At 38.5% G+C, this 115,343-nt stretch carries 112 protein-coding genes and 3 pseudogenes (1 of these 115 running past the window's edge); 51 read left to right on the top strand and 64 right to left on the bottom strand.

The genetic code is table 11. The features are described from left to right. From FTU62_RS07100 to FTU62_RS07065, 8 genes are all read right to left on the bottom strand, one after another. Nucleotides 1–824: the 5' portion of a hypothetical protein gene (locus FTU62_RS07100; RefSeq protein ID WP_180102274.1), read on the bottom strand. 622 nt of this gene lie to the left of the window's left edge; the window shows 824 of its 1,446 coding nt (coding positions 1–824); its start codon is at nucleotides 822–824; the stop codon falls past the left edge of the window. Further along, entirely contained in the window at nucleotides 824–1,819 is a 996-nt protein-coding gene (gene tssG, locus FTU62_RS07095; protein WP_111885473.1) for a type VI secretion system baseplate subunit TssG, read from the bottom strand. The genes FTU62_RS07100 and tssG overlap by 1 nt, the downstream gene beginning before the upstream one ends. Then, nucleotides 1,783–3,591, bottom strand: a complete 1,809-nt coding sequence (gene tssF, locus FTU62_RS07090) for a type VI secretion system baseplate subunit TssF (RefSeq protein ID WP_180102273.1) — start codon at nucleotides 3,589–3,591, stop codon at nucleotides 1,783–1,785. The genes tssG and tssF overlap by 37 nt, the downstream gene beginning before the upstream one ends. Before the next feature lie 15 nt (nucleotides 3,592–3,606). Next, on the bottom strand, nucleotides 3,607–4,083 hold the full coding sequence (tssE, locus tag FTU62_RS07085) for a type VI secretion system baseplate subunit TssE (RefSeq protein ID WP_078190770.1): 477 nt from the start codon (nucleotides 4,081–4,083) through the stop codon (nucleotides 3,607–3,609). A gap of 70 nt (nucleotides 4,084–4,153) precedes the next feature. Next, nucleotides 4,154–4,657 (bottom strand): type VI secretion system tube protein Hcp, encoded by a 504-nt coding sequence (locus FTU62_RS07080; protein ID WP_078190771.1) that lies wholly within the window; start codon nucleotides 4,655–4,657, stop codon nucleotides 4,154–4,156. Nucleotides 4,658–4,705: 48 nt separating this feature from the next. Further along, on the bottom strand, nucleotides 4,706–6,190 hold the full coding sequence (gene tssC / locus FTU62_RS07075) for a type VI secretion system contractile sheath large subunit (protein ID WP_180050798.1): 1,485 nt from the start codon (nucleotides 6,188–6,190) through the stop codon (nucleotides 4,706–4,708). Then, a complete protein-coding gene (gene tssB, locus FTU62_RS07070) occupies nucleotides 6,183–6,686 on the bottom strand; it encodes a type VI secretion system contractile sheath small subunit (RefSeq protein ID WP_078193364.1) in 504 nt (167 codons plus the stop codon). The genes tssC and tssB overlap by 8 nt, the downstream gene beginning before the upstream one ends. 15 nt (nucleotides 6,687–6,701) lie before the next feature. Then, on the bottom strand, nucleotides 6,702–7,397 hold the full coding sequence (locus FTU62_RS07065; protein ID WP_111885475.1) for a hypothetical protein: 696 nt from the start codon (nucleotides 7,395–7,397) through the stop codon (nucleotides 6,702–6,704). A gap of 373 nt (nucleotides 7,398–7,770) precedes the next feature. On the opposite strand from FTU62_RS07065, the gene tssH reads away from it, so the two are divergent. The 6 genes from tssH to FTU62_RS07035 are packed head-to-tail and all read left to right on the top strand — an operon-like array spanning nucleotide 7,771 to nucleotide 15,413. Beyond that, complete coding sequence (tssH, locus tag FTU62_RS07060) at nucleotides 7,771–10,443, top strand: type VI secretion system ATPase TssH (protein ID WP_180102272.1); 2,673 nt, start codon at nucleotides 7,771–7,773, stop codon at nucleotides 10,441–10,443. Nucleotides 10,444–10,462: 19 nt separating this feature from the next. Next, entirely contained in the window at nucleotides 10,463–11,593 is a 1,131-nt protein-coding gene (gene tssA / locus FTU62_RS07055) for a type VI secretion system protein TssA (protein WP_111885477.1), read from the top strand. Between the two features lie 5 nt (nucleotides 11,594–11,598). Continuing rightward, nucleotides 11,599–12,963, top strand: a complete 1,365-nt coding sequence (tssK, locus tag FTU62_RS07050; protein ID WP_111885478.1) for a type VI secretion system baseplate subunit TssK — start codon at nucleotides 11,599–11,601, stop codon at nucleotides 12,961–12,963. A gap of 9 nt (nucleotides 12,964–12,972) precedes the next feature. Continuing rightward, nucleotides 12,973–13,776: a type IVB secretion system protein IcmH/DotU gene (gene icmH, locus FTU62_RS07045; RefSeq protein WP_078190778.1), complete on the top strand. Its 804-nt coding sequence runs from the start codon at nucleotides 12,973–12,975 to the stop codon at nucleotides 13,774–13,776. 12 nt (nucleotides 13,777–13,788) lie between these two features. Continuing rightward, complete coding sequence (locus FTU62_RS07040; protein WP_180102271.1) at nucleotides 13,789–14,460, top strand: hypothetical protein; 672 nt, start codon at nucleotides 13,789–13,791, stop codon at nucleotides 14,458–14,460. Beyond that, entirely contained in the window at nucleotides 14,457–15,413 is a 957-nt protein-coding gene (locus FTU62_RS07035; RefSeq protein WP_180102270.1) for a M15 family metallopeptidase, read from the top strand. The genes FTU62_RS07040 and FTU62_RS07035 overlap by 4 nt, the downstream gene beginning before the upstream one ends. Nucleotides 15,414–15,458: 45 nt before the next feature. Here the strand turns inward: FTU62_RS07035 and FTU62_RS07030 are convergent, their stop codons facing one another. The 5 genes and pseudogenes from FTU62_RS07030 to FTU62_RS07010 form a co-directional block, all read right to left on the bottom strand. After that, a complete protein-coding gene (locus tag FTU62_RS07030; RefSeq protein WP_180102269.1) occupies nucleotides 15,459–16,220 on the bottom strand; it encodes an alpha/beta fold hydrolase in 762 nt (253 codons plus the stop codon). A 177-nt stretch (nucleotides 16,221–16,397) separates the two neighbouring features. After that, a pseudogene (locus tag FTU62_RS07025) lies at nucleotides 16,398–17,081 on the bottom strand (MBL fold metallo-hydrolase); the annotation flags it as partial. A 326-nt stretch (nucleotides 17,082–17,407) separates the two neighbouring features. Beyond that, on the bottom strand, nucleotides 17,408–17,653 hold the full coding sequence (locus tag FTU62_RS07020; protein WP_180102268.1) for a hypothetical protein: 246 nt from the start codon (nucleotides 17,651–17,653) through the stop codon (nucleotides 17,408–17,410). Nucleotides 17,654–17,696: 43 nt separating this feature from the next. Next, nucleotides 17,697–18,428: a zeta toxin family protein gene (locus tag FTU62_RS07015; protein ID WP_180102286.1), complete on the bottom strand. Its 732-nt coding sequence runs from the start codon at nucleotides 18,426–18,428 to the stop codon at nucleotides 17,697–17,699. A 27-nt stretch (nucleotides 18,429–18,455) separates the two neighbouring features. Then, complete coding sequence (locus tag FTU62_RS07010) at nucleotides 18,456–18,716, bottom strand: hypothetical protein (protein ID WP_078193376.1); 261 nt, start codon at nucleotides 18,714–18,716, stop codon at nucleotides 18,456–18,458. A 167-nt stretch (nucleotides 18,717–18,883) separates the two neighbouring features. Between FTU62_RS07010 and FTU62_RS07005 the strand changes: the two genes are divergently transcribed. Further along, complete coding sequence (locus FTU62_RS07005; RefSeq protein WP_180102267.1) at nucleotides 18,884–19,075, top strand: hypothetical protein; 192 nt, start codon at nucleotides 18,884–18,886, stop codon at nucleotides 19,073–19,075. A gap of 224 nt (nucleotides 19,076–19,299) precedes the next feature. Here the strand turns inward: FTU62_RS07005 and FTU62_RS07000 are convergent, their stop codons facing one another. Beyond that, on the bottom strand, nucleotides 19,300–19,692 hold the full coding sequence (locus tag FTU62_RS07000) for a hypothetical protein (protein WP_180102266.1): 393 nt from the start codon (nucleotides 19,690–19,692) through the stop codon (nucleotides 19,300–19,302). Nucleotides 19,693–19,695: 3 nt separating this feature from the next. Continuing rightward, nucleotides 19,696–20,064 (bottom strand): hypothetical protein, encoded by a 369-nt coding sequence (locus FTU62_RS06995; RefSeq protein WP_078190788.1) that lies wholly within the window; start codon nucleotides 20,062–20,064, stop codon nucleotides 19,696–19,698. A gap of 1,119 nt (nucleotides 20,065–21,183) precedes the next feature. Between FTU62_RS06995 and aroQ the strand changes: the two genes are divergently transcribed. From aroQ to accC, 3 genes are read left to right on the top strand one after another with little or no spacing between them, the layout of a single operon-like run. Further along, nucleotides 21,184–21,639: a type II 3-dehydroquinate dehydratase gene (gene aroQ, locus FTU62_RS06990; protein ID WP_078190789.1), complete on the top strand. Its 456-nt coding sequence runs from the start codon at nucleotides 21,184–21,186 to the stop codon at nucleotides 21,637–21,639. Nucleotides 21,640–21,654: 15 nt separating this feature from the next. Then, complete coding sequence (accB, locus tag FTU62_RS06985; protein WP_078190790.1) at nucleotides 21,655–22,071, top strand: acetyl-CoA carboxylase biotin carboxyl carrier protein; 417 nt, start codon at nucleotides 21,655–21,657, stop codon at nucleotides 22,069–22,071. 17 nt (nucleotides 22,072–22,088) lie between these two features. Continuing rightward, a complete protein-coding gene (gene accC / locus FTU62_RS06980; RefSeq protein WP_111885487.1) occupies nucleotides 22,089–23,450 on the top strand; it encodes an acetyl-CoA carboxylase biotin carboxylase subunit in 1,362 nt (453 codons plus the stop codon). Nucleotides 23,451–23,520: 70 nt separating this feature from the next. On the opposite strand, the gene FTU62_RS06975 is transcribed toward accC, so the two are convergent. Continuing rightward, nucleotides 23,521–24,003, bottom strand: a complete 483-nt coding sequence (locus tag FTU62_RS06975; protein WP_078190792.1) for a hypothetical protein — start codon at nucleotides 24,001–24,003, stop codon at nucleotides 23,521–23,523. Between the two features lie 302 nt (nucleotides 24,004–24,305). On the opposite strand from FTU62_RS06975, the gene FTU62_RS06970 reads away from it, so the two are divergent. Beyond that, nucleotides 24,306–25,688: a sensor domain-containing diguanylate cyclase gene (locus FTU62_RS06970; RefSeq protein WP_257223094.1), complete on the top strand. Its 1,383-nt coding sequence runs from the start codon at nucleotides 24,306–24,308 to the stop codon at nucleotides 25,686–25,688. Nucleotides 25,689–25,712: 24 nt separating this feature from the next. On the opposite strand, the gene FTU62_RS06965 is transcribed toward FTU62_RS06970, so the two are convergent. Both FTU62_RS06965 and FTU62_RS06960 read right to left on the bottom strand, forming a co-directional pair. Beyond that, nucleotides 25,713–26,873, bottom strand: a complete 1,161-nt coding sequence (locus FTU62_RS06965; protein WP_180102264.1) for an MFS transporter — start codon at nucleotides 26,871–26,873, stop codon at nucleotides 25,713–25,715. A 262-nt stretch (nucleotides 26,874–27,135) separates the two neighbouring features. Then, the gene (locus tag FTU62_RS06960) at nucleotides 27,136–28,533 is read right to left on the bottom strand and encodes an iron-containing redox enzyme family protein (RefSeq protein ID WP_180102263.1); all 1,398 of its coding nucleotides are present in this window, start codon (nucleotides 28,531–28,533) and stop codon (nucleotides 27,136–27,138) included. A 247-nt stretch (nucleotides 28,534–28,780) separates the two neighbouring features. Between FTU62_RS06960 and FTU62_RS06955 the strand changes: the two genes are divergently transcribed. The 5 genes from FTU62_RS06955 to FTU62_RS06935 all read left to right on the top strand — a co-directional run bounded on the left by FTU62_RS06955 (nucleotide 28,781) and on the right by FTU62_RS06935 (nucleotide 33,041). Beyond that, complete coding sequence (locus FTU62_RS06955; RefSeq protein WP_180102262.1) at nucleotides 28,781–29,254, top strand: CinA family protein; 474 nt, start codon at nucleotides 28,781–28,783, stop codon at nucleotides 29,252–29,254. A 189-nt stretch (nucleotides 29,255–29,443) separates the two neighbouring features. Next, nucleotides 29,444–29,716, top strand: a complete 273-nt coding sequence (locus FTU62_RS06950; RefSeq protein ID WP_180102261.1) for a hypothetical protein — start codon at nucleotides 29,444–29,446, stop codon at nucleotides 29,714–29,716. 84 nt (nucleotides 29,717–29,800) lie between these two features. Continuing rightward, complete coding sequence (locus FTU62_RS06945; protein WP_078193446.1) at nucleotides 29,801–30,097, top strand: hypothetical protein; 297 nt, start codon at nucleotides 29,801–29,803, stop codon at nucleotides 30,095–30,097. Between the two features lie 43 nt (nucleotides 30,098–30,140). Further along, the gene (locus FTU62_RS06940) at nucleotides 30,141–30,836 is read left to right on the top strand and encodes a DUF421 domain-containing protein (RefSeq protein WP_078193447.1); all 696 of its coding nucleotides are present in this window, start codon (nucleotides 30,141–30,143) and stop codon (nucleotides 30,834–30,836) included. 126 nt (nucleotides 30,837–30,962) lie between these two features. Further along, nucleotides 30,963–33,041, top strand: coding sequence for a catalase (locus FTU62_RS06935; protein WP_180102260.1), 2,079 nt, complete (start codon nucleotides 30,963–30,965; stop codon nucleotides 33,039–33,041). Between the two features lie 44 nt (nucleotides 33,042–33,085). Here FTU62_RS06935 and FTU62_RS06930 read toward each other — a convergent pair whose 3' ends face one another. Next, entirely contained in the window at nucleotides 33,086–35,056 is a 1,971-nt protein-coding gene (locus FTU62_RS06930) for a choline BCCT transporter BetT (protein ID WP_180102259.1), read from the bottom strand. 524 nt (nucleotides 35,057–35,580) lie between these two features. Between FTU62_RS06930 and FTU62_RS06925 the strand changes: the two genes are divergently transcribed. Further along, entirely contained in the window at nucleotides 35,581–36,141 is a 561-nt protein-coding gene (locus FTU62_RS06925; RefSeq protein WP_180102258.1) for a lipocalin family protein, read from the top strand. Between the two features lie 176 nt (nucleotides 36,142–36,317). After that, nucleotides 36,318–36,551, top strand: a complete 234-nt coding sequence (locus FTU62_RS06920; protein WP_078193451.1) for a DUF2171 domain-containing protein — start codon at nucleotides 36,318–36,320, stop codon at nucleotides 36,549–36,551. Between the two features lie 325 nt (nucleotides 36,552–36,876). On the opposite strand, the gene FTU62_RS06915 is transcribed toward FTU62_RS06920, so the two are convergent. From FTU62_RS06915 to FTU62_RS06870, 10 genes and pseudogenes are all read right to left on the bottom strand, one after another. After that, nucleotides 36,877–37,014, bottom strand: a complete 138-nt coding sequence (locus FTU62_RS06915; RefSeq protein WP_180102257.1) for a hypothetical protein — start codon at nucleotides 37,012–37,014, stop codon at nucleotides 36,877–36,879. Nucleotides 37,015–37,326: 312 nt separating this feature from the next. After that, nucleotides 37,327–37,536, bottom strand: coding sequence for a cold-shock protein (locus tag FTU62_RS06910; RefSeq protein WP_111883687.1), 210 nt, complete (start codon nucleotides 37,534–37,536; stop codon nucleotides 37,327–37,329). A gap of 367 nt (nucleotides 37,537–37,903) precedes the next feature. Next, nucleotides 37,904–38,173: a hypothetical protein gene (locus FTU62_RS06905; protein ID WP_078193453.1), complete on the bottom strand. Its 270-nt coding sequence runs from the start codon at nucleotides 38,171–38,173 to the stop codon at nucleotides 37,904–37,906. Nucleotides 38,174–38,435: 262 nt separating this feature from the next. Further along, the gene (ltrA, locus tag FTU62_RS06900; protein ID WP_004826931.1) at nucleotides 38,436–39,677 is read right to left on the bottom strand and encodes a group II intron reverse transcriptase/maturase; all 1,242 of its coding nucleotides are present in this window, start codon (nucleotides 39,675–39,677) and stop codon (nucleotides 38,436–38,438) included. 433 nt (nucleotides 39,678–40,110) lie between these two features. Further along, a pseudogene (locus FTU62_RS06895) lies at nucleotides 40,111–40,521 on the bottom strand (hypothetical protein). A gap of 54 nt (nucleotides 40,522–40,575) precedes the next feature. Then, on the bottom strand, nucleotides 40,576–40,788 hold the full coding sequence (locus FTU62_RS06890; RefSeq protein ID WP_180102256.1) for a hypothetical protein: 213 nt from the start codon (nucleotides 40,786–40,788) through the stop codon (nucleotides 40,576–40,578). Between the two features lie 3 nt (nucleotides 40,789–40,791). Beyond that, nucleotides 40,792–41,007 (bottom strand): cold-shock protein, encoded by a 216-nt coding sequence (locus tag FTU62_RS06885; protein WP_180023751.1) that lies wholly within the window; start codon nucleotides 41,005–41,007, stop codon nucleotides 40,792–40,794. A 123-nt stretch (nucleotides 41,008–41,130) separates the two neighbouring features. Continuing rightward, nucleotides 41,131–41,352: a transposase gene (locus tag FTU62_RS06880; protein ID WP_067766975.1), complete on the bottom strand. Its 222-nt coding sequence runs from the start codon at nucleotides 41,350–41,352 to the stop codon at nucleotides 41,131–41,133. A gap of 930 nt (nucleotides 41,353–42,282) precedes the next feature. After that, complete coding sequence (locus tag FTU62_RS06875; RefSeq protein WP_180102255.1) at nucleotides 42,283–42,492, bottom strand: cold-shock protein; 210 nt, start codon at nucleotides 42,490–42,492, stop codon at nucleotides 42,283–42,285. Between the two features lie 1,181 nt (nucleotides 42,493–43,673). Next, entirely contained in the window at nucleotides 43,674–43,904 is a 231-nt protein-coding gene (locus FTU62_RS06870) for a hypothetical protein (protein WP_180102254.1), read from the bottom strand. 236 nt (nucleotides 43,905–44,140) lie between these two features. Here FTU62_RS06870 and FTU62_RS06865 point away from each other — a divergent pair, with 236 nt between their 5' ends. Both FTU62_RS06865 and FTU62_RS06860 read left to right on the top strand, forming a co-directional pair. Further along, nucleotides 44,141–44,617, top strand: coding sequence for a CinA family protein (locus FTU62_RS06865; RefSeq protein WP_180102253.1), 477 nt, complete (start codon nucleotides 44,141–44,143; stop codon nucleotides 44,615–44,617). Nucleotides 44,618–44,695: 78 nt separating this feature from the next. Continuing rightward, nucleotides 44,696–45,313 (top strand): aminotransferase, encoded by a 618-nt coding sequence (locus FTU62_RS06860; protein WP_078193461.1) that lies wholly within the window; start codon nucleotides 44,696–44,698, stop codon nucleotides 45,311–45,313. Nucleotides 45,314–45,377: 64 nt separating this feature from the next. Here the strand turns inward: FTU62_RS06860 and prpC are convergent, their stop codons facing one another. Together prpC and prpB are read right to left on the bottom strand one after the other, a co-directional pair. Further along, a complete protein-coding gene (gene prpC, locus FTU62_RS06855) occupies nucleotides 45,378–46,514 on the bottom strand; it encodes a 2-methylcitrate synthase (RefSeq protein WP_078193462.1) in 1,137 nt (378 codons plus the stop codon). A gap of 3 nt (nucleotides 46,515–46,517) precedes the next feature. Continuing rightward, nucleotides 46,518–47,402, bottom strand: coding sequence for a methylisocitrate lyase (gene prpB / locus FTU62_RS06850; RefSeq protein ID WP_180094557.1), 885 nt, complete (start codon nucleotides 47,400–47,402; stop codon nucleotides 46,518–46,520). Between the two features lie 239 nt (nucleotides 47,403–47,641). Here prpB and FTU62_RS06845 point away from each other — a divergent pair, with 239 nt between their 5' ends. From FTU62_RS06845 to FTU62_RS06835, 3 genes are all read left to right on the top strand, one after another. Beyond that, nucleotides 47,642–48,295, top strand: a complete 654-nt coding sequence (locus tag FTU62_RS06845; protein WP_078188637.1) for a TetR/AcrR family transcriptional regulator — start codon at nucleotides 47,642–47,644, stop codon at nucleotides 48,293–48,295. 112 nt (nucleotides 48,296–48,407) lie between these two features. Beyond that, on the top strand, nucleotides 48,408–49,328 hold the full coding sequence (argF, locus tag FTU62_RS06840; protein ID WP_078193464.1) for an ornithine carbamoyltransferase: 921 nt from the start codon (nucleotides 48,408–48,410) through the stop codon (nucleotides 49,326–49,328). Between the two features lie 91 nt (nucleotides 49,329–49,419). Continuing rightward, complete coding sequence (locus tag FTU62_RS06835) at nucleotides 49,420–49,896, top strand: hypothetical protein (RefSeq protein WP_180005563.1); 477 nt, start codon at nucleotides 49,420–49,422, stop codon at nucleotides 49,894–49,896. 47 nt (nucleotides 49,897–49,943) lie between these two features. On the opposite strand, the gene FTU62_RS06830 is transcribed toward FTU62_RS06835, so the two are convergent. The 8 genes from FTU62_RS06830 to rpiA all read right to left on the bottom strand — a co-directional run bounded on the left by FTU62_RS06830 (nucleotide 49,944) and on the right by rpiA (nucleotide 57,413). Beyond that, nucleotides 49,944–50,297 (bottom strand): YnfA family protein, encoded by a 354-nt coding sequence (locus FTU62_RS06830; RefSeq protein WP_111883867.1) that lies wholly within the window; start codon nucleotides 50,295–50,297, stop codon nucleotides 49,944–49,946. Nucleotides 50,298–50,374: 77 nt separating this feature from the next. Next, nucleotides 50,375–52,651, bottom strand: coding sequence for an ATP-dependent Clp protease ATP-binding subunit ClpA (gene clpA / locus FTU62_RS06825; protein ID WP_180023758.1), 2,277 nt, complete (start codon nucleotides 52,649–52,651; stop codon nucleotides 50,375–50,377). 12 nt (nucleotides 52,652–52,663) lie between these two features. Beyond that, nucleotides 52,664–53,077, bottom strand: coding sequence for an ATP-dependent Clp protease adapter ClpS (gene clpS / locus FTU62_RS06820; RefSeq protein ID WP_078188641.1), 414 nt, complete (start codon nucleotides 53,075–53,077; stop codon nucleotides 52,664–52,666). 18 nt (nucleotides 53,078–53,095) lie between these two features. Further along, nucleotides 53,096–53,845, bottom strand: coding sequence for a hypothetical protein (locus FTU62_RS06815; protein ID WP_180102252.1), 750 nt, complete (start codon nucleotides 53,843–53,845; stop codon nucleotides 53,096–53,098). Between the two features lie 79 nt (nucleotides 53,846–53,924). After that, nucleotides 53,925–54,971, bottom strand: a complete 1,047-nt coding sequence (gene argC, locus FTU62_RS06810; RefSeq protein WP_180102251.1) for an N-acetyl-gamma-glutamyl-phosphate reductase — start codon at nucleotides 54,969–54,971, stop codon at nucleotides 53,925–53,927. Nucleotides 54,972–55,164: 193 nt separating this feature from the next. Beyond that, a complete protein-coding gene (locus FTU62_RS06805; protein ID WP_180102250.1) occupies nucleotides 55,165–55,794 on the bottom strand; it encodes a PDZ domain-containing protein in 630 nt (209 codons plus the stop codon). A gap of 144 nt (nucleotides 55,795–55,938) precedes the next feature. After that, nucleotides 55,939–56,613 carry a SprT family zinc-dependent metalloprotease gene (locus tag FTU62_RS06800; protein WP_180102249.1) on the bottom strand — a complete coding sequence of 225 codons (675 nt, stop codon included), beginning with the start codon at nucleotides 56,611–56,613 and terminating at the stop codon, nucleotides 55,939–55,941. 128 nt (nucleotides 56,614–56,741) lie between these two features. Beyond that, nucleotides 56,742–57,413, bottom strand: coding sequence for a ribose-5-phosphate isomerase RpiA (rpiA, locus tag FTU62_RS06795; RefSeq protein WP_078188646.1), 672 nt, complete (start codon nucleotides 57,411–57,413; stop codon nucleotides 56,742–56,744). Between the two features lie 107 nt (nucleotides 57,414–57,520). Here rpiA and ilvA point away from each other — a divergent pair, with 107 nt between their 5' ends. The 4 genes from ilvA (at nucleotide 57,521) to FTU62_RS06775 (ending at nucleotide 61,875) form a co-directional block, all read left to right on the top strand. After that, entirely contained in the window at nucleotides 57,521–59,059 is a 1,539-nt protein-coding gene (gene ilvA, locus FTU62_RS06790) for a threonine ammonia-lyase, biosynthetic (RefSeq protein WP_180102248.1), read from the top strand. Between the two features lie 173 nt (nucleotides 59,060–59,232). Beyond that, nucleotides 59,233–59,634 (top strand): hypothetical protein, encoded by a 402-nt coding sequence (locus tag FTU62_RS06785; protein ID WP_180102247.1) that lies wholly within the window; start codon nucleotides 59,233–59,235, stop codon nucleotides 59,632–59,634. A gap of 191 nt (nucleotides 59,635–59,825) precedes the next feature. Next, nucleotides 59,826–60,485: a TrkA family potassium uptake protein gene (locus tag FTU62_RS06780; protein WP_078188649.1), complete on the top strand. Its 660-nt coding sequence runs from the start codon at nucleotides 59,826–59,828 to the stop codon at nucleotides 60,483–60,485. Between the two features lie 52 nt (nucleotides 60,486–60,537). After that, the gene (locus FTU62_RS06775) at nucleotides 60,538–61,875 is read left to right on the top strand and encodes a TrkH family potassium uptake protein (RefSeq protein ID WP_168378596.1); all 1,338 of its coding nucleotides are present in this window, start codon (nucleotides 60,538–60,540) and stop codon (nucleotides 61,873–61,875) included. A gap of 64 nt (nucleotides 61,876–61,939) precedes the next feature. On the opposite strand, the gene FTU62_RS06770 is transcribed toward FTU62_RS06775, so the two are convergent. The 4 genes and pseudogenes from FTU62_RS06770 to FTU62_RS06755 form a co-directional block, all read right to left on the bottom strand. Next, entirely contained in the window at nucleotides 61,940–63,097 is a 1,158-nt protein-coding gene (locus tag FTU62_RS06770) for a phospholipase A (RefSeq protein ID WP_180102246.1), read from the bottom strand. Nucleotides 63,098–63,115: 18 nt separating this feature from the next. Beyond that, on the bottom strand, nucleotides 63,116–66,055 hold the full coding sequence (locus FTU62_RS06765) for an insulinase family protein (protein WP_180102245.1): 2,940 nt from the start codon (nucleotides 66,053–66,055) through the stop codon (nucleotides 63,116–63,118). A 141-nt stretch (nucleotides 66,056–66,196) separates the two neighbouring features. After that, nucleotides 66,197–66,964: pseudogene (locus FTU62_RS06760) on the bottom strand (hypothetical protein). A 173-nt stretch (nucleotides 66,965–67,137) separates the two neighbouring features. Next, nucleotides 67,138–67,587: a GNAT family N-acetyltransferase gene (locus FTU62_RS06755; RefSeq protein WP_078188654.1), complete on the bottom strand. Its 450-nt coding sequence runs from the start codon at nucleotides 67,585–67,587 to the stop codon at nucleotides 67,138–67,140. Between the two features lie 277 nt (nucleotides 67,588–67,864). On the opposite strand from FTU62_RS06755, the gene FTU62_RS06750 reads away from it, so the two are divergent. The 3 genes from FTU62_RS06750 to FTU62_RS06740 are packed head-to-tail and all read left to right on the top strand — an operon-like array spanning nucleotide 67,865 to nucleotide 69,820. Continuing rightward, complete coding sequence (locus tag FTU62_RS06750; RefSeq protein ID WP_180102244.1) at nucleotides 67,865–68,869, top strand: adenosine kinase; 1,005 nt, start codon at nucleotides 67,865–67,867, stop codon at nucleotides 68,867–68,869. Next, on the top strand, nucleotides 68,869–69,195 hold the full coding sequence (locus FTU62_RS06745; protein WP_078188656.1) for a Rieske (2Fe-2S) protein: 327 nt from the start codon (nucleotides 68,869–68,871) through the stop codon (nucleotides 69,193–69,195). The genes FTU62_RS06750 and FTU62_RS06745 overlap by 1 nt, the downstream gene beginning before the upstream one ends. Before the next feature lie 16 nt (nucleotides 69,196–69,211). Then, nucleotides 69,212–69,820, top strand: a complete 609-nt coding sequence (locus tag FTU62_RS06740) for an OB-fold-containig protein (RefSeq protein ID WP_168378601.1) — start codon at nucleotides 69,212–69,214, stop codon at nucleotides 69,818–69,820. A gap of 97 nt (nucleotides 69,821–69,917) precedes the next feature. Here the strand turns inward: FTU62_RS06740 and FTU62_RS06735 are convergent, their stop codons facing one another. Further along, nucleotides 69,918–70,544, bottom strand: a complete 627-nt coding sequence (locus FTU62_RS06735) for a YidB family protein (RefSeq protein ID WP_180102243.1) — start codon at nucleotides 70,542–70,544, stop codon at nucleotides 69,918–69,920. A 113-nt stretch (nucleotides 70,545–70,657) separates the two neighbouring features. Then, nucleotides 70,658–71,128 carry a DUF6231 family protein gene (locus FTU62_RS06730; RefSeq protein WP_078188659.1) on the bottom strand — a complete coding sequence of 157 codons (471 nt, stop codon included), beginning with the start codon at nucleotides 71,126–71,128 and terminating at the stop codon, nucleotides 70,658–70,660. A gap of 34 nt (nucleotides 71,129–71,162) precedes the next feature. Here FTU62_RS06730 and FTU62_RS06725 point away from each other — a divergent pair, with 34 nt between their 5' ends. Then, nucleotides 71,163–72,032 carry a DUF2797 domain-containing protein gene (locus tag FTU62_RS06725; protein ID WP_078189198.1) on the top strand — a complete coding sequence of 290 codons (870 nt, stop codon included), beginning with the start codon at nucleotides 71,163–71,165 and terminating at the stop codon, nucleotides 72,030–72,032. A 76-nt stretch (nucleotides 72,033–72,108) separates the two neighbouring features. Here FTU62_RS06725 and FTU62_RS06720 read toward each other — a convergent pair whose 3' ends face one another. The 4 genes from FTU62_RS06720 to FTU62_RS06705 form a co-directional block, all read right to left on the bottom strand. Further along, nucleotides 72,109–73,026, bottom strand: a complete 918-nt coding sequence (locus FTU62_RS06720) for an alpha/beta fold hydrolase (protein ID WP_373886330.1) — start codon at nucleotides 73,024–73,026, stop codon at nucleotides 72,109–72,111. 263 nt (nucleotides 73,027–73,289) lie between these two features. Beyond that, entirely contained in the window at nucleotides 73,290–75,155 is a 1,866-nt protein-coding gene (locus FTU62_RS06715; RefSeq protein WP_180102242.1) for a SurA N-terminal domain-containing protein, read from the bottom strand. Nucleotides 75,156–75,287: 132 nt separating this feature from the next. Further along, nucleotides 75,288–75,560, bottom strand: coding sequence for an HU family DNA-binding protein (locus tag FTU62_RS06710; RefSeq protein ID WP_078188662.1), 273 nt, complete (start codon nucleotides 75,558–75,560; stop codon nucleotides 75,288–75,290). A 165-nt stretch (nucleotides 75,561–75,725) separates the two neighbouring features. After that, nucleotides 75,726–76,196 carry a phasin family protein gene (locus FTU62_RS06705; RefSeq protein WP_180102241.1) on the bottom strand — a complete coding sequence of 157 codons (471 nt, stop codon included), beginning with the start codon at nucleotides 76,194–76,196 and terminating at the stop codon, nucleotides 75,726–75,728. 205 nt (nucleotides 76,197–76,401) lie between these two features. Here FTU62_RS06705 and FTU62_RS06700 point away from each other — a divergent pair, with 205 nt between their 5' ends. From FTU62_RS06700 to fdx, 8 genes are all read left to right on the top strand, one after another. Continuing rightward, nucleotides 76,402–77,049: a hypothetical protein gene (locus tag FTU62_RS06700; protein ID WP_078188664.1), complete on the top strand. Its 648-nt coding sequence runs from the start codon at nucleotides 76,402–76,404 to the stop codon at nucleotides 77,047–77,049. A gap of 112 nt (nucleotides 77,050–77,161) precedes the next feature. Continuing rightward, on the top strand, nucleotides 77,162–77,635 hold the full coding sequence (locus tag FTU62_RS06695; RefSeq protein WP_078188665.1) for an Rrf2 family transcriptional regulator: 474 nt from the start codon (nucleotides 77,162–77,164) through the stop codon (nucleotides 77,633–77,635). A gap of 1 nt (nucleotide 77,636) precedes the next feature. Further along, on the top strand, nucleotides 77,637–78,854 hold the full coding sequence (locus FTU62_RS06690; protein ID WP_078193480.1) for an IscS subfamily cysteine desulfurase: 1,218 nt from the start codon (nucleotides 77,637–77,639) through the stop codon (nucleotides 78,852–78,854). Between the two features lie 104 nt (nucleotides 78,855–78,958). Further along, complete coding sequence (iscU, locus tag FTU62_RS06685; RefSeq protein WP_078188667.1) at nucleotides 78,959–79,345, top strand: Fe-S cluster assembly scaffold IscU; 387 nt, start codon at nucleotides 78,959–78,961, stop codon at nucleotides 79,343–79,345. Between the two features lie 37 nt (nucleotides 79,346–79,382). Then, nucleotides 79,383–79,703, top strand: coding sequence for an iron-sulfur cluster assembly protein IscA (gene iscA / locus FTU62_RS06680; RefSeq protein WP_078188668.1), 321 nt, complete (start codon nucleotides 79,383–79,385; stop codon nucleotides 79,701–79,703). A gap of 104 nt (nucleotides 79,704–79,807) precedes the next feature. Continuing rightward, nucleotides 79,808–80,323, top strand: coding sequence for a Fe-S protein assembly co-chaperone HscB (hscB, locus tag FTU62_RS06675; protein WP_180102240.1), 516 nt, complete (start codon nucleotides 79,808–79,810; stop codon nucleotides 80,321–80,323). Between the two features lie 39 nt (nucleotides 80,324–80,362). Next, complete coding sequence (gene hscA / locus FTU62_RS06670; RefSeq protein ID WP_180102239.1) at nucleotides 80,363–82,222, top strand: Fe-S protein assembly chaperone HscA; 1,860 nt, start codon at nucleotides 80,363–80,365, stop codon at nucleotides 82,220–82,222. 16 nt (nucleotides 82,223–82,238) lie between these two features. Then, nucleotides 82,239–82,577, top strand: coding sequence for an ISC system 2Fe-2S type ferredoxin (fdx, locus tag FTU62_RS06665; protein ID WP_078188671.1), 339 nt, complete (start codon nucleotides 82,239–82,241; stop codon nucleotides 82,575–82,577). A 173-nt stretch (nucleotides 82,578–82,750) separates the two neighbouring features. Here fdx and FTU62_RS06660 read toward each other — a convergent pair whose 3' ends face one another. From FTU62_RS06660 to aspA, 5 genes are all read right to left on the bottom strand, one after another. Beyond that, the gene (locus FTU62_RS06660; protein WP_180034814.1) at nucleotides 82,751–84,217 is read right to left on the bottom strand and encodes an adenylate/guanylate cyclase domain-containing protein; all 1,467 of its coding nucleotides are present in this window, start codon (nucleotides 84,215–84,217) and stop codon (nucleotides 82,751–82,753) included. 61 nt (nucleotides 84,218–84,278) lie between these two features. After that, nucleotides 84,279–84,713, bottom strand: coding sequence for an HIT domain-containing protein (locus FTU62_RS06655; RefSeq protein WP_067762788.1), 435 nt, complete (start codon nucleotides 84,711–84,713; stop codon nucleotides 84,279–84,281). Nucleotides 84,714–84,936: 223 nt separating this feature from the next. Beyond that, nucleotides 84,937–88,404 (bottom strand): transcription-repair coupling factor, encoded by a 3,468-nt coding sequence (mfd, locus tag FTU62_RS06650; RefSeq protein WP_180102284.1) that lies wholly within the window; start codon nucleotides 88,402–88,404, stop codon nucleotides 84,937–84,939. A 179-nt stretch (nucleotides 88,405–88,583) separates the two neighbouring features. Beyond that, a complete protein-coding gene (locus tag FTU62_RS06645; RefSeq protein ID WP_078193486.1) occupies nucleotides 88,584–88,940 on the bottom strand; it encodes a hypothetical protein in 357 nt (118 codons plus the stop codon). 335 nt (nucleotides 88,941–89,275) lie between these two features. Then, nucleotides 89,276–90,724 (bottom strand): aspartate ammonia-lyase, encoded by a 1,449-nt coding sequence (gene aspA, locus FTU62_RS06640; RefSeq protein ID WP_180102238.1) that lies wholly within the window; start codon nucleotides 90,722–90,724, stop codon nucleotides 89,276–89,278. Between the two features lie 423 nt (nucleotides 90,725–91,147). On the opposite strand from aspA, the gene putP reads away from it, so the two are divergent. After that, nucleotides 91,148–92,650, top strand: coding sequence for a sodium/proline symporter PutP (gene putP, locus FTU62_RS06635; RefSeq protein WP_078193488.1), 1,503 nt, complete (start codon nucleotides 91,148–91,150; stop codon nucleotides 92,648–92,650). Nucleotides 92,651–92,712: 62 nt separating this feature from the next. Here the strand turns inward: putP and FTU62_RS06630 are convergent, their stop codons facing one another. Next, the gene (locus tag FTU62_RS06630; protein WP_180007830.1) at nucleotides 92,713–93,207 is read right to left on the bottom strand and encodes an Lrp/AsnC ligand binding domain-containing protein; all 495 of its coding nucleotides are present in this window, start codon (nucleotides 93,205–93,207) and stop codon (nucleotides 92,713–92,715) included. Between the two features lie 133 nt (nucleotides 93,208–93,340). Here FTU62_RS06630 and putA point away from each other — a divergent pair, with 133 nt between their 5' ends. The 4 genes from putA to FTU62_RS06610 all read left to right on the top strand — a co-directional run bounded on the left by putA (nucleotide 93,341) and on the right by FTU62_RS06610 (nucleotide 99,372). After that, nucleotides 93,341–97,072, top strand: a complete 3,732-nt coding sequence (gene putA, locus FTU62_RS06625; RefSeq protein ID WP_180102237.1) for a trifunctional transcriptional regulator/proline dehydrogenase/L-glutamate gamma-semialdehyde dehydrogenase — start codon at nucleotides 93,341–93,343, stop codon at nucleotides 97,070–97,072. Between the two features lie 229 nt (nucleotides 97,073–97,301). After that, nucleotides 97,302–98,384: a tRNA (uridine(54)-C5)-methyltransferase TrmA gene (gene trmA, locus FTU62_RS06620; RefSeq protein WP_078193491.1), complete on the top strand. Its 1,083-nt coding sequence runs from the start codon at nucleotides 97,302–97,304 to the stop codon at nucleotides 98,382–98,384. Between the two features lie 252 nt (nucleotides 98,385–98,636). Next, on the top strand, nucleotides 98,637–98,861 hold the full coding sequence (locus FTU62_RS06615) for a hypothetical protein (protein WP_078188679.1): 225 nt from the start codon (nucleotides 98,637–98,639) through the stop codon (nucleotides 98,859–98,861). A 262-nt stretch (nucleotides 98,862–99,123) separates the two neighbouring features. Continuing rightward, on the top strand, nucleotides 99,124–99,372 hold the full coding sequence (locus FTU62_RS06610; RefSeq protein ID WP_180010125.1) for a hypothetical protein: 249 nt from the start codon (nucleotides 99,124–99,126) through the stop codon (nucleotides 99,370–99,372). A gap of 56 nt (nucleotides 99,373–99,428) precedes the next feature. On the opposite strand, the gene FTU62_RS06605 is transcribed toward FTU62_RS06610, so the two are convergent. Then, on the bottom strand, nucleotides 99,429–100,205 hold the full coding sequence (locus FTU62_RS06605; protein WP_257223090.1) for a phosphodiester glycosidase family protein: 777 nt from the start codon (nucleotides 100,203–100,205) through the stop codon (nucleotides 99,429–99,431). Nucleotides 100,206–100,340: 135 nt separating this feature from the next. Between FTU62_RS06605 and FTU62_RS06600 the strand changes: the two genes are divergently transcribed. After that, the gene (locus tag FTU62_RS06600) at nucleotides 100,341–100,877 is read left to right on the top strand and encodes a lecithin retinol acyltransferase family protein (RefSeq protein ID WP_180102236.1); all 537 of its coding nucleotides are present in this window, start codon (nucleotides 100,341–100,343) and stop codon (nucleotides 100,875–100,877) included. Between the two features lie 139 nt (nucleotides 100,878–101,016). On the opposite strand, the gene FTU62_RS06595 is transcribed toward FTU62_RS06600, so the two are convergent. Both FTU62_RS06595 and FTU62_RS06590 read right to left on the bottom strand, forming a co-directional pair. Next, nucleotides 101,017–101,475 carry an SRPBCC domain-containing protein gene (locus tag FTU62_RS06595; RefSeq protein WP_373886328.1) on the bottom strand — a complete coding sequence of 153 codons (459 nt, stop codon included), beginning with the start codon at nucleotides 101,473–101,475 and terminating at the stop codon, nucleotides 101,017–101,019. 80 nt (nucleotides 101,476–101,555) lie between these two features. Beyond that, entirely contained in the window at nucleotides 101,556–102,620 is a 1,065-nt protein-coding gene (locus FTU62_RS06590) for an aldo/keto reductase (protein WP_180102234.1), read from the bottom strand. A gap of 96 nt (nucleotides 102,621–102,716) precedes the next feature. Here FTU62_RS06590 and FTU62_RS06585 point away from each other — a divergent pair, with 96 nt between their 5' ends. Beyond that, nucleotides 102,717–103,640: a LysR family transcriptional regulator gene (locus FTU62_RS06585; protein ID WP_180102233.1), complete on the top strand. Its 924-nt coding sequence runs from the start codon at nucleotides 102,717–102,719 to the stop codon at nucleotides 103,638–103,640. Nucleotides 103,641–103,649: 9 nt separating this feature from the next. Here the strand turns inward: FTU62_RS06585 and FTU62_RS06580 are convergent, their stop codons facing one another. Next, a complete protein-coding gene (locus FTU62_RS06580; protein ID WP_180102232.1) occupies nucleotides 103,650–104,561 on the bottom strand; it encodes a bestrophin family protein in 912 nt (303 codons plus the stop codon). Nucleotides 104,562–104,696: 135 nt separating this feature from the next. Then, nucleotides 104,697–106,424 (bottom strand): glutamine--tRNA ligase/YqeY domain fusion protein, encoded by a 1,728-nt coding sequence (locus FTU62_RS06575; protein ID WP_078193499.1) that lies wholly within the window; start codon nucleotides 106,422–106,424, stop codon nucleotides 104,697–104,699. Between the two features lie 168 nt (nucleotides 106,425–106,592). Here FTU62_RS06575 and FTU62_RS06570 point away from each other — a divergent pair, with 168 nt between their 5' ends. Both FTU62_RS06570 and FTU62_RS06565 read left to right on the top strand, forming a co-directional pair. Then, nucleotides 106,593–107,102: a peptidylprolyl isomerase gene (locus FTU62_RS06570; protein WP_078193500.1), complete on the top strand. Its 510-nt coding sequence runs from the start codon at nucleotides 106,593–106,595 to the stop codon at nucleotides 107,100–107,102. Between the two features lie 122 nt (nucleotides 107,103–107,224). Continuing rightward, nucleotides 107,225–107,944 (top strand): UDP-2,3-diacylglucosamine diphosphatase, encoded by a 720-nt coding sequence (locus FTU62_RS06565; RefSeq protein ID WP_180102231.1) that lies wholly within the window; start codon nucleotides 107,225–107,227, stop codon nucleotides 107,942–107,944. Between the two features lie 235 nt (nucleotides 107,945–108,179). Here FTU62_RS06565 and FTU62_RS06560 read toward each other — a convergent pair whose 3' ends face one another. Both FTU62_RS06560 and FTU62_RS06555 read right to left on the bottom strand, forming a co-directional pair. Continuing rightward, a complete protein-coding gene (locus FTU62_RS06560; protein ID WP_180102230.1) occupies nucleotides 108,180–109,439 on the bottom strand; it encodes an acyl-CoA dehydrogenase family protein in 1,260 nt (419 codons plus the stop codon). A gap of 12 nt (nucleotides 109,440–109,451) precedes the next feature. Next, nucleotides 109,452–110,699 carry an SfnB family sulfur acquisition oxidoreductase gene (locus FTU62_RS06555; RefSeq protein WP_180094517.1) on the bottom strand — a complete coding sequence of 416 codons (1,248 nt, stop codon included), beginning with the start codon at nucleotides 110,697–110,699 and terminating at the stop codon, nucleotides 109,452–109,454. Between the two features lie 304 nt (nucleotides 110,700–111,003). Here FTU62_RS06555 and FTU62_RS06550 point away from each other — a divergent pair, with 304 nt between their 5' ends. Next, complete coding sequence (locus FTU62_RS06550) at nucleotides 111,004–112,416, top strand: LLM class flavin-dependent oxidoreductase (protein WP_180102229.1); 1,413 nt, start codon at nucleotides 111,004–111,006, stop codon at nucleotides 112,414–112,416. A 50-nt stretch (nucleotides 112,417–112,466) separates the two neighbouring features. Here FTU62_RS06550 and FTU62_RS06545 read toward each other — a convergent pair whose 3' ends face one another. Beyond that, nucleotides 112,467–112,685, bottom strand: a complete 219-nt coding sequence (locus tag FTU62_RS06545) for a transposase (RefSeq protein ID WP_111883736.1) — start codon at nucleotides 112,683–112,685, stop codon at nucleotides 112,467–112,469. A gap of 327 nt (nucleotides 112,686–113,012) precedes the next feature. Then, nucleotides 113,013–113,807, bottom strand: a complete 795-nt coding sequence (gene hpaI, locus FTU62_RS06540) for a 4-hydroxy-2-oxoheptanedioate aldolase (RefSeq protein WP_180094513.1) — start codon at nucleotides 113,805–113,807, stop codon at nucleotides 113,013–113,015. A gap of 252 nt (nucleotides 113,808–114,059) precedes the next feature. Here hpaI and nfsB point away from each other — a divergent pair, with 252 nt between their 5' ends. Beyond that, complete coding sequence (gene nfsB, locus FTU62_RS06535) at nucleotides 114,060–114,713, top strand: oxygen-insensitive NAD(P)H nitroreductase (RefSeq protein WP_180023792.1); 654 nt, start codon at nucleotides 114,060–114,062, stop codon at nucleotides 114,711–114,713. Between the two features lie 115 nt (nucleotides 114,714–114,828). Beyond that, nucleotides 114,829–115,062 (top strand): hypothetical protein, encoded by a 234-nt coding sequence (locus FTU62_RS06530; RefSeq protein WP_180102228.1) that lies wholly within the window; start codon nucleotides 114,829–114,831, stop codon nucleotides 115,060–115,062. Nucleotides 115,063–115,343: the final 281 nt, after the last annotated feature.

The raw sequence follows: 115,343 nt of genomic DNA, 5'->3' as shown, positions 1-115,343 counted from the left end.
ATCGAAAATCCGTCAGATAGATACTGCTGAATAATTTGAGCATAATCATCATTCCATTGATGAATCAAATTATCAGCAAGCAAAATATGGACATTTAAACGATTTAAACGTGAAACTTGCTGTGCATTGTTCGCCAAATGTTCTGGATGTTCATCTTGCGTATAATCTGGATCCACCCAACCCGGATGCATACGGTACTGATATGCCAATTCACTATCATAAAAGAGTGCTGATTGCTTCAGATGCTCAGCAATTAAAAATAGACTTTCAGCGTGTTGCTCTAGTTGTTGCTGAATAAGTGACTGGATTCGTTTTTCACGCATGGTGATAGCACTATATTCATCATCTGCTTCTTCATTAGTGAGTTCATCTAAATCTTTGATTCGAAATGAAAGAACAGGCAAACCGTATGCATTAAATAACTTATCATCGAGTTCAGGACTTTTGAATTGTTGAATATCTTGGATAATTTGTTCGTTTTCACCAAAACTATGCCAAGCCGCTGAAGAATAAACATTTAAACGAAATTGCTGTACATCAATAGGCTTCGGTTTTGCTTGTTCAATGGCCTCAAGTTGTTGTTGCTCAGCTTGTTCTTCTGCACGTTTTTCAGCTTCAAGTTTTTTTTCTTTTTGATGTTGAATGCCCTTGTAAAGCAAATAAGGCGACAAAATAATTGCACATAAAGCTAAAGGAAGAAGTAAAAAGTATGTGACTAAATCGAAAGCCGTCGGATCATAGCCTGTATCTCGCCAGTAAAAAATCACGAAAGCAGTACACAAAACAAAAAGCGTACTAAAGGTTCCAATTATTAATTTCAGCATTATTTTGCATTCCCCATTAAGGCATAACAGGTTTCTGTATTATCGACCTGTTTATTCGGCTGTAAAAATGCTCCCTGAGCTAAACCAATTCCGCTCAAAGAATTTAAACACACCGGTTTTATTTCTTCTTTTTGTAAAATTAAGCGCACATCCACCATTAATGTTGGACTACACCAAGTTTGAATCATTTGTTTTAATTTTAGGCTGCGTGCCTGATTCGGTAAAAATGTTAAATAATCTTCATGATTTAAAGGTCCAATCACGATTTCAATTTTTTCGTCAATCTGTTGAATCTTCTCACCACAAAAAGTATTCAGCCCCAATAAGCTCGGCTGAGATCCACCTAAACATGTTCTCTGATCTTCTTCAAATACAAAAGTTTCAGGGATAAATTCTCGAATATCAAATTTCTGCTTAAAGATACAATTCAGCATGGTTTTTAATGCATAAGCTGTATTGTTTTGCCCCTGCATTAAACCTGAGAATTCAGCAAAATAATCATCTAAATCTGGCTGATCATGCTGGCTACTGATATAACCATTTAATGCATGTAAAATATCAAGATAGTGATTATCCTGCTCGATTTCATAACGAATAGGTAAATGATAATTTAAACTGGCATCAACATAATGTGCTGTTAATTTATGATTAAACAGCCCTAAAAACTTTTGTGTTTCGTGTCGCTGATGTCGCCCGCTGAGCTTAATCTTATTGGTATAGCTATAAGGTAATGCACCTTGAATACCCGTTAAACCCACCATTAAATTTGTCAGTTCAACTTTCTCATCGTTGAACTCTAAACTTTCAATTTCAGTGTTCGGGAAGTTCAAATTAAGTGAACTATTAAACTCAAAGTCATTGGCCCAATGGACTTGAGCTGCTCCATAAGGTGCATGTCTTAACAAACGAGTAGCTTGAACAAACTCGTAGGCTTTCGGTTCTTGGAAAAGTCCGTCAATTACAGAGCTTTCTTGCCACCAACGTTCTGCACGCATTGGTATAACTCCTGTTGACTATTTGCATCAAAAACCGAGACATCGACAAAGCTGTTCATATTGACTTTTAAATTAAAGATATGGGCCAGCAATTGACTAAATATATACAGGCTATGCCCTCTAAATATATCCGCATCGATATCGAGCTGTACTTTTAAACCTCTGACAAATAATGGAAACGGTTTACTATCCACAAGTTTCTGCGTGGTAGAAAATTGAATATTTTTTATAGAGTCGATAATAATTTGGTTTTCTTTCGATTTAGGTAAATTATACAATTCCAAAAGTTCTTTAATATGAGAGACCGCGTCGCCTTTCATTAAAGACATATTATTCAAAGATAAATGTGAAATCACTCGCCACTGTTCTTGTTTATTTTGTTCAAAATAATACGGTAACGACGGTCTTTTAAGCATCAGGGCACGACGTGCCAAATTACTATCATTCAGTGTTAATGCATTCTGATCTTTATTATAACTTTCATATGGTAACTCGCGATTACTACATAGTAGTTCCGTACTAATAAAATCGGACTGAGTACTATGTGGGTCTAAAGCACGAGATATGATTGAATAGTTTAATTCCTGATGTTTATTCTTCATCTGCTGCGGATTTAAACTATAAAAAAACTGCACTTTATCCTGATGATAATGACTCATTGCAAAAAAAGGCAGTACCGGATAATACACTTCATCTTGGTTACTTTTTTCACGCACCATATTCATTTTTAAAATGCTATAGGCTTGAAAATATTCAGGATGGTGTGCATCTGTCACCAATGGATATTCCATTCGCTTATGATTAATCTTTTGCGGCTCTGCTTGTTTATTGAAAAGATTAACAATTGGTGTAGCAAACAATTTAAAATTTGCAGCATTTAATTCAGAATAATTTCGAATCGCTGCTTGATCATTTAAATTGAGTTTAAAGTGCATTTGAACATCAAATTCACTATGTTCTAAACTTAAAAACTTAATGAAATCTAGATTTAGATTTAAAAAATTGAATTTTTCAGGAACACAAAAATATTCCATCAGTAAACGATATGCATGATGTGTATGTTGATCGATAGGTAGAACACTTTGAACTTCATCAAAGCCCATAATTTCAAATGGATTGGCAATATCAAAAATGTGCTGCCCCACACGAATCGAAAAACTTGTAGTCGACTTAAAAATACTATCTAAAACCTGCAAAGGAAAATTAGAAATAGCGTCTAAAAATATCGGCAAAGTTTCATTTTTGAGTAAAGCGTGCTTATTCGAAAAAATTTCAAATCCTAAGCTCAATGTAGCATTTTGATTTAAATGCATATGTGCCGATGGATGAGTTTTGAAATTGAGCTGTTTTAATTGAATCGGTAATAATGTGACTTCTTGTACCGTCTGATATTCACATTGAACACCGCGCGTACTTTTGGCTTTTAGACTGGTCGCCTTTGGAATAACGTGTCGATCTGTTAATTGCTTAATTTTATTTATATCTTCGAAGCTCACCACAGAACATGCAGGAAATGGTTTTAAATATTGAGGAAACATCACCTCAAAAATTGATCGGGTAAAAACGTCATAACTATCTGCAAGTTTTTTATCAATCCGTGCAGAAATTAGAGAAAATGCTTGAATTAAACGCTCAATATGCGGGTCATCTATTTGTTCTTGGTTTAAAGACAAACGCTGGGCGATTTTGGGGTATTTACTGGCAAACTCACGGGACTGTTGTCCAAATTCCTGTAGTTGTTTTTCGTAATACGGTAACAGCTCTTCAATCACAGATAACCCACTTCATTAAGCTCTTGGAGAAATAACATATTGTTGTGTTGTTGGTTTTAATAAGGCATCAAAAATAACCGGTTCATATAAAGGATGAATATTTAAATATGCTTGAATACTTAAACATAGTGCCCCCATATTATGGCCATCCATGAGCATTTCGACTCGAATCTGCTTTAAACGCGGTTCATGTGCAGCAATCGATTGTTCAATTGACTGACAAATTTTGTCACGATCCGATGGATTTGCTGTCGATAAGCCCACAAAATCGATAATGCCAAACTGCAAAATAGACTTTTTTGCTAATGGAAAGTCATCAATCAGTTCATCTAACTTTGCCACCCGACTATTGAGGAGATCCTCTAAATCGGAAGCAACAGATTCACGAAGTTCTTGCAAAGACAGACCTTGAGTCTGCTGAGCATCTGCTGGTAATAAGCGGTCAAATAAAGTCGTTCTAAAACCATAAGGATAAAGCTGATCGAGATTCATATCTTCTTATTAATATTTAAAAAAATGAAAATAGAGGCTACCCAAGTTAGCCTCTATCTGAATCCATCTATTACGCTGCGTATGAAGCAGTGTTGTTAGATAATGACCACTTCTTAGTAACAGCACCTTTCGCAGTACCGTTAATATCTTGTTGGTTATATGTCCACTCTACTGCAGCATATTTCAAACCAAATGATTCGTGTGGAACACCTTCATCATTTACAGTTGGAGTCACGCTAGAAACCAACACATGTTTCAGTTTGATTTGAAGATATTTAATGCGTTTGTCGCCATTCGCACGGTAGAAATCAATTTGAACTTCATCAAATGTATAACCTGCTGAACATGCTTCCCAAAGTTTAGGGCTTGTCGCGTCTAAATCTTTAACAAAAACCATATCAGAATGTTCTACACGTTCTGCAGTGTGACCACCCACACTTGAAGAAGTCGCAGATTTAGGTTGACGGATGTTATGCGTCCAAGAGTTAACTTCTAACCAACTCTTGTGCTCTGCATCACGAGATTCGCCGTCTACTTTGTACTTACCACGAAATTGAATGTATATATCTTTCATTGTTCTGAATACCTATTTATTTAAAGTTATTATAGTGTTGACCCAAAATTAATTTGAGGACTGAGGTAACTCGGTCACAAGTCGTAATGAAACTGACAACTCATCCAACTGGAAATGTGGTCTTAAGAAAACCACAGATTTGTAGTGACCAGGCAAAGCTGGATTTTCTACAACTTTTACAGAAGCTTCACGCAATGGATACTGAGCTTTAGCTTCTTGAGATGCACCATCATCGAGTAATACATATTGCGATAACCATTCATTTAAGAAGGTCTCAACATTACCCGCTGATGCAAAACTACCCACTTTGTCACGCATCATTGCTTTTAAATAATGTGCAATACGTGAAACTGCCATGATGTATTGGATCTGGCTAGACAATGCAGAGTTGGCATTTGCTGTATCGCTATCATATTTTTTAGGTTTTTGCGTCGATTGCGCACCAAAAAATGCTGCATAATCCGTATTTTTGCAGTGTACCAACGGAATAAAACCAAGATCACTCAGTTCTTTTTCACGACGGTCAGTAATGGCAATTTCAGTTGGGCATTTAAAGACCACTTCGCCATCATTGGTTTTGAACGTATGGACAGGCAAGCCTTCAACTAAACCACCACCTTCTACACCACGAATCGCAGCACACCAACCATGCATATCAAAAGCATTGGTTAGACGTGTACCAAAGGCATAAGCCGCGTTCATCCATAAATATTCATTGTGGTTTTCGCCGGAAACTTCTTCAACGAAGTTAAAGCCTTCAGTGGCAATACCTTCTTTTGGATCATATGGCAAACGACCCAATACACGTGGCATTGTCAATGCAACATATCGTGCATCATCACTTTCACGGAATGAACGCCATTGTACATATTCAGCGGTTTCAAAGATTTTAGAAACATCGCGTGGACGATCAATATCAGTAAAAGATTCTAGACCCAACATATTTGGGCTTGCAGCCGAAATGAACGGTGCGTGTGCAGCCGCCGCGACATGTGAAATTTGCTCAAGCAAATACATATCAGATGGTGTACGGTCAAACTCAAAGTCACCAATCAATGTTGCATAAGGCGCACCACCGAATGATCCATATTCTTCTTCATAGATTTTTTTGAACAACGTGCTTTGGTCAAAATCGGTCGCACCTTGGAAATCTTTAATCAATTCTTTTTTCGTCGTATTTAACATACGAATTTTTGTTAAAGAATTTGAAGGTGTTTCTTGGCAGAAATAATACAAACCACGCCATGTCGATTCAATTTTTTGAAATTCAGCATGGTGCATGATTTTACTTAACTGAGATGAAATCAACGCATCAATTTCAGCAATACGCTTATCAATTGATAAAGTCATATTGTCTGAAACGGTGATGGTACCTGCCATCACTTCTTTAGCAAGTTCACCAATCAAACTTTTTGCACGATCATGTTCTTGATCTGTACGCGCGATACGACTTTGTTCGACAATTGAATCTAAAAGTGAATATTCTTCGGTTGCTTCAACGTTTGCAGCAGTAGCAGTATTATAATTACTCATTTTCTGCCTCCACGCTCAACTTACGAATTTGATCAGTGTTATGTAACACTTCATCCAATAAATCTTCTAAGCGTTCATTATTTGAAATTTTATTACGCAAGTCAGACAGACGCTCGCGCGCAGCAACTAACTTTTGTAGTGGATCAACCTGTTGTACAACTTGCTCAGGAGTAAAATCGGCCATGCTCTTAAATGTAAGATCTACCGACATTTTTCCACCATCTTCAGTCAAGGTATTTTCAACTTGAAAATTAGCACGTGGCGCTAAAGACTCCATGACTTCATCAATATTATCTAAATCAACATTAATGAATTTCTTGTCTTTTAATTTGGTTTTCTCTACTTCAGATGCCGCTGAGAAATCACCTAACACCCCTACAACGAATGGTAATTCTTTAATTTCTTTACCGTCGCCAACTTCAACATCGTAAGTCAATTGAACACGAGGAGGACGAATTCGTTGAAGTTTTTTCTGTACACTTTCACGTTTTGCCATGAGTGCTTTTCCTTGTTATTTATTTTTTAATGTATCGAAAGGTGAACCACTGGCAGCAGGTTTTTTCGCTGTAGTCTGCGTTTTTGCTGTCGTGGTAGTTTTCTTTTTGCTTGCTGCTGTAGTCGTTTGTTTAGACTTGGTAGACGCTGTATTGGTTCGTTTTTTAGCTGGTGTTGTCTGTTTAGATTTCACATTGCTCGAAGATTCTGTACTTTTTTCACGAACATCTGCTGCAGCAGACGTAGATTTATCAATCGTCGGCTGAATATAACGAATATTATCCGACAACACTTTGGCAGGAGAATAGGTCTGTTCATCTAGAGTACGATTTTCATTACTCCGCATATGATTCAGCGCATTATAAGAAATAGCGATACCTGCTAAAAAAGTAACATCAGTAAGTTCAGGCGACTGATAGTTCTTTTCTCGCAGCAGATTGACCGCTTGCAATGCTTTTAAATTGTAACCATTAGCTTGATATTTTTTGGCAATATCTACAAAAATTTCATTTTTTAAGTTCTCATTTTTCTTATTTTTTTTGTCACATAACTGATTATAAAAACCAATAATCTCTGGATCTGTATCACCTACTGCCAGTGGATAATCCTTTAAACAGGATTTTTTCACAGATGCCGCTTTATCTTTTGCAAAAACGGTTTGTGTTAAACTGGCTGCTAAAATTATAGGTAATAAAACACTAAATTTATTCAAAATTGCCTCTGTATTTCTACGTGCTAAAACTTAATTTATGTGGAGAAATCACCACTTATTTTCCCGCGGGTTTTCTCTTCATTTATCAAAATTAAAAATATGCTGCAGATTTAACAAAAAATAAGCACATAGAGTCAATACAAAAATGTGCCAAATACTCCAAAGTTTGTTGACTATTTGTTTTTTTTTGTTTCATTTTATAAAAAAATCTTTTTCCTTTTTTTATTTAGTCTGTATTATATCGCCTAAAGCAAGACACTAATAATATATAAGGTGTTGATTTTAAAGTTTTTATTTTTATAGCAAGAAAAAAGAGATCACAGTCAAACTTGTAAAATTTTGTACTGTGGATTCTAAATTTGATGAGTTATTTATGAATAATTTAAAAGTTTTAATTACTAAACTTTCACCTCACGCCCGCATTTCACTCGAAAAGTCAGCCAATACATGTATTTCACAGCAAAATTATGAAATCGAAATTGAACATTTTTTACTCGAATTATTAACCTATAACAATAAAAATGACCTTCAAATACTCTTAGAAAAATACAAAGTTTCTGCAGATGGTTTGGCAGATGACCTCAAAGAAAGTATTGCTCAACTTCCAAAAGGAAATACGCGCACTCCTATTTTTGCCCAATCCATTGTGCGCTTACTTGAACAAGCTTGGTTATTAGCATCTGCTGAACAAGATCCACAAATTCGTAGTGGTCATTTACTTGTTGCGCTCCTTACCGCGCCAGATTTATACCAAATTGCAGCAAGAGCTTCTTCTCTTTTCGATTTATTACCTATCGATACGATTAAACATAAATTTTTAGATCTTTGCCTAAAGAGCATTGAAAATGAAGATTTAGCAACTGCATCACCAGATGAAAAATCAGCAGCACAAACGAATGCAACTACGCCAGTTAAAACACCAGCTCTAGACCAATACACCATTAATCTTACTGAAAAAGCTAAAAATGGTGGCATTGACCCTGTGATTGGTCGTGAGTTTGAAATCCGCTTAATGCTCGATATTTTGATGCGTCGTCGTCAAAACAATCCGATTTTAACGGGTGAGCCTGGTGTTGGTAAAACGGCCGTTGTTGAAGGTCTTGCATTAAAAATTGCAACCAACCAAGTTCCAGATGCTTTAAAAAATGTCAGCATTCATACTTTAGATATGGGCTTACTACAAGCGGGTGCCAGTGTTAAAGGTGAATTCGAAAATCGCTTAAAACAAGTCATTCATGAAGTTCAAGCCTCTGCACATCCAATCATTTTATTTATTGATGAAGCACACACGTTGATTGGTGCGGGTGGTCAAGCAGGTCAAAATGATGCAGCAAACCTGTTAAAACCGGCGCTTGCACGTGGTGAGTTAAGAACCATTGCCGCAACTACATGGGCTGAATATAAGCAGTATTTTGAAAAAGATGCCGCATTAAGCCGACGCTTCCAAGTAATTCAGGTTGAAGAACCGACTGAAGAAGTCGCAATCGATATGCTGCGTGTCATGATTCCAGTGATGGCAAAACATTTCAATTTACAAATTGACGATGAAGCTATCGTTACTGCAGTCCATGCTTCGCACCGTTATATCACTGGCCGTCAATTACCTGATAAAGCGATTAGTGTCTTAGATACAGCTTCTGCGCGTGTTGCGTTAACGCAAAATGCACAACCTGTAAAATTGGATCAACTTCAAGCTCAATTACATAATTTGAAGCTTGAATTGGCGATTCTTGAAAATGAACATAAGAATATTCCGATTCACCACGAACGCATTGAAAGTGTAAAAACACAATTATCCGCGCTTGAACAAGAGATTCAGTCAACAGAAACGCAGTGGAAAAAAGAACTCGAAATCATTCAACAGATTAAAACGCTTGAACAAGAGTCCGAGCAAAAACCAGAAAATATTGAAACTTTAAGCAATATTCGTAACCAACTGGCAACTTTACAAGGTCAAACGCCGCTGGTTTTTGAACGTGTAAATGCTCAAATTATTAATGAAATCATTTCAGACTGGACCGGCATCCCTGTTGGTAAAATGGTGAATGATGAAATTCAGCAAATTTTGAAGCTTGAAGCACAGTTAGAACAACGTGTGATGGGGCAAGATTATGCACTGCATCAACTGGTACAAGGCATTAAAACCTCCAAGGCAAAATTGGAAGATCCAAATAAACCTCAAGGCGTTTTCATGCTGGTTGGCCCAAGTGGTGTGGGTAAAACCGAAACTGCACTTGCGTTAGCAAACGAGTTATATGGTGGTGAGTCTCATTTAATCACCATTAACATGTCTGAGTATCAAGAAGCACATACCGTCTCGTCTTTAAAAGGTGCTCCTCCAGGTTATGTCGGTTATGGCCAAGGTGGCGTACTGACAGAAGCAGTTCGCCGAAATCCATATAGTGTGGTTTTGCTCGATGAGATTGAAAAAGCACACAGCGATGTTCAAGAGCTATTCTACCAAGTATTCGATAAAGGTACTTTGGAAGATGGTGAAGGTCGTGTCATTGACTTTAAAAATACCACGATCTTATTGACTTCAAATGCAGGTTCAAGTGCCATTATGCAGGCTTGTTTAAATCAGCCAGTAGAAGAATGGCCGTCAGCAGAAGAACTTCTAGATGTATTAAAACCAGCTTTATATAAACAATTTAAGCCGGCATTTTTAGGTCGTATGCGTATCGTGCCGTATTTCCCATTGCACGATGATCTGCTCGTACGCATTATTCAGCATAAATTAGGCAAAATCACCGCGCGTATTGAAAAACAATATGGTACGCAAACACGCTATACCGATGATTTAGTCGAATTATTATTAAGTCGCTGTACTGAGGTCGATAGTGGTGCGCGTAATGTCGACAACATTTTAAATGCGACGGTCTTACCTGCTTTAGCCACTGAATTGTTGATGGCGATGAGTGAACAAAAGATTCCATCAGTCATTGAAATCGATGTCAAAGACGATGAAATTATTTATGTTTTAGATCCTAAAAGTAAACCTGCGAAAAAACGCAGCAGCAAAAAGACTAAAACCTTAGAAGCATAAGTTAGGAACGATGTAGAATATGAGTTTAGAGCTCGACGCTTTATTGCAACCGATTACGGATGATTTACCTTGCGGTAGTGATTTTTCATTTTCAAATGATTTTCATGCAATTAAAAAAGCTAAAACACAAGATGACCCGCTCTTGGATCAAGGCGACTGGATCGCAGAACCGAAACAGGCAGATTGGGGCTTTGTGCACCAAAAATCGTCAGATCTACTTCGCGAACATACAAAAGATATTCGCTTATATGGTTGGTTGCTTGAAGCGTGGACTCACATTCATGGTTTCGAAGGGATTGCCAAAGGGATTGAACTTACACAAAAAAGTTTGCAAGACTTTTGGCTACAACTTCATCCTGAAATTGAAGATGATGACCTTGATCAACGTCTAGGTTTATTACAAGGGATAATTAATCAAATCCCAACATTAATTAAATCAGTTTCAATCGTTCATGGCGCGGTAGCTTATTCCCTATCCGACTATGATCGACTACTTCATGTTCAAAACCAAAGACGTAAATCCAACCATGAAGATGATGATCAAGAAGAGTCTTTTAATGGTATGGAACAGTTTGAACATGCCTTGTTCAATACGTCAAAATCAATTCAATACCAGTATTACCAACAGTTTTTAGATATTTTAAACCATTGGGAAAACTTAAAAACGACTCTTGATGATTTGATGGGTTTAGATGCGCCAAGCTTTGCTGGCATTGACTCTCAAATCGAAATGATTCACTTGAGCTTAAAAAAAATCTATAAAGCAGATGCTTTTATCAATTCATCGAGCGCTGAACAGGTTCAATCAAATTCTCCAATTGAAAGCCAAACACTTTCCACTGTAACTTCCGTGCAGAATGATATGCAAATAATACAACAACAGCATACACAGCAATTTAAACCTCAAGTGCAAAATCATCTTGAAAACCGTGAACAAGCCATGAAAGTCTTGCAAGATATTGCGGACTATTTCCAAGTGAATGAGCCGCATAGCCCTGTCAGTTATATGCTGCAAAAAACCATTAAATGGTCACAAATGCCACTGCATGAATGGTTAACTCATGTGATTAAGGATGAAAACCCTCTTGAAGCTGTACAAGAAATGTTAGGTGTTCAGCAACAAAGTAATGAATCGAATAGCGACTGGTAAAAACAATGTTTAAAGCAGAAAAAATTTTATGGGGTGAAGGATTATTTTTACGCCCGCAACACTTTCAATTACAAGATGCTTATCATGAACAGCGTTTAAACCATACGGTTCGCGCAACAATACCGTTCGCTTATGGTATTCAAAGTTTAATTTTTGATGAATCGCAACTCAGTACCAACACATTAGCTTTGAATAAAGTCGAAATGATTTGGCAAGATGGTGAGATTTATCAAGCACCTGCACAAGACTTATTACCTGAGCCTGTACTACTTGATTCATTAAATTTACGCGGTGAAATGCAAATTTATTTAGCATTACCGATTGTTCAACCGAATAAACGAAACGTCAATTTTGAAGAAAATACCCAATCGAGTCGCTATCATTCACATTTGACTGAAACTCATGATTTGTTTACAGATGCGACGGCTGCTGAAATCACTTTATTACGCCGCCGTGCAGAGTTTAAAATCTTTGAATTAGGCCAAGAACCACAGCACAATCTTGATGGTTTTCTTTACATGCCTATAGGCCGAATTAAGCGCCAAAGTTCAGGTAATTTTGTTTTAGATTATCAATTTATCCCACCAATATTACATATTAGTTCGTGTGATTCACTGATTACTGGGCTTAAACGAACGCTCAATATTATCAAAGCTAAAATTAAAACTATTCAATCGAATAATCGTGAAAACGAACAAAAGTTAATTGAATTCCGTTCTGGTGATATCGTTTCATTTTGGTTGGTTAATGCGCTGAATACTGCACATGCGACCTTAAATCATTTATTGCAATATCCACTGATTCATCCTGAACGTTTGTATTTTGAATTATTGCGTCTGACAGGTTCTTTACTCACCTTCTCTACAGCTTATGAAGTAGATCAACTCCCACAGTATCAACATCATAATTTGCAAGAAAGTTTTGCTCAATTAGATGTGATTTTACGTGAGTTGCTCGATACGATTATTTCAAATCGATATATCAGTATTAACTTGAAAGAAACCCGTCAATCCTACTGGGTGGGCAGTCTTGAAAGTGACAAAATTACTCGCGATTCTCGCCTGTATTTAGCTGTTTCAAGTAGTGTGATGCCTACACATGACATTATTTCTTATGTACCACTGCGCTTTAAAGTCGGTAATACCGTTGATGTTGAACAGCGTGTCATGGCAGCATTACCTGCTGTTCCATTGCAACATATGATGCAAGTGCCAACAGCAATTCCAGTTCGTTCAGGTGTGAGTTATTTTGAAATTGAGCCAAATAATGATTTGTATCAGCGTATGCTTGATTCTGAATCGATCTGCGTTTACATACCAGCTGGCTTCCAAGATATCTCGATTGAACTTATTGCAGTGATGAATGGTTAAGGAGCAATCATGAATATTTCAAATAATGCCCCTTCACTTTTTGACGACGGTCAAATTGGATTAGGCTCTTCAAAACCAAGTGCTGAACCGAAAATCAACAGTTCAACCAATTTAGTTGATCTACTGCATGATGGTTTTTACATCGTATTCTTACTCAAAAATCAATATGTTCCATCCAGCCCTGAAAGTTTCAGGACAAAAATTATGGATCTATTAAACCGATTTGAAAGCCAAGCCCGTAAGCTTCAATTCAGCAATGAAGATATCACGGACGCAAAATATGCCTATTGCGCTTTATTAGATGAAACCATTGTCACCCAACAAGATGCACGTTTTTTTGATTTACAAAACAATTGGATGATGAATCCACTGCAATTAAGTCTTTTTGGTTCACAGCTAGCAGGTTATCGTTTTTTTGAAAATTTAGAGCAAATTCGTTCTAAGAATAAAGATCGCTTAGCAGCACTTGAAGTTTATCATTACTGCATGCTCCTTGGTTTTCATGGTAAATACCGACTTGAATCGATTGAAATGCTCAATTCACTCGTTGCACGTGTCGGTGATGAAATTGATTATATGAAAGGTAAAAAGGCGTTTTCGCCTTTCGCGGCACTGCCGGATCAAATTAAAAACATTATTCACCGTGAATTACCATTTTTTTGGATCATTATCTTTTGGGCATTGTTTGCTGTATTAGCATTTGGTGGACTGAAATATATGTTATCCAGTCAAAATAATCAGGCGTTATCACAATATCAAAATGTCATAACTGCACCATCGGAACAGGCTTATATCACCATTCATTTACCATAAGACTTAGACACCATGGCAAACGAAAAATCGAATAACGTTAGAATTTTACAGTCGACTCAAAAGAATAATTTACCGCCTTTAGCTCATGCTGCGATTGGCTTTCTTGTTGGTGCAGCGGTCATTATTGTTGCTGGCCTGGGATATTTTTATCTAAGTTCTGACGATCAGCCTGCAAATACAGAAATGACTACTTCTGCCCCAACTGAAGATAAAGCTGAAACTGAAGCAACCACTGCACCCCGTCAAAGTGAAAATGAGCAATCTTCAGCTGAAAAAGCACTGCAAAGCGTTCATGCTATGGACGAAAAAGATCAGGATAATGGTTTATATTCGAATGATTTAGCTACTGCTTTCAATCATGGCAATACGGCTAAAGTGACTCAGCCTGTTCAAGCTGTAGCGAATAACCGTTCGCCTTTTGAAATTACCCAACCGCAGCGCCCTGTTGTAGCTGCTACAACAACCGTTAAACAACATATTCCAACTACATTAGTAAAACCAAAAGCTGCGCCAACAACAGCTAAGGTGACCAAACCTACAGAGCCTTCTACGAAAGCAGCAAAAGAAGAAGAATACTTTGAAGAACCGATGGGTGGAACGCAAATTTCTGAAACCAAACGTCCGAAAGTGGTTGCTGCAACAAACACTGCTAATGCGACTGTGAGCGCTACAGTTTCCCCATGATCATCTTTTTGGTTAGTTGTTTCTTTGTCTTAGCACTGGTGACAGTGCTTTGTTTTTCTTATGAACTCAGAGTTAAAGTTCAGGATTTTTTCTTTCAAATCATTCCACAAAGTAAAAAAAGAATTCAGCACGCCAAAAATTTTGCTTATGAACTGAACTATGCAGCAGCACCACAACAAATTCAATCACACTGGCATTTACAACAATGGTGGATTTTATTTGCAGGCTTCTTACTGTTTGCCAGTATTTTATTATTTGCTTTTACTCGCCCGATTACTGCAAGTAAAGTGGAAGCTGATTATTTGCGTAAAGTCGACCCACAAATTTACGCTATGCTCGATGGACAGGTTTTAGATGCACCTCCTGAAGTTGAAGAATATCTTGTTCAAGAGGCAATCGCAGAAGAAGCAGCAATGATTGAGCAGCCATCTGTTATGGCCTCAAGTTTCAATCCAGAAGTTCAAGATATCCATACGCATTCATACTCTACGGATATACCTTCAGCAGATCGTAAATGGCATAAAATGAACCCACGTTATAAACAACGTTTATTGATGGTGTTTAAAATTATGCGTGAACAACATGGCTATGAAATGGTTTTACTCGAAGGTTATCGTAGTCCAGAACGTCAAAATAATTTAGCCACCAATAAAAATACCACTCGTGCCCGTGGCTTCCAAAGTTATCATCAGTTTGGTTTAGCAGCTGATGTTGCATTTAAACGCAATGGCAAAGTGGTCATTACTGAACGAGACCCTTGGGCTATGCGTGGTTATCAACTTTATGGTCAAGCTGCTGAGTCTGTTGGTTTAACATGGGGCGGACGCTGGAAATCTATTCAAGATTATGGTCATACAGAATATCGTATGCCAGGCCTGAAAAAAACTGCAGAGATGGCCGCACTACTGACCTCAGAAGGTCAGCTTCAAGCCAATAACATTTCGATTGAGTAATATTTCGATGTTTTGCCTTCAAAATATAATTGAAGGCACACCGTATTAATTTAAATAATTTTGTATTTGCTCTATAACTTCAGTTGTTTTTTCTGCATGTAACCAATGGCCTGCACCTTCTATTTCTACAATTTTCGCATGTAGAAATTGGTGTTCAATCGCATTGGTATGTTCCGCGTTTAAAATATAAGGTGACTCTCCACCTTTGATGAATAATACAGGCTGTTGCCAAGTATTTCCGATATTTTCCCAACCAATAATTTGGTCATACTGTTTATACAGCGCATCTACATTAAACAACCATTGTCCTTTGCTAAAAGACTTGAGTAGAAACTGTATCACCATTTCTGAATGAATATACTCACGCATAATTTCTACCGCTTGCTGTCTAGATTGAATTTGCGCATTTTGTACAGCAATCAAAGCTTTAAATATTTCATCATGATGACGTTCCTGATATGCAAAGGGCGCGATATCCAATACAACAAGTTGCTCTAGCCGCTTTGAGATTAAAGCCAATTGCATTGCGACCTTGCCTCCCATGGAATGGCCAATCGCTGAAAATTTATCGATGCCAATTACATCTAATGTCTCAAGTACATCGTTTGCCATCTCACGATAATTCATTTCTGTACTTTGAGGTGATTTACCATGGTTTCGTAAATCAAGCTGAATGACAGAATATGAATTTTGAAAAGCTCTGGCAAGCATCCCTAAGTTACTGAGGCTTCCAAATAAACCGTGAATAAAGACAAGTGGGTGTGTTTCGCCTTCTAATTTTTGATGATATTCGTAATTTAGGATCATTTTTGAATACTTTGCTATGTTTATATTATGATGCCTAGTTGAATGAATGAAATCAAATGATAGTTAAAAAATTATTAGTCTTACTTAGGCTATTTGTAGGTAGCAAATATTTAAATTGCTTAGGCTATTTTATAAAATGAAATAGCCAACCGCATTCGACCTAAAGGTTCTTTGTCTTTAATTTGCAGATTTAAAGTGATTAAAAGGAATTTTTAAATAGCGGATACCATTCCCTTCTGGTTTTGGAAATTTACCTGTATCCATATTAATTTGTATGGCAGGTAAAATCAGTTTGGGCATAGCCAAATTTGCGTCACGCTGAGTTCGCATTGTGACAAAATCTTCTTTTTTCGTACCAACGTGGATATGAATATTCTGCTGTTTTTGCGCATGCACACTGCTTTCGCAGCAGTATTTTGACCGGTTTTCTGGTAAATAGTCATGACATAAAAACACGCGCATTTCAGGTGCTAACTGATAAATCTTTTGTACAGAGTCGAATAATACTGCCGCACTGCCCTTGGGAAAATCACAGCGTGCTGTGCCATAATCAGGCATAAATAAGGTATCACCGACAAAAACAGCATCATCACCAACCACATAGCTCAGACAAGCAGGTGTATGTCCAGGCGTTGGAATGTTATACGCATTTAGCTCACCGATTTTAAATACCTCATGATCTGCAAACAAATAATCAAAAGACTGATGTGAATTAAAATATTTCACATCAAAATTATAAATGGCGCTAAATTTTTACTGCACAATCTTAATCTTATAGATCATTGTAATTTTGCCACCAAAAAACTGTTTTAAATATTGAGATGAGGTTAATTGATATGCGTGCACATGCATTTCTAAAACCTATTATATACTTAGGCTATTTTATTAAAGTAGCCAACTGCCGCCAGACCCATAAAGTTCTCGCCAATAAAAGCGGTTAGAAATGGATGCATATTTATCAGCCATAAAACAATATATGTTTTTATAACATATTATTAAAAAAAAGATGCAAGCTCGCCAGTCTAAATATTCATTCTGACATGCCTTTCCTGATTGAAAATTTTACGTTTCAAGAGTGTTTAATTTATTTAGAATTAATTAATAAACTTGAAAAATCACGAAATATATCCTCGGAGATTTTTCAATAAAGGCTGTTTATTATGAAGTTAATTGAAATAATAGATAATTTATAGATCAATACTGATATCGCTGAGTGCATCGCTCACCCACGTTAAAGCATCTGAACCCAATTCTATAATATTCGAACCAATTTCAGCTAAGTCAGTCAAATCTAGAGAAGATAAAGGATCAGATGATGTACTATTTTTTTGCTGTTCTTGTTCAGCTTGCTGCTCAATGACTTGATCAAGATGAGTTTGATCTAATGGAGATGAGTTTGAATGTTGTTGTAATTCATAGTCGTTATTTTGCATAGGTTCATCCTGTTATTTTGTTTTTTATTACGTTTAGTTGATATTAATTTGGCTCAAACTCTTTGAGCACCTTATCTACAAACCACCAAGGTAAACGCTGAATACCTGAATTCATCTTTAAAATTTCAGCTTGTTCAATTTCCGCAATGAAAGAAGCATGCTGTCCATCGGCAGAGTTATCAAATAAATAACTACGATCCGTTGCTTCTACCGCCTGCATTAACAGATCCATACTTCGATAATAACGTTCGCGAATTTTTTGTTCTGGCACACCATGTCCACCCTTTTTCACGCGGTACTGAACACGTGAAATATTGATAACAGGATCAATAGTGGAAACATAATATAGATAGGTTCGAAAGCCTTTTCTTTTTGCTTCGCGTAGAAACTCCACCTTTGAAATATGGGACATCACCGTTTCAAAGGTAAAACTAATTTTTAGTTCTAAAAACTGCAAACGGATGTAATCGATAATTCTTGCACAAAGATATGAATCAATCTGATCTGGATGAAATTCAATTTTCCACGGATCTAATATCTGAGGTTTTCGTGCTAATAGCGGAATAAATTCTCCATTCGCAGGACGTTTTTTCGTATCGAGAAAGTCAATTAATGCTTCTGATTTTAAAGCGGAATGGTAATCGAACAAATTGAGCCGGTGTGAATGTTTCAGTTGAGCTTCGAGTTCATCCGCATTTAAATATGCCCCAATATGATGGGGCAATAAATATTCTTTAACTGTGCTTTTACCTGAACCATTTGGACCCGCGAACATTCTAATGCGAGGTTGTGGAGGCATGTATTAAACAATTTCCTCTGTTTTCTTTTTACGTTTTAAAATTTTTGGTAGATCATCCACTTGTACGAAGTCGGCTGATACATCTTTTATTTGTACTTCTTGACCATTTTGCAGACGTTGAACCAGTTGTAGACCTTTTACATAAACCACAGTGGATGACGCACTTGCTTGTTCAAAAGCATGGCGAAATGCATGGATAGCAAGGCTCGGGATCATATCGTCCTCATATTGGCTTGCTTTCATTACTGAAGTATAAGCTGTCATGTAACAACTCCTCAAACATCAAAAATAATGTGTTCAATCATCTTATCATACTCGCAATATTTGTCTATTTATCCATCAGTCATCCTGAGAAGAAATTGATAAAAATTCAAAATGCTTAAATCATTTGATTGTATTCCTCGAACCAAACTGCACATATGAGTCAATGTATGGGGATGCCACATCATGAAAAATTTAAATTTTATCCAAATTCGATTTATAATCTGATTAAGCATTTAATTTTTCAAAAAAAAATAGCCACTTATTCAGTGGCTAAAAGAGAACGACATCAACAAGTTGATGTATTAGGACTGACCTATGCAACAGGACCAGGGATGTTTGTTGCAGATAAATCGTTCTAACTTGATCATAATAATGTGATGGACTTATCATTTTAAGCATATTTCATATCATTTCCTGACAATCTGCATTTTCAATTTCTAATATTATTAGAAACTGCACTTATAGTGAATAATGCTGTAATAATTTTGAAATATTAGATTATTTAGAATTTTGAAAAATAGAACAAAATGAAAGAAAGTGAGGCTAGAGTTTTAAAAATAGTAGAAAAAATTTACGTTTCAATTTATTTTGTAGGACTCGAACAAAATGCACTTTCGTTTAAGCCAGATGACTGCATACTCTGTTGCTGTTGTAGTAAATAATGTTGTGAAGCCACTCGCATTAGATTGGCCATTTCAAGAGCTGAGTTTTGCTGAGAAATTTCTAAAATCTGTCGATATGCATTCAATCTTAAACAAAAAGCTTGAGTTTGCTGCTGACCCGTTGCTGTAGATGCAGGATCATCCAAAATAGCTTTGGTTGAATTAATTTGCTCAGTATACGCTTTTATCTGAGCATTATATTCAGCTTGAGTCAGTTGTGGCGTAACCGTTTCATTCACATTTGCATGTATTACAGAAGCAGTAAACACAGAGAAAATAAAGACATAAAGTTTATACATCAATGGAGAATGCATAAATTAGGCCTCATCACCTTCTTTCCAGACATCTTCATAATCATCAGCATCGATCATAAAACGATAGCCTACATCCAAAGCTAAATACGGTAGCACTTCAGGCACGACATCTTGCAGTTTACGCACAGTCATTGTTTCAAAGTTATCTGCGCCTTCAAGCTCACCGCCATAAATATACCAACTGACATTTTCATCACCTTCTGCAGGCTTACGAATACCAACAATTGGATCTTTATTTAAGGTATGAACCGCCACCGCAATTACATCATCGCCCTGCACTTCTACATATGCAGAACCCACTTCTTCACATAAAAGCTTTTGTTCTGCAATCAATTCTGCCAAAGGTGATGAATTTTGCGTATGTTTTGCCATGTTTGTTCTCAGGCCATATAGGTTTCGGGCATTCTACCGTGAATTACACGTATATAGATAAATTTTTTCCGTGCGAAAGCATTCGTGCCTTGTTTTATTAATTCATTTATAGCAAAAGACTCAATGCAGTAGATTCCATGTAAAGATATAAACAGGAATAAAGGAAACTTAATTCAAGACATATACCGTTCAAACACAGAAATAGACGAATAAAAAATAGAATCAGTATGCAAACAGCAAGCTTCTTTACCACCACAGATTTAACTTTTGCCAATACCTGTACAAATTTGGACAAATACCCAATTTTCCAAACTTGCATGATTTATGAAAGAAATCGTCAATGCCTTGCACGCTTTATACATTCAAAACATTGACTAGAAAATACACAAGATGGTTAATACGCTTATATATAGGTCTATAAAGTATGACTTAGCTAGGCAATAAATGTTCATCATATCTAAAGCTGCCTACTTATAAGGAAATGCTCCCACAGAATATTTAATTCGCTAAGGCAAACAAAATATCTAGCTTGAGCCCTATCATCTATGAAAAACATTTCATTGGCCTAGAAATATGCTTTATAAACCATAAAAAAAGTAACTATCTTTTAATTTTTATATACTTAGCACACAAAGCTGCTTTATTCTTTCAAATAACTCGATTGAAAACTGAGAACAATTTAGATTCCTTTACGCGTGAAATAAATTAAACCTTAGAATTTTTAATGCGCTGAATAAATACTATCTTTACGACTATGCATGCGTAGGCAGTTCAACTGACGATCTATAAGACAAATATACAAGCCATCTCACCTTTCAAATCATTTGTACTGGTTATTGCTACACGAATGCACCACGATAAAGCAAGTTTACACAAAAGATATCAACAGTTTTAGCCAATTGGGTTTAAAATGATGTCCTACAATATAATGATAAAAATGTAATCTTTTAACATTGCCAATTCTCTGCAAAGTTCGCATTATATAGCACATTCTCGGCACATGCTTTTCACGTCAATTCAAAGAAATTATAAAAAAAATGTGGAATTTTATGCCATAATGAGCAAACTTTGCAGGTATCTTGCAAAGTAAATTTGCAACTTTTTATTGGAGCAGGCTGAATGAGCTCGACCATTTTGGTCATTCATGGACCGAATCTCAACTTACTGGGAAAACGTGAACCCGAAGTTTATGGCTATCTGACACTTGAAGATATCAACCAAAAACTGATTTCACAGGCTCAAAACGCTTCCATTTCTCTCGACACTTTCCAAAGTAATTGGGAAGGCGCTGTCGTCGACCGAATTCATCAAGCGCAACAAGAAGGCGTTCAATTTATCATTATTAACCCAGCAGCCCTAACACATACTTCGGTTGCTGTGCGTGATGCCCTTCTAGGTGTAGCCATTCCGTTTATCGAAGTACATCTATCAAATGTCCACGCTCGCGAAGCATTTAGACATCACTCCTATCTATCTGATAAAGCCGTTGGCGTTATTTGTGGTTTAGGTGCAAAAGGTTATGCCGCAGCACTAGACTTCGCCATCGAAAAAATTCAACCAACTTCTCAATCTTAATTAGGAATACTGTTCATGGATATCCGTAAAATCAAGAAACTCATCGATTTGATGATTGAATCTGACTTACAGGCGATTGAAGTTAAAGAAGGCGATCAATCGATTGCTCTAACTCGTCGCAATCCAGTAGTTGCTGCCGCTGCGCCTGCTATGGCTGCGCCTGCCGCTGCGCCTGCTGCACCTCGTTCACCACGTGGTGCTGTTGAGCCGTCTCCTATGGTTGGTGTGTTCTATGCTGCGCCAAATCCAGGTGAAGCACCATTTGTTAAAGTTGGTCAAACTGTATCTGCTGGTGAAACACTCGGTATCATCGAAGCAATGAAAATCATGAACCCAATTGAAGCAACTCAAAGCGGTGTGATTGAAGAAATTTTGGTTAAAAATGGCGAAGTGATCCAATTCGGTCAACCATTATTCCGCTATCGCGCTTAAGACCACGGGGAATCACAATGTTGCAAAAAGTTTTAATTGCAAACCGTGGTGAGATTGCGCTCCGCATCACACGCGCTTGCAAAACTTTAGGAATTAAAACCGTAGGGATTTATTCCGATGCCGACAAAGACCTAATGCACTTACGCTTCTGTGACGAAGCTGTGTGCATTGGACCAGGTGCCAGCAGCGAAAGTTATCTTAATATTCCTGCCATTATTACAGCGGCTGAAATCACCGGTGCAGATGCCATCCATCCAGGTTATGGTTTTTTATCTGAAAATGCTGAGTTTGCTGAAATTGTAGAAAACTCAGGTTTTATCTTTATCGGCCCGCGTCCTGAACACATTCGCTTAATGGGGAACAAAGTTTCTGCCATTATTGCCATGAAAAAAGCCGGCGTACCGACTGTTCCGGGTTGTGACCATGCTGTAACGATTCACAATGCATTGGCAGAAGCCAAAGAAATTGGCTTTCCATTGATTGTAAAAGCTGCCTCAGGTGGTGGTGGTCGTGGTATGCGTATCGTTGAACGTGTAGACACGCTACTCGAATCTGTACAAGCTGCTCAACGTGATGCGGAAATGTGGTTTGGTGACGACACCGTTTATATGGAACGTTTCCTTCAAAAGCCACGCCATGTCGAAGTGCAAGTTCTTGCAGATGGTAATGGCCATGCAATTCACCTTTATGATCGTGACTGTTCATTGCAACGTCGCCATCAAAAAGTGCTTGAAGAAGCGCCTGCACCGGGTTTACCTGAAGAAGCACGTGCGCATATTCTTGAAGCATGTGTAAATGCTTGTAAATTAATGCAATACCGTGGTGCTGGTACATTTGAGTTCTTATTTGAAGAAGGTGAATTCTTCTTTATTGAAATGAATACTCGTGTACAAGTAGAACATCCTGTTACTGAGCAAGTGACTGGCGTAGATATTATCGAGCAACAATTACGCATTGCTGCTGGCTTAGGTTTGGATCTTCAACAAGAAGATATTCAACTTAAAGGTCATGCGATTGAATGTCGTATTAATGCAGAAGATCCATCTACATTTATGCCTTCACCGGGCAAAATCGATCATTTCTATGCACCGGGCGGCGCAGGTATCCGACTAGATTCTCATATCTATCAAGGATATAGTATCCCGCCATACTATGATTCAATGATTGCAAAACTCATTGCGCATGGTAAAGATCGTGAAACCTCTATTGCGCGCATGAAACAAGCTCTAGAAGAGATTATCTTAACTGGCGTGAAAACCAATATTCCGCTACATAAAGATTTGATTCTTCAAGATAAAAATTTCTGCGAACAAGCTATGGATATTCACTATCTTGAAAAACATCTATTAAAGAAAGTCGAAGGACATGAAGATAAATAAATCTTCAGCGTCAAAAAAACCACTCAAATGAGTGGTTTTTTATTTTCATAAGAAAGATCTATAGTCATGCTTAAGGCAAAACTCGACGCAATGTCGCAAAACACTGCTGAGCCTGATCATTGGCACAGAAATTAATAACCGATGGACTTTTCCACTTTACAAAGTACTGTGAAATTTCGCCGGTTTGATCTTGAATATTGCCCGAACAATCCATCTGATTATTGTCATATTTCACTTGTAAAATCAGTGCTGGAATTTGCACATTCGGATCTTGCGCAGGTTGATAGTCATATACTCCAGATGACCACTCTTCACCGCTTTTGATCACAACATCATTATTGCTCTTAAAATTATAATATTCAACGCACTTTTTATTGGTCGGAATTTCCATACCCCATAAGCCGACCAATTCAGAACGTGTTGTCACCCTAAAGCTATTCACCGCTTCAACTTGATTTTTAGCCTCTGAATTTTGAGTTGTATTCTTATTATCTGCCGCCATCACCAACGATGAACTCAACATGAGTAAAACTGTAAGATATGCTATTTTCATACATTTAATCAGTCATATAAATCATGCTCTTAAAGTAACACATTTTTTTACAAATCCGCGGTTTATCACATTTTCATAACAATCATTTTTCCTATTTATCCAAAAAATCAATCTCGGTTAACGAAACTACAAATCAGCTAAATGCCAAACAAATCACACTATTTACAATAAAATAATATAAAATCTTTTTTATCGTTTAATATACGAAAAAAAAAACGAATTCTCCCATATTTAACCTAGGCTTACATAAGCTAATGAAACTGCATTCGAATAGTCTTGCTCCGCTTAATGCACGCCACAGCATGGCTTTTGTAATAGTCGCTGCAGTTATTCTTTGCTGCTGCTTAATCGGTATTTTCACCCGCCCATTAAGCTATTTAGCGATTTTTTGGCCTGCGAATGCAGTATTGTTAGCATTATTCTTAAGGTTCCCTAAACTGAGTAATCTGGGAGGATGGTTAGGTGCATTTACCGGTTATATGCTCGCAGATTTAGTGACGGGCAATTATTTCCAACTCACTTTATTTCTCACTTTTTCAAATTTAACCAACAGCATGGTATCGCTATTTTTTATGCGATATTTTCAGGTGAACTATCAAAACTATAATAAAGGTTTCACCTTTCTGACCATGATTGTCATCATCGCCTGCGGTGGATGCCTTGCGGGTGCTCTCTTTGCTATTTTCACCGTGCCTTATATTCCCAATACGTTTATGTCGACCGATCGATTGTCGATTGATTTTGGTATGTGGTGGATTACCGAAATATTGAATGCGCTGATTATATTACCGCTTATTCTGTCTTTTCCTAAACTGGCCGATCTTAAACTTTATTTCAAAGATCGACGTCATCAAAGCTTTCAGATCAATAAAATATTTCCGGCAATTGCAGTTGTCTTCTGTGTATTTTTAACAGCCGTTTCTGCAGGTCCAGGGGCAATTCTCTACCCTTTAGCGGCTCTAATTTGGGCAGCATTAACCTATCGATTATTTACCTTATCCCTAATTAATGCAGTGGTAATTTTAGCGACCTATTACAATTTAAATGCGTTCTATTTACACGATTCTTCGCTTGCCTATTTATCGACAGCAATTTCAGTTCGTATAGGCCTAGCCATGCTGATTCTCTCGCCGTTGATTCTTTGTATTATTAGCCGAAATCGACACGAACTTTATAAAGAGGTTTTATACCTTGCAAATCATGATAGTTTGACTCATGCGATGAATCGTCGATATTTTTTCGAGCAAGGTGAACTTTACCTACAAAACCAAATTCAGCTTAACTTTTCCATTATCATGATAGATATTGATCATTTTAAAAAATTAAATGATCAATATGGGCATTATGTCGGTGACCAAGTTTTACAAGAATTTTCGAGTATTGTGCGTAAGAATTTACGTGAAACTGATTTATTTGCACGAATTGGGGGAGAAGAGTTTAGTGTATTACTCACGAACATTGCTGCAACTGATGCTCAAGGTATTGCTGAACGCATCCGAAAAGTCGTTGAAACTACGCCTATCATCATTGATGAACAAAATACGATTTATATTACGGTGAGTATTGGTCTGATTCATCAGTCTTTGCCCAATGCTCCAAGTTTGCAAAGTATGATTAATCAAGCCGATCAGGCATTATATCAAGCTAAAGAACTCGGCCGTAATCAAGTGATTTTAGTCCATTGAGACTTTTCAATATACTGAATTGTTTCAAGCTGGCTTTTGGTTCGTTTTAGGCAAGCCCACGACCAAAAACATGGCAGGTATAACCGCGAGTCCTGCGATCATAAAAATAACGGGTCCCGAAAGCATGTCCCAATATCGACCTGCTAAAATACTGCCACTCGCAACACCTAAGCCCCACATGGTACTGTATAGCGCTTGACCACGCCCTTGTTGACTTGCGGTAAAATTTTGAAAAATGATTCGCATAGCGATTAAGTGGAATAATCCAAAACTAAAGGCATGAATCGTTTGCGCAGCAAATTGAGTGATAAACACCGTCGGATATAAGCCTACAATCAACCATCGCATCCCTGTTAGCCCCAAACAAATGAGCACTAAGTTACGCCAAGAATATCGATTAAAAAAGACATTGGCATAGGCAAACATAATGATTTCTGCAATGACTCCTACAGACCATAAAAAACCGATTTGGCTCGTCAAAAAATCAGCCTGCTTAAGGTAATTGCTATAAAAACTATAAAACGGTGCATGCGAAAAGAGCAGAAAAAATTCAATGATAAAAAAACTCGCTACAGCTGGTCGTTTTAAGATAGGCCAAAGTGGTTCAAGTTTTTTCTGTGAAGATGGTGCAGTAGCGGGCTCTTTAATCGTAAATGACCAAATAAATGCGAGAAATGCAATGCATAACAACATGATAGGTAGCATTGAAACAGGTATTATTTCTAGCAAAGCCCCTATTCCAAATACCCCAACAATGAAGCCAACTGATCCCCATTTTCTGACTTTTCCATAAAGTTCTGCACGCCGCTCAGCTAACCAAAATAAAGTTACTCCTTCAAACTGAGCCAATATAGCATTTTGAAAGAAACTAAAAACCAGCATGAGTAATGCAACAGACTGAAAACTGTTGGGAATTATAAAAATCAGAAACCAAATACAGGCTTCCATCCATGTTGCTATTCGGACTAAAAGCATGCGCTTGCCGGATTTATCTGCAATCCAACCCCAAATAAATGGGGCAAAAAAACGTGTCACAATTGCAATCGAAGATAAAACCCCTATTTCTTGATAATTAAACCCTTGATCCTCTAAATACAAACTCCAATACGGCATGAATGTACCCACTATTGAATAATAGAAAAAGTAGAATCCACCTAGTTTTGTTTGGATTGGAATTGATTGCATTTGGTTATATTCACTTGTATTTTCAAACACTTAAATAAGTTAATGGTTATATAAGATTGCACTCATTTGGCTGTATTTGTAGCTCAACAGTCTACAAATGAGTCTACAAATTGCAAAAAAATATTTTTTTTGATTTTTTGTAGACTGCTTTAAAAACTCATTAATTTTCACTATTTTATCACTGTTTTTCGCATAAAAGAAAAACCGCCCGAAGGCGGTTATTTTTGACGATGAAAGTTATAAATCTTTTGGAGTATTTATTTTATTGGCGGGCTAGAGATGGAAATAAACTCTCTACGTTACGCTGGGTACTCCATAAACCAATTTCTTGATGATGCATATGAGGTGCTAAATACTTTAGAAGTTTGTTGATCTTATATCCTGTATTCGTACTTCCATCAAATTGTTTCTTAAGCTCAGCTATTTCATGGTTGGCTAAATAATTAAATGAATTGGTCTCTAGGAAGTTTTTCACAAACTCATTATTCACTTGATTTTGTTTGGAATCTACTGATTTACCTGCAATCCAGTCATAAATAAAAGTTTTTTCAACAGCATTAAACACTCCAAACATTTTACCATCTTCGTCGTGAATCATCTGCCAAAATCTACTCTCTTCAGGTGGTCGATTCAATTTTATCCAGCCCATACGTACAAGCTCAAAAATAAACTCTTCAACACTATCATCTTCAGACAGCCATTCATTCGTTGTTTTATTATTAAACATGCACTTATTGCTATGCATGTGTTTACCAACGATCGCCTTTTTCTTAAATATTTCTAGCACCATCTTTTCAGTGCTTAAATTTTTAATTATCTGAACTGAACTCATTCCTTTGTTATTTAGGAGATAGCCGATTTTGAGTTTACGAATGAACTCTTCTTTAGATCTGTACCTTGTAGAAAGTTTTTTAATGGCATTGGTCGCAAGGTGCGCATGCCCATTATCAAAATTATCTATCGTGATATGAACATTAAAATAGTGTGCATCAATTCCAAGTTCTTTTAACTCGTAATTGCTAATTAGCAAATGTAAAGGAAGTTGTTCATAGCCTAAATTAAAACCTGCTATCTCTGGTATAAACTCTGAAGGTGCATATGCAAGCGCAAGCTGTATTGCTGCCTGATGGTAATAGGCATCAGATAAGTTTAAAGATAGTTGATTCAAACCATGTGCCAGTAGTAGGTTGTCGTACATTCTCACGTGATTGGCTTTTTCTGAACCGAGACCAAGTTCCTCTAAATATATCTGAATAAAATCTCTAAATACTGGATCATTCCAATACTGAGTAAAGCTATATAGCCATGAACCATCCACTTTTTTTGTGGGTGCAACCTTGTATAAAAACTCATAAGCTTTACTAACTGATGAAAAATACTCTCTTCCTCCACCTTGCTTTCTTCTATCTAGATATTCTTTATAATATTCACACTGTGTACGGTTATTATGATGAATCCAATCGACAAGATGGTCTATCTCATTTGGCATCTCATCAATGTGTTCGAGAGTTATAATTTCATTCTCTAAAACCTTAAATGCCTTTAATTCTTTGGCAGAATTAGGTATTGAAGCATCTAAGAAGAACTCAACAATTTCGAAATATTTCTGATGATCTTTGGTTATTAAATTTAAGATTCTTTCTTTTACTGCTGTAGGCATTATAATTCTCACGCGGTAAATGATTCTTCTTAACCATAGTTCAGAAAATAAGTAGTATTTGTTAATTTTTTTTAATAAAATTTAACGCAATGTAATATTTTAAAAATTTTAATATATAAAACACACCTTTAGCATAATTTTTAACAAGTTTTTAAAAAGTAACATTTTTTTGATGTGACTTAATTCACATATTCATATTTAAATATCAATTATGATTCTTTTATAAAATATTCATAGGATAATTTATATGAAATCAATTTTTGACTTTATTTCTAAAAAATCCCTATCGATAACGCTATTTGAAAGTGCGAGTGCAGGTTATTTAGCATATAGAATTTCACAAGATAAAAACTCTGGAATACTTCTGGATGGTTTTATTGTTAGTTATGACTTACTATTCAAGAAGCGTATTTTAAATATAAAACAATCACTTATAGATAAATATACTGCTGAATCCCCAGAAGTAACCACTCAAATGATTATAAATGGGAAAAAATTATTTAAATCAGATATTTATATATCTTGCACTGGACTTTTAAAGCGCGGAGGATCCGAAAACAAAAAGAAACCTGTAGGTACTTTTTTCTATTGCATTTACTTCAAGAAAAGATTTTATAATTTCAAAATTTTAACTAAAGGTAAGCCTATCAAAAAATTAAAAATACTATATAAAGCTCTATGTAAGTCACTCACTAAAATATTGAAAAATTATTATTGTTAGTTTCATGTAATTAAAAAATGACTATTTATGTATATAAAACAGTCCCCAAAGTTTTACTTTTAAAAAAATTGAAACTTAATAAAGATTATGTAACATCTTTAATAATCATATTAGCAATATTCATGTTAATAATAAATGATCTACTGTAATTGAGTAGATTATCTAATTAATCTTTAAAGGAACAGTATTATGTCTAATTATAACCAAGATCAAAATGATGATACTCGCTTACAGCACCAACGTGGCGATACTCAAAAACCTCAAAACCAACAAAATCAGCAGTCTGATCAACAACGTCAGCAGAATGATCAGCAACAACAGCAGCAACCCCAACATCAACAAAACCAACAATCTGATCAGCAGCGCCAGCAGAATGGTCAGCAACAGCAGCAGCAACCCCAACATCAACAAAACCAACAGTCTGATCAACAGCGTCAGCAGAATGATCTGCAAGACCAATAGTCAAAGTAACAACATTAATTTTTATTTGCAGAAGTAGCTCAGGGATCGCTACTTTTGCAATTTATTAAATAATTTATCGGAGTTATTACTATGAACGACCATCAAAATGAACATCCAATACATCATGACTGGCGCACGGATTACTCCAATAGACCGTACTATGGGGATCTGCAACGCGAAGTGCCAGATATAGATTATGACCGTGATCTAAGGTCAGCTTATGAGCTTGGTGAGCGCGAACGTCATTTGTACGGTGAAAATGCGCGTTTCGAAGATTCTGAGCCGGATTTACAAACCAAATGGGAAGAGTTTAAAGCAGATTCTCGCTTGAAATGGGAACATGCTAAGCATGCGATTAAGGATGCTTGGGATAAAATTTAACCCTGTATGTATGTAAAACTAGAATTAATAAATTGTATCAAATATGGACTTCATAAAAATAATTCTGCATGACACCTCTTTTAACTTTGCATTGGAAATTATTTTCCGATGCATCATTATGTTTATCTTAATTATTATTTTTTTAAGATTTTCAGGGAAAAGAGGTGTCAGGCAACTTTCAGTATTTGAGTTAGCTATTATTTTAAGTTTGGGATCTGCAGCAGGCGATCCCATGTTTAATGATGATATCCCCATCATTCAAGCACTCATAGTATTTGCAGTCATTATTCTTCTCTATAGATTAACTACATACCTCATCATGAAATCAGATTCATTTGAAACCATGTTAGAAGGTAGGCCAATGTATATCGTCAAAGATGGCTTATTGATTGTTGAAGATATCAAACAGGAAAAGTATTCATATGACGAATTTTTTGCTGAGTTAAGGCAAAACAAAATAGAACACTTAGGGCAAGTCAAATCAGCCTTACTTGAAACAGATGGGTGTCTAAGTGTAATCCCTTATGCCAAGGATAATATTAAATGGGGACTACCAATTTTTCCTGATCACTACCAAAAAGCACAGCGTTTTGATTCCAAAAAATACTATTCGTGCATGCTGTGTGGTCAAACACAATTTATTAGTTCTCTAAATGCTCAGTGCCCCCGCTGCAAATGTGACCGCTGGGCTGAATCTGCTTTTTATTGTGAAAGTAGCTCCAATCAACCATCAGATTGAACATAAAATAGACAATTTTTTACTCTAATTTTGCCAAGCATCTTTATTGTCTATATTAGCTTTATGCAATAGCAAAACCTTATCTAGCACATGTACTAAATAACATCAGACAAAGGGATGTAGCTCATGAAAAAATCAAATAATCCTAAAATTGATCAGTTTGAAAAAGAGGCATATGTAGACCCTAAAGGTAAAACACTGACCTCATCTTTGGGTGTACCTGTAGCTGACAATCAAAACAGTTTAAAAATAAATCAGACTGGTCCTACTCTGTTAGAAGATTTTCTCTTACGAGATAAGTTAATTCACTTTGACCGTGAACGTATCCCTGAGCGTGTTGTGCATGCTCGTGGTGTTGGAGCGCATGGTTATTTTGAAGCTTATGAAGGCAACGAAAAATGGACTAAGGCTAAATTTTTGACTAATACTCAAAATCCAACACCAATCTTTGTCAGAATTTCTACAGTACAAGGCGGGCGCGGCTCAGCTGATGTAGTCCGTGATGTACGCGGATTTTCCATCAAATTTTATACCGAAGATGGAAACTACGATTTAGTCGGTAATAACATTCCTGTATTTTTTATTCAGGACGCAATCAAGTTCCCTGACTTTGTCCACGCAGTGAAGCCTGAAGATCCGAACGAAGTTCCTACTGGTCAATCTGCGCATGATACCTTTTGGGATTTTATTTCTTTAAATACCGAAGCCTCTCATATGACAACCTGGGTGATGTCAGATCGTGCTATTCCTAGAAATTTACGATCGATTCAAGGTTTTGGTGTACATACCTTCAGATTAATTAACAAAGATAATCAGGCGCATTTGGTTAAATTCCACTGGACACCGAAACAAGGTGTTGCCCAAGTCGTTTGGGATGAGGCCTTAAAGCTTAATGGTAAAGATCCTGACTTCCATCGTCGCGATCTATGGGATGCCATTGAACGTGGCAATTATCCTGAGTGGGAATTAGGGGCACAGATCTTTACTGAAGAAGAAGCGGCTCAATGGGACTTTGATGTGTTGGATGCTACAAAATTGGTACCTGAAGAGCTCGTACCTATTACTCCACTAGGTAAATTTACTCTAAATCGAAATACAGATGATTTCTTTGCTGAAACAGAGCAAGTTGCTTTCAGTCCAGCCAATATTGTTTCAGGAATTGATTTTAGTAATGATCCTTTATTACAAGGTCGTTTGTTCAGCTATACAGATACGCATCTGCACCGCTTAGGAACAGCAAACTTTAATCAAATTCCAATTAATAAACCGGTCTGCCCTTTCCATACCAATCGACGTGGCGGCTATGCAAACCATGAAGTCTATAAAGGTAAAGCGAATTATGAGCCTAACTCTGTAGATGAAAATTGGCCTAGAGAATCTAATAATGATCCTCATGCATTTCGAACCCATCCTGAACAAATCCAAGGCAGCAAGTTAAGAATCAGACCAGAAAGCTTCGCAGATCATTTCTCGCAAGCGACCATGCATTACCAAAGTCTTGCTAAGCATGAACAACAGCATATAAAGGATGCCTATGCATTTGAACTCTCAAAAGTGAAAGCTGTTGAAATTAGGGAACGAGTTGTAAATGAGTTGCTTGCAAATATTGATTTGGATTTAGCGAAATTTGTTGCAAATGAATTAGGGTTAGCTGCTCCGACTAAGCAAAGTAAATCGGTTAAGAAAGCTGCCGTCGCTAAATCTGATCACTTAAGTACATTGGCATACCCTGCATCTGATATTAAGCAACGTAAAATTGCACTACTGGTACACAACGGTGCAAATGCTTCATCTATCGATGCAATCAAAACTTGGGGCGAATCAGAAAGCGCTGTAGTTGAAGTTTTAGCCCCTAATGCAGCGCCGGTGAAATCTAACGATGGTAAAGAAATTGCAGTTGATGGACGTCAGAATGGCGAACCTTCAGTCACCTACGATGCTGTCGTTGTTATTGATGGTAATAATTTAGATGAGTTCTTGAATGATGGTGTAGCTAAACACTATGTTTTAGAAACATTTAAGCATCTTAAACCTATAGTACTATTAGGTGATAAAGAGGCTTTAATTAAAGAGCTTAATCTGACTCAAGATGCTGCGCTTTTCACTTCACAAAGTTTCAAAGATGTCAGTGATCAATTTAAAACAGCGATACAGAATCACCGTTATTGGGACCGTGAAGATAAGGTTGCTTCTATACCGGCCTAATTTAACTATGAATAAAAAAACCGCCCTTTTGGGCGGTTTTTTATCTATTGGTTCTTGGTTCTAACTAGATTTAAAAAATGTAGATGACGTTCGTATTGATCAATAACATCTTGCAAAATATCTTCTTGCGTCCATTCGATGATGTCATAATTTTGACCACCTTCCCTCAAAAACACTTCAGCTTGGTAATCTTGTGTAATTTCATCTGAATCAGTCATAAAACTTGGTGTATTTTTTTCTTGAACAACCACTTGGTAGATAAAGTTAATCTCATCTTGATGGTTTACACGTAGCTGCAAGCCATCATCTACCGTGTTTACCGTCACATCTAAATGACGACGCTTAAACTCTTTTTGTAGATTTGAAAATGCCTGGCTTACCGTTGTATCAATATACTGTTCAACTTCTTCACGTGTATGCGGATAATGCATAATCAATCCTAAACGTTGCTGCCAACTTCTTGGATTATGAATTGCTCTAGGTGTAATACGTGCATCCTGTAATGCTTGCATCTTGGTTGCATCTAAATGTAGAGCCTTGACTAGCCCCCAGCAAATTAAAAGCATTACAAAAGTAAATGGTAATGCACTCAACATAGTCGCTGATTGCAAAGCACCTAAACCTCCAGCGAACAACAAAACAATCGCAAGCACTGCCATTAACGTTGTCCAAAACAATCGTTGCCAAGTTGGAGAGTTTTCCGATTTTGCTGTTAAATAGTCTGTAACTAAAGCCCCAGAGTCTGCCGATGTCACAAAAAACAACATGACCAGAATGGTCGCCACAAAACTCATCACACCTGAGAATGGCAAGGTCCCTAAATATTCAAATAATGCAACGGATGAATCTCGTTGCACTGCAGAAATCAGCGAGGTGTTCGCTTCGTTTAAAATACTATAGAGTGCAGCATTCCCCATGACTCCCATCCAGATCAGCGTAAAGCCTGTTGGAATAAGTAAAACACCTACAATAAACTCACGAATAGTACGTCCTTCAGACACACGCGCAATAAACATACCTACAAATGGTGACCATGAAATCCACCATGCCCAGTACATAATGGTCCAACCACCGATCCAACCATCAGACTGGTAGGCATATAAATTAAAGGTCATATTGAACAAATTTGAAATGTATTGCCCCGTGTTTTGGATAGTCGTTTGCAATATAAAAATGCTTGAACTAGCAAAAAATACAAATAGCAACAGCACTAAAGCTAAGCCCAGATTAATCTCTGATAATCGTTTAATACCCTTGTCTAAGCCTATAAATACAGATAAAGATGCCATAGCTGTAACAATGACAATTAAAATAAGCTGCGTCGTCGTTGAATATTCAATTCCGAATAAATAATTTAAGCCAGAGTTAATTTGGGTTACACCAAAACCTAAAGTCGTTGCGACACCAAATACTGTACCGATCGTTGCAAAGGTATCTACACCATCACCAATTGGACCATAAATTTTCTTTCCAATAAGAGGATATAAAGCAGAGCGAATTTTTAGTGGTAGATTATGTCTATATGCAAAGTAAGCTAAAGCTAAGCCCACAATTGTGTAAATTGCCCAAGCATGAAGTCCCCAATGAAAGAATGTTACACGCATGGCTTGCTGCGCTGATTGAATTGTTTCAGGCTCACCAGTTGGAGGTGAAACATAGTGCATCACTGGTTCCGCGACACCAAAGAACATTAAGCCAATGCCCATACCAGCTGTAAATAGCATAGCGAACCAAGAGCTATTACTAAACTTTGGCTGGCTATGGTCTAAACCAAGTTTAATTTTACCCATATTTGAACAGGCAATATAAATAAGCACTAAGAGAAAAATGGCTACAGATAGTACATAGAACCAACTGAATGAGTTTGTAACCCATTGATTCAGTTGTTTAGTTATTAAATCAAAAGCATTGGGAGCTAAAAATACAATGGCAATAAAAATGCCGATAATAACAACTGTGCTAATAAACACATTTGGATTCACATTGGAATACCATGACGGTTTCAATGAAGACATACCTTCCCTATTCCGTTTTATTTGTAAGACAGATCTAAATTGATCAAAGAGATATCCGCTACTTGCGAAAGAAACAGGCTTGTATTGAAAAGTGCTGGCATTTTCATTTTCGTTTGAAAATTTAAGGCTGACTCATTCAAAGCCATTGCTTAGAGTTTGATCATGTTATCATATTTTTAGATATATAATCCAATATTAAGTAGTAAAGCAAATTAAGACCATTACTAAACTATTTATTTCGTCAATTAATTTTCTTATTCAATACTCTCTTGAAGTGCTTTAGAAGTAAGTGAGTTCTTAGAAAGTAATTATAATTTTGCTTAATGTAAGCATTTTTTCACTTAGTTTTTGGGCTTATATAAATAATATTATTTATCTGTTAAAAATGGTAGTAAAAGGATTAATAAAACTTGAAAAGTTAAACAATGATTAAAGATCAAATACTTAATACATAAAAAAACAAAATGACCTTAAAAGCAATTTATAGTAATTAATTCACTTTCAAATTAAAGTAGGCTTATAACATGAATTCAAAAACCCGTAAGCTCCTTTTAGCTGGTGGTGCAGTACTTATAGCTGGTTCAATGCTCTCAACTGCAAATGCAAACACTACGGAAGTCCAAGCAGTATCAAAGGTAGATTTAAATAAATATCTTGGTACATGGCATGAAATTGCACGTAAGCCGCTATATTTCCAGAACAAATGTGATTACAACGTCACTGCTAAATATTCTTTAAATGAAAATGGTAACGTGAAAGTAGATAATAGTTGCTATAGTGCGGACGGCAAACTTAACCAATCAATAGGTGAAGCATATGTTCAGAACGCGCCAGCAAACTCGAAACTTAAAGTGAGCTTTTTACCAAAAGCAATTCGTTGGTTGCCAGTAGGCCGTGGTGATTATTGGGTTTTAAAAATTGATGATGACTATCAAACTGCATTAGTTGGGTCACCAAATAAAAAATATCTTTGGGTGCTCAGCAGAACTGCTAACCCCAACCAAGCCACAGTTGACGAATACCTAGATTATGCAAAATCTATCGGTTTTGATTTATCAGATCTCATTAAGACTCAGCATAAATAAGTTATTTAATAAGTCCCATTCTTGGGGACTTATTTCTAAATAATACAATGTAATTTATCTGGCCAAGAACGTAAGAATATAAGATCCTTTGTATCCCTTCTATTTCAATCCCTGATATCAGCGTCTATTTACGATAGGCTGAATGCTCACTCACATTGAAATAGGATAATATTCTAATGACTACTATTAATGTTGAAAATATTAAGAGCCATGCAGATGTAATTGCTTCATGTGGGACTAAAGTTGGTGAAGTAGACCACTTGCAAGGTTCGGATCAAATTAAACTGACTAAGCATGGTGATGGTCATCACCACTTAATTCCAGTTTCATGGGTTGGTGAAATTACAGACAATAAAATTGTACTGACTAAAGACTCTCAAGAAGTTAAAGATAATTGGATTGAAGCTTAAAACCCTAATCCAAAAAAACCCTCTTAATGAGGGTTTTTTCATATCTGCTGTAATAATCATTGGAGGAAGTTAGTCTTTATCTAATGTATGAGGTGTTGTCGTCTCTTCATTTTCATTGCTGTCTTTTTGCTGGCAACCTACCAGCCCCAATACGAGTACCACGCTTATAATGGCTAACGTTTTCATACTTTAGGCCTATATATTTGTTAAAACTCTACACTAACAAAGCATGACGATTACTGTGTAAATTTATGAAAATCATTGATGAGATAAATAATAAGAAATTCTTTAAATAAAGTTTTTCGTATATTAATGATTGTCTAGATTATGAAGTTATCCCTACATTTAAATAATTATCTTTCACCCAGGCCAATAATTCTTGTGCTGCTGCAAGACGTATGGCGTCTTCTTCCTCGGCCTGATCAATTAGATCTGAAGGAGGGAATGGTCTAAAGTATTCCAAGTTTAGCTCCTATTATTGAGCGTGACTTAATCCTGCTCTAGCTTCGATGATGATTTTTTGAATTTCTTCCCGTCGTTGTTTCTTCTTTTCATGGTAAATCCACACAGAAGAAATCAACACACTTATAATTAGTCCGCCAATCAGTACTTGTAGTCTTGTAAAGGCCATTTTTTATTGCTCTTATCATGTAGTTTTCATTTAATTAAATTAAGCATTTAAATATTAAAACTTAATGGCAATTAATGACAAAAACCCGTCAATTATTGACGGGTCAAGACATGACATGTCATTACATGTTTAGTAAATATTTTTTTAGAGAATTTGGATATTGCTGGCTTGCTTGCCTTTCTTGCCATTTGTAATTTCAAACATTACACGCTGACCTTCCTCTAGTACTTTATAGCCATCGATTCGTACTTCACTATAGTGTGCAAATAATTCTTCACCAGTATCGGAAGCAATAAATCCAAAACCTTTTGTACCGTTGAACCACTTCACTGTACCGTTTGTTAAATTAGACATTCATATTCCCTTTAAGTAATTATCAGTTTAGAAATTGCTGTAAATATTGATTAATTAACAAGCATATTCAATATAACCAATAATCCTTAAATATGAGGATACAACTGTTAGATCTATGTGAATCAAGTTCTTGTTTTATTTTGCAATTACACACAAAAGTGATAAATATCCCTCATATTAAGGTAATAATCAGATAAAGATTGTAATATTTGATCATTCACATTTTCCATAAATTGAATGAAAAAAGCCCCACATATACATGTGAGGCTTCACCCAATTCATTTGCGCTGATATGAGCCAGTAAATTATAAAGCACTTTAATCAAAATATGTATTCAAAATATACCTTTAAAGCATATTGATATGAACTATCGATTCAACTGCGTGTATGCCCATTTTAAAAATTTATCTTTATCATGAAAGTTTGGTACATTGATTAAGTGAATAAAACTCACTGCTCCAAATTTACCCGCAATCTTTTTAGGATCAACAATTTCAAAATCATTGTCATTACCTAAATTAAGTTCTTTGAAAAACTCCAGAACCTTGTTATGCAAACCTTGCTGTGAATGTTCAGTTCGCTCTATCAGAAAATCATAAATCTGGCTTAAAACATGTAATTCAAAATTTTTATTCATGACTTTCTTCTCATAATTGTTAAGGTTGAAATCCCAAACTAACGGTTATTATGAGAAAATTAAAGTAATCTAACATCCTGAAACAATATGCTTTGAAATATCTAATTTAAGATAACTCATGTTTTTTTTAAGCTTTTAGCCAGGCCTTTGCCCGCCCCATATTGATATCTGCAAATTCAAATCTGGGTGAGTAGACCAAGGGAATTTCACCCTTAGCCCCTCGCAGAACCGGACATGAACCTCTCAGCTCATCCGGCTCCCATTATCCAACCGATGGTAAACATCCCATTTTCCAGTGCACAAAGGCATTTGGAAAATCACGCGCAAGTCGCCCTAAGGCATATCTAGCCCGTCTTTTATGACGGGCCAAGTTTTTATACTTACGCCTCATCCAGCGTATAAGATAAGCATTCATGTGTTGCCAGATCGCTGACATTGCTGAACCATGGAATCGACCATAGTATTGCTGCCAACCTTGAAGAATTGGATTGAATATTGCAGATAAATCACTTAATTCGCGATTACACATCAGATGTAGATGCCATTTCCGAATAGTCTGTCGCATTGCTTTAAGTGCATCACGACTGACTGCAGGAGAGAAATTTACATAAACTCTTTTATACTTGTCCACAGCCTTACGGGGCCTAAACGTGTACCCGAGAAAAGTAAATTGAACATCGGGATATGCTTTACGACGATTAATATCTTGGCAATAAACAATCTTTGTCTTGTCTGGATGCAATTCGAGACCACATTCACGAAATCGTGCATCGATCTTTTGTAAAACAAGTTTGGCTTGAGATAAACTCCGACAATGAATTACGCCATCATCTGCATAACGGCAGAACCGTACACTTTGAAGATGTTTCGTAATCCACATATCAAAAGCATAATGCATAAATAAATTCGCCAATAAAGGACTCACAACACCACCTTGTGGTGTGCCGCGATTCCTTTCTAAAAGATGGCCATTTATGTGTTGCATTGGTGCTTTTAACCAACGTTGCACATATAAAAGAATCCATGGAATTTCACAGTGTTTCTTGAGTGCACGCATTAGTAAATCATGGTCGATGTTATCAAAGAGACCTTTGATATCAAATTCCACAACCCAGTCATAATCCCAACTTCGTCTCCTCACTATCGCAATTGCATCATGGGCAGAACGCCCCGGACGATATCCATATGAGTTTGGATGAAATAATGGATCAATTTTCGGCTCTAATAAGAGCTTAACTGCTGTTTGCGCGACTCGATCTGCAACTGTTGGAATACCTAGTATACGCACGCCACCTGACTTCTTTGGAATCGGAACAGCCTTAACTGGCGGTGGAAAATAACTGCCAGAACAAAGTCGATTCCATAGTTTGTATAGGTTGTTCTTTAAATGCTTTTCGAATTGCTCAATAGATTCATGATCAACGCCTGGAGCGCCACCATTCTCTTTGACTTTTTTAAATGCCTCCCAGATTAACGCTTTAGGAATGTTAAATGGTTTGGTCATAAAGTTTTGCTCCTCCTGCTTGCACAGTTGACAAATCCGTAGACCTGGATAATGCAACCCCTTCGCTCCATTACCATTACAGTAACTTCAACACTACTACGAGTTGCTCCGCCCCTTGGTGACGCATTGCTATTATCAGCCTTGCCTTTTGAGCTTGTGCCTTTCGCTTGACATCGCCACCGAAGGTTCCCGCAGTTCAACGTAAGAGCCTGAATTAGGATCGCGCTGCCTCTACGCCGGACACCGAATGGCCCGTAAGCAGGTAACGGCCAAACTAATCGCGGGGTAACTTCCATCCCCGGTTTTGATGTCATTTGAGTACTTTCGACACTTGAACGGCAGTTCACTGTTGTTCGCCTTCCTAATTCTTACCTGACATCTCTACGATGCCTTTTCCATAACGCTCACGACCGGGACTTTTGATCCAAGCCGCTTATGGTGGTTTGCTACCTGCTCCTGCAAGCCGATAGCGAGGGGCCATACCCTCATCTCTTACGCCGCTTGCTGCGGCACACTGAAATCGATACCCCAATTCTTCAGCATGATCGTAACGATCCATACTCCAAGCCTTTGTTGCTAGTTTACCCTTGCGACCACCCGACCACGGACCACCAGCAATTTCAATAAACACTCGGTATTCAATAAGGTGAAGATCAAAAAGCCAATGTTTCGTACTTTTGAAATGAAAGTATTCCTCAAATTTCATTTCCATTTGGTCTAATATTTCTTTTAGTCGCTCGTATGCTTCTCAGTATTTTTCACTGGCTTTAGGTAAAGGCCTGGTGCGTGGTTTCTTTTTGGGACGTATCTTTTTGGTTAGCGCTTTATATACATCAGGCTCCATATTTCACCCAATAAAAAACCTCCCGGAGGAGGTTAATTTAATTGCATGTAAAAATTAAAATAACTTAAATATTTTTCCAGTTTTATCACTGTAGAAATGCATATCAAAGCTAGGCTTAATTATTTCATCATCTATATTTAGATAACGGACGCAATCCCCAAAACTATTTGGCTCATCAGATGACTTTTCGCACATAGCTTCTAGTGTATAGACAGCGCCATGTTGATCAACCACATCTAACATTACTTTGTTTAGTAAAGTATCCATGTATTATCCATCAATCCCAATGATTTCACTCGCTTGGAAACCACGTTGACCTTTTGATACGCTAAACTGTACACGCTGACCTTCAGCAAGTGATTTAAAACCACCTGAAATGATTTGAGAAAAATGAGCAAAAACTTCTTCGCCATTATCAGCCGCGATGAAACCGAAGCCTTTAGTATCGTTAAACCACTTAACAGTACCTGTAGTTAAATTTGACATAATAATTTCCTTTAATAATATTTAATTTAGAGTTCTTCAAAAATGAAGAAAATAAATAGTTAATCTATAAATAATTTAATTAAAAAATTTAGCTCTAAACTGTTTAGGTTTGAGAGTGAATGTTTAAAAATACAATTTATATAGTTTATTTAGTTCAGTATAAAAAGATTTACCATCAATATTTAAAGTTAACTTTTGTCCTGACTCTAGGACAACTTGTTTAGCAACTTCAACTAAAGTTTTACCATTCAAATTGCTTTGAATTTTTTTTAACGGAATAATATTCACACGAATTTCATCGCCGTTAGTTGCTGAAGCAGTAGTCCAGCCGTTAGATATGTTCATTTATTGACTCATATAATGAGCTTTTGTAAACAGAATAGTATTAAAAATAAAACCAACTTTAATTTTGGAGATTGTTCACTTAAGAAAAATTTAAACTTATGATATTTACAGTAGCTATGAAATTTAAGAAAGATAAAAAATTAAATTAATATCTTAAAAATAGAATTTAAGGAAAACCCACGGATAGCTGCAGGCTTCCCTTGATCGGCATGATGCGAATTCATGCTATGCGTTAACTGTTTGAATTTGATGCTTGAACATCAGAATGGAGGGTATACGCAATTCCGTTAACAACTCAAACACTACCGTTCCGCTTACGGATTCGATCAAACACACTATATCAGATATATTAATATTCACCTAAAATTATTTCAATTTTATTTATATTTGTGATTTTTATATTCTCTTCCTGCTAGCTATCCAATATTTGTGTGATAATCATTGCAATACTTTATGTAAATTTCTAAGTCGTGTTTTGCCTGTACTTTGTCTATCATATAGTCACCAAAAGAATCCCGCTACTTCCTAGCGGAATTTTCTGAAACTTTAAATTATTTTGAGTCGTTATTTCTTTACTTTTAAACAACTCTGACAAAAAAATTAAATTTCCATCAAAGCACTTTCGTGTAACCATCTCACTATGTATACTAATCATACATTTTATAAGTTGTAACATTTTAATGGCCCTTGATATATTAAATTAATTATTTAAATTTAATAACATAAATATTATTTAACCAATCGTTTCATTTCACTTAACCTTATTTCCTTGTTTTCCGTATGAACTACAAAGCAAATAACGATTAAACTAAAGAAAAATATTGTAATAAGTATTTTGAATCTTGTACCCATGTGCACAAAGCTCAAAAAAATTTTTACGGCTAAATTTTTATGTTTATTAACTGCGGTTAGCAACCCAACACAGTTGCCTTACATAACTGTGATATTGCTAGCTTGTCGGCCTTTTTTTCCTTGAGTAATTTCAAATTGTACACGCTGGCCTTCTTTAAGTGCTTTATAGCCGCTCATGTTTATTTCACTGTAGTGTGCAAATAAATCTTCACCACTATCAGATTGTATAAATCCAAATCCCTTACCTTCATTGAACCATTTCACTATACCACTGGCATTGTTAGTCATTTTTTATTCCTAATGTTTGAGTTTGTTATTTCATACCTTTTAGTAATACTTAGTAAGTTATTTAGTTAGTTTAGTTGCTTATAAGCCCATTTTAAGAACTTATCCTTTTCTCGAAATAAGGGTACTAATCTAAGATTGATTTTAGATATGCTCCCAAATTTTCCATAAAGGATATTTGGCTCCGTTTGTATGACGTCCGATTGATCTCCTTGAGAAAGTTCTTTGAAAAACTCCATAGCTTGGTTATAGGGTGTTAATTTTTCGAATCCTTCCCGTTCGACTATAAAATCATAGATCTGCCTTAAAACATGATGATCATATAGATTGGGCATTTTTATTGCTCGATTAAGAATTGTTGTTCTATAAATCTAACTAAATTGTATAAATTTAAAAAGTGCGAAATAGTTCAAAAAATAAAAAGTTAATGTAAATTAAAGATATTAATTTTATCCATTTTAAATATCTAGCTAAACTATTGTTAAGTTTAATTAAAATACATAACCTGAAAGTCTTAAAAGTTATTTTTGTTACAATTTTAAAAAATTAAAGTTTTTATATCGTTAAAGGCTTTGTTGCACAAACCTACCGGTAAGGTCTTATTCCGCAATATAATTCGTAGATGAACAAACCTACGTCCAAAATTTTTCGTACGTTGCGCTTCTTCTTTCATAACATCTTGCATAGAAAAACTTTGCTATCGTTTTGGCTTTACCCATACACAAATGAATTAAAACCATTAGCTCTATTTTAAATTTATATTAATATTTTTGATAAAAAATTTAATTATGTAGTTTTATTTACTAATCATTTTATTTAAAGCCAAAGATGTTGGTAACCAATTTAGATCATTTTGGATTAATAAAATAGAAATACACAACTAAGCATACTAGCGAAATCGTTGAAATTAAAAGATAAGTACCCGTTGTATTGAAGCTTTTTAGAAATTTAAATAAGTCCATCATTTCTTCCCCCATGAAAAAACAGATAAATTATACTAAATAATATCTGGGGGATTAAATAGCTGTTAGTCGAATAGCGAAGACGACACGATCAAGTGGTCATTAAAAATACATATCTCATTTAAATCTAGATTTATATATAAATTTGAGTCTGTCAAATACAAAAAAAACAGCTCCCAACTCAATGAGAACTGTATTTTTAATACTACAAATTGATCGAAATTAAACGGCAAGTACTTTCACAATAATGGTTTGCATGTCTTCATTTTCTTCCACCAAATAAACACGCTTTAACTCTTTACTTTTCACTTTGAATTGATGATTTTGATACTGAATTACAGCCGGAATTTGATCAAAATACAGGCTATCTGCGTCTAATTCTTCTTGAAAAAGTGGCGTGCCCAATTGATAGTCTAGGCTTTTTAATACTACATATTTAACAGTCGTTTTCATTGAAATAAACCTACTTTTGTTACGCTCTTTATTTTAAGTTTTAACATCGTTTCCCTTCCGAAGAAACCTTTATTTCATATTTTCGTACAGCTTCTAAACAATCACGCTATTTTTGTGAATTCCTCAACGCCCACAGTGCCAACTTAGACTTTTAGTGAAATTACAGACGAGCGAAATCAATGCTAAAATTTTAAGAATACTAATGATCATTCACCATTCTACTTTGGGGTAAGCACGTGCTTAAACTGTGTTGCGATGCTTTAGAACAAAAATCCATGACTATCGCATTTATCGAGAGTGCGAGCTCTGGTTATTTATGTAGCCAATTTTCAATTTATAAGAATAGTGGTGCAGATATCTTGTTAGGTGGTCTTGTCAGCTATGATCCATCGATCAAGCGTGAAATTTTAAAAGTAGATCCTTTACTAATAGAAAAATTTACGGCCGAATCCGCAGAAGTGACTCAAGCGATGGCTGAGCAAGGACAACAACTATTTTTACATGCGGACTTCGTGGTGGCCTGCACTGGATTACTCAAACCCGGTGGCAGTGCAACCGTAGAAAAACCCGAAGGAACATTTTATATTTCAATTTTACATGATGGTCGTATCTATAATTATCATTATTTTATTTTGGGTACGGCTTTAGAACGCTTAGAGCAGTTAACTGAAAATGTTGCTCACAGTGTATTAGACATCTTAAATGCAGAATAAAACATACATAATCTTCATATTTAAATATCATTTTGCATCGCATACTGTATTGAGGAATTTACTTATCAGGACAAGAAAATGCAGCTACGTCATTTCAATGCATTCGCAATTAGCACCCTACTGTCCTGCTCTGCTTTCGCGACGGTAGGCGGCCCTCAAACCATTGAGGTTTTAGGTTTTGATAAAAAAGACCAAAAAATCTATTTAATGCGTCATTTTGAAGATGGTCGTGGTCGTTTACCACAATTATATTATTATCAATTAGATAGCAAAAAACCGACGCAATTAATTACAGTGAAGTCTTTGTATATTAATCCAAAGACAAAACGGATTGATTACGATCAAGACAGCACCCAGTTTAATAAAGAAATCGCGAAAATAAAAAAACGTTTAGTCAAATTAACACCAGTAAATAACAATAATGCTCGAATACAGGTATTAACAACCATGAATGGCACTGCAAAATCATGGTATGACCCCATTGAAACCATTGATAAATGGACCTATCAATATCGTGTTAAAAATTCGCAGTATAAAAGCGCTGTACAAAAGGCTGAGACCTATAAAGAAGGTTTAAAAATCTCTAAAACTTATCGTGTAGTGCAAAAGCCTTTTTATTTAGTAACTGTTAAATATCTAGGGATTCCATTTGAAACAGGATATAGCGTTGAAGATCCAGTTTTACTAACCAAATAGATTGTTAAATTAAATAACAAATAATAAAAAAGCCTCTTTTGAGGCTTTTTTATTACACTTAAAATTATGCTGCAGAACGCTCTGCAATTGGCACAACTTTACGTAATTCCGGACCTGTATAGTCCGCACTTGGGCGAATAATACGATTGTCCGCACGTTGTTCCATAACGTGTGCAGCCCAACCTGTTACACGTGACATTACAAAGATTGGCGTGAACAACTTGGTTGCAATATCCATGAAATGATATGCAGATGCATGGAAGAAATCAGCATTACAGAATAATTTCTTCTCACGCCACATCACTTCTTCACAGCGCACTGATACAGGATAAAGTACAGTATCACCGACATCTTTTGCTAGGCGTTCAGACCATTTCTTGATAATGCCATTACGTGGATCGTTATCTTTGTAAATCGCATGACCAAAGCCCATGATCTTTTCTTTACGCTCAAGTTTGCCTAGCATTTCTCGCTCAGCTTCTTCTGGAGACGTCCAGTTTTCAATCATTTCCATTGCTGCTTCATTTGCACCGCCATGTAATGGGCCACGAAGTGAACCAATTGCACCTGTGATACATGAATGCATATCTGACAATGTTGATGCACATACACGCGCTGTGAATGTTGAAGCGTTAAACTCATGCTCTGCATACAGAATCAGTGACACGTTCATCACTTGCTCATGCAATTCATTTGGTTTTTCGCCACGAAGTAAATGTAAGAATTGAGCGCCGATTGAATCATCATCGGTGTTTTCTTCTACACGTACGCCATCATGACTGAAGCGATACCAGTAGCAGATGATCGCAGGTAGCGTTGCCAAAATACGGTCTGCAACATCTTGTTGTTCATCGAATGATTTTTCAGTTTCAAGGTTACCGAGCATTGAAACGCCTGTACGCATCACGTCCATTGGGTGTGAGTCAGCAGGAATACGTTCTAATACTTCTTTCAATGCTTGCGGCAATTGACGCAATGATTTGAGTTTGGCTTTGTATGCTGCTAGTTGTTCTGTTGTTGGCAATTCACCAAAGAAAATGAGATACGCAACTTCTTCAAACTGACAGTTTTCTGCCAAATCTTGAACGTCATAACCACGATAGGTTAAGCCCGCACCACTTTTGCCTACAGTTGACAATGCAGTTTTACCAGCTACTTGTCCGCGCAGTCCTGCGCCCGTGAGTACTTTTCCTTCAGCCATTTTTTATTTTCCTTCAGTGAACAATTTATCTAAGGTGTTTTCAAAAGTGTGATAATCGAGGAATTGATAGAGTTCTTTTCGTTGCTGCATTTTATCCAGTACATTGACTTGTGTACCGTCATTGCGGATCGCATGCATTACTTCGAGTGCCGCTTTTTGCATTGCACGTGTTGGTGATAATGGGTAAAGCACCATTGAAATGCCTTGCTCGCCTAGTTCTTCTTTGGTGTAGTAAGGGGTATCACCAAACTCTGTAATGTTTGCCAGTACAGGGACACCAACAGCATCGCAGACAGTTTTGTACATGGTAATATCAGTCATTGCTTCAGCAAAGATCGCATCAGCACCGGCTTCTACACATGCACATGCACGGTCAATCACTGCTTGCAGACCTTCTTTCTGCAAAGCATCTGTACGTGCCATCACTACAAAGTTTGAATCAGTTTTTGCATCGACAGCCGCTTTAATACGGTCAACCATTTCCTGCTGCGTCACAATTTCTTTGTTCGGACGGTGTCCACAGCGTTTTTGCGCGACTTGGTCTTCGATATGAACCGCTGCTGCACCCGCAGCAATCATTTGCTTCACAGTGCGGGCAATATTAAATGCACCGCCCCAACCTGTATCGATATCGACGAGTAATGGCGTATCTACACGTTCAGTAATACGACGAACATCTTCCAAAACATTGTCTAAACTGGTCATGCCTAAGTCAGGTAAACCATATGAATAGTTCGCAACACCTGCACCAGATAAATATATGGCTTTATAGCCAACTTCTTTTGCCATCATTGCTGCATAGGCATTTACTGTGCCAATGATTTGTAATGGTTTTTCGATTTCCAATGCTTGTCTAAATCTTAAGCCTGCAGACGTTTGTTGTGTCATATTCCTTTCCACGGCATTTACTTTAATTTTCGAAGTTTGAGTATATCCATATTTTTTTCCAACTCTATGGCTTTGTAGAATATTAACTCTAAAACTTTAGTCAAATATTTCACTTGTCACCTATCTGTTGTTATTCTTTAGTCAAAGATCTCTTATTTATGAGCAAAGCAGAAAAGTACTGAATTTTTTGCTATAATTATCGTCAAATCAGCTCTTTTTTTGTTAAATATTATCATTTTATGCAAGATTTAATACACATCGAACCTTTAACGCATGACCAGCCACAAACGCGGCGCGGACATGAACGATGTGTTGCGCTTTTAGAAAGTGCTACGGAGCTTTTTTTAAAACGTGGTTTTGATGCAGTTTCACTAGATGACATCGTGAATCATGCAGGTGGTTCAAAAGCGTCAATCTATAAATATTTTGGTAATAAAGACGGATTATTTAAGGCTATTTGTGACTATCGTCGCTGCTTATTTTTCAAAGATATTTGCCTACCATTTACAGTCAGCCCTGACACCGATATTCGTGCTTATCTCATCAATACTTTAAGTGACTTTCATCAGCATATCGTGATGCCTGAAAATGCGGCATTTATGCGGTTAGTCTTAGAACAAACAGGACGTAATCCTGAAATAGCACGTTATATTCATGAGCAAGGCCCAAAACAAATTCAGAACACCGTTGCAGAAATTTTAAATCAAGCGCATCAACACGGTTTGCTGTATTGTGAAAACCCGTTGTTTTCGGCTCAATTTTATTTTGGAATTTTGCGTAATTTAGAATGGCGCGTTCTCATGGGCATCACCATTGATGAAAATGATCAAGAAACCATCAATTACATCAGTTATTGCGTCGATCGTTTCCTAGACGGTCACCAAAAGCGCTAGATTTTTTGCAATTTACCTCTCTTATAGTATATTAATCGATTCCTTTTTCTCTAACCAACCAACAACTAATTGTTGTTTTGTTTTTTGATTCAGCAATTATTGTGGAGTAACAATGGCTCTACGTCACTTTCTAACTTTACGCGATTTATCGACTTTAGAACTTAATCAAATTGTACAGCGCGGTATCGAACTCAAGCGCAAACAGCATAACAATGAAGTTTTCCAACCTTTCGTTGGTAAAGTCATGGGCATGATTTTTGAGAAATCGAGCACCCGTACACGTGTATCGTTTGAAGCAGGAATGAGCCAATTTGGTGGTAGTGCAATTTTCCTTTCATCTCGCGACTCTCAATTAGGGCGTGGCGAGCCAGTAGAAGATTCTGCACGCGTGATTTCAAGCATGCTTGATATTGTGATGATTCGTACTTTTGGTCATGACATTGTTGAACGTTTTGCTTCTTATTCAAAAGTTCCTGTCATCAATGCATTAACAGATGATCACCACCCTTGCCAATTACTTGCCGATGTTCAAACATTCGTTGAACACCGTGGTTCTATTGAAGGTAAAACTGTTGCTTGGATTGGTGATGGCAACAATATGTGTAACTCATATATTGAAGCTGCTCATATGTGGGGCTTTAAATTAAAAATCGCTGCACCTAAGGGCTATGAACCTAAAGCAGAATTTCTATCTGAATTTGCACACTGTGTGGAACTTGTTGATTCTGCCGAAGATGCTGCAGTTAATGCAGATTTAATCGTTACAGATGTTTGGGCAAGTATGGGCCAAGAAGAAGAGCAAAAAATTCGTGAAAAAGCGTTTGCTGATTATCAAGTGAATGAACGCCTGATGGATCTTGCTCACGCTGACTGCCTATTTATGCACTGCTTACCTGCGCATCGTGGCGAAGAAATTTCTGAAAATATGCTTGACCACAAAAATGCTGTGGTTTGGGATGAAGCTGAAAATCGCTTACATGCACAAAAAGCACTTGTTGAATTCTTAATTAACGAAAATCTTAAAAAAGACTAAGGTTTTACTTAGATAAATGAAGCACCTTCGGGTGCTTTTTTTGTTTTTGCATGCTTTAATAAAACCATAACTTTTATAAGTGATTAAGATTATGCGTTTAAGAAATATTTGCTTATTGGCTCTTGGATTGAGCTTATCTACTTTTAGCTTTGCTGGTGAACCAAGTGAATTAGATCAATACTTGGTGAAAAATCAGATTTTAGATAGCAATTTTAAAATTAAAAATAAAACAGGTTTAAACGAAATACTGGCTGCCATTAGTGATGAAGATTCACGCACTCTTCCCTATCAAGTTGATCAGAATATGTTGATGGAAAAAATGGAAATTGAAGCGGATAAGATTGAAATTGATGGTATTATCACTACCCCTGATTTTGCGCAATTTGAACAATCAGTCGGTGAACATAAGGTGAAGCAACTCATCAAGCATAATTCACTCCAAAACTGTGAATTACTATTCGAGCATCAATTTCAACGTGTTAATCCATATAAAATTGAAATGGATCTAAGCTCGGGTAGCAATCAATACGAAATTATCATTAAAAATACAGAGTGCAAATTTAAATAAATATCTAATTTCTTACAGCTCTTGGTTTAACTTTTGCATTGTTTAACTTAACGAATTAAACCTTGAGGCTGTAATACAATCACAGCTGCGCCCACCAACACAATGACGCCACCTAGCATATCCCAACGTGTTAGAACTACGTGATCGACAAAACGCAACCACAGCAATGCAGAGAAAATGTAGATTCCGCCATAGGCTGCATAGATACGACCCGAAGCTGCTGGATGCAACGTCAATAACCAAACAAATGCAGCCAATGCAAGCGCTGTTGGAATCCATAACCACTGCGATTTTTGCTGATTTAAAATCAAATATGGGAAGTAACAGCCTAAAATTTCCATCAGTGCTGTCAGTGCAAATAAACCAAATGTGGTCAGCACTTTTGTTAATGGTATGTCCATCATTGAGAAACCCAAATCTAGCGTCGAATAAATATAAAAAACCCGTGCAAGCACGGGTTTTTCGTTAATTAAATTACTTAAGCAGGTTCAGCGGTTTGGTCTTCAAACACTTCGAGTTTTAAGCCCACAGCTTTGCCATTTTCTTTCTTCACTGAAACAGCAACATTGCCGCCATGTTCCGCAAGTTCACCAAACAAAATCATTTCAGCAAGCGGTTTTTTCAAATGCTCTTGGATTAAACGCTGCATTGGACGCGCGCCCATCAAGCGATCATATCCTTGCTCGGCCATCCATTCGCGTGCATCTTGATCAACTTCAAGAACCACTTTCTTATCATCTAACTGTGCCTGAAGCTCTGTTAAGAACTTATCAACCACACTTTCAATAACGGTTGTTGGCAATGCTTTAAATTGAATGACACCATCTAAACGGTTACGGAACTCTGGAGAGAAGGCTTTTTTCATCGCGTCTTGGTTGTCATTACTGTTATCTTGATCCATGAAACCAATGCTCACACGTGAAATTGATTCCGCACCAATATTTGTAGTCAGCACTAACACGACGTTACGGAAGTCAGACTTACGACCATTGTTATCCGTTAATGAACCATGATCCATAATTTGTAATAACAAATTAAAGACATCTGGATGTGCTTTCTCAATTTCGTCTAGTAAAAGTACGCAATGCGGATTCTTATGAATCGCGTCGGTCAACAAACCACCTTGATCAAAACCTACATAACCCGGAGGCGCACCAATTAAACGAGATACGGCATGACGTTCCATGTATTCCGACATATCGAAACGTACAAGTTCAACGCCTAATAATTTTGCCAATTGCTTAGTGACTTCAGTTTTACCCACACCTGTAGGACCAGCAAAGACAAAATTACCCACTGGCTTATCTGGTGCTTTAAGACCTGCACGAGATAATTTAATCGCAGATGCAAGCGCTTCAATCGCTTCATCTTGACCAAACACCACACGTTTCAGATCACGCTCTAGATTTTCAAGAACGCTCTTGTCATCTTTAGAGACAGTTTTTGGTGGAATACGCGCAATTTTCGAAACGATATCTTCAATGTTTTCAACTGAAATGACTGTATCATCTTGCTCAGCTTTTAAACGACGCTGTGCACCCGCCTCATCAATCACATCAATGGCTTTATCAGGCAAGAAACGATCATTGATAAATTTCGCAGATAGTTCTACCGCAGAAACCAACGCTTGATCTTCGTATTTCACATGATGGAATTCTTCAAATTTGCCTTTTAAGCCACGCAGAATATCAATCGTTTCTGAAATAGATGGTTCATTGACATCAATTTTTTGGAAACGACGAGATAATGCATGATCTTTTTCAAAAACTTGACGGTATTCTTGGAAAGTCGTTGAACCGATACAACGTAAAGTACCATTCGCCAAAGCTGGTTTGATGAGGTTCGATGCATCCATCGTGCTGCCCATACTTGAGCCTGCACCGATGATCATATGAATTTCATCAATAAATAAAATAGCTTCGGGCTTTTTCTTCAATGCATTTAACAGTTGTTTTAAACGCTTTTCAAAATCACCACGGTATTTAGTTCCTGCAACTAAAGCACCAATGTCTAAACTAAATACTTCTGCATTTTCAAGCGGTTTAGGAGCTTTGCCATTTACAATGAGCCAAGCCAAACCTTCAGCAATCGAAGTTTTACCTACACCCGGATCACCCACCAAAAGTGGGTTATTTTTACGGCGACGGCATAGAATTTGAGCTGTACGTTCAATCTCTTTTTCACGACCAATCAGTGGATCTGTTTTGCCTTTTTGAGCTTCAACATTCAGATTGGTCGTATATAGCTCTAATGGGCCAGAATTTGAAGACGTGGTGTTTTCACCATCGAGCTCTTCAATTTCCTCTTCAGCTTGAACTTCATCTTTACGTGTGCCATGAGACAAGTACTGCGTTAATGTCAAACGGTTGATTTGATGGCGTTTAAGTAAATACACCGCAAATGAATCACGCTCTGAATACATCGCAACTAAAATGTCTGCACCTTCTACAGTGCGGTCATTACCACTCGATTGCACATGGAAAATTGCACGCTGCAAAATACGATCAAAACTTTCTGTAGGATGTGGCGCTTGATCGCTTTTTTCGCCAAGCTTAGGGGTATGTTGTTCTACGTATTCTTCAAGTTCTTTGCGAAGTACAATAATGTCTGCGCCACATGCTTTCAATGCATTAACAGCGGAATCATTATCCAGTAAAGCCAATAATAAATGTTCTACCGTCAAAAATTCATGTCTCTTTTGACGAGCCATGCTGACAGCCAAACGTAGTGATACTTCTAATTGACGACTGAGCATGTAATCCCCTTATTAATCTTTTGGCTCAATCTGACAAAGTAATGGATGACTTTGCGACCGAGCGTAATTATTGACCTGATTTGCTTTAGTCTCTGCGATGTCTCGCGGATAAACCCCTGCAACACCCTTTCCTTCATAATGTACAGTTAGCATTACTTGAGTGGCTTGGTCAAGATTCAAAGCAAAGTATTGTTGTAAAATTTCAATTACAAAGTCCATTGGGGTGTAATCATCGTTCATTAAAACGACAGCATACATAGGAGGACGCTTTAACTCAGGTGGCGCAGTCAATACTTGAATGTCTGAATCACCATCATCCTGCGTACCTTGGCTGAGAGTCGGGTTTAGATGCCAGTCCACTAAACCAGATTGGTAAAATGAATTTTTAATGTCAGATAAACACGTTTGACGCTTATTGGTTCGCATAGGATTTAGGTTTCACACTTAGTTTGCACTTGCTTCAGTTTGAGGAATTTCTGAAAGGAAGGCAGATTGATTTTCAACAGGCTGACCTTTCGACCAGCTAAAACGGCGAATAACGGGTTTAGAACCGGTTAAACGCACTTCAATAAAGTCTGGACTGAAGCCTTTTGGCATGGTCCAACGTCCAGTGAGTCGTTCACTTTCACTAAAGTTAAAGTTTTTGTCTTCTAAAGGCACTACAAGTACTTCTGTACCCTTAATTAGACGCAGCTCAACACTTCCAGATACATTACTTTTTGACGGACTTACTTGAACGAGATCAAGTTGGTATTCATACGCATTTTCAGGTAATGGTTTAATCGCTAAATGTTGTACTGCAAGCGGCATACCACCACGTTGGCGCAATACTTCACGATACAAAACACCCAAATTACCTGTTAACTCTTGATCATCACGTGCTTTTTTAACAGCCAAATATAAATCATTTGAATTACTTACAGCGACATCACGCTCTTGGATTGCCGCATTCAAACTTTTATTCAGGCCTGCTAATTCAGTTTTTTGCTTTTGCACTACATCAACAAGTTGCTCTGCATCTGCATCATATCCGACCACAGTTAAGCCCTGACGATGACCGATACTATATCCGAGAAAACCGCTGCTCAATGCAAGTACAACTGCACCAATCGCCAGTGGCATATTCGTCTTCATAAAAGGCGTTTTTTCACTGTTTTCAGGTTCTGACTTGAAATTAGATTCTGTATTCGACATCGTCATCTCTTATTTTTAGTTCACTCAAGGCACACATTTAAATCCAGTTTTAAATGTGTGTGAAGTTTTAAATCGTTTCTTATGGTAATAAACCAATGCCTTGAAGTCCTGCATTTTCAGCAAAACTAAACATCAAGTTCATATTTTGTACGGCTTGACCTGCTGCACCTTTCACCAAGTTGTCTTGAGCCACCAAAATCACTAATTTTTTCGGCTGAGGTTTGCAAATCGCAATACGTAATTGGTTCGCACCACGCACAGTACGTGTTTCAGGTGAGCTACCTGCAGGCATAACATCTACAAACTGCTCATTGACATAGAACTGTTCATATATGCTTTGTAAATCCGCAGAAGCACCTGCGTCTGTCAAATCAATATAGATAGTGCTGAGCATGCCACGAATCATCGGTACTAAATGCGGTACGAATAAAATTTCGTTAAACACACCTTTTTGACCTGAAATATTTTCTAGGGCTTCTACAATTTCAGGATGATGACGGTGACCCGCTACACCATATGCTTTAAAGTTATCTGCATTTTCAGAATAGATCATACCTAGGCTGGCTTTACGGCCTGCACCAGACACACCTGATTTTGCATCAATAATAATACTTTCAGGTTTCACTAATCCTTCAGCTTTTAATACTGGCGCTAAACCGAGCTGAACAGTTGTTGGGTAACAACCTGGGTTACCAATCACTGAAGCCTTTTGAATTTTTTCACGGTTTAATTCAGACAAACCATAAACTGAATCTTTTAATAGCTCTGGACAGGCATGGTCTAGGCCATACCATTTCTCAAATTGAGCTAAGTCTTGCAAACGGAAATCAGCAGCAAGGTCAATCACTTTAGTATTTGCAGCAACTAACTCTTCTGCGTGTTTCATTGCTACACCATGCGGCGTCGCAAAGAATACAACATCACATTGTTTTAGTTCTTCAATATTAAGATCTGAATAGCAAAGGTCTGTATGTCCACGCAAGCTTGGGAACATATCATCCACACGGCGGCCATTTTCAGTACGCGAAGTTAAAACTTTTACTTCTGCATTGGGGTGTCGCAGTAAAATACGCAGTAATTCAACACCTGTGTAACCTGTACCGCCGACAATACCTACTGAAATCACGCTCTTTACCTCTATTCAAAGTATCCATTTGATGACTGCGTAGTATGACAGGAAGTTGAGGATTTCTGAACTGTTTTGCTTGGGTTTATTGCAATTCGGATCTTTTTATCAATTCAAGAAAAAAACATATTTTCAGAAAGCACCAAACTTAAATTGGATGAAAAGTGCAATTGTCCCAACTTCCAGCCAAATATTATTGTTTCAAACTAATTTCTAAAGGTATTTTCTGTCCATTTCTCAGAATTTCAAACTTTACAACGTTTCCTCTTAAATAGTTTGAACTTTCAACAAATGCACTGACATCATTAATATTATCATCATTCATTTTTATAATAATATCCTGCGGCAAAATAACGCCTTTAGCTGGAGAGCCAGCTTGAACTTTTTGTACAATCACTCCACCCTGAAGGCCATTATTAATTTTATCCTTAGAGGACAATATGGTGGGATAAATTCCTGTTACAGAATTATATTTATAAAAATATCGTGAGGAGTATTCTATCCTATTCGCAAGACGATGAGGAACTGCCTCAATAGTTCCTACAGGATATCTATTTAAATCACTTTTTTGATTATCACCAACTAAAAACGGATATGTATCTGGCTTTGAATTTCTATACCTATAATAATTTCCACTCTCTACAGGCGTATTAGTGAAAATAACGATTTGTGCCCCCAATTGATTTCCTTTATTTTTCAGGTCCCACATGCTATCGCTGTAGCCCCTATTTGTAGATACACTTTTAAATGTTTCACTCATCACAGGGACATAGCCCTGCTCAATCAGCTCATCTGTTTTAAGATCAATATCATCAACCATCATTACTTCGGTTTTTTTCGCCAGCTATCCCGATCTTGAAAACTATCTGCAAAAATTGGTGCTGAATATGCAAGTAAAATTAATCCCAGAATTTTTCTATTTTTCATAACTATACACCCAATCAGTTTAGGTTTTATGAAAAATATACTAGCACCACCACCACGGCATCACACCACTTTTTAAAGTTTTCCGATGATCTTTATAGTTTGAATCATGCTTCTCCACCTCCTCCCAAAAATTTAGACTATGATCAAAGTGCTTAGTATGCGCTAACTCATGTACAGCCACATAACGCGTGATTTCCAACGGAAAAAGTACCAGCCCACTATTCAACATAATGTCATGCTTTGCAGAACAGCTGCCCCAACGGGTTTTGGGCTGACGAATTGAGCAATCACCATATTTCAAGCCTGTTTCACTGCTCACTTGCTTTAAATAAATTGGTAAATACTCTTTGGCATAAGCAATCACAAAGCTTTTTAAATATTGCTCAGGCTGCCGAACACTGATGAAAAGCTGATGCTTTTCTTCATCTAAGATGAATGAGTTTTTTTGTACTTTATAAACAATGCTTAGAGGCTGCTCTAGATTGAATAGTTTTAATTCGGCTGGAAGCGTTTTATCAATCTGCCCTGTTTTTTCCTGCTGCTTCTGCCATGTCTCAATCATCCATTGTTCCGATTGTTTAAGAAAATCTTGAACTTGGCGCTGTGTACAAAACTGGGGAACCGTTAATTTAATTTGAGTTGGTTCTACACGCAGCCTTAAGCGTGTGGCACGTAATTTTCGGGTGATTTGAATTTCAGGAAGGTTTGGGATCATATTTTTTATTAATTTTAAATCCTCCCTAACCCTCCTTTTACAAAGGAGGGAAAATCACCTAAATAAATTCAGGTGAAAAGTCCCCCTTTATCAAAGGGGAACTTTAGGGGGGATTCTAATAGAACAGATTAAACCGCAGTACGCTCTTCAATACCGTTATCGGTCGCAACAACAGCAATATCCGCTTTGTTTAATGCAAAGATACCGTTACACACTACACCTGGAATGTCATTCAAAGTCTTTTCAAGCTCTAAGGCATTCAGGATATTTAAGTTGTGTACGTCTAAAATTACATTACCGTTATCTGTTACTACGCCTTCACGGTATACAGGGTCACCGCCCAAAGAAACAATTTTACGCGCAACAGCAGAACGTGCCATTGGAATCACTTCTACAGGAAGCGGAAATTCACGTGCCAACTGATCAACCCATTTAGAATCATCAACAATACAAACGAATTTTTTTGCAATTGAAGCAACGATTTTTTCACGAGTCAACGCAGCGCCGCCGCCTTTAATCATGTGCATATGACGGTCGATTTCATCAGCGCCATCCACATAGGCATCTAAACCGCCAACGTGGTTCATATCAACCACTTCAATGCCTAATTTTTTCAAACGTTGTGCAGTTGCTTCAGAACTTGCAACAGCAGCTTCGAGTTGAAGCTCTGGCAATAATTCGATGAGGAAGTTCACAGTACTTCCTGTACCAACACCCAAAATACCGCCCTTTGGCAAATGCTTTAACGCAGCTTTTGCGGCAGCTTGTTTCTTTTCATCTTGGGTTGCATACAGACTCATAACTTGGCTCAACTATTTTTTGACATTAGACGCTGATTTTTCAGCCCAAATGTACAGGGGTTTGTTACAATAAACCCCTATTTTAAACTGTTAGATGGAAAATTAACATGCTGTCTCGTTTGGTTCGACAAATATTACAGGCAACGGTCTATGACGTTGCAATCGAAACCCCACTCGAAGCAGCGCCACGAATTAGTGAAAAACTAAACAATAACATTCGCTTTAAACGCGAAGATTTACAACCTGTCTTTTCTTTCAAGCTACGCGGTGCCTACAACCGTATTAGTCAATTACCGAAATCTCAGTTGGAACGTGGCGTTATTACTGCTTCTGCAGGTAACCATGCTCAAGGCGTGGCATTATCTGGTAAAAAGTTGGGTATTCGCGCCATTATTGTTATGCCTAAAACCACACCAGACATTAAAGTACAAGCGGTTAAACGCTTAGGCGGTGAAGTGGTTCTGCATGGCGATTCTTTTGATGTAGCCAATAAATACGCAATCCAATGTGCAAAAGATGAAGGTATGACCTTTATTCCACCTTATGACGACGAACTCGTTATGGCCGGTCAAGGAACCATTGCCAATGAAATTCTTCGTCAATGGCGTGATGTGGACTATGTATTTGTTGCTGTAGGCGGTGGCGGTCTTATTGCCGGTGTAGCCGCATACTTAGGTGATGTGGCACCTCACGTTAAAGTCATTCCTGTTGAATATGATGAATCAGCATGTTTAAAAGCAGCCTTTGAAGCCAATGAACGTGTCATTCTGCCATCTGTCGGTCTTTTTGCCGATGGTACAGCGGTTGCACAAATTGGTGAAAAACCATTTGAAGTGATTCAGCTACAAAAATCAGATAACTCAGGCCCAATTGTTGAGCGTGATGTTATTTTAGTAAATACCGATGAAATCTGTGCAGCGATTAAAGATACCTTTGATGAATGCCGTAGCATTGTTGAACCATCTGGTGCAATGGCGCTTGCAGGTATTAAGAAGTATGTTGCAGAGCATGGTCTAGAAGGCAAAAATATGGTGTCGATTGTATGCGGCGCCAATATGAACTTTGACCGTCTGCGCTACATTGCGGAACGTACTGAACTGGGTGAACGCAAAGAAGCGATCTTTGCTGTGACCATTCCAGAAGAAAAAGGTTCATTCCTCCAATTCTGCCGCGCACTACAAGGCCGTAACATCACTGAATTTAACTACCGCGCTAGTAATTCTTCTGCTGCTCAAGTCTTTGTGGGAATCAGTCTCAAAAATGGCGAGAAAGAACGTCAGGAAATTTTTGAAACTTTAAAATTCCAATACGATGTAGATGATCTTTCTGATGATGAAGTGGCTAAACTACATATTCGTTATTTAATTGGCGGTCATGCAGATATCGAGAATGAACGTTTATTCCGCGTGGAATTCCCCGAACGTCCAGGCGCATTGCTGACTTTCTTAGAACGTCTTGGTCCGACCCATAACATCACCCTATTCCACTACCGTAACCACGGTGCTGCTGAAGGTCGTGTATTGGTGGGTATGGAAGCAACAGATGCGAAACAAAACCCAGATGGCTTGATTGAAACATTGGAAAATATTAACTACCCATATGTTGAGATTACCAATAATCTGGGTTATCAACGTTTCTTGAAATAAATGAGACTTCTATAAAAGAGCTGGAATCTAGATTCCAGCTTTTTTATTTGCATCAATTCTTTTCTACATCAAAAAGAATATATTCATCAATTTAATTCATCAACGCCGTCATTGTTGTTAAATTCACCATACCCTATAATCCATTGAAAATAAAACAAAATGGATAATTAAAGTTGAATATTTATGTCTTATTAATGATCGCCATTGTGGGTTTAGGTGGATATTTTTATGTATATCCGGCTTATCAACTTAAGCAAGAGGAAGATAAGATTCGTCAAAGTATGAAACAAATTCCAAATCAGTCACGTACGCAAAATCTAGAAAATATTTACGGCTATACCGCGCAGGCTGAAATGTTGAATCAATATCCAAATTACATTGTTTATATTCGCTTTGATGAGCTAAGTGATCAAACCGCTCCCGAACCTGTTCAAGCCATCCTCCGTGAATTTTCATGCGATGGCTTAAACCGTTTAAAGAACAATTCTGAGCTTGTTCGTAAAGCCACTCTAAATGTCATTAAAGAAGATCAGCATCAATTTCAATACATTCTAAAAAATAAATTAGGCTATTAAATTCTTAAATATCAACAAGTTATGTATAATTACCCCAACATTACTGAACTTTATGCCTATCAAAACACTGAAGAAATTAAAAATTAGAGCTTTTCGGTTTAGATGGATTATGTAAATTTTCATAGCCGCTCTAGGCTGAACAAGCTAACATCAACATATTCAATAACTTTAGAATAATTTAGGAATACGGCATGGCTCAATTCGCTGTGATTGGCTTAGGAAGTTTTGGCGCAACTGTAGCCACAGAACTCATGGGTTTAAAACACGATGTCATTGGAATCGATAGCAACAAAAAGTTTGTTGAAAGTATTTCGGACCAACTGACCCATGCAGTGATTGCTGATGCAACAGATGAGCACGTTTTACAAGAACTCAATATTCAAAATTGTGAAGCCGTCGTTGTCGCAATTGGTGAAGATATTGAAGCCAGCATCTTATGTGTGCTCCATCTTAAAAACATGGGGATCAACAAAATTTGGGCCAAAGCCAAGTCCAAAGCGCATCACATGATTTTAACCCATTTAGGCATCAGCAAAATCATCCATCCTGAAGAAGATATGGGTGTCCGTGTTGCCCAGTCACTGAGTTATCCAATGGTGAGCCGCTACATGGTGCTCGAAGATGATCATTATTTGGTGAAAGTTGAAATTAAAGAATCACAACAAGGCACGCGTTTAAATCAAATTATGGATCATGTCCCAGAAGTGAAGACGATTTTGCATAAACGTGGCACCGAGCTTCAATATAGTTTAGATCCGAACCTGATTTTACAAACAGGCGATATTTTAGTGGTTGAAGGTTTACTCGAACATTTACGTCGACTGGCTAAACACTTTAAAGCAACTTTGTAATCAGCGTCGTGCTCCTTTTGCACACAATCGCGCAAGATGACAGTAGAAAAACATGAAACTGCACAATAAACAGCGTAATACCATTAATCTCAGCCCACCCAGTATTTTGGCATTGGGTTTTCTTGGGCTTATTATCATTGGCACCTTGCTGTTAAAACTCCCTTATTCACATCATGGCGATTTAAGTTGGATCAATGCCCTCTTTACAGCGACCTCAGCCGTAACCATTACAGGACTTTCGGTTGTAAATGTCGGCGAAGCCTATACTGTGTTTGGTAAAGTCGTGATTATGGGTTTACTACAATGCGGCGGTCTCGGCTTTATGACCTTTGCGATATTGGCCGCTATGAGTTTGTCCCCTAAAATTGGGCTAAAACAACAAATTATGGCTCAAGAAACCATTGGACAAACCAGCCTTGCCAAAGTGACCATGACCATTAAAGGCGTACTGCTGTATTCACTATTTTTTGAAATGGTAGGTACGGTAATTTTGACCATCGCTTGGATGCAAGAATACAATTTTAACCAGGCCCTGTTTTATGCTGCCTTTTATAGTGTTTCTGCATTTAATAATGGTGGATTTTCATTATTTCCCAATAGTTTAATGAGCTTTGCTGACCGTTATTTCATTACTTTTACCATAAGTATGCTTTACATCATTGGTGGTATCGGCTTTTTGGTACTGATGGATATTAAGCGCAATAAAAGTTGGAAAAAACTCAGTACCAATAGCAAGCTGATTTTATCGACTATTGCAGGTTTAAATGTCTTTGCCTTCATCACCATTTGGTTATTAGAAGCCAATAATGCTGCGACCTTAGCCACGATGTCACTTGGTGACCAAGCCCTCAACGCGTGGTTCCATGCAACTGTTCCGCGCTCTTCGGGTTTTAACAGCTTACCTATGGAAAGCATGAGCGATGCATCATCACTCGTCACGATGTTACTGATGTTTATTGGTGGTGGTTCTCTCAGTACGGCCGGTGGCATTAAAGTTGGAACGTTTATTATTGTTGTGCTCAGTGTTGTCAGTTTTTTAAGACGTGAAGACGAACTGCGTGTGTTTAACCATTCTGTTTCTGAAAAAACGACCTTCAAAGCATTAGCAGTGATTTTCATTACAGTGACGTTGATTTTCATTGGTTTTTTCAGTCTATTGCTACTCGAACCTGACAAACGCTTTTTAGACTTACTCTTTGAAGCAGTGTCCGCTGCCTGTACAGTAGGCCTATCTCGTGGCATTACCAGTGACTTACAACCAGCCAGTTTAGTCGCCCTGATGTTGTTGATGTTCGCAGGCCGTCTTGGCCCCTTAACACTGGCTTATCTGATTGCTACACCAAAGAAGAGTCGTTTAAAACACCCGCCTTCTGAGATCCAAATCGGTTGATTTATACATTTTCTCTCAGTCATAAAAAACCACGCCGTAGCGTGGTTTTTTTATTTGCGAATCTTTAGAACCAATTCATTAATGACACACCGACACCGACATAGGTTGCCCGATGGTTATAGTCAATCAGGCTTTCACCATAGCCATCAAACAATTGAACTGTGCCGCGCAATTTACCATTGATTGGGAAAGTCCAATCGAACTGCACAGCACCATGTGAATCATCACCACCTTTCAATGAATGACGTAACATCAAACTAAAGTCATGATCTTTATGACGATAAAATGCTGTTAAATCCCCACGTCCCACATAATCGGTAATATCTGGGTTGTTATCATCTTTGGTATCTTCTTCGAAACGATACCAAGGACGTAACATCAGTGCAAAATTGTCACGTTCAAATCCTAGATTTAACATGACACGGTTCCAACTCCGCGATAAGGGATCAGAACGCCCATTAGACTGATGGTTAAAAGTTAAGCCCAGCATACGCCAGTTCAAACCCAAGAGTTCATAGTTGGTACGAAAAACCAGACTGGCTTCAGGCTCATAGTTGGTTTCACGGAATGGTCGTGATTCGTCTTCATTGTAGACTTGCCAACGAGAAGACTGGGTATAGCCCAACCAGATATCACCATTATCACCAAATAAGTTTTCAACAGCTTTGGTTTTTAATGACAATTGGAACTTGGCTTCCATCGATTTTAGGTTTTGTTCCTGATCGGCTTGTACCGTGTTATTTTCATTCGGGCTAGATGGACGTTCATTTTTATCCGACGTCCAATATCCCGGCATTAAATACACAGGTTGATAGCCGCGAATATTCCATGTTCCCAATTTACTTTCTGGAGAAAGTTCCCAACGACTATCCAATAATGAAAGATTTGGATTGAGGTTCGGTGCTTCTACAGCAAATAAACGGTCCTTAAACGCATGACTGACTTTTTCTTTGAAAGTTAGCTTCTCTGTCGGTTCAGGCTTAATTTCTTGTGCGGCTTGACGCTCAGAGACCAACATTTCTTTTTCAGCAGGTTGCACTTTAAACAAAGCGTCATAACACGATAATCGCTCTGCATTTGACTCAAGTGCCACACATGCTTCTGCGGTTGCAGGCTTAGCAGCCACATCCGCATTTTGTGCATTTACAGTACTGACATACATTGAACTGAGCGCAATGAGGCTCAGTTGCAATGTCGTACGCTCAAGAGATTTGAACGCCATAAAAACCCCTTTTTTGTTTTAATTCACTTGTTTTATTTCGAAACCAAGCTCAACCAAAGCATCTCGCTTAGCCACCGGTGCAACCACAGCTTTTGTCGGTTGTTGTTCAACCAAGTACGCCACAGCAACACGTTTTAGATCTTCCAAAGTCACATTCAAAAGACGTTCACGTAACATTTGACGGAAAGCTGGCGTGCGTTTATGCAATAAAGCATAACAAGCTGTAATGGCTTCACCCGCTGGTGACCCCGGTTTATCCATGCTGGCAATTAGACCCAAAATCGCTTCTTCTAGCTGATGAGGTTGTTGTTCAGAATTCAGTAGCCACTGCACACTTGCGTCAAAATCTTTAAACGTTTCAGCTAAACGTGGGTCACGGTAGCTATAGAAACGGAATGAACATGCATTGCCGTCATAGCTTGCTCCGCCACCATAAGCACCACCTTTTTCACGAATCGCACTATGCAAGAAGCCATTACGTAAATAAGCCGCCAAAATCATCAAAGGTGCTGCATCTGGATGCGACACTTCCACCGCAGGATATGCTGAAGCGCAGAACTGAACATTGGCTTGAATGAGCCAAGCTTCGTCATTGTTGCTATCTGCAAAATTCACTTGAGTTAAAGCATGTGGGTTATCATCAATCGCCACTTTATCCCAAATGGTTTGAACTTCCTCAACCAATCGGTCTGAATGATGTTCTTCACACACCACCAAGAATTGTTTTGGTGCTTTAAGCAAACGGTTATGAATTAACTTAAGCTCATCAATCAAGGCATTATAAGCCGTGTCGTCTTGCTCAATTTTGCTGACAAGTTCTGACAACCAGTTCAGCGCGCCTAGGCCTGTATTATGATAATCACGTAACGCCAATGCACTATGTTGACGACCTGCAATTTGCATTGCATAGCTATGACCAGAGCCAGAAACACGTGACTGCCAACGTGCTTTACGTTGTTGCAATAACTCTACGATACGGTTTTTCTCATCAAAACGTAGCTGTTCAAAAGCCAATTTCAATAAGCGAATAGCTTCAAGATTATTCACCAATGATTTAGTGGTTAGAGTCAGCCAAGCACTAATTTGACCTTTGTCGTCCACTTTTGAACGCAGCGATGCACCCATACCTAAACCGCCACTCACAGCTGTTTGCAACTGTTGTAGCTCTAAGTAGTCGTATTCACCTGCACCAACTTCACCCATCAAAATCGACAAGAGGTTGAAATACGGCGATTGCACCACTTCATCAGGAATCTGAATCAAAACTTGTTGGTAATAAAGACCATTGGTGCCTGCGTGGTAAAGATTTAAAGGTGTGTCCAATCCATTACTGATAATTTCGCGTAATTGACCTTGTACAATCTGTAATTGTGCGGGAACGTCTTCCAAACCTACTTTAGGCAATAGGTTCAAATCATCTGGGGTATCTTGACGAATGTTCAGTGCTTCAGTCTGCGCAATAATCTCTGCTTTTTGCGCTTCAGTTAAGTTTGCATCAATTTCTTTTAAACGTGCTTTTTCTGCTGCCGCTTCCAACGCATTTTTTTCAGCATCTGGAACCAAAGTTAATTGCACACGATGTTGATTATCTAGCAAGTATGTTTTGATTAAGTTAGATAACCACATTGGGTCTTTCAACTCTTCCTTCACTTGTTCAATGGCCGTATCCACATCCCAAACATCTACAGGGTCTGAATGGTGAATCGCACTGCTTAAACCATTCAGAATTAAGCTTAGGCCATATGGTGTGCCATCACCATTGATTTCACGCTGATGCAATTCAATCTGATGTAAAATCGCTTCAACTAAAGCCGGATCAACAGGCTTAGCCGCAACGTCTTCTAATACTTTAAACACGCCATTTTTAAATTGTTCTGCATACTCAGGGTTGGAACCTTGAATTGCACAGTAGAACGTCATTTCAAAGTTTGAGTCATCTACGCCCATAAATGGACCAGTAGACTGCGCATAACCACAGGTTTCTAAGTAATGACGTAATGGTGAAGCAGAATCTTCAAGCAATACACCCTCAACCAAACGCATACCTAAACGTAATTTGATATTACTTGCTTCTGGCAATAACCAAGAAAGCACATGATATGTTTTGTCTTTGAGGTCTTCAGCATCAACTGCATACGTTTCAGTTACAGTTACAGGCGCAGTTAAGCGGCGCTCAGGTTTTGAATATAGCGTTTGACCTTTTTCAAATTTTGACAAAGCAAGCGTTTCAAACTGTTCTTGTAAATTATATGCAGGCTCATTACCAAAGGTCATGAACACGGCATTACTTGGGTGATAATGTGATTTGTAGAAACTTACTAACTCTTCATAGCTTAAGTCAGGAATGTCTTTCGGATCACCGCCTGAGTTGTAATGATAAGTTGTTTCTGGGAATAAATGATGGGCAAGTTGGTGATACAACTGATCTGAAGGTGAACTCATTGCACCTTTCATTTCATTAAATACCACGCCTTTATATACCGCTTCGCCATTTTCTAGCTCAATACGAATCCCTTCTTGCGCAAAATCAAGCGGGTTCAAATTCGCAGCAAAAGCAGCATCCATATAAACTTCTAACAAGTTTTGGAAATCTTTTTTGTTTTGCGTTGCAAATGGATAAGCCGTCCAATCCGCTGCGGTAAACGCATTCATGAACGTATTGAGTGAACGGCGAATCATTAAAAAGAATGGGTCACGTACAGGGAACTTTTCTGAGCCACACAGTGCCGTATGCTCAAGAATATGCGCCTCACCTTTTGAATCCATCGGCTGTGTACGGAAGGCAACTAAAAATACGTTTTCGTCATGGTTTGTGGCTAAGTGATAATGCACTGCGCCAGTCACTTTGTGTTTATATTCAGACACTAAAATGTCTAAAGCTTCAACATGATGTTGACGAATCAACTGAAACGCGGGATGTACAGTTTGAGAAATGGTTTCAGTGACATCTACAGTCATGTGTGCTCCTAATCTATTCATTTAAATTAGGCAAAGTATACCTTAAAAAATCACAACTAGATTCACCGAAACAACATTTCCAACTGTTTTAATCAACTTGAACTTTAATTTTAAAAATCACTTGTTTTCGCACTAAAACATTTAGACTGGTTTTATGGATTGCCTATCATTTCGTGTTGACCAATAGACACAAATCACAATCGCCAATAACAATACAAAGGAAGCCATAAAGCGACTTAAATCCAATCCACCTGAACTGATTGGCTTATCTAGAAAATCGCCGACAACTGCGCCCAATGGACGTGTCAAAACAAAAGTAGCCCAAAATAAAATCGTCGTTGAGACCTGACTAAAAAAGTACAACAATGCCATCAAGATAATTAGACCACCAAATAGCCAAATGCCACCGCTATAGCCTAATCCTGCACTATCGGAAGTCCAGTCCCCCAAAGCCGTACCTAATGTTTGAGAAAATGTAATCGTCAACCAATAAAAGATCTGTGTTCGCGGCAAATTCACTACACTTGGATTGATCGATCCTTCGACTCGATACCAACTAAAAAGCGATATGAGCACCAAACTCAGCAACAGCAAACTACCACCCAAGTAGCCAATCCCTAAAGAACGATCTACAAAATCCGCTAAAGTCGTACCTACCGTTGTACTGGCAATAATCGTGGCCCACTATAAATAAGGTTTATAGGCTTTGGACTTTATTTGAAAATACAGCAAACTGATAAATATGCCTGCGAAAATAAAGGTACTGAGTAGATAGCCCAAATTTAAGGACATGGACAATGCATCACCACTGGTTTCACCAAAGGTGGTCGCAAAAATTTTGGTCAACCAAAACAGTGCGGTAATCTCAGGGACTTTTTTAACGTAGTCTTGTAGCTCATACACTTGCATATGCATCACTCTATGCAGTCATTTTGATGCTTATATCTTCGATAACTAAAATGAATTTTTGCTTAAAAATTTGCTTAAAATAAGGCGCTCTTTTTTAGAATTATCACAAGAAAAAAGCACCCGATATCGGATGCTTGATTTATAGTGTTTACTGTCTATTTTTGGATTTAAAACTAAACCAGATATTTGAAATAATTATAATTTGGATGGCTTTCAACATAGACATAATTCTGTTTTTGATAGAATTTTGCAGCATTTTTAAGTTCTGTATTTAAGCATAGTGCAGAAAAGTGTTTTTTTGCACCCTTTTCCAATTCCACCAGTAGCTGCTTACCCACGCCATGCTGACGGTACTGCGGATGCACATAGAAACGGCGAACTCGACCAATCCGTTCTTCTACACCAGTATCACCCCATTGCTGATTTAAACCGCCACAAGCAATCAATTTATCGCCATCATAAGCAAGCAATAATTGCTCACCCGTTTGGTCAAAACGATTTTTACCACTTTGATATTCTTCAATTAAACGGTGTATAAATGTATAGCCTTCATGCTGCGCCAAAGCAGCAATATTTTCGATTTGAGCAGGAAGTTGCTCTGCTGGACGAATCGTAATTTCCATATATTCACACTTTTAATCTGTTATCTATTTATGATGACCAAATCATCTTGATTCAGTCTGAACACCCTATAGCTCTATAAAAGTAAAAATTTTCGATTTGCACAATAGCAAAGCTGATTAAAACGGCAACTAATTCAAAAAAAATGTAAAAATATAATGGATTTGCCCGATTTTTATACACACCTGTCCTTTAATTGAATTTTCTTCAACAAACTACAGCATTCCTGAGCATTCGTGTAAACTTAGCACTTTCATTTTTTTGATGTGAACATACAACATGGCAACTGTTGACCTTTTTGCAATTGGTAATGCACTTATTGACCAAGAATTTAAAGTCTCTGACGAATTCCTAATTCAACACAATCTGCAAAAAGGTACGATGCAACTGACTGATGGCGATACTCAAGCAGCCCTTTATAACAATCTAAAAGCCACTCAAGAATATAAAGGTCAAGCTTCTGGTGGTTCTGCAGCAAATACAACGGTTGCTTTTAGTGCTTTAGGCGGAACTGCATTTTATGGTTGTCGTGTCGGCAATGATGACTTAGGTCAAATTTACCTAAATGGTTTAAACGACGCTGGCATCCAAACTGCAACTCAATCAATCAGTGAAGGTGTAACTGGCACATGTATGGTATTGGTCAGCCCTGATTCTGAACGTACGATGCATACTTACCTCGGTATTACTGCTGAATTAACTGATAGCCAAATTGATTTTAGCAACTTAAATACTGCGAAATGGTTATATATCGAAGGTTATCTTTCTACATCAGACAGCGCACGCCTAGCGGTAAAACAAGCACGTCAAATCGCCAAAGCCAATGGTGTACAAATTGCATTGACCTTATCTGATCCAGCAATGGTGCAATATGCACGTCAAGGTCTAGATGAGTTACTCGATGATGGCGTGGACTTATTGTTCTGTAACGAACAAGAAGCACTGATGTACACCGAAACAGATCATTTAGATGCTGCACTTGCTAAATTGCAATCACTCAGCAAACACATTGTCATTACATTAAGTGCCAAAGGCGCCTTAATCCATAATGAAGCAGCAACATTTACCGTGCCAGGTCGTAAAGTTACCGCAGTAGATACCAATGGTGCTGGTGATGCATTTGCTGGTGCTTTCTTGTATGCACTGAATGCAGGTCATGACTATCAAACGGCTGCTGAACTGGCCATCTTGATTTCAAGTGAAGTTGTGGCTCAGTTTGGTCCACGCCTAGCAGTTGAAGAATATGCTCAGCTTTTACAATCATTTCAAAAGGAATGTGCTTAATGTTTAAAATTTGCATGACGGATGATGTGCCTGAACGTGAAGCACGATCATTCGAAACGCCTGAAGGTGAAACGATTTTTATCACCCAACGTGATGGCATGTTTTACGCTTATCAAAATAACTGCCCACACTTGCACGTAGAACTTGAGTTTCTAGAAAATCAGTTTCTAGATCGTGACCAAGAATTTATTGAGTGCTCAACACATGGCGCCCTATTTATGGTCGAATCTGGGGAATGTATTTCTGGCCCATGCCAAGGTCAAGCCCTTGAAAAAGTGAACATTAACGTGCATTCTGATGGTGGAATCTACCTCACAGAAGAATAAACACTGGAATACAACCATGTCCGCATTTTTAACAGACTATAACTTAATACCCTTTCATTTAAGTTTATTAGCCGTACTGTTATTGGGCATGGTTGAAACCATTGGCTACTATATCAATATTAGTCCTAGCCAAGTTTTAAAAAGAATTGCCCCTCAGCGCATACAAGAGTTGGCATTATTGAATGTCAAATTTTCCAAGACTCTGATTTTGTTTTTCCTACTGATGAATTTTAGCTTTGCAGGCTATGTACTTCAATTCTGTATACATGCCAAAGAAGGTCAATTCGTTCCCGCTTATTATCTTATTTTACCTGCGTTGATTATTGCCATATTCTTTACGGTATTTATGATTCATTGTTTGGATCAGGTTGTCCCGCCCAAATATAAAAAACAAACCGTTAACCTACTGGGTCGTCTAGCCACCATTTCAAGTGGAAATGCCCGTCCCGGCTTTTCAGCTCAAGCGCGGGTGCGTGATGAGTTTGGTCAACTACATTATGTGCAAGTTGAGCCAGAGTTTGGTGAGTTAGAATTTCAGTCGAAAATCATTTTGATTCGTCAAAAAAAATCACACTATATTGGCAAAAAAATCAGTGTGTCGAACCGTCTATTTAATCCATCCTAGTGACAATCTAAGCGTCACATTGTTATCATTTTTCAAATCATAAAAAAGCCAGTGTTCACTGGCTTGTATTCAATCAAATACCTAAAGCGATATTTGATTAACGCTTCAGGAAACCTGAGACCAAATTCATCACTTGTTGAATATCAGCATTCGCTTCTTGCTGATTGGTTTGTCCAGCTTGTGGCGTCAATGAGTCAATAATTTGCGGCAATACCGTTGAAATTGCGCTATATACATCTTGTTTCTGAGTTTGTGTTTCTTGTGCAACTTGCTCCACTTCGGCATCATCAAATAAATTTTGTACTTGTTGATTAGTCACAGCAGCATTATCACCAGGGCCTGTAGATACCCAATCATCAACCTGACTGCTCAAGCCCTGTCCACGTAATTTATCCAAAGCACCTTGTAGGCCACCTTGTTTTTGAATCCAAGCCAGCACCAGAGGTAACACTGCTACTAAAATGGTTGAAGCATTGCCACCACTACTACGTTGCTGCGGCTGCGCTGCACCACCTAGTTGGCCCAACACAGAGCCAAGAATTCCAGCCAAACCACCCGCTTGGTTTTGAGCATTGTTTTGGGTATTTTGAGTGCCTGCATTTGCACCCAATTGACCCAGCACCGAACCTAAAATACCGCCCAAGCCACCTTGTTGATTTTGATTGTTTGCACCACCAAGGGCCTGCTTTGCTAAAATCTCAACAATATTATTTAAATTTGTCATTTTATTTTTCCCAGTGAAACCTAGATAAACTTAATTAAAGCATACGTGGGAAAAGACAAATTTTTCATAAATGTTTGTTAATTTTTTGCAATTTTTCACAGGCTAAGTATTTGTTACCAACGGAATTTATCCCAGTTTTCAGGATTTGCCCAAAATTTAGAGTTAAACCAATCTGGAATGTGTTTATAAGTCAAAATATTAAACTGCCATAAAGCAAAATCACTTTCATGCGTGGTTTTATCAATGAGCTGAGTAAAGCCTAAAGCACGTAATAATTGTTCATCGTGTAATTTACTCACCACTACGATGCGTTTAGCGAATAGGTCTCGTAATTTTACCAACATCTGCGTTTTCTGCTGCTGATCCAAACTCAACATGGTTTCAGTATCAAGAATCACAAATCCAAGGTCAAAACGCTGGGTAAAAGGCAGATTTAAAAACTCAGTTACGTTAAAATGTTGCCATTGAATTGGATGAAATTGATTGTATTGCTCAAGATCCTGACCAATACAGATTGCGGTTGAAATTGGCTGCTCTTTTGACAAATCGTCTAGCATAGAAGTGATGACATTTTGTTCAGCCATTGACCGCATCCTTAATAATGAAGTGAGTATTCGTATGGAACTACAAGGCATTTGCCATAAAATGCATGCAGGTCTTAAAGACCTTAGTGTAACTGATCAACATACACACAAGGCAAATGTTGAGTATAAATTTATTCTAGATCGCTCAGAAGTTGATCTACCATTTAGCCTTGGCCAAGAAATAGAAATCGAAGCCACGGGAAATATCTACTGCATTTCTTGCGGCGCAAAAACACCTAAATCGTATTCACAAGGTCATTGCTTCAAATGCATGAAAACTAAGGCTTCTTGTGATATGTGCATTATGAAGCCTGAAACCTGTCATTACCATCTCGGGACTTGCCGTGAAGATGATTTTGCCCATGAAGTTTGCTTTCAACCGCATATTGTCTATTTAGCCAATTCAAGTGCCTTAAAAGTGGGGATTACTCGACTTGGTCAAATGCCTACACGTTGGCTGGACCAAGGTGCGACGCAAGCTTTGCCTATTATGAAAGTTGGTTCACGTCGTCTATCTGGTCAGCTTGAAGTCATGTTTGGAACGCAAGTGGCCGATAAAACTGATTGGCGTAAATTACTCAAAGGTGAAGCAGAACCCATCAACCTGATCGAAATTCGCGACCAATTGGTGGAAGAATTTGCACCAAAAATTCAGACCATTCGTGAAGAATTTAGCCAAAATTTAGAGTTTAATGAAACTGTTGAACTGTTAGAAGATGAGTTGCCACGCCAATTTATCTACCCGGTAGATGAATATCCTGAAAAAATCAAATCGCATAATTTGGACAAAACACCAATTATTCGAGGAAAATTACAAGGGATTAAAGGTCAGTATCTGATTTTGGATACCGGTGTGATTAATATTCGAAAATACACGGGCTATGAAATTAAAGTACGTACTTAAATCAACTCAAAGTGTCTAATTAAGTTTAAAAAGCGAGAAATTTCTCGCTTTTTTACACCTATTTTACCGATTTTATTCATTGAACAGTTGAAAGAAACTTTAAATATGGCAACGCCATTAACTGCTCCGCTTCTAAGATAGGCATATGACCAACATGGTCTAATACCAGCGGTTTTTCGGCTTTTTTAAATAAGCTTTTCAATTCTTCTGCTACTTCAACATTGATAATCTGATCTTGCTTCCCCCAGATAATAAACACAGGTGTATCAATGCCTCGTGCAGCCAAAGCAAAGGACTCCGGCGTATACAAGGTGGCCATTTTTTGCAGTTGCTCCACCATTTTATTGGTTTGTTTAGACTGAACTATCATTAACTTTTCTTGCCCAATTTTTAATTCTTGTGGAATAAAAGGCGGGGATTGCATCACGATCTTCATCACGCGATCAAAATCACCAGTTTTTCTGACCACTAGCTCTGCAAGCTTTGCCGTATCTTTTAGATACGCTGTATTGCTCGACTTAAAGACACCTGCCGAATCCACCAACAATAAAGATTTCACTTCTAAGGGATACTGAGCGCTATATAGCATGGCAATTGCACCACCCATCGAATGCCCTGCGATATGTAAATTTGGATCTAACTTTGTAGCATCAATAAATCGTCGTAATTTCTCAGTTAAATTTGGAATCGATAGATCAAATTGATCTGCGACAATAGTTTCTCCATGTGCTGGCAGATCTGGAATAATGACATGATAATTGGGCGTTAAATAACGGGCAACGCGATTCCAATTATCACGCGTGCCTGACAAACCATGCAGCAACAACAGCGTCGGTTTTTGTGGATTTCCCCCTTCACTATATGTCCACTCGATTTCATTATTTTTGACTTTTTTACTAGTCAAGCCCGCCCAAGCTCTTTCCTGCTCTAGAACTTTTTGAAAGTTCAGTTCTGCAGCTTGAATACTACTCGCAACACAAATGGTTAATAGCATCAATATCATGTGCTTAAAATAATGATCTATCCATAGCAATAACGGGTTCTTTAAACGTTTAAATTGAGGCATATACATATATATCATCCGCTTAATCCTTGTCGTGATGAGTTATTTCTTCTTCATATTATTTTTTTGAGAACACCAATCTACGATGCTAGAGCCGATATTTCATTTGCCAAATCTTTTAAATAAAAATTATATCTGTCAATTTAAGTCAAAAAAAACCAGCTCAGAAGCTGGTTTTTTTAAAGCTGCCTTAATTATTTAATTTTGGCATGATCTTTTAGATAACGTGTGTAGTCATCAAATTCTTGCTGACCACGAAGCTGTTGGTAAAGTTTTTTTAACTCATCTAACTGCTCACCCGTTAATGCCGCATCAGATTGTTTGTTCACTGCAGTCACAGCAACCACAACCAACTCATTTGGTAGATTTGTGGTCGTAACAGACCAATGACCTGCTTTCGGCGCTTTTACACTAAATGCAGCACGTTGAATTTCGCGTTTCAACAAACCATCAGCACGAGTGAAAGTACCCGCATTTTCAAAGTTTAAATTGCCTTTCGCGACTGAAGCAGCAGGTTTTGCAGCAAACTCTTTCAATGTCGCTTGAATTTGGGCTTTTGCAGCATCAGACGCTTTCTTTTCAATCAGCTGAGTTTTCACATGCGCTTTCGCTTCAGCTAAGGTTTGAACACCTGCAGCATGATAGTTACGCACTTTTACCCAAACTACATCACCGTTTTTCAGCTGAATGCTAGATGAAACATTACGTTCACCATTTTTAACATCATCGTTAAACAATTTAACTTTGACGTTTGCATCACTTAAAACTTGATGTTGCGATGCTAATGTTAAGCCATTCAATGATTGTACTTTTACGCCTTTCACTTCTTGACCCACGACATCAAGGGCATCACTGCTCACAACCATATCATTGAGGCTGTTTACAGTGTCAGAAAAAACATTGGCTTTTTTCGAAGCAGCGACTTCTGCTTGTAGACGTGCCTTTTCCTGTTCAAATGAAGCCACTTTTACAGCTGGCGCCACTTTTTCGATCAAGTGATAACCACTATCTGTTTTTACTGGAGCAGTCACTTGACCAGCTTGAGCACCTTCAACTGCTGCATCAAATGCATCACCAAATACACCTTTTTCATAAGCAACCAGTTCACCACCTTTCGCTTTAGATTCAGGATCTTCAGAGAATTGCGCAGCAGCTTGGTTAAAGCTTAAACCCGCTTTAATTTTAGCTTGAACACTTTCAGCCAGTTTTTTAGCTTCGGCATCTGAACGATTGTCCGCAGTGATCATGATGTGCTTAACGATAGGTTTAACTGACTTCTGTGCATTCTCAACAAAGCTGTTATACGCTTCTTTCAGTTCAGCATCAGTTGCAGCTTCTACAGGTGCAGTTATATTGGCAGGTGTTAATACGACAAAATCTGCATCAACACTAGTTGCTTGCTTAAATTTGTTTTTATGCTGCTCATAATAAGCGGCAATTTCAGCATCAGATACTTTTACATTTTTCTTGTAATTTTCAAGATTAATGCTCGCCAACTGAATACTACGTTGTTCCGTTTGTAAGTTCGCAATTTGCAAGATATCAAGCTTACTCACCAATGCATATTCCATAAATGTTGTAGACAACATTTTTAAAGCATGGTCTTTACGTAAATTATCAATGAATGTGCGATTCGTCATACCAATCGATTCGAGGTATCGCGCAAACGCTTCATCAGAAAATTGACCATTAACTTGAAAGCTTGGCTGCTGATGAATCATTTGTACAATTTGTGCATCGCTCAAGCTAATGCCTAATTTATCAGCTTGTTGCAATAGCAATTGGCGTGAAACCAAAGTATCCATCGCTTTATTGCTAATGAAATTTTGATTCAATAATGTTTCATCACCCTGAGCATATGCCAGATATTGTTCTTTTAATGAGTTCGTCAGTGCTTCGAGTTCTTTTTGAGAAATTTCAGTACCGTTTACAATCTTTGCTGCATCTTTAGATCCACCACTAAAATATCCTTCAATACCTACAAGTGCTAAAGGGGTCAAAAACAAAACGAGCAAGACCTTGCCCAGCCAACCCTTAATGACTTTACGAAACGATTCCATAAGTATTCCAATATTTTATTTGCGGTGAATTTTAACCGAAAACCCGAGATGAATGAATGCGATATATCAATTAATCACATTTACCAATAAAAAACGCGCCAATTTATGGCGCGTCTCATGTGCTTAATAAGATTAAGCTACAGAATCTTTCAAGCCTTTACCCGCTTTGAAGCTAGGAACTTTGCTTGCTTTGATTTCTAAAGTCGCACCAGTTTGTGGGTTACGACCAGTACGTGCAGCGCGTTCTTTTACGCTGAATGTACCGAAACCAACTAAAGTAACTGTATCACCAGCTTTTAATGCATTGGTAACTGCAGCAATTGTAGCATCTAAAGCTTTACCGGCATCGGCCTTAGATAATCCCCCATTTTCGGCAATTGCATCAATTAATTCTGATTTATTCATGAAAATTACGTCCTCTTAATATCGTTTATTTAAGGTTCAAGAATTTGTATAAAACGCCATAACGCCTTTATAGCAATGCTTTAGGGTTAAACGCAATACTCCTCAACCTCTTTTTATAGAATTTTTTGACGAAAAAACCTTGAAAATTCGATAATATTAAAAAAGTTAGTATTTTTTTAATATTTCGGCCCTCAGTTGGGCATTCTCTTCGGCCAATTGGTCAACTTTAGTATGTAATTGAAGTATAAGCCTTTCTAAGTGCTGTAAATCCTTTACAGTCACCAATCCTAAACGGTTTAAAGAATGATTGACACCATTATCTAAAATTTTTTCTACTTTATCTTTCGTATCGGTTACAGATTCCTTGGCTTTTTCTGAAACTTTTTCGACAGTTTGATCTGCAATATCAATGGTTTTGGACTCAAGCTCCTCTCCAACTTTGACTAAAGAGTCAAAAAGCTTATTTCCCTCTCCCTCAGCACGTGAAAAAGCACCTAATCCAGCCAACCATATCTGTTTGGTATATTTACGAAAATCCATTTTAGAGCGACGATCAGAATGACTCCGTACCCGAGGTTTAGCCGGCTTTTCTGATGTTTCCTGTGCATCGTCAATTATGCTTTCTGTATTTTCCATAATCCGCACTTCTCCTGATTATTTTATGTGCACATCAACATGTGATTCTTCATTTTAACAACATAATAGCAAACATATACCTTGATAGATTGATTAAACTGTTCTACAAAGCTAGTGAATTACCAAATTTTTGGTATATTCTAAGTTCCTCTAGAGCAGGACGCTCAGTTTCCAGTGCTTTCAGATTTTAACAAGGACATTTTTTATGAGCGATACGCAACAAACACAAGCTCAACCACATTTGTTGCTTACTATGACCCTGATTGTTTTAGAAACGATTTTTACCTTCATTTTAAAACATGACCGTGTTGTAGCATTACAAGCTAAAAAATTTGTTGATCAAAAAGTCGCACTAAAAATAAATAGCTACATCCCTTATTTTGACTTTTATGTTCAGTTTACTGAGCACGGCATTCTGTTCGACACGAAATCTCCAGATAAAGCCATCGACCTTGATGTCCGTACGACATTAATGGATTTGGTAAAAATTTTTGTTTTTGGTAATCGCAAAAGCATCAAAACCATGCGTATCGATGGCGATGTAGTTTTAAAAGATGAATTTCGTGATTTGGTTTCTTTATTTAGTGTGCCGAAAATTTTATCTGACTGGAAACACTGGTTGTCTGAACCTGTCGAAGAAAACGATATCGTTGCATCTAAAAAACGTATTGCCCCACTTTTAGAAAAAATTGAACAGCAACGCTCTAAAATAAACACGCTACAAGTTGAAGTTAAACAATACAAAAACCGTATTAAGCGTATCGAACGTCGTCAAAAGCGGATTAATATCGCTTTTAGTCTAATATCTGTTCTTTTAATAACGTTATTAGTGTATAATGTGTGGTTCAAATAAATACATAATTTTTCAGACAAAATAAAACAAATAAACAATCTCAAAAAAACTTGACTATTTTAGTCAGGATTCATAAAATCTGCATATCTAGACTTAACATGTGTATCGAATCATGCGCTTAACAACTCGCGGTCGCTACGCAGTGACTGCTCTACTTGATCTAGCTTTGCAGCCAACTGAACAAACGATCACTCTTGCAGAAATTGCAGCTCGTCAAACCATTTCAGTGGCCTATCTTGAGCAGTTATTTGCAAAATTAAAGCGTCACGGCTTAGTTTCCAGCATCCGTGGAGCAAACGGAGGTTACCACCTTGCTCGTAGTGCTGAAGACATCACTGTTTTGGAAATTATTGAAGCTGTAAATGAAACAGTTGATGCAACCCGTTGTGACCACAAAGGCAACTGCCAAAATGGTGCAATGTGCTTGACTCACGATTTATGGCAGGAACTCTCCCACCACATTGCCGATTATCTTGCAAAAATCACCCTTGCTGACCTTGTAGCACGCGATAACGTTCAAACCGTATCTATTCGTCAAAATTCAGCAAACTTTGATTCAGCCCTTTTATCGGTTACAGGTATTTGACATGAAGCGTCCTATTTATCTTGACTATGCAGCAACTACACCTGTAGACCCTCAAGTCGCAGAACGTATGATGGAATGTCTAACGTTTGACGGTACTTTTGGTAATGCAGCTTCTCGTTCTCATGCTTACGGCTGGCAGGCAGAAGAAAAAGTAGAATATGCACGTGAACAAGTTGCTAATCTAGTAAAAGCTGATCCACGCGAAATCGTTTGGACATCTGGCGCAACTGAATCTGACAACCTTGCGCTTAAAGGTATTGCTCAGTTCTACGCATCTAAAGGCAAGCACATTATTACAAGTAAAATTGAACATAAAGCAATTCTTGATACTTGCCGCGAGCTTGAAGAAGAAGGCTTCGAAATTACTTATCTTGAGCCAGAAGCAAAAACAGGTTTAATCACACCTGAAATGGTTCAAGCAGCCCTTCGTCCAGATACAATTCTTGTATCTTTGATGATGGTGAACAATGAAATCGGTACAACTACAGATGTAGCTGCAATCGGTGAATTGACTCGTGCAAACAAAACTTATTTCCATGTAGATGCTGCGCAAGCTGCTGGTAAAGTAGAAATTGATCTTTCAACAATGAAAGTTGATTTGATGAGTTTCTCTGGCCACAAAATCTATGGTCCTAAAGGTATTGGTGCTCTTTATGTACGTCGTCAACCACGTGTACGTATTAAAGCGCAAATGCACGGTGGCGGTCATGAACGTGGTATGCGTTCAGGTACGCTAGCGACTCACCAAATCGTGGGTATGGGCGAAGCGTTCGAACTTGCAGGCAAAAACCTACATGCCGAACAAACTCGTATTCGTGTACTTCGTGACAAACTTTGGAATGGCTTGCAAGATCTTGAACAAGTCTTCCTGAACGGTCACCCAGAATACAACGTTGCAAACTATCTAAACGTCAGCTTTAACTTTGTTGAAGGTGAATCGTTAATGATGGCACTTAAAGATTGCGCAGTATCTTCTGGTTCTGCATGTACATCAGCAACCTTAGAACCATCCTATGTACTTCGTGCATTGGGTCTTTCAGACGAATTGGCCCACAGCTCGATTCGTTTCAGCTTTGGTAAATACACCACTGAAGCCGATATTGACCACGTACTTGAAATTACCAAAGCAGCAGTTGAAAAACTACGTGATCTTTCACCGCTTTGGGACATGTACAAAGAAGGTATCGACCTTAATTCTGTAGAATGGGCTGAACACTAATTCATCCCGGTGAGATAGCTTTTATTTTAAGGCTATCTCATTGATTAACGTAATTTCACCCCCATATTAATCTTAAGGCTGACCCCGAGGTTTGGAGAAGCATCATGGCTTATAGCGAAAAAGTAATTGATCATTACGAAAACCCTCGTAATGTTGGTGTTTTAGACAAAAATGCAGAAAACGTTGGTACAGGTATGGTCGGTGCACCAGCTTGTGGCGATGTTATGCGTCTACAGATCCAAGTTGATGACAACGGCGTAATTGAAGAAGCTCGCTTCAAAACTTACGGTTGTGGTTCAGCAATTGCATCTAGCTCATTAGTAACAGAGTGGCTAAAAGGCAAAACTCTTGATGAAGCTCAAGCAATTAAGAACATTGATATTGCAACTGAACTTGCACTTCCACCAGTAAAAGTACACTGCTCTGTACTTGCTGAAGATGCAATCAAAGCTGCTGTAGAAGACTACCGTAGCAAGAAAGTAAAAGCTTAATTGTTTACGTGTTTTAAAAAAGATTAACGGAGTTTTCATGATTCATTTAACTGAAAATGCTGCAACTCATATCAGCAATTACATCAAGAATCGCGGTAAGGGTGAAGGTATTCGCGTTGGCGTGAAAACTTCTGGCTGTTCTGGTTTAGCTTATGTACTTGAGTTTGTCGATGATATTGACACGCATGACCAAGTATTCGATCAGTTTGGCGTAAAAGTATTCGTTGATCCAAAAAGCTTAGTTTATCTTGAAGGTATGGAGATGGACTATGTGAAAAATGGCTTAAACGAAGGTTTTGAATTTAATAACCCAAATAAAAAAGGCGAATGTGGCTGCGGCGAATCGTTTACGGTTTAAGCCATTTCCACGCTCCTTTTTCGCATTAAAACAGTGTAAAATTCACTGTTTTAATTGCATTTAAAGCAACACTTTTTGCACCTCTATTGCGGACACCATCTCCCATGAATCATTTTGAGTTGTTTAACTTACCTGTAGCACTCGATATTGATTTAGCAGTTTTAAAAGCTGAATTTTTAAAGTTGCAGCAACAATATCATCCAGATAAAGCCGAAGACAAAGATCTAGCCCTGATAAAATCTAGTGAGATTAATCAAGCATTTAAAGCTTTATCCAATGTTGATAGCCGCGCTGCATATCTTTTAAGTCTCAAAAAACAAGATTATCACCTTGATCAATCGATTAGTGATTTTGAGTTCCTACAAGATGCCTTAGAAATTCGTGAACAGTTAGATGAGGCAGGCTCTGCTAATGACCTCACTTCACTTAAAACTGAAGTTCAGCAATGGATTGACGGTTTGGTTCGTGAATTTAAAATTGATTATGACGACGAAGACTGGGCTGAAGCACGTGATACCGTACGTAAATTACGCTTCTTCCAAAAAGTAATGGCTGACATCGATAAAGCTGAAGATCGCTTCTTAGACGACGATAGCTTTGATTTAGACGATGATTTTTAATTTATTTTTTATATTTGACGTTCAAAGGATGTAACACACATGGCTCTCTTGCAAATTGCAGAACCTGGTCAATCAAGTGCGCCGCATGAACACCGCATCGCAATTGGTATCGATCTTGGGACTACACACTCTTTAGTAGCCACGGTACTTTCTAGTAAAGCGAAAGTGCTTAACGATGAACATGGTCGTGTGTTACTCCCTTCTATTGCACACTATGGCGAATCCACTACGCAATATGGTGACGACGCAAAGGCATTCTTAACGACTGATCCTAAAAACACCATCGTTTCTGTAAAACGCTTTATGGGTCGCTCTAAAGCAGATATTAAATTCCAACACCCGTACAACTTAGTCGGTGAAGGGAATGAAATGCCTGCTTTTGAAACTGCACAAGGTCGCAAAACACCCGTTGAAATTTCGGCTGAAATTTTAAAACAACTCAAAGACCGTGCAGAAAGCAGCTTAAATAATCCAGTAAATGGTGCCGTCATTACTGTGCCTGCCTATTTTGATGAAGCACAGCGTCAAGCAACGCGTGATGCGGCTCAGCTTGCAGGTTTAAATGTACTACGTCTATTAAATGAACCGACTGCTGCTGCAGTGGCTTATGGCTTAGACCAAGACACCAATCTTGCACATGATCAAAACTATGTGATCTATGATCTGGGTGGTGGTACTTTTGACGTTTCAATTTTACGTTTCTCTCAAGGCGTTTTTGAAGTTCTAGCAACGGGTGGCCACACGGCGCTTGGTGGTGATGACTTAGACCGTCTGATTGTAAAATGGGTGAAAAAACAACTGAATATTGAAACTTTAGATGATGCTGAATATGCCCATTTCATCGTTTCTGCTCGTAAAGCAAAAGAAGCTCTAACCGAGGCTGAATCTGTAGAGCTTAAAGTTCTTGATCAATCATTGACTTTAGACCGCCCTACTTTTGAATCAATCATTAAAGTTGCTTTGGATAAAACCATCAGCGTTTGTAAACGTGTCATGCGTGATGCCAAGCTTGAGCTTAGCGATATTCAAAATGTGGTATTGGTCGGTGGTTCTACTCGCTCGTATGCTGTACAAAAAGCTGTTCGAGATGTCTTCAATCAAGAACCGCTCTGCACTATTAACCCTGATGAAGTTGTGGCCATTGGCGCGTCGATTACAGCGAACCAGCTTATTGGTAACTCTAAAGATGGTTCATTGCTTTTAGACGTCACACCGCTTTCTTTAGGTTTAGAAACCATGGGCGGTTTGGTTGAGCGCCTTATTTCGCGTAATACAGCTATTCCAGTGGCTCGTCGCCAAGAATTCACAACCTATCAAGATGGTCAAACAGCGATGTTGATTCATGTTGTACAAGGTGAACGTGATCTGGTTGAACATTGCCGTAGTCTAGGTCGTTTCGTGCTTCGTGGTATTCCACCGATGACTGCGGGTCAAGCGCGCATTGAAGTGACTTTCCAAGTTGACGCAGATGGTTTACTCACGGTGTCTGCCAAAGAAACCACTTCTGGTGTGCATACCCAAATTGACATCAAACCTTCTTATGGTTTATCTGATGCCGACACTGAACGCTTACTGATTGATGGTTATAAGTTTGCTGAAGAAGACAAAAACTTACGTCATCTTCAAGAAACCAAGGTTGAAGCAAAACGTGAACTTGAAGCACTTGATCAAGCACTTAAAGTGGATGCTCAACTCCTCAGCCAAGAGCAACACAGTTCCCTCACTGCTGCACGCAGTGTTTTAGATGCTGCACTTGAAACGACAGATATCAAAGCTATTGAACATGCTGTAGAACAGCTTAAAATACATAGCGATGCATTTGCTGCAGCTCGTATGAATCAGCACATTGATGCCGCACTGAAAGGCACAAAACTCGATGACTGGTCAAACTCAAATTAATTTATAGGTCAAGATTATGCCACGTATTAAAGTACTGCCTCACGCAACAATCTGCCCAAACGGCGCTGAGTTTGAAGTCGAAGCAAATGCTAACCTTTGCGAAAGCATGTTAAAAAACGGCATCAAAATTGAACATGCATGCGACATGTCTAAAGCATGCACCACTTGCCATGTGGTTGTACGTAAAGGTTTTGATGGTCTAGATGAAATGGATGATGTCGAAGCAGATCTTCTCGATCGTGCTTGGGGATTAGAACCAGACTCTCGTCTATCATGCCAAGTAAAAATTGAAGATGAAGATTTGGAAATTGAAATTCCTAAATACACCATCAACCATGCTTCAGAAAATCATTAATTTATAGAATATTTTCTATAATCAAAAAGCCAGTTCATCGTCACTGGCTTTTTTATGCATAAATAAATTCAACATTTCAAAAAATATGCCGCTTTGATATAAGAATGAATTGAGTTATTTTTACAATTTAAGGCAATACGATTAGATCTAATTTTTATAATGTACATGTGAAATTAAGAGTGAGATTCAGTTTTTTTGACTTCTTCGATCACTTCGTCTTCTAAATTCAGTTTAACAATACCAGCAGAGTTGGTCATTTTTTGCTGAGTTTGTAAGCGTTGTATCATACGTTCTAAAACATGTATTAGTTCAGGATATTCAAAGTTTTGTACTTCATCTAAGTTCAACAATAGATTAAAGCCTTTATATTCGTAGTCGAACCAACGCTGATAATCTGTTTTCTGTGAGGTGTATTTTTCCATCACTTGCCAAGTACGTACTGGGCCTTTGATACCTTTTAAGAAGATCGGTGCTTTAGGTGCACATAAATAGTCATTTTTCACTAAATGATGCGTATCGTCTGAAATCAAAATTTCATCGACTTCGGCCGCACTTTGCAATCGTGCAGCCAAATTCGCATCACGACCCACGATGGTATATGCCATACGGTGAGCTGCACCATAGTTCCCAACGTGGCAATACCCTGTAGAAATACCCATACGAATGTGTAGCGGCGGATAACCCATTTTAATCCAGCGTTCACGTAGCAACTTCATTTGCTGACGCATGACCATTGCCATCTCTAAACAGGTTTTTGCATCCTGCTCTACGCCTTGGCTATGTGGATCACCAAAGAAGATTAGAATTGCATCCCCCATAAATTTATCGACAGTCGCTTCATACTGTTTGGCAATCTCAGTCATATGACTCAAATAGTCATTGAGTAGAAATGCTAAATCATCTGGGATTAATGTTTCAGAAAGTTCTGTGAACCCTTGGATATCTGAAAAGAAAATCGTGAGTTTTTTACGTTTATATTCGATTTTAGCCTCAGACTCACCTTTCATAATCGATTGCCAAAGCTGCATTGGCGCATAACGACTCAATTGATTGGCGAATTCCATATAACGATTCATCTGATCATAATAATGGTTCTTTTTATTGCTTAAAGACTGAACTTGGGTGTGTTGATAAAATGTCCCCACACTGAAATACGTAATAAGACACAAAAAACCTAGAACGGTTAACTCACTGCTGGTTGACTCAAAATATTCTTGAAAACCAAAGATATAAATATTACATAAATAAAATACAGTGACGCCTACAATTCCTGCCAAGGACATCATTAAGAAATTAATTTTGTTATAAATGGTTGTATATAGCAGCGCAAAGACCGCAAGAAAGGTTAAAACGAGGCTTAAATGTACTGCAGACATTAGTACAGCAATAACGATGATATCGATCAGAAAAAGCACATTACGCTTAACTTGATTGCTATATCTATAAATTAACCAATGAGAAAACTTAGGAACAACTAAAATCAGAAAAAATAAAAATGCAGGAATATAGATTTGATATTGCGTATCTGGCTGAGTGTAATGATAGACAACAATCACCAAAGACAGCATGATATATCCCATCAAACGATGAAAATATTCAAACTGTTTGGGCTCTTTGCTGATTAAATTGTCTAACGGCACTCGATCGCCCCCATACGGACACTCATTCTTCTACTATCCTGATATTGTCCGTAAATCGGGATTAGTCCATACGCCAATCAAAAGGCATATCGCCTTGACCACGTAGTGCAAGCATCAGTGTTTGGCGCATGTGTGCCAAGACATCATTGTTATAAGGAACTGCTGGCGTACCCCAAACTGGTTTCGGCCAGGCCACATCATTTTGATAACGTACAACATGATGAAAATGTAATTGTGGAACCATATTACCCAATGCAGCTACATTCATTTTGTCTGCACGGAATACACGTGACAATTGGCTTGATAACCAGCTTGATTCACGTAAAAACTGCTCTTGGTCTGCCTGACTTAATTCATAAAGCTCTGTAATTCCCGGAACACGTGGAATCAAAATAAGCCACGGGAATTGCATATCATTCATCAAACGACATGTTGACAAAGGAAAGTCGCCTACATAAAACGTATCTTGAGCAAGTTGTGGATGTAAACTAAACATATCTTTATAAATGATGCAAAATTAGAATGATGGCTAATACTATCACATCCTTATGGGTGTGAATATTCTGTACAGAACGTTTCATTACAAATAAACCGCATTTGAATAAAACGTTGCTTGCTTATGACTCTAATAAATTTTTCAAAAAAATCAAGCGTTTCATCTATAGAAAAAACACGCATAAAAATCTACTCATTCTAAACAAGCAATTTATACGCCAAATCTAGTGATTTGGCGCTAATTCCTTCAGTAAACTGTCTAATAAGTCATTTATAAATTGAATGCGTTTGTCATATTCTTCGAGCATGACCATCACTTTTAGACGCTGTCCACCTTCCATTCGGAAGAAAGTCGGATGCTTTTGCATCATTTGGATGATGGATATGGCTTGAACTGGTGTATCTGGCGAGAACTCAATACTACCGCCATGTGAGCTGATATCAATTTTAGTAATACCCAATTGTTCCGCTTTTAAACGCAACTGATGGACAGAGAATAACTGCTTAACTGCTTGTGGTGGTAAGCCAAAACGATCGATCAACTCCATACGAATGTTATCGAGTTTCTCTTGAGTATCCGTATTACTAATGCGTTTGTAGAACAATAACCGTTGATGTACATCACCTAAATAATCATCTGGAATTAAGGCTGGCATATGCATGCTAATTTCAGCCGTTAATGATAATGGTGAGTCAAAATTAGGTGTTTTGCCTTTTTGAATGGCTTTGGTGGCTTTTTCAAGCATTTCCATATATAGACTATAACCGATGGTTTGCATTGAGCCACTTTGCTGTTCACCCAGCAACTCACCTGCACCACGAATTTCTAAGTCTTCTGTAGCCAACATGAAACCCGCACCCAAAGTCGATGCACGAGAAATGGCATCTAGGCGTTTTTCAGCATCACCTTTTAGACCTTTGAGCGAAGGCACTAGTAAATAAGCATAGGCTTGATGGTGCGATCGACCAACACGACCACGTAGTTGGTGCAACTGCGCTAGTCCAAGTTTATCTGCACGCTCAATCAAAATGGTATTGGCGTTTGGCACGTCAATCCCAGTTTCAATAATGGTTGAACACACCAGTACGTTATATTCTTTGTGATAGAACTGTTGCATGATTTGCTCTAGTTCACGCTCACGCATTTGACCATGAGCAACCGCAACACGTGCTTCAGGGACCAATTCCCGTAAGGTTTCTGCCGTACGTTCAATGGTCTCGACTTCGTTGTGTAAGAAATACACTTGTCCACCACGTAGCAATTCACGCAAGATGGCTTCTTTGATCGAATCTCCAGTATGCTCTTGTACAAAGGTTTTCACAGCAAGTCGACGTGCAGGCGGCGTTGCAATAATAGATAGATCACGCATACCACTAAAAGCCATATTCAGCGTACGTGGAATAGGCGTTGCAGTTAGCGTTAGCATATCAACATCGGCACGTAAGGCTTTAATTCGCTCTTTATCACGTACACCAAAACGGTGCTCTTCATCCACGATCATGAGACCGAGATTTTTAAATTGCACGCTTTCCTGCAAGATTTTATGTGTGCCAATCACGATATCCACTTTGCCTTCTGCGAGGTCTTCAATGGTTTTGGTATGTGATTTTGATGAACCAAAGCGTGATAGGACTTCAATACGTACAGGCCAGTCCGCAAAACGGTCTTTGAAAGACTCGTAGTGCTGCTGCGCCAACAACGTGGTTGGAACAAGTACAGCCACTTGTTTGTTATTTTGTACTGCCACGAATGCAGCACGCATGGCCACTTCTGTTTTACCAAAACCGACATCACCACAAACCAAGCGATCCATTGGCTTCGCTTGTTGCATGTCATAGAGTGTCGCTTCAATAGCATTGGCTTGGTCTAAAGTTTCCTCATAGGCGAAGCCACTGGCAAACTGCATATAGAGACTTTGATCCAGTTCAAATCCATAACCCGGCTTCGAGTGACGACGGGCTTGAATATGTAAAAGTTCTGCCGCCACATCATGGATCTGCTCTAAAGCCTTGCGTTTGGCTTTAGACCATGCATCTGTGCCCAATTTATGTAATGGTGCTAGATCTGGGTCACCACCGCTATATCGACTAATTAAATGCAGGTTTGTTACAGGGACATACACCTTAGCTGCATCGGCATAGTCTAACTGCAAAAACTCATGGTCTTGGTCATCGATACTCAAGGTAATTAAACCGGCATATCGCCCTACACCATAATCAATATGAACCACAGGTGCGCCAATACTTAGCTCGGTTAAACTGCGAACAAGGAACTCTTCTGATACTTCCTGTTGGCGTTTACGACGACGTTGAACCACACGGTGTTCATAAAGCTGATTTTCAGAAATTACACTGAGTTTGTCAGTTAGCAATAAACCACGATCTAAGGGCGCATTGGTGATCGCAATCGCATGCATAGAATGCATAAAATCATCAAAACTTTCGACCGTTGGGATATCACCCAAACTTGGACGCAATGCATCTTTTAAAGTTTCACGTCGACCAGCGCTTTCAGCCACCAAAAGCACTGGATAATTTGCCGCATCGATATATTGCTTAACAACATAAAATGGCTTTTCACGTTTTGGATCGACAGGTAAACGGGGTGGAATCTCAGCTGCAAGATTGATCACGCCATTGCGTTCATCAAAAGCCTCAGGCGAAGCCACGATACGACGGCAGAGATTTAATTGTTCTAACACTTGATTTGGTTGTAGGAAAATCTGCTCTGGCGGCAAAATCGGTTGGTCGACATTATGACGACGGTCTTCATAACGACGCACAATGTCTGACCAAAACTGAATCAATGTGTCATCAATAGCTTTATCTGTAATGACAATGCCATTCTCTGGTAAGTACGAAAATAGCGTACTTTGCTCTCTCATGGCTTGTTCAGAGAAGAACAACGGAAAATAAAACTCAATACCCGGTGAAGCTATGCCATCTTGTACATCCTGATAAATTGGATTTTTCTTTGGATTTGCCATCGGAAAATTTTCCGCATATCGATCACGAAACAGTGAGCGCGCTTCTTTTAATGGAAATTCTTTTGCAGGTAAAACCGTAAAATGATCTAAGTTTTGGGTGGTTCGCTGAGTTTCAGGATCAAAGAATTTGAGGGTATCGATTTCATCATCAAATAAGTCAATACGAATCGGTGAACTTTGCCCCGAAGCGTAAATATCCATGATGCTGCCGCGTACTGCAAATTCACCATGATCATAAACGGTATCTACCAAGTGATAGCCCGCTTGTACTAATCTTAATTTTTGTTGTTCTATATCAAATTTTTGACCTACTTTAATATCAAAGTGTTCACCTAATACCCAAGATGCAGGCGCAACTCGCTGCGCTAAAGTTGTTGCTGAAACCAACAACACACCTTGCTGTGGCATATTGGACAAAATCGCCAAGCGCTCAGAAACGATGTCTTGATGTGGCGATAGCCGGTCATAAGGTAAAATTTCCCAATCTGGGAAAATAGTCGGCTTAATTCCGTAAAATTCCAGCTCACTTTCTAACTGCCCGAGATGCTGATTATTACGTGCTACAATCACAAACAACTGTTTCGATTGTTTGCTAATTTCTTTAAATAATAATGCAGCAGATGAGCCTTGTAAGTTTCCGACCCACCGCTTTTCGCCAGCTTTGAGCTGTTTAAGATTGAGTTGTGAAATTTCTTGCTGGAACATGATGTAAATAGCTTTTAATGTTTTAATCACTTAGTGATCATATTAACACGATGCTTTTTACATTCCGAGATTTAAGCAACTATATACAGTGTTTTAACCAATATGGATTTGCGATTGTATTTTCTATTGATGAGTACCCTTAACGCAGCCATCAAACTCAAACACTGCAGTCCATTCACTTACTTACGATCACGGATGAATTGACGATAATAATCATTCAATAGTTTGACATAGAGTTTAAACTGCAACAGATTTTCTTCAGTATTGCCTAATCGTGCAACAAAGCGTTGACTTGCAATTTCCAAGTCTATTTTTTCATTGATAATCATTGCAGTCGCATAGAGCTGTTTTAAATCATCGAAATTTGTCATTTTTCTATTCGACAAATATTCCATACGTTCAGACAAAGTATTTAAAACTACGCCTTCAATGATATAGCCCTGAGTTTCATCATATTGAATGTGGTGTTGTTCTAAGTAAAGTTGCTCAGGCGACTCTTTAGCGCCTTTGAATAAATCGACTAACTTATTAAACATCTGACTATCTACAACATGATAAAAAACCTATTGTACTTCGATTACATCCTTTTTTGGGCAAGTTAAAGTATTTCTGACTTTATCTATGCGCTAAATTTTTCATCCAAACCTTCATGACTATATATAGAACTATAATTACGATCTTAAGCAAATATAGCGTTTTATTTTCAACCCAATACTTTCTTTTAGAAATTAAGTTACTTCTAGAAACCTAAAACATCACTGCCATCAGATTAGTTTTCTAGATTTACCACTAATTTCTTCAAATAAAAAACGAAGGATTAACCTTCGTCATTTACTCATCATGGGGCTATTTAAAAGTCTTAAATAAGCATTTAACTCACTTGAGCGAGTGGCATACTAAATGGTGTCACTTCAGAAACTAAATTTTCAATCGAGAAAATTTCATCCAATTGACTTACAGTTAACAGCTCTTGCTCTAAAACCACTTGGCGAATGGTTTTATTTTCGGCAATACATTGCTTACCGATTTCATCACATTTTGCATGACCTAAATATGGATCGAGTAAGGTCACGATTCCTACACTACGCATCACAGCATCAAAACATGCTTGCTCATTTGCCTGAATGCCTTGAATACATTTGCTGTCTAATGTTTTCACTGCATTCACCAAAAGCTCAATCGATTCGTTCATGGACAATGCAATCACCGGCTCCATGACATTTAATTGTAATTGCCCTGCTTCCGCAGCCAAAGTAATGGTTAAATCATTACCCATTACTCGAAAAGCAATTTGATTGACCACTTCAGGGATCACAGGATTGACCTTTGCAGGCATGATCGACGAACCTGCTTGTAACTCAGGTAAATGAATTTCCGCAAAACCTGTTCGTGGCCCCGAACTTAAAAGACGTAAGTCATTACAAATTTTAGAAAGTTTGACAGCTAAACGTTTTAAGCAGCTCGATAATAAAATAAATACGCCACAATCACTGGTTGCTTCGACATAGTCTTCTGCACCTTGCAATTTTAAACCAGTCAAATGAGCTAGATTTTCAACGGCCTTCGCTGCATAACCCACAGGAGAATTCACGCCAGTACCAATTGCCGTCGCACCTAAATTAATTTCCAATAAAAGCTGTCGATTTTGCTCAATCAACTTTAAATCTTCTTTTAATAATGTTGCAAATGCTCGGAACTCTTGCCCCAAAGTCATCGGAACAGCATCTTGTAACTGTGTACGCCCCATTTTGATGACATGTTTAAACTCATCAGCTTTAACATGTAAGCTTCCGATAAGTTGATTTAGTACTACAAATAAAGCATCAAAAGCACTATATGTCGCTAGACGCAGCGCTGTTGGATAGACATCATTGGTCGATTGTGACTTATTGACATGGTCGTTGGGATGAATCCGTTGATAACTACCTTTAGCATCTCCGAGCGACTCAAGGGCAATATTGGCAATGACTTCATTGGCATTCATGTTAATAGAAGTGCCTGCTCCACCTTGATAAATATCAATTGGAAATGAATCCGACCATTGTTCTGGATGATCAATCAATGCATCACACGCCTGCTGAATCGCTTGGCGAATATCATCTTGTATTAAGTTAAATTGATAATTGGTTTCTGCTGACGCTTTTTTTACCTGAGCAATAGCGCGTACAAAGTTTAAATTTTGTCCGACATGCTGCTTTGATATTTGAAAGTTTTCGATGGCACGCAATGTGTGTATGCCGTAATAACATGACTGCGGGACTGCCTTATCCCCCAGTAAATCATGCTCTATTCTCGTTTTTTCCATTTGAACCGTTGTCACTGCGCATTCCCTCTAATTACGCACCAAGACTGTGCATACCTCATATTCGATCTGTTCAAATCATCTCACTACAGATGATGTGATGCACATTTGCAACCAAATATTTCAAATGCACATTTCTTGTTCAATATGTAACATTGTGTAATTTTTACCTATTTTCATTAGTTCTCTTTTTGTGATGAAAAGTCTTAGGTAGATTTACTTAACAAAATTTAAATTCCCTTCTGGACAACATTTCAGCAGTACAATAAAAAATTCGATTTGTAATAAGAAAAAATAGTGTTTACACAAAATATACATAAAATATGCTTAAAGGTTACAGAGTGTAATTTTTAAATCGTGCTTGAATCTGCGACTTACGACAGAAGTACAAATTTTCATCTAGGACAGAGATGATTTGCTTTCATTAAGGACGAACCGCCTATGAGCCATTTAAACCCGACATTAGTCACCTTTATTTTTTATATTCTTGCAATGCTTGCCATTGGTTTGTATGCCTACAGAGCTACGCATAACTTTGACGAATACATTTTAGGTGGACGAAGTTTAGGAAGTGTTGTGACCGCACTTTCAGCAGGTGCATCCGACATGAGTGGTTGGCTACTCATGGGTCTCCCTGGTGCAATTTATCTATCTGGTCTTTCTGAAGCTTGGATTGCAATCGGCTTAATTATCGGTGCTTGGTTGAACTGGCTGATCGTTGCCGGACGCTTGCGTGTTCATACCGAATATCAAAATAATGCCCTGACCCTGCCCGATTATTTCACAAGCCGTTTTGCAGACCGTAAAAAGATTTTACGTATCATTTCAGCTGTAGTGATTTTAGTTTTCTTTGCGATTTACTGTGCTTCTGGCATGGTGGCTGGCGCACGACTTTTCGAAAGTTTATTCGGTTGGAACTACACAACAGCACTGTGGATTGGTGCCATTGCAACCATCAGCTATGTCTGTATTGGTGGATTCTTAGCGATCAGTTGGACCGATACTTTCCAAGCGGGTCTGATGATCTTTGCACTGCTGATCACACCGATCATCGCCTACCTTGCTTTAGGTGATAACAGTCAAAATCTTGCTGCTATTTTGGAAACAGCTCGTCCGCAAGCTTCTAATTTATTTGAAGGTTTAAGTACAGTTGCGATTTTATCCAGCATGGCATGGGGCTTAGGCTATTTTGGTCAGCCGCATATTTTGGTTCGCTTTATGGCAGCCGATTCTGTTAAATCCATTCCGAATGCACGACGCATTGGTATGACATGGATGATCCTGTGTCTAGGCGGTGCTGTAGCAGTGGGTTATATCGGTATTGCTTACTTCCAAGTCCACCCAGAACTAGCAAGCGTCGTTAATGCTAACCCTGAAACGGTATTTATGGAATTGACTAAAATTCTATTCAATCCGTGGATTGCAGGGATTATTTTAGCCGCAATTTTAGCTGCAGTGATGAGCACACTTAGCTGTCAGTTATTGGTGTGTTCAACAACCTTGACGGAAGATTTGTACAAAGGATTTATTCGTAAAAACGCATCGCAAAAAGAATTGGTTTGGATTGGACGTGCGATGGTCTTGGCAATTGCCGTATTTGCAATCACCTTTGCAATGAACCCTGCAAGTAAAGTTTTAGGCTTAGTGGCTTATGCATGGGCAGGTTTCGGTGCTGCATTTGGCCCACTGATTATTCTTTCATTGCTTTGGAAACGTATGACGCTTAACGGAGCAATCATTGGCATGATCGTAGGTGCTGTGACTGTCATCGTGTGGAAAAACTACTTAGGCCACCTTGGTTTATACGAAATCATTCCAGGCTTTATTTTCTCTGCGATCAGTATCGTTGTGGTGAGCTTATTGGGCAAAGCACCAGAGGCGGATGTGGTTGAACGCTTTGAAAAAGCCGAAGCGCAATATCAAAAAGAAATGTCTGAAATCTAAAATTTTTGACACTAAAAAAGGGGCTAAATGCCCCTTTTTAGTACTCAATTATTGATGATTAGCTACTTCGGCCGAGCCGCAGGTTTCAGTTTAATTTGCATACTTTCTTTAATTACTTCCATTACAGGATAACTACGCGTTTCCTTGATACCAGGTAATTGCCAAAGCACCTGCCCTGAAATTTTTCTAAATTCTTCCATGTTTGCACAGCGTATTTTCACTACAAAATCAAAACCACCACTGATCATGTGACATTCTACGATTTCTGGAATTTGACGTACTGCATCCGAAAAATCTTCCAATACATTGGGCGTGGTTTTATCTAGTAAAATCTCCACAAAAACCACAAATCCATTGTTGAGTAAGACCGGATTTAAACGTGCTTCATAGCCTAAAATAAAGCCTTCTTTCGATAATTTTTGCACACGTGCCAACGCCGCAGTGGGTGATAAATTCACCATTTCTGCAAGCTTAATATTGGACAATTTTCCATCTTCTTGCAGCAGCTCTAAAATTCGAATATCTATACGGTCTAAGCTCAAATATGGGCTACTCATCTGAATTTTTCTCTAAATATTATTAAAACTATAGTGAGTTATTCGCTAAATATTCTGTGATGATAAATTAAATAAAGGATCAAGCTCAAGATTTATTTGCTCGTCATAGAACTTTGACACGGAAAATTGAAACATGAATGGAAAAGTATTTGAAGTCACGGGAAGCGATGACTACATCACTGAATTTAAAGACAAGAATAGCTTTGAACAATCGATTAATACAGCATGGCGTCGTGCTGAAACTGAGTGCATTGAAAACTTATTAGCACACAGCGAAATCGCTTCCCCGATCAGCGATCAAATTCAACAATTGGCTTTTGACTTAGCCCATTCATTACGTGAACGTAAAAGCGGTACAGGTAAAGCAGGCATTGTACAAGGCTTGCTACAAGAGTTTTCATTGTCTTCTCAGGAAGGCATCGCGCTCATGTGTTTAGCTGAAGCGCTACTCCGTATTCCAGACAAAGCAACACGTGATTTACTGATCAAAGATAAAATCAACCAAGGTAACTGGAAAGATCATGTTGGCCAAAGTAGCCTCATGTTCGTAAATGCTGCTGCTTGGGGTTTAATGCTGACGGGCAAACTGATGGAAACCCCTCAACAAAAAAGTCTGTCTAGCCTACTCACCGGTATTTTAGCACGCAGTGGTCGCGGTATTATCCGTAAAGCTGTCGACGTGGCTATGCGTATGATGGGCGAACAGTTTGTTACAGGTGAAACCATCAATGAAGCGATTAAACATGCAGAAATTTTAGAAGATAAAAGCTTCCGCTATTCATATGACATGTTGGGTGAAGCAGCATTAACTGAACCTGATGCAGAACGTTATTATCAAGACTATACCGATGCGATCCACGCGATTGGACAAGCTTCTGAAGGTAAGGATGTTTATAACGGTGCAGGTATTTCAATCAAATTATCTGCCCTACACCCACGCTACCAACGCTCACAGATCGACCGTGTACATAACGAACTTTATGGCAAAGTGCTTGAACTTGCTGTATTAGCCAAGCATTACAATATTGGTCTAAACATTGATGCTGAAGAAACTGACCGCCTAGAAATTTCTTTGGAACTACTTGAGCGCCTGTGTTTTGAGCCCAAATTAGCAGACTGGAAAGGTATTGGATTTGTGATTCAAGCCTACCAAAAGCGCTGTTTCTATGTGGTCGACCATATTATTGACCTCGCTAAGCGTAGTCAAAAACGTTTAATGATCCGCTTAGTGAAAGGTGCATACTGGGACAGCGAAATTAAGAAAGCGCAAATTGAAGGTATGAGTGACTATCCTGTATTTACGCGCAAAGTTCATACCGACCTGTCTTATATTGCATGTGCTAAAAAACTTTTAGCAGCACCTGAGCAAGTTTATCCTCAGTTTGCAACACACAATGCGCAAACCGTTGCTACGATCTACCAATTAGCACAGCCAGAGCTTTACTATCCAGGCCAGTATGAATTCCAGTGCCTTCACGGCATGGGTGAACCCCTCTATGAACAAGTGGTGGGTTCGAAGTCTGATAACAAACTGGGTGTGCCTTGTCGTATTTATGCACCAGTGGGTAACCATGAAACCTTATTGGCCTATTTGGTTCGACGTTTACTGGAAAATGGTGCGAATACCTCTTTCGTCAACCGTATTGCAGATAAAAATTTAAAAATTGAAGATTTAATTGAAAATCCAAGACAGACGATATTAGCGACGGCTGAAAAAGAAGGTATCACTGGAGCGAAGCATCCTTCTATCCCATTTCCGCAAGATTTGTATGGCACAGAACGTCGCAACTCAAAAGGACTCGATTTAGCCAATGATCGTGACTTATCTCAGCTCAATACCACGGCAGTACAGCATGCACATACCCAGTGGCATGCTAGTGCAATGGGCGCTAATTTAGAAGAAATTCATACTGCAAGTATCAACATTACAAACCCTGCAAACCGTAGTGATGTGGTCGGCAGTGTCAGTGAAGCTAGTCTAGAGCAAGCGGAAATCGCTCTCAATAATGCTGTAAATGCCCAAGCTTCATGGAAAACTTTAGACAAAGATCAGCGTGCAGCATGCTTAAACCGTGCGGCAGATTTGATGGAAGCACAATTGCAATCTCTCATGGTGTTGTTGTCACGTGAAAGTGGTAAAACTTATGCCAATGCTATTGCTGAAGTCCGTGAAGCTGTAGATTTCCTACGTTATTATGCGGCTCAAATGATTGATCTAGCTGAAAATACGCAAATTGAACCCCGAGGTACTGTGCTGTGCATTAGCCCGTGGAACTTCCCGCTTGCAATTTTCACAGGTCAAATTGCTGCAGCCTTGGTTGCAGGTAATACCGTGATTGCCAAGCCTGCTGAACAAACGCCTCTGATTGCTGCTCAAGCTGTACATATTTTATGGGAAGCAGGTGTTCCGTTTGATGTATTGCAACTCCTTCCTGGACGTGGCGAAACGATTGGTGCCAAACTCAGCGCGGACTCACGTATCCAAGGCATCATGTTTACAGGCTCAACGGAAGTCGCACGTATCTTGCAAAAAACCGTGGCACAGCGCTTAAACCAATTTGGCGAAAGCGTGGTTTTGATTGCTGAAACTGGCGGTCAGAATGCCATGATTGTTGACTCATCTGCATTGACAGAACAAGTGGTATTGGATGTCGTTAACTCAGCTTATGATAGTGCCGGTCAACGCTGTTCTGCCCTACGTATTCTCTGTGTACAAGAAGATAATGTGGACGTTGTCCGTACCATGTTACAAGGTGCGATGAAGCAACTTCGTGTCGGAAATCCTGCACTTTTAGCAACTGACATTGGCCCAGTGATCGACCTTGAAGCACAGCAAAATATTGAAAAACATATTGAGAAGATGCGTAGCAAAGGCTATCCAGTACATCAAATCATGTTTAATGCTGATAGCAATGCCTTAAGTACGGGAACTTTCGTTGCACCAACTTTGATTGAACTGCCAAATTTAAATGATTTAGAACGCGAAGTTTTTGGGCCAGTATTGCATTTAATCACCTACAAATATGGTGAGATTGAAAACCTATTAACACAAATTAATGCCAAAGGTTATGGTTTAACCATGGGCTTGCATACACGTATTGATGACACGATTCAAAAAGTCATCGGTCATGCAGAAGTCGGCAACCTGTACATTAACCGTAATATTGTAGGTGCTGTGGTTGGTGTACAACCCTTTGGCGGCGAAGGCCTATCAGGTACAGGTCCAAAAGCTGGCGGTCCTTTATATCTTTACCGTTTAATGCATCAAATTTCTGAGAAAAAATTGGCTACACCTTATGCTGCTCAGGCAGAAACACAAGCTGCACACTTCCCTGCATATGAAGCTTTTAACGCTTGGGCGAAGCAACATTTTGCAGGCATTGCCATTCAAGCACCGCAGGCCATAGCCGCAGGACAAAGTTTTGAACTGCAAGGCCCTACTGGTGAAAACAACCAATATGCCATTTTGGCACGTAAAGGTGTACTTTCACTAGCCAATAATGATGCAGATCAACTGAATCAAATTGCTGCGATTTTATCGGTGGGTAGTCAGCCCGTCGTACTTGCAGACAATACTTTTGTGTTGAAACACTTAAATAGCATGCCAAAAATCCTCGTGGACCAATTTAAAGTGATCACGGATCTTTATCATGGCAATTTTGATGCGGTTTTACATCATGGTGAAAAAGCTGAGTTATTAAAAATTCAACAAGTCATCGCGTCTCGTGAAGGTGCAATTATTGGCATTACACATTTAGCTTCAGGCCAATATGACATCCCTGTAGAACGTTTCGTGATTGAACGGGCAATCAGTGTCAATACAGCGGCAGCCGGTGGTAATGCCAGCTTAATGACAATGAATTAAACACTGAATTGAACCCCAACTAATCAGTTCCTCACTTAGCTCAATCTTTATGAATGTTCCATAAAGATTGAGCGTTTTTTTAACTTCCCCTAGATAAATAATCTGTTTAGCGCATTCAGACTCATCCTCTCGACAGATAAATACAGCCAAAAGTGGAATTAATTTAGTCTTATAAGGTGAATTTTGCTAACATGACTTTTTTTAATATGTTTGCGATTTTTTACTGCATATGACTTCAACTTATCAGCAACAACTTGATGCCAAAGTTGCCCGCATTACGGCTCAATTTTCAGAATACAACCCTCCCTCTTTAGAAGTTTTTCCTTCTGCTGAACAAAACTTTCGTATGCGAGCGGAATTCCGAATTTGGCATACTGAAAATGATATGTTCTATGCAATGTTTGAACGCAATGCAGACAATGAAAAACAAGTTGTCGAAATTAAAGATTTCCCGATTGCAGATAAAAGCATTAATGATTTAATGCCCGTATTATTAAATGAACTCAAGGCACAAGAGATCTTATCTAGCCGATTATTTGAAGTTCATTTCTTAGCAACGCTGAAAGGTGAAATGCTGGTTTCATTGGTTTACCGCTGCCCACTCAATGCTGAATGGGAAGTTGCTGCCAAAGCGCTGTCTGAAAAGCTCAATATCAAGATTTATGGTCGTAGTCGTGGTCAGCGCGTGATTTTGACTGATGACTATGTGGTTGAAGAACTCCAAGTGTTTGACCGTAAATATCAGTATAAACAAATTGAAAGTAGCTTCACACAGCCAAATGCCGGCGTATGTCAAAAAATGCTGGAATGGGCGTGTCAGGTTGCGGATCACTCAGACAAAGACTTACTTGAGCTCTACTGTGGTAATGGTAATTTCACGCTGCCTCTTTCAACACGCTTTAATCGCGTTTTGGCAACCGAATTAGCCAAGTCTTCAGTTTATGCCGCGCAGTGGAATATTGAGCAAAATGGTATTGATAATATCCAAGTGGCTCGTCTTTCAGCTGAAGAGTTTACCCAAGCCTACAATGCTGAACGTACATTCCGCCGCCTTGAAGAAGCTGAGATTGAAATTTCAAGCTATAACTTCGATACGGTATTTGTCGATCCACCGCGTGCAGGTATCGATGATGAAACACTAAAACTGTTGCAACGTTTTGAACGCATTATCTATATTTCATGCAACCCAGATACTTTACATGACAATCTTAAACTGCTTTCACAAACGCATAAAATCAGTAAATTTGCCTTGTTTGATCAATTCCCTTATACACACCATGTAGAGTCTGGTGTGTTTCTTGAGAAGATTTAAACAAATTATTTCAAGTCATGTTGTTGTTATAAAAGGAGCTTTCTAAAAGCTCCTTTTTTATATGCTAAAAAAGCTTTATTTTCTCGCCACATGCAGTGCAATGGATGCCTTTTTATATCAATTAGGCAAAGATTCTAAAAGTCCAATCGAAAAAATGATCATTCAACTGGCTAAAATATCACTTTAGTAGTCTTGCTTTATTTATTGGATTGGTTATATTTCGTCCTATGTTAGGTCGCAAATGAAGGCTCTATGAGTTTTTGGCATAAGTTGTTCGCTAAAGAACAGCAAAACGGGCATAAGAATCAAATTGCCTGTGTTGAAAATGATTGCTCTTGTAAAACCAATGAACAGCTTATTGCTGCTCTTACAAAGGCAACGGATGAAGATGTTATCCTCGGTATCAAAAAAGTACTCGCTTCGCGCGGTTATAGCCGTAAGGAATTAAATGAAATCCAACATCTACCTCTACAGTAGAGTCTGAACATTCAATGTTCAAACAAGGCATTCTGTTTTACAGAGTGCCTTTTTCATTTTTAGTCTAATCAAAAATATGCCGCTTATTTACAGATCAGGTTTTGTGGATTGGCCACATCGCTATTTACAGCTTTTATGCTATGCTCCAAGGCAACTCAGTGATGTCTAATTTTTAAACACACGACAATAAAACCTAATATTGCACTAAATTAGAGGCAGATGACCTCTAAACAGCATTGATATAAAAACTAAAGGAATGCACATGAATAAATTAACAAATTGCCTTGTTACCTGCTGTATACTTAGTCTAAGTGCTTGTAGCCAAATCCCCAAAGAATGCGAAGAATCCTGGGATAAACTCGAAGCCTTGTCGAAACAAATGGGCTTAAACGAAGAACAAATCAAAGAACAGAAAAAACAGTTTGAAGAAAGTATTAAAAAACAATCTAAAGAACAAGCCATTCAAATGTGCCAAACCCAAAGTACCTTTTTAGGTTTAGTCGGCAAATAAACAGTAGTTTCTATCAATCTAAACACTGTACAGATGAAACCCGATTATTCGGGCTTTTATTGTTTGCATTGAGATGCTGTTGTATACGCTACAATTGGCCCTAAAGGTTTCAAACTTGAATCATGTCTATTCAATGCTTGAATATCTGCACTAGACACAGATCCATCTAAATACAAGGCATTGTTAATCGATAATTGCTGCTTAAAATATTGTGCAAATGCATAAAACGACACGCCTTCACGACTGATCACAAAATACAACTTGCCGTTCTTGATCCCCACGCCATTGCGGATTTTCAATGAATCTGACTGTGGGATAAAGTTTGGATTGATTTTTCCATCTACCACCAGCATTGGACCTGACTGCGTTGCATAACGTGCCTTAAAATCTGTGGAAGCATATTTTTGTGTAGTTAATATCACCGCTTGCTTGTCATTCCATGCCAGAACACCATTCGGCTGAATTAAAAAATTACCGAAGCCTCGTGTTGCACGATTCAAGGCTTTTTTCTGCAGCCCATTTTCAACGTAAAGACCAACAGGCGCTAAGTCTGCATGATACATCCCTGCATTCATTGCGAAGTTCATCGTATTACACTTACGCGCTAATGACTGCTTTAAACGCTGTAGGTCTCGATATGGCTGCTGCTCTGCATCATATAAATAGAGCTCTAGTTTACTCAAATCCGAAATTTCAACCACATCCACTGCAATGGGCTGACTGACACGTTTCGCTTGAATATTGGCATAGGAAATAGTCGGTGAGAAAATCAGACCGAGCAGCATCATAAAGCGCATTTTTTTAAACATTGAGGTTGATTGAAGACCAAGCATGACCCTATCCATAGTGCACGTTAAAAATCGAACAAATTTTAGCTAAATCATCGCTAAAATAGTCGATTAATTCACAGATTAAAAGTAGACTAATCTTTAAAAATAATTCGGATTTAAAGTAGGACTGGTAAATTCATGCACGTGCAGAAAGATGGTTTTCCTCTTGGAACACATCTGATTGTTAAACACTTCGGTTATAGCCATCATGGCATATATGCCGGCCGCGGTAGAGTCATTCATTACTCTGGTTTTGCACACCTTTTCAAAAAACATCCGATTGAAATGACTTCTATCGAAAAATTCAGCCACGGCAAAAAAATTATCGTTCAGTCATATAGCAATCCAAAATTTAAAGGTCGTAAAGTGGTGCGTCGCATGCGCTCACGTATGCATGAAAACAACTATCATCTGATTATTAATAACTGTGAACACTTATGCACCTGGGCCATTACCGGTGTTGAAAGTAGTCCTCAAGTGTTCCGTATGATGAACCGACTCACCACGATTGGCTATGTCAGTTCTCTGATGAGTTTTATGAGCAGTATGATGCTGACTGTGACCACCACTTGCTTTGCACTGGTGTTATATATTAAAAAGAAACTGCGCGAAAAAGCCAAAATGCAAATGCCGGTTTATACCTATTTAAAGCGTGAAGAACATAAAAATCGTTAATTCACTGCAGCAGCATTGAATCGTGGCTTTATCAAATTTCAATACATCAGCACATTGCTTAGAAATCCTGCGCTAATACACAAGCTTTTCCTTAAGGCGTATCAGATGTCATGCTTAATTTTGGTCACTCTTCACATTGCTAAAAGTTCGCATTGCTAAAAGGTGGAAATTTATCTTCAACCAAATTGCTTTGCAGGCCATGTTCTAAATAAATTTTGGCTGCATCCAAAACCGTTGTAAAACCACCTGTACTATCGATAATAAAATCAATTAATGCCTGACCTTGCAGAGGAATCTTTGAATTTTTGATACGAACGTAGGTTTCCATCGGGCTAATTTGCTCAAAAATAAAATCGACCTGAGTTTTTGGTTCTCCCCACTGTATTTGAATTAATTGGTTTTCCTTAATATTAAGAACGTCTACATCGGCGACTACATTATATTTCTGCCAAGTCCATTGCACGGTTTTACCTTCTTCTAGATAGCCACTCGATGCACTAAACCAAAAATGCTGTGTAATTAATGGATCAACAAAAGCATTAAATACGATATTGATGGACTTACGAATTAACATCTGGGTTTCAATCACGACACTCATCAGCATTCCTACAGTATTTTAATTTTATTCAGTGATAGCACAGAGAACTGATCATTGCCTACCACTGAATTGTTATTGCCCTATTCTGCTGTATGTTCTGAAATAAAGGCTGATGTCACTAGCGTGGGATTCTTCTCTGTAAATTGCCCATTCCAATACGGATAGTATGGATAAGGTGGATACACTGCACTGACTACGTCTAATTGGGCTAACTGCTCTACGCTTAATGACCATTCCTTCGCCGCAAGGTTATCCAACAGTTGCTGTTCATTACGTGCGCCTATCAAAATACTAGACACAGTCGGTCTGGTTTTCAGCCAATTCAATGCAATCTGCGGGATAGAGTGCCCTGTTTCCATGGCAATTTCTTGCATTACATCTAACACTGCAAATAACTTTTCATGTCGAACTGGCGGTGCGAATTGTGCTGTTTCATGCAGCCGACTTTGCTTTGGAATCGCATGCTCACGATCAAATTTTCCTGTTAATCTCCCCCAGCCCAGCGGACTCCAAACCACTGCACCAATCTGTTGTTCATGCTGCGCAGGCATCAACTCCCATTCATAGTCACGTCCAATCAAAGAATAATAAACTTGATGCACACTTAGCTTTTCATAGCCATGCTGTTGGGCAATCGACTGTGCTTTCATAAGCTGCCAGCCTGAAAAATTCGATGCACCGATATAGCGAACTTTTCCACTACGTACCAAGTCATCTAAACTGCGCATCAGCTGCTCAAGTGGCGTCGTGCTATCAAACTGATGCAGCTGCAGCACATCGATATAATCTGTGCCTAACCGCTTTAAACTCGCCTCCACAGCTTGAATTAAATAGCTTCTAGAATATCCACCTTGATTGATTCCATCATTCAATCGGATACCCACTTTGCTGGAAATAATCACCTCTTGGCGTTTTGATTGAAGTAATGCACCGAGCATCTGCTCAGAGGCACCATTTGAATAAGCATCTGCGGTATCGAAATAATTCACGCCTTGATCAATACAGAGATCAATCATGCGCTGAGCATCATTTAAGCTCGCTTGCCCCCATGCAGAGAAAATTGGGCCTTGCCCGCCAAATGTACCTGCACCAAAGCCGAACTCTGAAACTTGTAAGCCAGATTGCCCTAGGTTGTGATAGTTCATGGTGAATTCCTGTGTTTAATTTATACACAGAATAGGCACAGATATTTATCAGAAAAACCCTGAATATCGAGAAAAACTTTCTTGATTATATTGATAATGCTAACTGAAGATTTCGACTTATTCACACGAATGGCGGCACTGGGTTCAATCAGTCAAGCTGCCAAAGAAGCCAATCTCTCTGTTTCTGTCGCTAGTAGCCGTCTACACAGACTTGAACATAGTTTAGGGCTGCGCTTATTTCATCGCACTACACGGCAGCTACATTTAACACAGGAAGGTGCTGCTTTATTGCAGCAAGGTTTTCCCTTATTCGAACAATTTAATTCTCTCCTGAGCCAATTTCAGCCTGAACCACAACAACTCAGCGGCGTATTAAAAATCACATGTTCAGAAGTTTTTGGAAATCGTATTTTAGGGCCAGTATTTGCAGCCTTTGCCAAGTTGCATCCAACATTGACTTTGGATATTGAACAGACCGATCAAAATTTAGATTTGGTCTCCGCAGGTATCGACGTTGCGATACGTATTGGACAGTTAGAAGACTCATCACTGATTGCTAAACCGCTCAGCTTAAACCGTCGTATTTTGTGTGCCTCGCCTAGCTATATCGAACAACATGGCGAACCTCACTCCCTAGAAGAGCTCTCTATACACCAATGCATTTTACAGAAATACCCTAAGGGTGTTTCGCAGCTTTGGACATTCGTCCAAGATCAACACAACATAAATATACCTGTTTCAGGACAAGTTCATATCAACTCAGGTGAAGGCGTACGCCAAGCAGCACTTGCAGGTTTAGGCATCTCAAACCACTCCATCTGGCATGTGGAGGAAGATTTACAATCTGGCCAGCTCATCCAAGTTCTACCCAAGATCCCTGTTCAAAGTACTGCAATCTATGTGGTAATTCCGCATCGACATTTTGTTCCGCCTAAAGTACAGGCTTTTATGCGACACTTGGACGATTATTTTCAGCATCAATATGCTTGGTACGTATCGCCGAATTTATCTGAAAATTAGGCCAAGAACTTATCTTAAGTTACTGTTAAATGTCTTAATCAGCGGCGGAAGTTCAACTTCTAGGCTGCTAAACATTTCACGCTCAATATTGCGTACAATCGAGTCCAGCGGCAAATCATTTTCCTGCAAGCCAAAAGGCTCTTCCAGCTCTGCACTTAACGCATCCAAACCTAAAAATAAATATGCAATCAAAGCCACAATGACAGGTGTCCATATCCCTAAACTGGCCTCTAGGCTAAATGGCAAAATCAGACAAAATGAATACACTGCGCGATGTAAAAGCACCGAATAGGAAAATGGTAATGGCGTGGTCATGATACGGTCACAGCCTGCATGGATATCACCCATCGCTACAGTATGACGTGTGAGCGTGCTGTAAATAATGTCTGTAATCTGACCTTGTTTATAGGTTTTGACTAAATCTTTTTGAATAATTTCAAGTAAATACTGTGGTGCATTGATATTGTCTCGGCATTGCTGCCATTGCTGATCCGTCAAAGCTACGCCGTCTTTAAAATGTGCAATATCTTGTGATTCATGGCGTAAGCGATCACGTAACAAATTGCAAAACAGCATGATGCGGTACATCAACACGTTTCTTTGCTCATCTTCAAGGACATGGCTATCCCGAATCATGTGGCGTGTATTGGCAATCAATGAGCCCCAAAGCTTGCGCCCTTCCCACCAACGGTCATAACAGGCAGTATTTCGAAAGCTCAAAAAAATCGACAGAATCACCCCAAAGATGGTAAATCCGATGGCTGGAACTTCAGGCGTATTCAGGTAGTGTGCAGCGCTTAGATACACCAAAATCGCCGACAAACTCACGACGACAGCCAACGCAGGCATGACTTTTGGGAGTATCGTGCCATGCCATGCAAATAAAAGTTTAAAGCTATTATTTTTATTTCGAATGATCACTTATTTCCCCTCTATACTGCCTGAATGAACCATCTCAAGCATGAAAAAAGCCCAACCAAAGTTGAGCTTAATCTTAACCTACTTGATCTTAACCTATTGGGGATTCAAAGATGAATCCCTTTAAAAACTAAGATTTTATTTACCCGGTTTAAAACTGTCTTTCAAATCTAAGATGCGGTTAAACACTGGTTTTTCAGCTGTATGATCAAACTGATCTGCAACAAAGTAACCTTCACGTTCAAATTGGAAACGATCTTCAGGTTTTGCTTCTGCCAATGCAGGCTCAATGACCGCTTGAACCACTTTAAGTGATTCTGGATTTAAGTTTGCAAGGAAGTCATCACCCACTTCAGGGTCTGATTCAGTGAATAAACGGTCGTAGATACGAACTTCCGCAGCAATACCCTTGCTTGCAGAAACCCAATGTACAACACCTTTCACTTTACGGCCTTCAGGGTTTTTACCTAAAGTTTCAGGGTCGATTGAACATTTCAATTCAACCACTTCACCGTTCTCGTCTTTAATCACTTCATCACACTTAATCACATACGCATGACGTAAACGCACTTCACCGCCCGGAATCAAACGTTTAAAGCCTTTAGGCGCAACTTCTTCAAAGTCTTTACGATCAATGTAAATGTCTTGAGTCAACGGAATGATACGGTCACCCATGTCTACATTTGGATGACGTGCATGCACCAAATCCATTGCTTCAGGCAAGTTAGTTAAAGTCACTTTGAGTGGATTCAACACTGCCATACCACGCGAAGCAGTATTTTCTAGAGACTGACGGATGCAGTATTCAAGCATTGCAACATCTACGATACTGCCATCAACTTTCGTTACACCTACACGTTTACAGAAGTCACGTAGACCTTCTGGAGTAAAGCCACGACGGCGCATACCCACAACGGTAGGCATACGTGGGTCATCCCAACCATTCACAAAACCACCTTCAACCAATTTACGTAATTTACGTTTAGAGGTAATGGTGTAATCTACATTTAGGCGGCTTGATTCATACTGATGTGGTACAGATGGTGATTTAACTTTCTCGACAACCCAGTCATAGAATGGACGGTGATCAACAAACTCTAGTGTACACAGTGAATGCGTAACCCCTTCAATGGCATCTGATAATGGATGCGCATAGTCGTACATTGGGTACATTTTCCATTTATCACCAGTTTGGTGATGTTCAGAATGCAAAATACGATACAAAATAGGATCACGCATATGGATGTTAGGTGAAGTCATATCAATTTTGGCACGTAGTACTGCCTGACCTTCTCCCAACTCACCATTACGCATTTGTTCAAAACGCGCTAAGTTTTCTTCTACGCTAGCATCACGTTGCGGCGAATTTTTACCCGGCTCCACAAAATTACCGCGGTTTAGTTTGATTTCTTCAGGGCTCTGCAAATCTACATAAGCATCACCTTGTTCAATCAATTGCACTGCCCAAGTGTAAAGCTGATCAAAATAGCTAGATGCATAACGTGGCTCGCCGTTCCACTCAAAACCTAGCCATTTCACGTCATTGGCAATACCGTCTACATACTCTTGTTCTTCAGCATCTGGATTTGTATCGTCGAAACGGAGGTTACATAGACCTGCGAATTCTTGAGCAATACCAAAGTTCAAACAAATGGCTTTTACATGACCAATATGTAGGTAGCCATTTGGCTCTGGTGGAAAACGTGTTACAACTTGTTCGGTACGACCTGCAGATAAATCATCTGTAATGACTTGACGTACAAAATCTAAGCCTGGCTGTTGTTCCTGCTGCGCAGCTTCGACAGGGGCATTGTTCTTGGTTGTCGGATTGTTAGGCAGGGATGAAACAACATCGTTTGGCTTCATGGTAATAAAATCACTTCTATAAAGATAAAATTAGGATAATTAAAACGCTTTTCTTTATTTTTAACAAAGAAAGTAACGTTTTTACTTGCCTTGTAGTTTACAGTTTGCTTATGCTTCTCACAACCAAAAAACCCATGGCTTTCATGTCCATGTACAGGAGATTACACAATGAGTTTTCCTCAAGTCGAATTAAACACCAATAAAGGTCGTATTGTTCTTGAGCTTAACACTGAAAAAGCACCTAAAACTGCTGAAAACTTCTTACAGTATGTTCGCGATGGTTTCTATGACGGCGTGATTTTCCACCGTGTTATTGATGGTTTCATGATCCAAGGCGGCGGCATGGATGAAAACTTCAAAGAAAAAACAACTCGTGATTCTATTGAAAACGAAGCTGACAACGGTTTAAGCAATGATGTTGGTACGATCGCTATGGCACGTACTCAAGCACCTCATTCTGCTTCAGCTCAATTCTTCATTAACGTGAAAAACAACTCCTTCCTTAACCACACTGGTAAAACAGCGCAAGGTTGGGGCTATGCAGTATTTGGTAAAGTAGTTGAAGGTCTTGACGTTGTTGACGCAATCAAAAGCGTTCGCACTGGTAACCGTGGCTACCACGCAGACGTTCCTCTAGAGAACGTTGTAATTGAATCAGCTAAAATCATTTCTGAGTAATTTTTAAATTCTCCCCAACCCTCCTTTAACAACAGAGGGAGTTTCAATATGAAATAAATGTCGGAACTCCTCCCTTTTCTAAAGGGAGGCTGGGAGGGATTTTTAGAATAAGGAAAAGATTCGTGACCTATCTGTTTATCGCTGATTTACATTTGTCACCTGAACACCCTCGACTCGTTCGGGGGTTTTTAGCTTTGTTAGAACAATACAAAACTCAAAATACCCAGCTGTATATTTTAGGTGATTGGTTTAATGCTTGGATTGGTGATGACTTTACTGCCCCATGGTTAGACGAAATCATTGCAGCGCTTAAAGATTTTACTGCTTTGGGAAATCAAATTTATTTCCAAGTAGGTAATCGTGACTTTGCATTGGGTCAAAAGTTTTTAGATAAATTTCACGGTCAATTATTACAAGACGTGGATTATCTCCACATTAGCAACTATAAAATTCGCCTCGAACATGGCGATTTACTTTGCACCGATGATGTGTCTTACCAAAAGTTTCGTAAAGTGATTCGTAATCCTTTCCTTTTAGGTTTCTTAAAGAGCTTACCGCTTAGCATTCGACAAAAAATCGCCAATGGCTTCCGCAAAAAAAGTACAGAAACCAAGCAAGTTAAATCTTATGAAATCATGGATGTAAATGCCGAAGCTGTAGAAAAAGCTTTAGAGCATGCCGATCTACTGATTCATGGACATACCCACCGGCCCCAAATACATGATGTGCATGGCAAACTACGTATCGTTTTAGGGGACTGGCGCGCAGAACAAGCTCAAATATTCGAGGTTGGTGAAAACCCATCTATGAGTGATTTAAAATTAAAAAAATGGTCTTACTAACCCTTAGACTTTAGTTAATCCTGCCGTCATATTTGGTTAAAACAACACATCCATATATTAAGACATAGCCTTTTACCAGACTATCTCAACAGATTATCAATTGAACTGCATCCTACATATAGCAGATTAACGTCATTTAAAATCTTAAAAAAACAAAGTTTAAACTTAAAAATAATTTCACAAGGAATTCACTATGGACTTACTTTCATCCACAGTGAACATCTTCAGATATTAATTAAGCAGCAATGACAGGTTGCTTAACTGCTGGACTATTACCAATTTGCCATACATATGGTAGCGGCGTTTGATTAACCTCCCAATCACCAATGACTTTCTGTTTATAAATAAGTGGATTATGCGATGACACTACACGAGCATTACGCCAAAAGCGGTCTAACTGTTTAGTTGTCGAGCTTGCTGAAGCGCCCAAGGCGTTAAACAACTCACTACTTAAATTTAGTACCAACTCTGATATGACCACTTGCCCTTTAGAGGATTCAAGCTCCGCACGGTCATTCGCTTGCTGATCCAACTGGGTATCAGACTGAAAATGACTTAAATATGCGACATCCAAAGCTTCTGCTGCACGAAGTGTAATTGCTTCAGCTGCATAAGACTGTGCCGACGCCTTACCAATCACTTGTAAAATTTGTGCATCATCTCGAACTAAATCAGCATTACCATGGCTGTAAATACGTGTGCGTTCACGGACTTCATTACTGAAAACGTCCACAGCATTTTGTGCTATTCCTGCCAGCGTTGCCAAATGCACGACCTGATAGAATGCCGTTTGATATTTAAAGCGCTGATCGAACGGCAAAATATGATCACGATCAATGCTGACATCTTGAATATTCAGTGTGCCGCTGCCTGTGGTTTTTTGGCCAAAGCCATCCCAGTCATCGTATACTTGTATGCCAGCGTCATGTGTTGAAACTGCGGCTATAACATGTTGATTCGTTGTTTCATCTAAAGCGAATAGATCAATCCAATCTGCAAAGATTGTTCCGGTAGAATAGTATTTTTGACCATTGACCCTTAGCTGACCTTGCGCATTTTCAGTAACTCGGGTAACAACATCTCCAATTTCAACTTTTCCGATTTCTGTCCAAGCATTACCGACCAAATCGCCTTGCAGAAAGCGCTTAAACCAAACCGTTTGATCTTGTGTTTTTTGCGCATTTAACCGGTCTTCTACAAAAGCAAAATGACCTCTTAATGCCTGTACAACATTAGAATCGGCCTTAGCCAATTCAATTAACAACTGAAACAACTGTTTTTGTGAAACCCCGTCACCGCCAAAAGCCACGGGTATACGGACCGCACCAAATCCAGCTTGTTTTAACCATGAAATTGCATCATACGGCAGTTTCCTATTTTGTTCCCGCGCCAAAGCGCCTTCTGCAATTCTCTGAAAAATCGGACGGAACTTAGCGGCCACTTGATCATAGTCAGCACCTAAAGATAAGGGCTGTTTATTATTTTGAATCGTCATAATCTTCTCCTCTTAACTCCAAGCATGGCGCGGCGGTGGTACATCATTTAAATAGTAGTTGCCTACAATATTCAGCTTCCAACGTACGGGATCGTGCAAAGTATGCGTGCGCGCATTACGCCAATGACGGTCTAAATTCAGCTCAGACAATGTTGATCGTGTGCCTGAGAGTTCAAATAGTTTATTCGCCGCAAGTAACGCAATTTCAGTCGTCAGGACCTTAGATTCTGCTGTTAGTAGTGTTGCCTCTGACACTGTTTCTTCTGTTGGGTTCTCTACGGCTCGGTCTATCGCTTCACCCGCCAAAGCCAACACTGCCTCTGCAGCTCGGAGTTTAATTTTCAACTCGCCGATGTTGGCAATCGTATACGGATCTTGCACCGCCTTTTCTAAGCCTGAATCAATCCAAGGACGTGCATGCTGGCGTATATATTGAATCGTTTCATTAATCGCACCGCGCGCAATACCAGCATCGACAGCAGATTGAATGAATTGAGAAATAGCGCCCGCAGCCGTTGGACGTTCAAAAGCTTGATGAATGGGTACAATGTGATTTAAATCCACTTTGACATTGTCCAACAGTACAGAACCGCTGACTGTCGTTCTTTGTCCAAAACCACTCCAGTCGTTAATAATGGTTAAACCCGGCGTATGCTGGCGTACTAAGGCTGCATAAGGCTTTCCATCATTCACAGCAACAACAGGTATCCAATGTGCAAGCAAAGCGCCTGTTGCAAAGAATTTTTGACCATTAATGAGCGCATGATCATCTTTAAACTCAATGGCTGTTGTTAAATCTGCAACTGTTTTGGAACCTTTTTCTGAAAATGCATTGCCAAAGCGTTTACCTTGTAAGACTTGATCAAAGAAAAACTCTTGCTGTGATGGATTTGCATCCAAACGAATATGCTCGACAAAGGCCCAATGGTTTTGGGCAATTTGTCCTAGGGATGAGTCTGCACTAGAAATAATTTTGACCACTTCTGCAAGGGTTTTATAACTCACTCCTGCACCACCAAATTGACGCGGTACAGTAATGCCCCACAAACCTGATGCTGAATATTGCTGTACTTCCTGCAAAGGTAAGCGGCGTTCATGATCGCGTTTAGCTGATTCTTTTGTAAATTCCACTGCTAATTGTTCAGCAACCTCGATAGCTTCTTGATCAGATCGAATAATATGCGCTAAACCGTTAGATTGATAGAAATCGCGCGGAATGTTTTGCGCCTCTTTTAGTTTAATTTCAATTTTTGAAGTCATTCTTAAAATGCTCAGTTTAGATATTATTCAAATAAGCTAGCACTTTTTATTTTGATTATTTATAGAATTATCATCAAAACAAATCAGTTTTCATGACATGGAATTTACATTTTTAATTGTCAAACAAAATCTTTATAAGCCGTACCAAACAAAAAAAATATCTGCTTATCCATATGAATATATGAAGTATTCAAAAATTATGATTAGCATTTATTCAGATTTGTTTTTGACTTTTTATTAATAAATGCAGCTGTATTTTTATATACCCTCTTATGCAAGAGATTAAATAACCTAGTAAAAAATCATGTCTAAAAATATTCGCTTCAATGCCTTTGAAATGAACTGTATTGCACATCAGTCACCCGGTCTATGGCGTCATCCATTAGACCGTTCTACAGAATACAAAGACCTAGAATATTGGACCGACTTAGCTAAAATTTTAGAACGCGGAAAATTTGATGGTGTCTTTATAGCAGATGTTTTGGGTATCTATGATGTCTATCATGGTTCTGCTGAACATGCGCTGACTGGCGCAGTGCAAGTGCCAGTGAATGATCCTTTGCAAATTGTTCCCGCAATGGCAGCCGTCACCAAACATTTAGGCTTTGGTGTCACGACTTCAATTTCATTTGAGCACCCCTATCCTTTCGCAAGGCGTATGAGTACTTTAGATCACCTGACGAAAGGCCGTGCAGGGTGGAACATTGTGACTTCCTATCTAGAAAGTGGCTCTAAAAATCTAGGTCTGAAAACCCAAGTCAGCCATGATAACCGCTATGACATTGCAGATGAATATTTAGAGGTCCTCTATAAACTCTGGGAAGGTTCTTGGGAAGATGATGCTGTGCTACGCGATAAGCAAAAAGGGATTTTTGCCGATTACCGTAAAGTGCATCCAATTCAACATGAAGGAAAATACTTTACAGTTCCTGGCATTCATATTTGCGAACCTTCACCCCAGCGTACACCGGTTTTATATCAAGCTGGCGCTTCAGCACGCGGACAACAGTTTGCTAGTCAAAATGCGGAATGTGTTTTCATCTCTGCACCAACTCAAATTGCTGTAAAAAAGCTGACAGATGGTATTCGTCATAATTTAGTGAAAGAAGGCAAAGATCCGAATTCTGTTCTGATCTATACCATGCTGGCCATAGTGGTTGATGAGACCGATGAAAAAGCCCAAGCTAAGTTCCGTGAATATCAGCACTATGGCAGCTATGACGGCGGCTTGACCCTGGCTTCTGGCTGGTCAGGTGTCGACTTTTCTCAGTTTAAACCAACAGATCAAGTGGAATACATTCAAACCGATGCCATTCAATCTATGCTGCAATCTTATGTAGAGGCAGATCCTGATAAAATTTGGACGATTGAGGAAATTGCAAAATGGACCAGTGTCGGCGGTAACGGACCTGTTATTGTCGGCTCTCCAGCAACCGTGGCAGACCGTTTACAGGAGTGGATTGAGTACACTGGTATCGATGGCTTTAACTTAGCCTACATATTGGCGCATAAGAGTTTTGAAGATATTGTGGAATACGTGGTACCAGAATTACAACATCGTGGTGTATATCAAACAGAATATGCTGACGGAACCTTGCGTGAAAAACTCTTCGGCCAAGGCGCGAAATTGCCCGACAACCACCGTGCGGCGCAATACCGATATAAAAATCACGCTCAAGTTGCGAACAAGCATCACAACACCTTGAAATGGCTTTAGCCGCTTTTTTTAGGCAAAAAAAACAGCAGATGATCTGCTGTTTTTTGCTTTCAGGCTAAGCGATATAGCTGGTTTGGGCCAGTATAGAAGCTTTTACCATCTAGATTCAGGTTAAATGTCTCACCTGTTTCTAATTCAATCATTTGCCCAACATCAACCCAAATTAAACCAGCATTGGTATTTTGTTGACGTTTCAAAGGCACCAATTTCACATTAATTTCATCGCCATTTACAGCTTTGGCAGTTTGCCAAGTATTTAAAATATTCAAAAGATTTACTCAACATGTGAGCTTTTTGTGACAGAACAAAGAGATTAATCAATCGGGTTTGGAATAATAATTCTGTAGTTACAAAGATAAGATTCAAGTCAGAAGCTTGAATACAGATAAATCACAATCAGCTAAATAAAAAAGATAAGCAGGAACATTACCTGCTTCGAGTTAAGCAGAAGTATACAATATTGCCCTTTGATTAGCAAAAGTAGAGTTTACATATACTCTAAGCCACTACTTTTGCTAAAATTATTGAATTAAAATTTTAACCATCGAGTAAATTAATTATCCATACAGTGAATAATATAACGAAGGCTGTATCGCTTAGTAACCACCTTCTGTTTTCGTAACTGGGGTATCATTTTTGTATTTCGATAAAAGTTCACGTAACGAATTCATGAGCACACTGGTATCGACACCCACGGCAACAAATTCTGTGCCTAACTCGATATATTTCTGAGTCACATCATGTTGTGTCGACAAAATACCTGCAGCTTTACCCGCCTTACGTATGCGCTGAATCGCATCAATCACGGTTTTTTGTACTTCAGGATGATTCGGATTCCCTTGATAACCCATCGTCGCCGACAAATCTACTGCACCAATAAACACCCCATCGATGCCATCAATTTTCAATATTTCATCCAAGTTTTTAATCCCTTCAACCGACTCAATCTGAATCAGTAAACAGATATTTTCATGTGCATTTGCATAATAGTCAGCAATACTGTTCCAACGTGTTGCACGTGCTAATGCTGCACCAACGCCTCTAATACCCTCGGGTGGATAACGTACTGCCTTAACCATAAGTTGAGCTTGTTCAACAGTTTCGACCATAGGGATGAGCAAGGTTTGCGCACCGATATCCAACAATTGTTTAATCAGTTGCACACTACCAATTGGAGGTCGAACCACAGCCTGCGAAGGATATGCTGCAATACTTTGCAGTTGCGACAATGTCGTCCGCAAGTCACTTGGCGCATGCTCACCATCAATGAGCAACCAGTCATAACCTGCATTTGCAGCTATTTCAGTACCATAAGCATCGGCTAAACCGACCCACAAACCAATCTGCTGTTCGGTTTTTAATTTTTTCTTGAAATGATTGGTGTAATCCATCGCTGCTGTCTCATGCTTAAACTATGATTAACTACAATTGATTAAACGCCTTTTGGCAAAAACTACCAATAGCATTTATCTATCTTATGATTTTATATAACTCTAATTCGCACTTCATACAGCTTAAATCTGTTAATTTTTAGCCAATGAGTACAGCATATACGACTAAGATCTATCCTTGGAAAATTTTCTCCTTAGACCATTTGTCCATTTATCCGCTAAACTACAGCAAACTATATCTGGAGATATTCGATGGATCTGTTAAACGTATCAAAACAACGCTATACCACGAAAGCATATAATCCTGCTAAAAAAATTCCACAGGAACAATTTGAGCGTTTATTACAAATACTCCGTTTAACACCATCTTCCATCAATATTCAGCCTTGGCATTTTTTTATTGCAGATCATGATGCAGCCAAACAACGCATTGCCAAAGCCTTAGTAGGAAAATATGCCTACAATGCCCCAAAAGTTTTAGATTCATCACATACGATTTTATTCTGTACTAAAGCAGACATCACTGCAGAGCATTTAGATAATCTTTTAAATCAGGATGATCGTAGTGGTCGCTTTAAAGATGACAAAGCCAAACAAGGTCAAAAAGACAGCCGTACAGGTTATGTCGATTATTATCGTAATGAAAAAGGTGATATTCAACGTTGGGCTGAAAACCAAACATTTATTGCTTTAGGTCAAATGCTTTTGGCAGCAGGCATTGAAGGTGTCGATGCAACTCCTATTGGTGGATTTGACGAAGCGATCATCTCTGAAGAATTGGGCTTAGTTGAACAAAACTTGATTCCTTCTGTACTGATGACTTTAGGCTATCGCAGTGAAAATGATTTCAATGCGAAATTACCTAAATCACGTCTAAATGCTGAAGAAATTTTTACACATCTTTAAGCTTTCCATAAAACCGACGAAAGGGGCAATTTTGCCTCTTTTTTGTCATTTCGGGACTTATTATTTAAACAATTATCGAGTATATTCTGCTCAAAATATACTCAGGTCTCTCCCTATGCCTACAGCTATAAAATTACCTATGAAATTTCATTGCGAAGCGTGCAATACGGTTTATTTACAAAAATATGCGGGCGATATGCCCCATAGCTATCCAAACTGCCCTAACTGTAAACAACCGGGTCAATTACAAGGCACCATTGAAACACAAGATTTCCTAAAACACCCCGTTGCAGTGGGTAAATGTTATTTTGAAAATACCTTACAACGTTTTCAACAATTCACGCGTTAACTAAGCATCTAAAACTAAAAGCCCTCAATACGAGGGCTTTTTTAATAACGACATATTTAGCAACAATGTGAAAATAGAAAATTTATAAATTGGTCTGAACTTTGCTGAATAATTTGAATCAAAACAACAATTCAAGCAGAGGTGGGACATGTCATATTTACTACAAATGCCGATGAAGTTTGAATGCGGTCATTGCCATCAAATGTATCTGCATACTTATCAATATACCGACCTCCACTGCCTTGAGTGTCCAACGTGTCGAGATCAAGGACTGCTCATGG

Origin of the sequence: Acinetobacter sp. YH12126 (assembly GCF_013418745.1) — a bacterium.
In the GTDB taxonomy this organism is placed as follows: domain Bacteria; phylum Pseudomonadota; class Gammaproteobacteria; order Pseudomonadales; family Moraxellaceae; genus Acinetobacter; species Acinetobacter amyesii.
This window is presented reverse-complemented; position numbering and strand designations above follow the sequence as displayed.

What these genes read in the sequence shown, in the direction of transcription:
- tssG (WP_111885473.1), bottom strand. Translation starts at nt 1,819, where the DNA reads ATGCGTGCAGAACGTTGGTGGCAAGAAAGCTCTGTAATTGACGGACTT.
- tssE (WP_078190770.1), bottom strand. Translation starts at nt 4,083, where the DNA reads ATGAATCTCGATCAGCTTTATCCTTATGGTTTTAGAACGACTTTATTT.
- FTU62_RS07080 (WP_078190771.1), bottom strand. Translation starts at nt 4,657, where the DNA reads ATGAAAGATATATACATTCAATTTCGTGGTAAGTACAAAGTAGACGGC.
- tssC (WP_180050798.1), bottom strand. Translation starts at nt 6,190, where the DNA reads ATGAGTAATTATAATACTGCTACTGCTGCAAACGTTGAAGCAACCGAA.
- tssB (WP_078193364.1), bottom strand. Translation starts at nt 6,686, where the DNA reads ATGGCAAAACGTGAAAGTGTACAGAAAAAACTTCAACGAATTCGTCCT.
- tssH (WP_180102272.1), top strand. Translation starts at nt 7,771, where the DNA reads ATGAATAATTTAAAAGTTTTAATTACTAAACTTTCACCTCACGCCCGC.
- tssA (WP_111885477.1), top strand. Translation starts at nt 10,463, where the DNA reads ATGAGTTTAGAGCTCGACGCTTTATTGCAACCGATTACGGATGATTTA.
- tssK (WP_111885478.1), top strand. Translation starts at nt 11,599, where the DNA reads ATGTTTAAAGCAGAAAAAATTTTATGGGGTGAAGGATTATTTTTACGC.
- icmH (WP_078190778.1), top strand. Translation starts at nt 12,973, where the DNA reads ATGAATATTTCAAATAATGCCCCTTCACTTTTTGACGACGGTCAAATT.
- FTU62_RS07040 (WP_180102271.1), top strand. Translation starts at nt 13,789, where the DNA reads ATGGCAAACGAAAAATCGAATAACGTTAGAATTTTACAGTCGACTCAA.
- FTU62_RS07035 (WP_180102270.1), top strand. Translation starts at nt 14,457, where the DNA reads ATGATCATCTTTTTGGTTAGTTGTTTCTTTGTCTTAGCACTGGTGACA.
- FTU62_RS07030 (WP_180102269.1), bottom strand. Translation starts at nt 16,220, where the DNA reads ATGATCCTAAATTACGAATATCATCAAAAATTAGAAGGCGAAACACAC.
- FTU62_RS07020 (WP_180102268.1), bottom strand. Translation starts at nt 17,653, where the DNA reads ATGCAAAATAACGACTATGAATTACAACAACATTCAAACTCATCTCCA.
- FTU62_RS07015 (WP_180102286.1), bottom strand. Translation starts at nt 18,428, where the DNA reads ATGTTCGCGGGTCCAAATGGTTCAGGTAAAAGCACAGTTAAAGAATAT.
- FTU62_RS07010 (WP_078193376.1), bottom strand. Translation starts at nt 18,716, where the DNA reads ATGACAGCTTATACTTCAGTAATGAAAGCAAGCCAATATGAGGACGAT.
- FTU62_RS07005 (WP_180102267.1), top strand. Translation starts at nt 18,884, where the DNA reads ATGGGGATGCCACATCATGAAAAATTTAAATTTTATCCAAATTCGATT.
- FTU62_RS07000 (WP_180102266.1), bottom strand. Translation starts at nt 19,692, where the DNA reads ATGCATTCTCCATTGATGTATAAACTTTATGTCTTTATTTTCTCTGTG.
- FTU62_RS06995 (WP_078190788.1), bottom strand. Translation starts at nt 20,064, where the DNA reads ATGGCAAAACATACGCAAAATTCATCACCTTTGGCAGAATTGATTGCA.
- aroQ (WP_078190789.1), top strand. Translation starts at nt 21,184, where the DNA reads ATGAGCTCGACCATTTTGGTCATTCATGGACCGAATCTCAACTTACTG.
- accB (WP_078190790.1), top strand. Translation starts at nt 21,655, where the DNA reads ATGGATATCCGTAAAATCAAGAAACTCATCGATTTGATGATTGAATCT.
- accC (WP_111885487.1), top strand. Translation starts at nt 22,089, where the DNA reads ATGTTGCAAAAAGTTTTAATTGCAAACCGTGGTGAGATTGCGCTCCGC.
- FTU62_RS06975 (WP_078190792.1), bottom strand. Translation starts at nt 24,003, where the DNA reads ATGAAAATAGCATATCTTACAGTTTTACTCATGTTGAGTTCATCGTTG.
- FTU62_RS06970 (WP_257223094.1), top strand. Translation starts at nt 24,306, where the DNA reads ATGGCTTTTGTAATAGTCGCTGCAGTTATTCTTTGCTGCTGCTTAATC.
- FTU62_RS06965 (WP_180102264.1), bottom strand. Translation starts at nt 26,873, where the DNA reads ATGCAATCAATTCCAATCCAAACAAAACTAGGTGGATTCTACTTTTTC.
- FTU62_RS06960 (WP_180102263.1), bottom strand. Translation starts at nt 28,533, where the DNA reads ATGCCTACAGCAGTAAAAGAAAGAATCTTAAATTTAATAACCAAAGAT.
- FTU62_RS06955 (WP_180102262.1), top strand. Translation starts at nt 28,781, where the DNA reads ATGAAATCAATTTTTGACTTTATTTCTAAAAAATCCCTATCGATAACG.
- FTU62_RS06950 (WP_180102261.1), top strand. Translation starts at nt 29,444, where the DNA reads ATGTCTAATTATAACCAAGATCAAAATGATGATACTCGCTTACAGCAC.
- FTU62_RS06940 (WP_078193447.1), top strand. Translation starts at nt 30,141, where the DNA reads ATGGACTTCATAAAAATAATTCTGCATGACACCTCTTTTAACTTTGCA.
- FTU62_RS06935 (WP_180102260.1), top strand. Translation starts at nt 30,963, where the DNA reads ATGAAAAAATCAAATAATCCTAAAATTGATCAGTTTGAAAAAGAGGCA.
- FTU62_RS06930 (WP_180102259.1), bottom strand. Translation starts at nt 35,056, where the DNA reads ATGTCTTCATTGAAACCGTCATGGTATTCCAATGTGAATCCAAATGTG.
- FTU62_RS06925 (WP_180102258.1), top strand. Translation starts at nt 35,581, where the DNA reads ATGAATTCAAAAACCCGTAAGCTCCTTTTAGCTGGTGGTGCAGTACTT.
- FTU62_RS06920 (WP_078193451.1), top strand. Translation starts at nt 36,318, where the DNA reads ATGACTACTATTAATGTTGAAAATATTAAGAGCCATGCAGATGTAATT.
- FTU62_RS06910 (WP_111883687.1), bottom strand. Translation starts at nt 37,536, where the DNA reads ATGTCTAATTTAACAAACGGTACAGTGAAGTGGTTCAACGGTACAAAA.
- FTU62_RS06905 (WP_078193453.1), bottom strand. Translation starts at nt 38,173, where the DNA reads ATGAATAAAAATTTTGAATTACATGTTTTAAGCCAGATTTATGATTTT.
- ltrA (WP_004826931.1), bottom strand. Translation starts at nt 39,677, where the DNA reads ATGACCAAACCATTTAACATTCCTAAAGCGTTAATCTGGGAGGCATTT.
- FTU62_RS06890 (WP_180102256.1), bottom strand. Translation starts at nt 40,788, where the DNA reads ATGGATACTTTACTAAACAAAGTAATGTTAGATGTGGTTGATCAACAT.
- FTU62_RS06885 (WP_180023751.1), bottom strand. Translation starts at nt 41,007, where the DNA reads ATGTCAAATTTAACTACAGGTACTGTTAAGTGGTTTAACGATACTAAA.
- FTU62_RS06880 (WP_067766975.1), bottom strand. Translation starts at nt 41,352, where the DNA reads ATGAACATATCTAACGGCTGGACTACTGCTTCAGCAACTAACGGCGAT.
- FTU62_RS06875 (WP_180102255.1), bottom strand. Translation starts at nt 42,492, where the DNA reads ATGACTAACAATGCCAGTGGTATAGTGAAATGGTTCAATGAAGGTAAG.
- FTU62_RS06870 (WP_180102254.1), bottom strand. Translation starts at nt 43,904, where the DNA reads ATGAAAACGACTGTTAAATATGTAGTATTAAAAAGCCTAGACTATCAA.
- FTU62_RS06860 (WP_078193461.1), top strand. Translation starts at nt 44,696, where the DNA reads ATGCAGCTACGTCATTTCAATGCATTCGCAATTAGCACCCTACTGTCC.
- prpC (WP_078193462.1), bottom strand. Translation starts at nt 46,514, where the DNA reads ATGGCTGAAGGAAAAGTACTCACGGGCGCAGGACTGCGCGGACAAGTA.
- prpB (WP_180094557.1), bottom strand. Translation starts at nt 47,402, where the DNA reads ATGACACAACAAACGTCTGCAGGCTTAAGATTTAGACAAGCATTGGAA.
- FTU62_RS06845 (WP_078188637.1), top strand. Translation starts at nt 47,642, where the DNA reads ATGCAAGATTTAATACACATCGAACCTTTAACGCATGACCAGCCACAA.
- argF (WP_078193464.1), top strand. Translation starts at nt 48,408, where the DNA reads ATGGCTCTACGTCACTTTCTAACTTTACGCGATTTATCGACTTTAGAA.
- FTU62_RS06835 (WP_180005563.1), top strand. Translation starts at nt 49,420, where the DNA reads ATGCGTTTAAGAAATATTTGCTTATTGGCTCTTGGATTGAGCTTATCT.
- FTU62_RS06830 (WP_111883867.1), bottom strand. Translation starts at nt 50,297, where the DNA reads ATGGACATACCATTAACAAAAGTGCTGACCACATTTGGTTTATTTGCA.
- clpA (WP_180023758.1), bottom strand. Translation starts at nt 52,651, where the DNA reads ATGCTCAGTCGTCAATTAGAAGTATCACTACGTTTGGCTGTCAGCATG.
- clpS (WP_078188641.1), bottom strand. Translation starts at nt 53,077, where the DNA reads ATGCGAACCAATAAGCGTCAAACGTGTTTATCTGACATTAAAAATTCA.
- FTU62_RS06815 (WP_180102252.1), bottom strand. Translation starts at nt 53,845, where the DNA reads ATGTCGAATACAGAATCTAATTTCAAGTCAGAACCTGAAAACAGTGAA.
- FTU62_RS06805 (WP_180102250.1), bottom strand. Translation starts at nt 55,794, where the DNA reads ATGATGGTTGATGATATTGATCTTAAAACAGATGAGCTGATTGAGCAG.
- FTU62_RS06800 (WP_180102249.1), bottom strand. Translation starts at nt 56,613, where the DNA reads ATGATCCCAAACCTTCCTGAAATTCAAATCACCCGAAAATTACGTGCC.
- rpiA (WP_078188646.1), bottom strand. Translation starts at nt 57,413, where the DNA reads ATGAGTCTGTATGCAACCCAAGATGAAAAGAAACAAGCTGCCGCAAAA.
- ilvA (WP_180102248.1), top strand. Translation starts at nt 57,521, where the DNA reads ATGCTGTCTCGTTTGGTTCGACAAATATTACAGGCAACGGTCTATGAC.
- FTU62_RS06780 (WP_078188649.1), top strand. Translation starts at nt 59,826, where the DNA reads ATGGCTCAATTCGCTGTGATTGGCTTAGGAAGTTTTGGCGCAACTGTA.
- FTU62_RS06775 (WP_168378596.1), top strand. Translation starts at nt 60,538, where the DNA reads ATGAAACTGCACAATAAACAGCGTAATACCATTAATCTCAGCCCACCC.
- FTU62_RS06770 (WP_180102246.1), bottom strand. Translation starts at nt 63,097, where the DNA reads ATGGCGTTCAAATCTCTTGAGCGTACGACATTGCAACTGAGCCTCATT.
- FTU62_RS06765 (WP_180102245.1), bottom strand. Translation starts at nt 66,055, where the DNA reads ATGACTGTAGATGTCACTGAAACCATTTCTCAAACTGTACATCCCGCG.
- FTU62_RS06755 (WP_078188654.1), bottom strand. Translation starts at nt 67,587, where the DNA reads ATGGAAATTACGATTCGTCCAGCAGAGCAACTTCCTGCTCAAATCGAA.
- FTU62_RS06750 (WP_180102244.1), top strand. Translation starts at nt 67,865, where the DNA reads ATGGCAACTGTTGACCTTTTTGCAATTGGTAATGCACTTATTGACCAA.
- FTU62_RS06745 (WP_078188656.1), top strand. Translation starts at nt 68,869, where the DNA reads ATGTTTAAAATTTGCATGACGGATGATGTGCCTGAACGTGAAGCACGA.
- FTU62_RS06740 (WP_168378601.1), top strand. Translation starts at nt 69,212, where the DNA reads ATGTCCGCATTTTTAACAGACTATAACTTAATACCCTTTCATTTAAGT.
- FTU62_RS06735 (WP_180102243.1), bottom strand. Translation starts at nt 70,544, where the DNA reads ATGACAAATTTAAATAATATTGTTGAGATTTTAGCAAAGCAGGCCCTT.
- FTU62_RS06730 (WP_078188659.1), bottom strand. Translation starts at nt 71,128, where the DNA reads ATGGCTGAACAAAATGTCATCACTTCTATGCTAGACGATTTGTCAAAA.
- FTU62_RS06725 (WP_078189198.1), top strand. Translation starts at nt 71,163, where the DNA reads ATGGAACTACAAGGCATTTGCCATAAAATGCATGCAGGTCTTAAAGAC.
- FTU62_RS06720 (WP_373886330.1), bottom strand. Translation starts at nt 73,026, where the DNA reads ATGCTATTAACCATTTGTGTTGCGAGTAGTATTCAAGCTGCAGAACTG.
- FTU62_RS06715 (WP_180102242.1), bottom strand. Translation starts at nt 75,155, where the DNA reads ATGGAATCGTTTCGTAAAGTCATTAAGGGTTGGCTGGGCAAGGTCTTG.
- FTU62_RS06710 (WP_078188662.1), bottom strand. Translation starts at nt 75,560, where the DNA reads ATGAATAAATCAGAATTAATTGATGCAATTGCCGAAAATGGGGGATTA.
- FTU62_RS06705 (WP_180102241.1), bottom strand. Translation starts at nt 76,196, where the DNA reads ATGGAAAATACAGAAAGCATAATTGACGATGCACAGGAAACATCAGAA.
- FTU62_RS06700 (WP_078188664.1), top strand. Translation starts at nt 76,402, where the DNA reads ATGAGCGATACGCAACAAACACAAGCTCAACCACATTTGTTGCTTACT.
- FTU62_RS06695 (WP_078188665.1), top strand. Translation starts at nt 77,162, where the DNA reads ATGCGCTTAACAACTCGCGGTCGCTACGCAGTGACTGCTCTACTTGAT.
- FTU62_RS06690 (WP_078193480.1), top strand. Translation starts at nt 77,637, where the DNA reads ATGAAGCGTCCTATTTATCTTGACTATGCAGCAACTACACCTGTAGAC.
- iscU (WP_078188667.1), top strand. Translation starts at nt 78,959, where the DNA reads ATGGCTTATAGCGAAAAAGTAATTGATCATTACGAAAACCCTCGTAAT.
- iscA (WP_078188668.1), top strand. Translation starts at nt 79,383, where the DNA reads ATGATTCATTTAACTGAAAATGCTGCAACTCATATCAGCAATTACATC.
- hscB (WP_180102240.1), top strand. Translation starts at nt 79,808, where the DNA reads ATGAATCATTTTGAGTTGTTTAACTTACCTGTAGCACTCGATATTGAT.
- hscA (WP_180102239.1), top strand. Translation starts at nt 80,363, where the DNA reads ATGGCTCTCTTGCAAATTGCAGAACCTGGTCAATCAAGTGCGCCGCAT.
- fdx (WP_078188671.1), top strand. Translation starts at nt 82,239, where the DNA reads ATGCCACGTATTAAAGTACTGCCTCACGCAACAATCTGCCCAAACGGC.
- FTU62_RS06655 (WP_067762788.1), bottom strand. Translation starts at nt 84,713, where the DNA reads ATGTTTAGTTTACATCCACAACTTGCTCAAGATACGTTTTATGTAGGC.
- mfd (WP_180102284.1), bottom strand. Translation starts at nt 88,404, where the DNA reads ATGTTCCAGCAAGAAATTTCACAACTCAATCTTAAACAGCTCAAAGCT.
- FTU62_RS06645 (WP_078193486.1), bottom strand. Translation starts at nt 88,940, where the DNA reads ATGTTTAATAAGTTAGTCGATTTATTCAAAGGCGCTAAAGAGTCGCCT.
- putP (WP_078193488.1), top strand. Translation starts at nt 91,148, where the DNA reads ATGAGCCATTTAAACCCGACATTAGTCACCTTTATTTTTTATATTCTT.
- FTU62_RS06630 (WP_180007830.1), bottom strand. Translation starts at nt 93,207, where the DNA reads ATGAGTAGCCCATATTTGAGCTTAGACCGTATAGATATTCGAATTTTA.
- putA (WP_180102237.1), top strand. Translation starts at nt 93,341, where the DNA reads ATGAATGGAAAAGTATTTGAAGTCACGGGAAGCGATGACTACATCACT.
- trmA (WP_078193491.1), top strand. Translation starts at nt 97,302, where the DNA reads ATGACTTCAACTTATCAGCAACAACTTGATGCCAAAGTTGCCCGCATT.
- FTU62_RS06615 (WP_078188679.1), top strand. Translation starts at nt 98,637, where the DNA reads ATGAGTTTTTGGCATAAGTTGTTCGCTAAAGAACAGCAAAACGGGCAT.
- FTU62_RS06610 (WP_180010125.1), top strand. Translation starts at nt 99,124, where the DNA reads ATGAATAAATTAACAAATTGCCTTGTTACCTGCTGTATACTTAGTCTA.
- FTU62_RS06605 (WP_257223090.1), bottom strand. Translation starts at nt 100,205, where the DNA reads ATGCTTGGTCTTCAATCAACCTCAATGTTTAAAAAAATGCGCTTTATG.
- FTU62_RS06600 (WP_180102236.1), top strand. Translation starts at nt 100,341, where the DNA reads ATGCACGTGCAGAAAGATGGTTTTCCTCTTGGAACACATCTGATTGTT.
- FTU62_RS06595 (WP_373886328.1), bottom strand. Translation starts at nt 101,475, where the DNA reads ATGAGTGTCGTGATTGAAACCCAGATGTTAATTCGTAAGTCCATCAAT.
- FTU62_RS06590 (WP_180102234.1), bottom strand. Translation starts at nt 102,620, where the DNA reads ATGAACTATCACAACCTAGGGCAATCTGGCTTACAAGTTTCAGAGTTC.
- FTU62_RS06585 (WP_180102233.1), top strand. Translation starts at nt 102,717, where the DNA reads ATGCTAACTGAAGATTTCGACTTATTCACACGAATGGCGGCACTGGGT.
- FTU62_RS06575 (WP_078193499.1), bottom strand. Translation starts at nt 106,424, where the DNA reads ATGAAGCCAAACGATGTTGTTTCATCCCTGCCTAACAATCCGACAACC.
- FTU62_RS06570 (WP_078193500.1), top strand. Translation starts at nt 106,593, where the DNA reads ATGAGTTTTCCTCAAGTCGAATTAAACACCAATAAAGGTCGTATTGTT.
- FTU62_RS06560 (WP_180102230.1), bottom strand. Translation starts at nt 109,439, where the DNA reads ATGACGATTCAAAATAATAAACAGCCCTTATCTTTAGGTGCTGACTAT.
- FTU62_RS06555 (WP_180094517.1), bottom strand. Translation starts at nt 110,699, where the DNA reads ATGACTTCAAAAATTGAAATTAAACTAAAAGAGGCGCAAAACATTCCG.
- FTU62_RS06550 (WP_180102229.1), top strand. Translation starts at nt 111,004, where the DNA reads ATGTCTAAAAATATTCGCTTCAATGCCTTTGAAATGAACTGTATTGCA.
- hpaI (WP_180094513.1), bottom strand. Translation starts at nt 113,807, where the DNA reads ATGGATTACACCAATCATTTCAAGAAAAAATTAAAAACCGAACAGCAG.
- nfsB (WP_180023792.1), top strand. Translation starts at nt 114,060, where the DNA reads ATGGATCTGTTAAACGTATCAAAACAACGCTATACCACGAAAGCATAT.
- FTU62_RS06530 (WP_180102228.1), top strand. Translation starts at nt 114,829, where the DNA reads ATGCCTACAGCTATAAAATTACCTATGAAATTTCATTGCGAAGCGTGC.